95 protein-coding genes and 1 pseudogene (1 of these 96 cut by a window edge) are annotated in these 115,343 nt (G+C 41.5%); 66 read left to right on the top strand and 30 right to left on the bottom strand.

From position 1 onward, the window contains the following. Positions 1-177 precede the first annotated feature (177 nt). The 6 genes from lpdA to H9X96_RS04550 all read left to right on the top strand — a co-directional run bounded on the left by lpdA (position 178) and on the right by H9X96_RS04550 (position 6,548). Positions 178-1,563, top strand: a complete 1,386-nt coding sequence (lpdA, locus tag H9X96_RS04525; protein ID WP_187665147.1) for a dihydrolipoyl dehydrogenase — start codon at positions 178-180, stop codon at positions 1,561-1,563. After that, positions 1,564-2,325 carry an ABC transporter ATP-binding protein gene (locus H9X96_RS04530; RefSeq protein WP_187665148.1) on the top strand — a complete coding sequence of 254 codons (762 nt, stop codon included), beginning with the start codon at positions 1,564-1,566 and terminating at the stop codon, positions 2,323-2,325. Next, on the top strand, positions 2,318-3,892 hold the full coding sequence (locus H9X96_RS04535) for an ABC transporter permease/substrate-binding protein (RefSeq protein ID WP_187665149.1): 1,575 nt from the start codon (positions 2,318-2,320) through the stop codon (positions 3,890-3,892). Before H9X96_RS04530 ends, H9X96_RS04535 begins: the two co-directional genes overlap by 8 nt. Continuing rightward, positions 3,892-5,043, top strand: a complete 1,152-nt coding sequence (gene egtB / locus H9X96_RS04540; protein WP_187665150.1) for an ergothioneine biosynthesis protein EgtB — start codon at positions 3,892-3,894, stop codon at positions 5,041-5,043. Before H9X96_RS04535 ends, egtB begins: the two co-directional genes overlap by 1 nt. A gap of 1 nt (position 5,044) precedes the next feature. Next, positions 5,045-6,022, top strand: coding sequence for an L-histidine N(alpha)-methyltransferase (gene egtD / locus H9X96_RS04545; RefSeq protein ID WP_187665151.1), 978 nt, complete (start codon positions 5,045-5,047; stop codon positions 6,020-6,022). Positions 6,023-6,173: 151 nt separating this feature from the next. Beyond that, on the top strand, positions 6,174-6,548 hold the full coding sequence (locus tag H9X96_RS04550) for a hypothetical protein (protein WP_187665152.1): 375 nt from the start codon (positions 6,174-6,176) through the stop codon (positions 6,546-6,548). A 58-nt stretch (positions 6,549-6,606) separates the two neighbouring features. Here the strand turns inward: H9X96_RS04550 and H9X96_RS04555 are convergent, their stop codons facing one another. The 3 genes from H9X96_RS04555 to H9X96_RS04565 all read right to left on the bottom strand — a co-directional run bounded on the left by H9X96_RS04555 (position 6,607) and on the right by H9X96_RS04565 (position 10,345). After that, the gene (locus H9X96_RS04555) at positions 6,607-7,302 is read right to left on the bottom strand and encodes a DUF421 domain-containing protein (protein WP_187665153.1); all 696 of its coding nucleotides are present in this window, start codon (positions 7,300-7,302) and stop codon (positions 6,607-6,609) included. A gap of 62 nt (positions 7,303-7,364) precedes the next feature. Beyond that, the gene (locus H9X96_RS04560; RefSeq protein ID WP_222943827.1) at positions 7,365-7,721 is read right to left on the bottom strand and encodes a PleD family two-component system response regulator; all 357 of its coding nucleotides are present in this window, start codon (positions 7,719-7,721) and stop codon (positions 7,365-7,367) included. A gap of 14 nt (positions 7,722-7,735) precedes the next feature. After that, complete coding sequence (locus H9X96_RS04565; RefSeq protein WP_187665154.1) at positions 7,736-10,345, bottom strand: PAS domain-containing protein; 2,610 nt, start codon at positions 10,343-10,345, stop codon at positions 7,736-7,738. A 256-nt stretch (positions 10,346-10,601) separates the two neighbouring features. Between H9X96_RS04565 and H9X96_RS04570 the strand changes: the two genes are divergently transcribed. Then, complete coding sequence (locus H9X96_RS04570) at positions 10,602-13,100, top strand: glycoside hydrolase family 2 TIM barrel-domain containing protein (protein ID WP_187665155.1); 2,499 nt, start codon at positions 10,602-10,604, stop codon at positions 13,098-13,100. A 60-nt stretch (positions 13,101-13,160) separates the two neighbouring features. Here H9X96_RS04570 and H9X96_RS04575 read toward each other — a convergent pair whose 3' ends face one another. Next, positions 13,161-13,715: a GAF domain-containing protein gene (locus H9X96_RS04575; RefSeq protein ID WP_187665156.1), complete on the bottom strand. Its 555-nt coding sequence runs from the start codon at positions 13,713-13,715 to the stop codon at positions 13,161-13,163. A gap of 395 nt (positions 13,716-14,110) precedes the next feature. Here H9X96_RS04575 and H9X96_RS04580 point away from each other — a divergent pair, with 395 nt between their 5' ends. Together H9X96_RS04580 and H9X96_RS04585 are read left to right on the top strand one after the other, a co-directional pair. Further along, a complete protein-coding gene (locus H9X96_RS04580; RefSeq protein WP_187665157.1) occupies positions 14,111-14,407 on the top strand; it encodes a helix-turn-helix domain-containing protein in 297 nt (98 codons plus the stop codon). Between the two features lie 53 nt (positions 14,408-14,460). Next, positions 14,461-14,679, top strand: a complete 219-nt coding sequence (locus H9X96_RS04585; RefSeq protein WP_187665158.1) for a hypothetical protein — start codon at positions 14,461-14,463, stop codon at positions 14,677-14,679. Positions 14,680-14,827: 148 nt separating this feature from the next. On the opposite strand, the gene H9X96_RS04590 is transcribed toward H9X96_RS04585, so the two are convergent. Continuing rightward, positions 14,828-15,148 carry a hypothetical protein gene (locus H9X96_RS04590; protein ID WP_187665159.1) on the bottom strand — a complete coding sequence of 107 codons (321 nt, stop codon included), beginning with the start codon at positions 15,146-15,148 and terminating at the stop codon, positions 14,828-14,830. A gap of 384 nt (positions 15,149-15,532) precedes the next feature. Between H9X96_RS04590 and H9X96_RS04595 the strand changes: the two genes are divergently transcribed. The 4 genes from H9X96_RS04595 to H9X96_RS04610 all read left to right on the top strand — a co-directional run bounded on the left by H9X96_RS04595 (position 15,533) and on the right by H9X96_RS04610 (position 18,653). Next, a complete protein-coding gene (locus H9X96_RS04595; RefSeq protein WP_187665160.1) occupies positions 15,533-16,564 on the top strand; it encodes a hypothetical protein in 1,032 nt (343 codons plus the stop codon). Between the two features lie 43 nt (positions 16,565-16,607). Further along, complete coding sequence (locus tag H9X96_RS04600; RefSeq protein WP_187665161.1) at positions 16,608-17,003, top strand: ATP-binding protein; 396 nt, start codon at positions 16,608-16,610, stop codon at positions 17,001-17,003. Beyond that, positions 17,003-17,761: a LytTR family DNA-binding domain-containing protein gene (locus H9X96_RS04605; RefSeq protein ID WP_187665162.1), complete on the top strand. Its 759-nt coding sequence runs from the start codon at positions 17,003-17,005 to the stop codon at positions 17,759-17,761. Before H9X96_RS04600 ends, H9X96_RS04605 begins: the two co-directional genes overlap by 1 nt. Before the next feature lie 163 nt (positions 17,762-17,924). Beyond that, positions 17,925-18,653, top strand: a complete 729-nt coding sequence (locus tag H9X96_RS04610) for a polysaccharide lyase family 7 protein (RefSeq protein ID WP_187665163.1) — start codon at positions 17,925-17,927, stop codon at positions 18,651-18,653. 37 nt (positions 18,654-18,690) lie between these two features. Here the strand turns inward: H9X96_RS04610 and H9X96_RS04615 are convergent, their stop codons facing one another. Together H9X96_RS04615 and H9X96_RS04620 are read right to left on the bottom strand one after the other, a co-directional pair. Then, on the bottom strand, positions 18,691-18,939 hold the full coding sequence (locus tag H9X96_RS04615) for a hypothetical protein (RefSeq protein WP_187665164.1): 249 nt from the start codon (positions 18,937-18,939) through the stop codon (positions 18,691-18,693). A 73-nt stretch (positions 18,940-19,012) separates the two neighbouring features. Continuing rightward, positions 19,013-19,210: a hypothetical protein gene (locus tag H9X96_RS04620; RefSeq protein ID WP_187665165.1), complete on the bottom strand. Its 198-nt coding sequence runs from the start codon at positions 19,208-19,210 to the stop codon at positions 19,013-19,015. A gap of 121 nt (positions 19,211-19,331) precedes the next feature. Here H9X96_RS04620 and H9X96_RS04625 point away from each other — a divergent pair, with 121 nt between their 5' ends. The 4 genes from H9X96_RS04625 (at position 19,332) to H9X96_RS04640 (ending at position 21,374) form a co-directional block, all read left to right on the top strand. Continuing rightward, the gene (locus tag H9X96_RS04625; RefSeq protein ID WP_187665166.1) at positions 19,332-19,814 is read left to right on the top strand and encodes a zinc-binding dehydrogenase; all 483 of its coding nucleotides are present in this window, start codon (positions 19,332-19,334) and stop codon (positions 19,812-19,814) included. Positions 19,815-19,987: 173 nt separating this feature from the next. Next, complete coding sequence (locus H9X96_RS04630) at positions 19,988-20,458, top strand: hypothetical protein (protein ID WP_187665167.1); 471 nt, start codon at positions 19,988-19,990, stop codon at positions 20,456-20,458. Then, a complete protein-coding gene (locus H9X96_RS04635; RefSeq protein ID WP_187665168.1) occupies positions 20,448-20,651 on the top strand; it encodes a helix-turn-helix transcriptional regulator in 204 nt (67 codons plus the stop codon). Before H9X96_RS04630 ends, H9X96_RS04635 begins: the two co-directional genes overlap by 11 nt. A gap of 429 nt (positions 20,652-21,080) precedes the next feature. Beyond that, positions 21,081-21,374, top strand: coding sequence for a hypothetical protein (locus tag H9X96_RS04640; protein ID WP_187665169.1), 294 nt, complete (start codon positions 21,081-21,083; stop codon positions 21,372-21,374). Here H9X96_RS04640 and H9X96_RS04645 read toward each other — a convergent pair. From H9X96_RS04645 to H9X96_RS04655, 3 genes are all read right to left on the bottom strand, one after another. After that, positions 21,367-22,275: a patatin family protein gene (locus H9X96_RS04645; protein ID WP_222943828.1), complete on the bottom strand. Its 909-nt coding sequence runs from the start codon at positions 22,273-22,275 to the stop codon at positions 21,367-21,369. The two genes, H9X96_RS04640 and H9X96_RS04645, sit on opposite strands and share 8 nt — an antisense overlap. Positions 22,276-22,339: 64 nt before the next feature. Then, complete coding sequence (locus H9X96_RS04650; RefSeq protein WP_187665170.1) at positions 22,340-23,683, bottom strand: amidohydrolase; 1,344 nt, start codon at positions 23,681-23,683, stop codon at positions 22,340-22,342. Between the two features lie 207 nt (positions 23,684-23,890). Next, positions 23,891-26,164, bottom strand: coding sequence for a family 20 glycosylhydrolase (locus H9X96_RS04655; protein ID WP_187665171.1), 2,274 nt, complete (start codon positions 26,162-26,164; stop codon positions 23,891-23,893). Between the two features lie 140 nt (positions 26,165-26,304). Between H9X96_RS04655 and H9X96_RS04660 the strand changes: the two genes are divergently transcribed. Genes H9X96_RS04660 through H9X96_RS04670 form a run of 3 tightly spaced genes read left to right on the top strand, consistent with a single transcriptional unit; the run spans position 26,305 to position 30,653 of the window. Beyond that, on the top strand, positions 26,305-27,855 hold the full coding sequence (locus H9X96_RS04660) for a sulfatase (RefSeq protein WP_187665172.1): 1,551 nt from the start codon (positions 26,305-26,307) through the stop codon (positions 27,853-27,855). Between the two features lie 26 nt (positions 27,856-27,881). Next, positions 27,882-29,642, top strand: coding sequence for an SGNH/GDSL hydrolase family protein (locus H9X96_RS04665; RefSeq protein WP_187665173.1), 1,761 nt, complete (start codon positions 27,882-27,884; stop codon positions 29,640-29,642). Between the two features lie 27 nt (positions 29,643-29,669). Continuing rightward, positions 29,670-30,653, top strand: coding sequence for an alpha/beta fold hydrolase (locus tag H9X96_RS04670; protein WP_222943829.1), 984 nt, complete (start codon positions 29,670-29,672; stop codon positions 30,651-30,653). Positions 30,654-30,714: 61 nt separating this feature from the next. On the opposite strand, the gene efp is transcribed toward H9X96_RS04670, so the two are convergent. Then, positions 30,715-31,275, bottom strand: coding sequence for an elongation factor P (gene efp / locus H9X96_RS04675; protein ID WP_187665174.1), 561 nt, complete (start codon positions 31,273-31,275; stop codon positions 30,715-30,717). 320 nt (positions 31,276-31,595) lie between these two features. Beyond that, a complete protein-coding gene (locus H9X96_RS04680) occupies positions 31,596-31,760 on the bottom strand; it encodes a hypothetical protein (RefSeq protein ID WP_187665175.1) in 165 nt (54 codons plus the stop codon). Positions 31,761-31,930: 170 nt separating this feature from the next. On the opposite strand from H9X96_RS04680, the gene H9X96_RS04685 reads away from it, so the two are divergent. Beyond that, entirely contained in the window at positions 31,931-32,899 is a 969-nt protein-coding gene (locus H9X96_RS04685) for an NAD(P)H-quinone oxidoreductase (RefSeq protein WP_187665176.1), read from the top strand. A gap of 30 nt (positions 32,900-32,929) precedes the next feature. Here the strand turns inward: H9X96_RS04685 and H9X96_RS04690 are convergent, their stop codons facing one another. Beyond that, positions 32,930-35,218, bottom strand: coding sequence for a CocE/NonD family hydrolase (locus H9X96_RS04690; protein ID WP_187665177.1), 2,289 nt, complete (start codon positions 35,216-35,218; stop codon positions 32,930-32,932). Between the two features lie 407 nt (positions 35,219-35,625). Between H9X96_RS04690 and H9X96_RS04695 the strand changes: the two genes are divergently transcribed. Continuing rightward, a complete protein-coding gene (locus tag H9X96_RS04695) occupies positions 35,626-36,459 on the top strand; it encodes a DUF6266 family protein (RefSeq protein ID WP_187665178.1) in 834 nt (277 codons plus the stop codon). A gap of 152 nt (positions 36,460-36,611) precedes the next feature. Here H9X96_RS04695 and H9X96_RS04700 read toward each other — a convergent pair whose 3' ends face one another. The 5 genes from H9X96_RS04700 to H9X96_RS04720 form a co-directional block, all read right to left on the bottom strand. Further along, positions 36,612-38,015, bottom strand: a complete 1,404-nt coding sequence (locus H9X96_RS04700) for a DUF3472 domain-containing protein (protein WP_255430992.1) — start codon at positions 38,013-38,015, stop codon at positions 36,612-36,614. A 212-nt stretch (positions 38,016-38,227) separates the two neighbouring features. Next, positions 38,228-39,469, bottom strand: coding sequence for a hypothetical protein (locus tag H9X96_RS04705; RefSeq protein WP_187665179.1), 1,242 nt, complete (start codon positions 39,467-39,469; stop codon positions 38,228-38,230). Positions 39,470-39,728: 259 nt separating this feature from the next. After that, positions 39,729-40,034: a zf-TFIIB domain-containing protein gene (locus H9X96_RS04710; protein ID WP_370576710.1), complete on the bottom strand. Its 306-nt coding sequence runs from the start codon at positions 40,032-40,034 to the stop codon at positions 39,729-39,731. A gap of 173 nt (positions 40,035-40,207) precedes the next feature. After that, the gene (locus H9X96_RS04715; RefSeq protein WP_187665181.1) at positions 40,208-40,549 is read right to left on the bottom strand and encodes a hypothetical protein; all 342 of its coding nucleotides are present in this window, start codon (positions 40,547-40,549) and stop codon (positions 40,208-40,210) included. A 90-nt stretch (positions 40,550-40,639) separates the two neighbouring features. Further along, positions 40,640-41,626 carry a glycoside hydrolase family 43 protein gene (locus H9X96_RS04720; protein WP_187665182.1) on the bottom strand — a complete coding sequence of 329 codons (987 nt, stop codon included), beginning with the start codon at positions 41,624-41,626 and terminating at the stop codon, positions 40,640-40,642. Between the two features lie 305 nt (positions 41,627-41,931). Between H9X96_RS04720 and ccsA the strand changes: the two genes are divergently transcribed. Next, on the top strand, positions 41,932-45,327 hold the full coding sequence (ccsA, locus tag H9X96_RS04725) for a cytochrome c biogenesis protein CcsA (RefSeq protein ID WP_255430993.1): 3,396 nt from the start codon (positions 41,932-41,934) through the stop codon (positions 45,325-45,327). 42 nt (positions 45,328-45,369) lie between these two features. Here ccsA and H9X96_RS22840 read toward each other — a convergent pair whose 3' ends face one another. Continuing rightward, complete coding sequence (locus H9X96_RS22840) at positions 45,370-45,501, bottom strand: hypothetical protein (RefSeq protein WP_255430994.1); 132 nt, start codon at positions 45,499-45,501, stop codon at positions 45,370-45,372. A gap of 86 nt (positions 45,502-45,587) precedes the next feature. On the opposite strand from H9X96_RS22840, the gene H9X96_RS22845 reads away from it, so the two are divergent. Both H9X96_RS22845 and H9X96_RS04730 read left to right on the top strand, forming a co-directional pair. Continuing rightward, positions 45,588-45,719: a hypothetical protein gene (locus tag H9X96_RS22845; protein ID WP_255430995.1), complete on the top strand. Its 132-nt coding sequence runs from the start codon at positions 45,588-45,590 to the stop codon at positions 45,717-45,719. A 58-nt stretch (positions 45,720-45,777) separates the two neighbouring features. Then, complete coding sequence (locus H9X96_RS04730; RefSeq protein ID WP_187665183.1) at positions 45,778-46,317, top strand: GNAT family N-acetyltransferase; 540 nt, start codon at positions 45,778-45,780, stop codon at positions 46,315-46,317. Between the two features lie 61 nt (positions 46,318-46,378). On the opposite strand, the pseudogene H9X96_RS04735 reads toward H9X96_RS04730, so the two are convergent. Together H9X96_RS04735 and H9X96_RS04740 are read right to left on the bottom strand one after the other, a co-directional pair. Continuing rightward, positions 46,379-47,400 (bottom strand): annotated as a pseudogene (locus tag H9X96_RS04735) (aldo/keto reductase). 10 nt (positions 47,401-47,410) lie between these two features. Next, positions 47,411-47,860 (bottom strand): N-acetyltransferase, encoded by a 450-nt coding sequence (locus H9X96_RS04740; protein ID WP_187665184.1) that lies wholly within the window; start codon positions 47,858-47,860, stop codon positions 47,411-47,413. 216 nt (positions 47,861-48,076) lie between these two features. On the opposite strand from H9X96_RS04740, the gene H9X96_RS04745 reads away from it, so the two are divergent. From H9X96_RS04745 to H9X96_RS04760, 4 genes are all read left to right on the top strand, one after another. Beyond that, the gene (locus H9X96_RS04745; RefSeq protein WP_187665185.1) at positions 48,077-49,804 is read left to right on the top strand and encodes a DUF6377 domain-containing protein; all 1,728 of its coding nucleotides are present in this window, start codon (positions 48,077-48,079) and stop codon (positions 49,802-49,804) included. Positions 49,805-50,030: 226 nt separating this feature from the next. Further along, positions 50,031-52,118 carry a glycoside hydrolase family 97 protein gene (locus tag H9X96_RS04750; protein ID WP_187665186.1) on the top strand — a complete coding sequence of 696 codons (2,088 nt, stop codon included), beginning with the start codon at positions 50,031-50,033 and terminating at the stop codon, positions 52,116-52,118. An 84-nt stretch (positions 52,119-52,202) separates the two neighbouring features. Further along, a complete protein-coding gene (locus H9X96_RS04755; RefSeq protein WP_187665187.1) occupies positions 52,203-52,766 on the top strand; it encodes an alpha/beta hydrolase in 564 nt (187 codons plus the stop codon). After that, a complete protein-coding gene (locus H9X96_RS04760; RefSeq protein WP_187665188.1) occupies positions 52,763-53,284 on the top strand; it encodes a murein L,D-transpeptidase family protein in 522 nt (173 codons plus the stop codon). The genes H9X96_RS04755 and H9X96_RS04760 overlap by 4 nt, the downstream gene beginning before the upstream one ends. A 164-nt stretch (positions 53,285-53,448) precedes the next feature. Here the strand turns inward: H9X96_RS04760 and H9X96_RS04765 are convergent, their stop codons facing one another. Further along, on the bottom strand, positions 53,449-54,366 hold the full coding sequence (locus H9X96_RS04765; protein ID WP_187665189.1) for an NADP-dependent oxidoreductase: 918 nt from the start codon (positions 54,364-54,366) through the stop codon (positions 53,449-53,451). A 135-nt stretch (positions 54,367-54,501) separates the two neighbouring features. Between H9X96_RS04765 and H9X96_RS04770 the strand changes: the two genes are divergently transcribed. The 3 genes from H9X96_RS04770 to H9X96_RS04780 all read left to right on the top strand — a co-directional run bounded on the left by H9X96_RS04770 (position 54,502) and on the right by H9X96_RS04780 (position 57,412). Continuing rightward, positions 54,502-55,479 carry a DUF1080 domain-containing protein gene (locus H9X96_RS04770; RefSeq protein ID WP_187665190.1) on the top strand — a complete coding sequence of 326 codons (978 nt, stop codon included), beginning with the start codon at positions 54,502-54,504 and terminating at the stop codon, positions 55,477-55,479. Positions 55,480-55,590: 111 nt separating this feature from the next. Continuing rightward, positions 55,591-56,424 carry a hypothetical protein gene (locus H9X96_RS04775; RefSeq protein ID WP_187665191.1) on the top strand — a complete coding sequence of 278 codons (834 nt, stop codon included), beginning with the start codon at positions 55,591-55,593 and terminating at the stop codon, positions 56,422-56,424. Between the two features lie 10 nt (positions 56,425-56,434). After that, the gene (locus tag H9X96_RS04780; protein WP_187665192.1) at positions 56,435-57,412 is read left to right on the top strand and encodes a Gfo/Idh/MocA family protein; all 978 of its coding nucleotides are present in this window, start codon (positions 56,435-56,437) and stop codon (positions 57,410-57,412) included. On the opposite strand, the gene tatA (H9X96_RS04785) is transcribed toward H9X96_RS04780, so the two are convergent. The 3 genes from tatA (H9X96_RS04785) to H9X96_RS04795 all read right to left on the bottom strand — a co-directional run bounded on the left by tatA (H9X96_RS04785) (position 57,409) and on the right by H9X96_RS04795 (position 59,259). After that, positions 57,409-57,591, bottom strand: coding sequence for a twin-arginine translocase TatA/TatE family subunit (gene tatA, locus H9X96_RS04785; RefSeq protein ID WP_187665494.1), 183 nt, complete (start codon positions 57,589-57,591; stop codon positions 57,409-57,411). The two genes, H9X96_RS04780 and tatA (H9X96_RS04785), sit on opposite strands and share 4 nt — an antisense overlap. 28 nt (positions 57,592-57,619) lie before the next feature. Then, the gene (tatA, locus tag H9X96_RS04790; protein ID WP_187665193.1) at positions 57,620-57,853 is read right to left on the bottom strand and encodes a twin-arginine translocase TatA/TatE family subunit; all 234 of its coding nucleotides are present in this window, start codon (positions 57,851-57,853) and stop codon (positions 57,620-57,622) included. A gap of 500 nt (positions 57,854-58,353) precedes the next feature. After that, positions 58,354-59,259, bottom strand: a complete 906-nt coding sequence (locus tag H9X96_RS04795; RefSeq protein WP_187665194.1) for an AraC family transcriptional regulator — start codon at positions 59,257-59,259, stop codon at positions 58,354-58,356. A 134-nt stretch (positions 59,260-59,393) separates the two neighbouring features. On the opposite strand from H9X96_RS04795, the gene H9X96_RS04800 reads away from it, so the two are divergent. Next, positions 59,394-61,835, top strand: a complete 2,442-nt coding sequence (locus tag H9X96_RS04800) for a prolyl oligopeptidase family serine peptidase (RefSeq protein ID WP_222943830.1) — start codon at positions 59,394-59,396, stop codon at positions 61,833-61,835. A gap of 65 nt (positions 61,836-61,900) precedes the next feature. On the opposite strand, the gene H9X96_RS04805 is transcribed toward H9X96_RS04800, so the two are convergent. Then, the gene (locus H9X96_RS04805) at positions 61,901-63,490 is read right to left on the bottom strand and encodes a M20/M25/M40 family metallo-hydrolase (RefSeq protein WP_255430996.1); all 1,590 of its coding nucleotides are present in this window, start codon (positions 63,488-63,490) and stop codon (positions 61,901-61,903) included. A gap of 108 nt (positions 63,491-63,598) precedes the next feature. Here H9X96_RS04805 and H9X96_RS04810 point away from each other — a divergent pair, with 108 nt between their 5' ends. From H9X96_RS04810 to H9X96_RS04840, 7 genes are all read left to right on the top strand, one after another. Beyond that, on the top strand, positions 63,599-64,282 hold the full coding sequence (locus H9X96_RS04810; protein ID WP_187665195.1) for a pseudouridine synthase: 684 nt from the start codon (positions 63,599-63,601) through the stop codon (positions 64,280-64,282). 47 nt (positions 64,283-64,329) lie between these two features. After that, positions 64,330-64,791 (top strand): DUF4268 domain-containing protein, encoded by a 462-nt coding sequence (locus tag H9X96_RS04815; protein WP_187665196.1) that lies wholly within the window; start codon positions 64,330-64,332, stop codon positions 64,789-64,791. A 221-nt stretch (positions 64,792-65,012) separates the two neighbouring features. Next, a complete protein-coding gene (locus H9X96_RS04820; RefSeq protein WP_187665197.1) occupies positions 65,013-66,269 on the top strand; it encodes a putative DNA modification/repair radical SAM protein in 1,257 nt (418 codons plus the stop codon). Positions 66,270-66,283: 14 nt separating this feature from the next. After that, on the top strand, positions 66,284-67,048 hold the full coding sequence (locus H9X96_RS04825) for a TIGR03915 family putative DNA repair protein (protein WP_187665198.1): 765 nt from the start codon (positions 66,284-66,286) through the stop codon (positions 67,046-67,048). 112 nt (positions 67,049-67,160) lie between these two features. Further along, positions 67,161-67,742 carry a hypothetical protein gene (locus H9X96_RS04830; protein ID WP_187665199.1) on the top strand — a complete coding sequence of 194 codons (582 nt, stop codon included), beginning with the start codon at positions 67,161-67,163 and terminating at the stop codon, positions 67,740-67,742. 105 nt (positions 67,743-67,847) lie between these two features. After that, positions 67,848-68,645 carry a HipA family kinase gene (locus H9X96_RS04835; protein WP_187665200.1) on the top strand — a complete coding sequence of 266 codons (798 nt, stop codon included), beginning with the start codon at positions 67,848-67,850 and terminating at the stop codon, positions 68,643-68,645. Further along, complete coding sequence (locus H9X96_RS04840; RefSeq protein ID WP_187665201.1) at positions 68,623-69,006, top strand: DUF3037 domain-containing protein; 384 nt, start codon at positions 68,623-68,625, stop codon at positions 69,004-69,006. The genes H9X96_RS04835 and H9X96_RS04840 overlap by 23 nt, the downstream gene beginning before the upstream one ends. A 19-nt stretch (positions 69,007-69,025) precedes the next feature. On the opposite strand, the gene H9X96_RS04845 is transcribed toward H9X96_RS04840, so the two are convergent. Continuing rightward, positions 69,026-69,655 (bottom strand): DUF4159 domain-containing protein, encoded by a 630-nt coding sequence (locus H9X96_RS04845; RefSeq protein WP_187665202.1) that lies wholly within the window; start codon positions 69,653-69,655, stop codon positions 69,026-69,028. A gap of 149 nt (positions 69,656-69,804) precedes the next feature. Between H9X96_RS04845 and H9X96_RS04850 the strand changes: the two genes are divergently transcribed. The 10 genes from H9X96_RS04850 (at position 69,805) to H9X96_RS04895 (ending at position 85,154) form a co-directional block, all read left to right on the top strand. Then, positions 69,805-70,803 carry a MoxR family ATPase gene (locus H9X96_RS04850; RefSeq protein WP_187665203.1) on the top strand — a complete coding sequence of 333 codons (999 nt, stop codon included), beginning with the start codon at positions 69,805-69,807 and terminating at the stop codon, positions 70,801-70,803. After that, positions 70,803-71,690 (top strand): DUF58 domain-containing protein, encoded by an 888-nt coding sequence (locus H9X96_RS04855; protein WP_255430998.1) that lies wholly within the window; start codon positions 70,803-70,805, stop codon positions 71,688-71,690. The genes H9X96_RS04850 and H9X96_RS04855 overlap by 1 nt, the downstream gene beginning before the upstream one ends. A 10-nt stretch (positions 71,691-71,700) precedes the next feature. Beyond that, positions 71,701-73,191: a BatA domain-containing protein gene (locus tag H9X96_RS04860; protein ID WP_187665204.1), complete on the top strand. Its 1,491-nt coding sequence runs from the start codon at positions 71,701-71,703 to the stop codon at positions 73,189-73,191. Further along, a complete protein-coding gene (locus H9X96_RS04865) occupies positions 73,184-75,352 on the top strand; it encodes a DUF4175 family protein (protein WP_187665205.1) in 2,169 nt (722 codons plus the stop codon). The genes H9X96_RS04860 and H9X96_RS04865 overlap by 8 nt, the downstream gene beginning before the upstream one ends. Further along, a complete protein-coding gene (locus tag H9X96_RS04870) occupies positions 75,342-77,168 on the top strand; it encodes a hypothetical protein (protein WP_187665206.1) in 1,827 nt (608 codons plus the stop codon). Before H9X96_RS04865 ends, H9X96_RS04870 begins: the two co-directional genes overlap by 11 nt. A gap of 68 nt (positions 77,169-77,236) precedes the next feature. Next, positions 77,237-78,871: a TldD/PmbA family protein gene (locus H9X96_RS04875; RefSeq protein WP_187665207.1), complete on the top strand. Its 1,635-nt coding sequence runs from the start codon at positions 77,237-77,239 to the stop codon at positions 78,869-78,871. A 2-nt stretch (positions 78,872-78,873) separates the two neighbouring features. After that, positions 78,874-80,190: a TldD/PmbA family protein gene (locus tag H9X96_RS04880; protein ID WP_187665208.1), complete on the top strand. Its 1,317-nt coding sequence runs from the start codon at positions 78,874-78,876 to the stop codon at positions 80,188-80,190. A gap of 268 nt (positions 80,191-80,458) precedes the next feature. After that, the gene (locus H9X96_RS04885) at positions 80,459-82,099 is read left to right on the top strand and encodes a TldD/PmbA family protein (RefSeq protein WP_187665209.1); all 1,641 of its coding nucleotides are present in this window, start codon (positions 80,459-80,461) and stop codon (positions 82,097-82,099) included. Between the two features lie 71 nt (positions 82,100-82,170). Continuing rightward, positions 82,171-83,811 carry a TldD/PmbA family protein gene (locus tag H9X96_RS04890; RefSeq protein WP_187665210.1) on the top strand — a complete coding sequence of 547 codons (1,641 nt, stop codon included), beginning with the start codon at positions 82,171-82,173 and terminating at the stop codon, positions 83,809-83,811. 5 nt (positions 83,812-83,816) lie between these two features. After that, entirely contained in the window at positions 83,817-85,154 is a 1,338-nt protein-coding gene (locus H9X96_RS04895) for a TldD/PmbA family protein (RefSeq protein WP_222943832.1), read from the top strand. Positions 85,155-85,220: 66 nt separating this feature from the next. On the opposite strand, the gene H9X96_RS04900 is transcribed toward H9X96_RS04895, so the two are convergent. Together H9X96_RS04900 and H9X96_RS04905 are read right to left on the bottom strand one after the other, a co-directional pair. Further along, positions 85,221-86,723 carry a RagB/SusD family nutrient uptake outer membrane protein gene (locus tag H9X96_RS04900; RefSeq protein ID WP_187665211.1) on the bottom strand — a complete coding sequence of 501 codons (1,503 nt, stop codon included), beginning with the start codon at positions 86,721-86,723 and terminating at the stop codon, positions 85,221-85,223. A gap of 13 nt (positions 86,724-86,736) precedes the next feature. After that, a complete protein-coding gene (locus H9X96_RS04905; RefSeq protein ID WP_222943833.1) occupies positions 86,737-89,844 on the bottom strand; it encodes a TonB-dependent receptor in 3,108 nt (1,035 codons plus the stop codon). A 917-nt stretch (positions 89,845-90,761) separates the two neighbouring features. Between H9X96_RS04905 and H9X96_RS04910 the strand changes: the two genes are divergently transcribed. After that, positions 90,762-91,361 carry a metalloregulator ArsR/SmtB family transcription factor gene (locus tag H9X96_RS04910; RefSeq protein WP_255430999.1) on the top strand — a complete coding sequence of 200 codons (600 nt, stop codon included), beginning with the start codon at positions 90,762-90,764 and terminating at the stop codon, positions 91,359-91,361. On the opposite strand, the gene H9X96_RS04915 is transcribed toward H9X96_RS04910, so the two are convergent. Continuing rightward, entirely contained in the window at positions 91,345-92,376 is a 1,032-nt protein-coding gene (locus H9X96_RS04915) for a LacI family DNA-binding transcriptional regulator (RefSeq protein WP_187665213.1), read from the bottom strand. The two genes, H9X96_RS04910 and H9X96_RS04915, sit on opposite strands and share 17 nt — an antisense overlap. Before the next feature lie 252 nt (positions 92,377-92,628). Between H9X96_RS04915 and H9X96_RS04920 the strand changes: the two genes are divergently transcribed. The 15 genes from H9X96_RS04920 to uxaC form a co-directional block, all read left to right on the top strand. Next, complete coding sequence (locus tag H9X96_RS04920) at positions 92,629-95,859, top strand: TonB-dependent receptor (protein ID WP_187665214.1); 3,231 nt, start codon at positions 92,629-92,631, stop codon at positions 95,857-95,859. 20 nt (positions 95,860-95,879) lie between these two features. After that, complete coding sequence (locus tag H9X96_RS04925) at positions 95,880-97,727, top strand: RagB/SusD family nutrient uptake outer membrane protein (protein ID WP_222943834.1); 1,848 nt, start codon at positions 95,880-95,882, stop codon at positions 97,725-97,727. Positions 97,728-97,739: 12 nt separating this feature from the next. After that, entirely contained in the window at positions 97,740-99,347 is a 1,608-nt protein-coding gene (locus H9X96_RS04930; protein ID WP_187665215.1) for a DUF4957 domain-containing protein, read from the top strand. A gap of 9 nt (positions 99,348-99,356) precedes the next feature. Then, on the top strand, positions 99,357-100,103 hold the full coding sequence (locus H9X96_RS04935) for a rhamnogalacturonan acetylesterase (protein WP_222943835.1): 747 nt from the start codon (positions 99,357-99,359) through the stop codon (positions 100,101-100,103). 9 nt (positions 100,104-100,112) lie between these two features. Further along, entirely contained in the window at positions 100,113-100,898 is a 786-nt protein-coding gene (locus H9X96_RS04940) for a rhamnogalacturonan acetylesterase (RefSeq protein WP_187665217.1), read from the top strand. Beyond that, a complete protein-coding gene (locus H9X96_RS04945) occupies positions 100,895-101,851 on the top strand; it encodes a pectinesterase family protein (protein WP_187665218.1) in 957 nt (318 codons plus the stop codon). The genes H9X96_RS04940 and H9X96_RS04945 overlap by 4 nt, the downstream gene beginning before the upstream one ends. Beyond that, positions 101,830-102,807, top strand: a complete 978-nt coding sequence (locus tag H9X96_RS04950; protein ID WP_187665219.1) for a pectinesterase family protein — start codon at positions 101,830-101,832, stop codon at positions 102,805-102,807. Before H9X96_RS04945 ends, H9X96_RS04950 begins: the two co-directional genes overlap by 22 nt. Continuing rightward, the gene (locus H9X96_RS04955; RefSeq protein ID WP_370576711.1) at positions 102,789-104,582 is read left to right on the top strand and encodes a glycoside hydrolase 43 family protein; all 1,794 of its coding nucleotides are present in this window, start codon (positions 102,789-102,791) and stop codon (positions 104,580-104,582) included. Before H9X96_RS04950 ends, H9X96_RS04955 begins: the two co-directional genes overlap by 19 nt. A 127-nt stretch (positions 104,583-104,709) precedes the next feature. After that, the gene (locus H9X96_RS04960; protein WP_255431000.1) at positions 104,710-106,395 is read left to right on the top strand and encodes a glycoside hydrolase family 28 protein; all 1,686 of its coding nucleotides are present in this window, start codon (positions 104,710-104,712) and stop codon (positions 106,393-106,395) included. 68 nt (positions 106,396-106,463) lie between these two features. Next, positions 106,464-108,413 carry a DUF4350 domain-containing protein gene (locus tag H9X96_RS04965; protein ID WP_187665220.1) on the top strand — a complete coding sequence of 650 codons (1,950 nt, stop codon included), beginning with the start codon at positions 106,464-106,466 and terminating at the stop codon, positions 108,411-108,413. Further along, positions 108,410-109,450, top strand: coding sequence for a pectate lyase (gene pelA, locus H9X96_RS04970; protein WP_187665221.1), 1,041 nt, complete (start codon positions 108,410-108,412; stop codon positions 109,448-109,450). Before H9X96_RS04965 ends, pelA begins: the two co-directional genes overlap by 4 nt. Continuing rightward, entirely contained in the window at positions 109,432-111,468 is a 2,037-nt protein-coding gene (locus H9X96_RS04975; protein WP_187665222.1) for a S9 family peptidase, read from the top strand. Before pelA ends, H9X96_RS04975 begins: the two co-directional genes overlap by 19 nt. A 139-nt stretch (positions 111,469-111,607) precedes the next feature. Further along, positions 111,608-113,128, top strand: a complete 1,521-nt coding sequence (locus tag H9X96_RS04980) for a tagaturonate reductase (protein WP_187665223.1) — start codon at positions 111,608-111,610, stop codon at positions 113,126-113,128. Next, entirely contained in the window at positions 113,128-114,780 is a 1,653-nt protein-coding gene (locus H9X96_RS04985) for a UxaA family hydrolase (protein WP_187665224.1), read from the top strand. Before H9X96_RS04980 ends, H9X96_RS04985 begins: the two co-directional genes overlap by 1 nt. Positions 114,781-114,806: 26 nt before the next feature. Next, on the top strand, positions 114,807-115,343 hold the start of the coding sequence (gene uxaC / locus H9X96_RS04990) for a glucuronate isomerase (protein WP_187665225.1). It continues 864 nt past the right edge of the window; 537 of the gene's 1,401 nt are visible here — the first part of the coding sequence; it begins with the start codon at positions 114,807-114,809; its stop codon lies beyond the right edge, outside the window.

Raw genomic sequence — 115,343 nt, forward strand, 5'->3', positions numbered from 1 at the left:
AAGGCCAGCGTCTGGCCTTGCTGTTTATGCTGATCCTATTGAAATTCTTTCCGGAGATAAAGCGGGTTGAGTTTCCTCTTTTCTTAAGGGCAAAGCATCGATTCCTGCTGCAAACATTTGCGCTGATTAGTAGTTATATTAGTCAGTGTATTTATAAATCCATAAAAGCAGCAAGAAATGAAACATTACGATGCGATTATTATTGGAGCAGGGCAGGCTGGAGTACCATTGGCCAAAAAGTTAGCAGAAGCGGGTAAAAAGACCCTTATTGTAGAGAAACGATGGGTGGGTGGTACTTGTATCAATGATGGATGTACGCCAACGAAAACGATCATTGCTGCTGCCCATGTGGCGCATCAGGCCAGGCAGGCAGGTCGGCTCGGACTGGAAATTGATACGGTGAAGATTGACCTGAAAAAGATCATGAAAAGAAAGGATGAAATCGTTGATTCTTTCCGTACAGGTGCTAAAAAAGGTATTGAATCCACTAATGGCCTGGATCTAATCCATGGAGAGGCAACGTTTTCAGGGCTAAAGGAATTAAGGGTAAAGACTTCAGATGGAAAAGAACGCTTGTTTTCCGCAGATTGGATTTTTATCAATACTGGTGCAAGCGCAAAGATTCCAGCGCTTCCTGGCTTAACAAAAACAAACTACCTGACTTCCACTACTATTTTAGATTTAAAACAAATCCCAGCGCATCTCGTGGTGCTTGGCGGAAATTATATTGGATTGGAGTTTGCCCAGTTGTTTCATCGTTTTGGCAGCAAAGTAACTATTCTCGAAAAATCTTCCAGGATTGTGGGACGGGAAGATGAAGATGTTTCTTCAGCAATGACTGAAATATTAGAAGAAGAAGGACTGAAAGTCCTGACAAATATCACCATAGAAGAAGTCAAAGGCGCCCAGGGTGAATTAACGATTCAATTGAAAACTCCGGATGGAAAGAAAAATATTAAAGCCAGTCATCTTTTGCTGGCCATCGGCAGAACACCAAACACAGCTGCCTTAAACCTGGATATACCAGGTATAAAAACAGATAAAAACGGTTACATCCTGGTCAATGAAAAGCTGGAAACAAATGTGAAAGGTATTTATGCACTTGGGGATGTAAACGGAGGGCCGGCATTTACCCATATCGCCTACAATGATTATACGATTGTTTTCCGCAATTTGATGGAGCAAGGAAAACACAGTACCGCAGATCGACAAGTCCCTTACTGCATGTTTACTGATCCGCAGCTGGCCCGTGTAGGACTTTCTGAAACGGAAGCTAAGGCAAAAGGATTGGATTTTCTGGTGGCAAAAATTCCAATGACACAGGTGGCCAGAGGGATAGAAACAGGGCAGACTTTAGGCTTTATGAAAGCTATTGTAGACCCTAAGAGCAGTAAAATATTAGGCGCCTGCATGCTTGCTGCAGAAGGCGGTGAGGTGATGGCAGTACTGCAAATGGCCATGCAGGGCGGTATTACTGCCGATACGATCCGATATGGTGTGTTCGCACATCCCACATTCTCGGAGTCTTTAAATAACCTTTTTATGAATATGAAAGCACAATAAATGATTGAATTATTGAACGTCAGTAAGCGTTTTGGAGGTACGCCAGCGGTGAAAGAGGTTTCCCTTACCGTACAGGAAGGCGAGACGATGGTAATTCTAGGGACAAGCGGCTGTGGGAAAACCACTACACTCAAAATGATCAACCGCCTCATTGAACCAGACTCCGGAAAGATCCTCATCAATGGCCAGTCTGCTTCTGATGAAAAACCGGAAATGCTGCGTCGAAAAATCGGTTATGTGATGCAGAATATTGGCCTTTTTCCTCATTATACGGTTGCAGAGAATATTGCCGTCGTTCCCAAATTATTGAATTGGCCGGCCTTGCAGATTAAGCACCGGACGCATGAGCTGCTTGAAAAAATTCATTTATCTCCGGATTGCCTGACGCTGTTTCCTCATGAACTGAGTGGCGGACAACAGCAGCGGGTCGGTTTGGCGAGAGCATTGGTAGCCGATCCCGCAATTTTATTGATGGATGAGCCATTTGGTGCACTAGACAATGTGACCAGAACAAATATTCAGGTAGAATTTAAAGCTTTAGAAGAACTCAAACGGAAAACGATCGTTATGGTGACACACGATGTACAGGAAGCTTTTGAATTGGCCGATCGGATTTGTTTAATGAGCAAAGGGGAGATCGTTCAGATTGGTACGGCACAAGATCTGCTCTACAGGCCGGTTAATGATTTTGCACGCCAGTTTCTGGATGCCGGCCGTTTGGTACTTGAATTCTTATATCAAAACAAGGGTATCCATGGATGATCGCCAGCAAACCTTATGGAATTTCATGTGGGAGCAAAGGGATAAGCTCCTGAGTCAGACTTTAGAGCACCTTGGGCTTACTTTTACGGCGCTGATCCTGGCCATTGCCATTGGTCTTCCGCTGGGGATGTCTATTGCCCGGAAACGTAAATGGGCATCAGGTATTCTGGGTATCGCAGGTGTACTGCAAACCATTCCCAGTATTGCGCTGCTTGGTTTTATGATCCCATTATTAGGAATTGGTGCAAAACCGGCGATCGTAGCTTTGCTGGTATACGCGCTATTACCCATCATCCGAAACACTTTTACGGGCATCACAGGGGTAAGTACTGATGTGGTGGAAGCGGCAAATGCCTTGGGCATGAGTAAAAAGCAAGTGCTTTTGAAAGTCGAACTTCCATTGGCTATGCCAGTGATTCTGGCGGGAATCAGGACTGCAGCCGTCATTAATGTTGGAGTAGCCACACTGGCTTCTTTTATCGCCGCGGGTGGATTAGGAGAGTTTATTTTTGGTGGGATTTCACTGAACAACAGCAATATGATTTTGGCGGGTGCTATTCCAGCAGCTTTATTGGCCATTGTGATAGACTTTTCACTTTCCGGGCTTCAGCAACTGAATTTTAGGAAGCTTAAAAGACTAAGCTTTGCCGCGGTACTGCTGATCCTGTGTATGGCCGCATATGAATGCTGGCCTGCTGCTGCTGGTCCCCGTAAATTGACTGCAGGTTTTACACCTGAATTCATGGGCCGGCAAGACGGAAACTTGGGTTTAAAGTCTGTTTATGGATTAGAGATCCCAACAAGGGTAATCAGCGATGCGGTCATGTATAAAGCGGCTTATGAAAAGGACTTAGATGTGATCAGTGGATACTCCACCGACGGGCGTTTAAAAGCCTTTGATCTGGTAGTTTTGAAAGATGATAAGGGAATATTTCCGCCTTATGATGCGGTACCTATCATTAGACAAGCAGCTTTAGAGAAATTTCCGAAGCTAGAGGAAGTGCTGAATCTTTTGGCTGGAAAGATTAACGATGCTACTATGATTTCCTTAAATTACCGTACAGATTATCTGAAACAGAGCCCTGAACGGGTGGCGAAAGACTTTTTACTGGCAGTAGGTCTGTATAAAAATCCTAGAGGTGGAAATGGAGCGCTGGTCAGGATTGGTTCAAAAATATTTGGCGAACAATATATTCTTGCTCAGATTTATCGAATGCTGATAGAAGGTAATACCGACTATCAGGTGGCTACAAAATCTGGGTTGGGTGGTACAAAAATCTGCTTTGACGCATTGGTAAATGATCAGATTGATTTTTATCCGGAATATACTGGTACCGGTTTATTGGTGTTGTTGAACCCAGATCAGTCCGTTTTGAAAAGTGTGGGGCAAGATAAAAAGATGGTATATGATTATGTAAATAAAACCTTTCAGCAGCAATATAAGATCAAATGGCTTAATCCGATAGGTTTTAATAATTCTTATGCCTTAATGATGAGAGAAAAACAATCGAAAGCACTAGGTGTTAATACCATTACAAAACTTAAAAACTACTTAGACACCAATTAATGATATTATCGGAAAAGTACCTGCAGATTAGAAAACACTCTGAACAGATTTGCGAACCCTTGGAGACCGAAGATTATGTAGTTCAGCCCATTGTAGATGTAAGTCCACCTAAATGGCATCTTGGCCATACCACCTGGTTTTTTGAGACGTTCATTTTAAAGCCTTTTTCACCTGGTTATCAATTGTATAACGATGCTTATGATTATGTCTTCAACAGCTACTATGAAACGATAGGAAATAGGGTAATCCGTACGGATAGAGGGAATTTGAGCCGTCCTGGAGTAAAAGCAATTTATCAATATCGGGCTTATGTAGACCAAGCTATGCTTCGTTTATTAGAAAATTCGCTAAGCGAAGAGGTCGAAGAATTACTGTTTCTAGGTTTCAACCATGAACAGCAGCATCAGGAGCTTTTGCTGACGGATATTAAATATATTCTGGGAAATAATCCACTCTTTCCCGCTTATCATCCTGAGGTAAAAGAAAGCAATGCCCTTCAATCGAAAACGCGCGAAATGATTGGTATAGCAGAGGGCGTGTATGAGGTCGGTCATACCGGAACATCATTCTGCTTTGACAATGAATTAGGGCTCCATAAGGTTTATTTACAGCCATTCTCTATCAGCTCAAATCTGGTGAGCAATGTAGAATACCTTGAATTTATAAACAGTGGAGGTTATCAGAATTTTGAGTACTGGCATGCGGAAGGCTGGGACTGGTTAAACAACAACCAAGTAAATGCGCCAATGTATTGGCATTTAATAGATGGCGAATGGCATCGTTATACCCTTTCAGGTTTGAAACCACTGGATCTTCAGGAGCCGGTTACCCATATCAGTTATTATGAAGCTTACGCTTACGCCAGCTGGGCCGGCCTGCGATTGCCTACAGAATTTGAGTGGGAAGTGGCTGCACAAGCTTTCAACTGGGGACAGCGCTGGGAATGGACCGAAAGTGCCTACCTGCCTTACCCAGGTTTTAGTAAAGCACCAGGTGCAATTGGAGAGTATAATGGCAAGTTTATGGTGCAGCAGAAAGTGCTCCGAGGCGCTTCTATTGCCACACCTGAAGGACATAGCAGAATCAGTTACAGGAATTTTTTTCATCCACATTTAAGGTGGCAGTTTACAGGCTTACGACTTGCCAAATAATATGATTAGAAACAAAACAGCAGTACAAGACATAGCAGAAGTTCAATTCATGCAGGATGTTTTAACAGGATTACAAGCTAGCCCAAAATTCATGCAGGCTAAATATTTTTATGATCAAAAGGGTGATTTTCTTTTTCAAAAGATCATGAAATTGGAAGAGTATTACGTCACGAATGCAGAAATGGACATTCTGTCTAAACAAAGCGGAGCTATTGCAGACCTGATTACAGCAGAAAACACCGCTTTTGACCTGATAGAGCTCGGTGCAGGAGATGCGACAAAATCTATTCACCTGCTGAAAGAACTGAGCACTAGGAAATTGGAATTCAGCTATCTGCCCATAGATATTTCTGCAGGAATGATCAGTCATCTGGAAAATCATTTGCCGAGAACCTTGCCGGGATTGGTGGTAACCGGCTTGAATGGTGATTATTTCGAAATGCTGCAAAAAGGCACTGCACTTTCCAGCCGCAGGAAAGTCGTATTGTTTATGGGCGCTAATATTGGTAATATGGAAGTTGCAGAAGCCGAGGATTTCTGCAGCACGCTGAGGGCCTCCTTATCTAAAGGTGATATTCTGATCATTGGTTTTGACCTGAAAAAAGATCCAAAGCAGGTATTGGCGGCCTATAATGATGCGCAGGGGATTACTGCGGCCTTCAACCTCAATCTGCTCAGTCGAATTAACAGAGAATTGAATGCTGACTTTGAATTGGATGCTTTTGAGCATTATCCTTTTTATGATCCTGAATCAGGTGCTTGTAAAAGTTATCTGATCAGCTTAAAATCGCAAGAAGTTCGGGTTGGAACCGAAGCGCTCTTTCATTTTGAAGCCTATGAGCCTATTTATATGGAAATCTCACAGAAATACTCCCTTCAAGAGATAGAAAAGATGGCTGCTGCAACAGGATTCCAATTTAACCAGCGCTTTTTTGATGAGCACAATTATTTCGTTGATGCGGTCTGGACGGTAGTTTGATTTATAAAAAAAGCAATAGCATTCTACGTTGGTTCCTTTTTAACCATGTTTCTAAAACTATTCTCTGTGATTAAAGGCTTTTAAATGGGGTTTTGTCTGTTTTGGCACGGGCTTTGTAACTGTTGTGTTACAAATAAAAACACATTTTAATATGAAAAAAGCAATTAGAATTTTCAGTTTACTATTCATCGCTACGACGATCTTGATCGCCTGTAAGAAAGACAAAGATCCAGCAGAATCTGACTTCTTTGTAGGCACGTATAACGGTTCAGTTTCTTACCTGAAAGATGGTAACTTAACCAAGAGCTCAGACGGAAAAGTGACGGTGAGTAAAGTAGGAGAGACCTACAATTTTTATTTTGGTAATAGTATTCCTGATATCACAGGTGTGAAATTTGAAAAATCAGGAGATAATAGTTATGTAAGTATCGGCAGTGGCTTAACTGGTATTAAGATTGATGCCAGTACCCTAAAAATGCTGGTGACCAGAGATGGAGCTACCTGGACTGCAGATTGCACTAGGTAATCAATTATAACAAAGACGGCCGCATCGTGATTTCATGATGCGGCTTTTTTTATGCTTTCTATTTTATTCTAAGCGGATTTATGGCCTTTATCCAGGATTCATGCTGGCATTTGATGCAGGAATGCTTTAAAGATTGATTTAGCTCCTCCACATTACCGCAGAAGGCACAGGCGTATATTCCCGGTGTAGGGATGACTTTGTGACAATCGTCAAAGAGTTCGGGTAATATAGGAAGGCCATATTTAACCTTTTCATCTGAAAAGTAGTAAATACTAAGGTTGCCAGAGGTTTCTAGAATAACAGATTCTACTTGTCCGAGGTGAGAGATGCTCTGCTGACGCATTTCCGAGAAAAATTCATCATAAGCAAGTCCTTCTTTTCCAAAATCTTTAATTGAAAACTCCCCGTCTTTAATCAGGTAAACGCAGGTTCCTTCAATCAGGTCATCCATCTTTTTACTTCTGGCCATCAAAAAGGTAGTCATTCGATAGGCACTTACAATGACCGCAAAGATCAGTACGGGTACGAGTAATCCTATTTCTTTGTAAAACATCGGGTCGCCAGCTGCAGAGCCCAGGGAAATGATTACAACTAGTTCAAAAACAGAGAGTTGTTTTACGCCCCGTTTGCCCAGTAATCGCAAGCCGATTAAAATGATAAAGTACATGATGAAGGTACGCAGGCAGATCTCTACCATGAATTCCCAATCTGCCTCTCCAATTAGAAATTTAGTCCAGTCGATGTTTAAAAGCATTGGTGATACAAATAAGGTTTAAATATATGTTCTAAACTATAAAAAGTCCGGTACGATAAGTTTTATGTGCTGATTAAACTTTCAATTTTCTGGAGCAGCAGCTGCATTTCGAAAGGTTTTGCCATAAAATCATCAGCTCCGCTATCCATTGCAGATGTTTTGATCTCCCTGCTGGCAGAAATCATTAGAATTGGAATGTTTTTAGTTACAGGATCGGCTTTCAGCTGCCTGCATATATCCCGGCCATCGATACCTGAAAGCCAGATATCAAGGATTAAAAGATCTGGAATGGGTTTTATCTCTTCTAAAATGGCAGACCCATTTAAAGTAAAGGCAACATTATAGCCCATTAGCTCCAGCATCAAACTCGTTGCATCAACTATTGCGGCATCATCATCTGCTATAAATATTTTTTTCATGGGAAGGATTTCGCTTAATTGGAGTTATTTAAAGGAATAGAAAAGCAGAAAGTGGACCCTTTTTCAATCACAGAGTTTACCCAGATCTTTCCGCCAAGTTGTTTAATAATTTCTGAAGAAATATAGAGACCGAGTCCAAGCCCCGGAAAAGTATGTTCTTTTGTCCCGCTAACCCGATAAAACTGTTCAAATACCCGATCCATCTTTTCTCTGGTTAGTCCGATGCCAAAATCCTGTACACATAATTGTACCTCCGTATCGTGATCTTCGGTGTAGATGATGATTCGGTCTGCATTAGGAGAGTATTTTATAGCGTTCGTGATCAGGTTGATCACTACTTGTGCGATTCTTTCCTTATCTCCAGTCACCATTCTTTTGAAAGAGAGCTGGTGTTTGATCTGATGCCTGCCGGAAGTGAGCTGCATATCTTCAATGATTTCCAGCATCATCTGGTTAAAATCAAATGGTAAATTGTCAAATTCCAATCTGCCTGAATTGATTTTTGTAACATCAAGTAAATCTCCGATTAAACTAGTTAATCTGTTGATCTGTCCATCCATTTTTGACATTAACACTGCATTTTTTGTATCTCCTGCACGATTTAGCATCATTTCTAGTACCTGAGCATAAGCTTTAATACTGGTTACAGGGGTTTTTAACTCATGACTGGCAACAGCAAGAAAGTTGTCCTTTTGTCTTTCCAGTTCTTTTTGATCGGTAATGTCGGTATTGGTTCCATACCATTTAATAATTTTGTCATTGGCGTCTTTTAGTGCTAATGCCCTAACCAGCCACCACCTGTAATTTCCATGTTTGTCCAGCATGCGGAACTCCGTTTGGTAAGGGTTGCCCGTATCTACACTTAATTTCCACCTTTGTGTCACTCCTTTCACATCATCTGGGTGCAGCATCTTTATCCAATTATGGCCAAGAGATTCAGCAATACTAACGTCGCTCCGTTCATGCCAACGGTCATTGATATAATCCAGCATGCCATCGGGATGACTGGTCCATACTACAGCAGGAACAGTATTTGCAAGAAATTCCATTTCCTTAATGGCTTGCTTTAGTTCTTCGGTTTTTTTGTCTACTGCTTTTTTTGCATTTAACTCTTTTCTCAGGTCCCTGGCGATTCCTGCAATGGCCACAGGTTCATTGCTAAGTTCCTGACGGATGATAAATAGCTGTTTATGAATAGGAATAATTTCTCCGGTAACCTGATGGACGAGCTCTAATCTTCCCGACCATTTTCCATGTGTATAGAGTTCCGGAATGATCATGTTACGTATTTCATCAGCGGAAATTGCACTGTGGTATTGGTACAGGTTCGCACCATTGATACTCGCAGGGTTAATGCCGATTAAATTTCCTCCAGCCTCATTGATATAAATGGTATTGCCATCCAGATCGCAGTAATTACAGAAATCTTCAGAGATATCGACGATGGTCGCCAGACGTTTCAGCTCTGCTTTTGCTTTGATTTCCGGGCGCAGATCCCTGGCGGTAGCACCTCTTCCAATGATGGCTCCAGAAAATGGATCCTTGATCAGGATGTAGTTCACATCGCATGGGATTTCCTGTTTGCTGTGGTAATTTCTCAGGTGAATGACCCCTTGCCAGCCGTTTTCTTCAGAAATTTGTGGGATTAAAGTTTGCTGCACACGCTTTAGCTCATCTGGATGGTAGAAATCAGCGGCTGTCATCGTGCTGATATCAGTGTCCTCTGGAACGCCCAGCATTTTTCTGCCGGATTGGTTCATATAGATCAGCCTACCTTCAAGATCGGCAATAGACATATGGTCAGCATTGTGTTTGATTAAAGAAAGCAGCTGCTGTTCACTTAAGCTGGAGGTTACTTCTTTTGTGATATCCATGGCAATACCGGCAAAGCGGTATAGGTTTCCCTGATCGTTGAAATAAGCTTTTCCTTTGCAATGCAGCCACCTCAGCGTCTGATTGAGTTGATTCAATGTCCGATAGCGCAAATCAAAAGCCTCCATACGCTCTGGATCAATGGCTGCTGCAACAGTCAGTGCTACTGTTTCTTTGTCCAGAGGATGGACACAATTCAGCACTGTGTTATAATCGATTTCGTTACTGCCATCGAATCCGAAAATCTCCTGACACCTTTGGTCCCATAAAATTGTTTCATTGCATAGATTCATTTCCCAGGTGCCAATCTCTGCTGATTCCAATGCGAAACTCAGGCGCTCCTCGGTTTCACTGATTCTTTTCTTTGTGATTACGAGTTCTGTGACATCAATTGCGTTGTGAATAATTGCCATCGTTTTCCCATGTTCATCCTTTAGAGCTTTATAGGTGAAATTGAAATAAGAAGTTTTCAACTGTCCGTCTACGATGAGGTTGGCGGCTTCCTGTTCTCCCTGATAGGTGATTCCTGTATCGTAAACTTGCTGCAGCAAAGAAATAAATGGCTGGTCAATCAGTTCGGGAATAGCATCTGCCATTTCTTTCCCTATAACGGAATTATTTTTTCCCCATAGGTCTAGCATTTCTTGGTTTGCAGCTGCTATAGTAATGTTCCTGTTGGAATAAATGGCTGTAGCAGTAGGGTAGGCTTCGATAAGCGCATTAAAGTGTTTTAGATCGTTTTCAGAGTTCATCTGGAGATAGAGATAAGAGTCCAAAGTTACTTTATTTCTGTGCTTTTAAAGAAACAACTTAAACAATAGATATAGGGTTTGTATGATGCAATAAAAACTATATTTTACTCCTTTTAGTGGTGGTAAAGAATATTGAATGGTCTTGTTAGTTTAATAAAAAAAATAAAAAAGGTGGATTTAGTTATATTTAGCCCTTAATATGGTCGATCGCTATGCACAACTGGAAGATGACCGATTATTATATTTAAATATTGATATGAATAAGAATTACTTTGCTGTTATTTTACTATCGTTGGGGCTGTGGAGTAGCGCAGCATTTTCTCAGGGTAGATCTGAACTGTTATTGGAAAAAAATTGGAAGTTCACTAGAGCAGATCAGGCTGATTTCACTAGCATTAAATACAATGATAGTAAATGGCAAAATGTTATCGTTCCTCATGACTGGGCTATTTATGGTCCTTTTAGTGCTAATAACGACAAGCAGCATGTGGCCATTTCACAAGATGGACAAAAAGAAGCTTCAGAACACGCAGGACGTACAGGCGGCTTGCCATTTGTTGGTGTAGGCTGGTATAGGAATACCTTTATGCTGCCTGCTTTTAGTAAAGGTAAAAAAGCTTCGGTCATCTTTGATGGAGCAATGAGCAACGCTACGGTATACTTAAATGGTAAAAAAGTAGGATTCTGGCCTTATGGTTACAATACTTTTCACTTCGATATTACTGAATTTTTAGTGCCTGATCAAGAAAACACACTTGCGGTAAGGTTGGAAAACTATCCAGAATCCTCCAGATGGTATCCTGGAGCCGGTTTATACCGCAATGTTCATGTGGTGGTAACCGAAAGAGCACACATTCCCGTTTGGGGAACACAATTGAGCACACCCGTAATTAATAAGGAGTTTGCGAAGGTTAATCTAAAAACAAAGATGATACCTGGAGAGGTAGATGCTGCTGTTTTTCAGTTGTTTACTGAAATCAAAGATAGTAATGGAAAGGTGGTAGCCAGCGCTAAGACCTCATTGAGTAAATATGATGAGGATACTTTTAATCAGGAGCTGGTGGTACAGAACCCGCAATTGTGGGATACAGAACACCCTGTATTATATAGTGCAGTTTCTAAATTGTATGAAGGAAATGACCTTCGAGATGTGTATACGACTACTTTTGGCATTCGATCGATAGAAATCATTCCTAATAAAGGCTTTTTTCTGAATGGAAAAAGAACCCAGTTTAAAGGAGTTTGTTTACACCACGACTTAGGCCCTCTGGGTGCAGCAGTAAATGATGCGGCCATTAGAAGGCAGATCCGCATCATGAAAGATATGGGGGTAAATGCCATCCGGACTTCTCATAATATGCCAGCGCCAGAGTTTGTAAAGGCTTGTGATGAAATGGGAATGATGCTGATGGCGGAAACTTTTGACGAATGGAGGGCACCAAAACAAAAGAATGGTTACCATAAGTATTTTGACGATTGGGCGGAAAAGGATGTGGTCAATTTGATCCATCATTATAGAAATAATCCGAGTGTAGTGATGTGGTGTATCGGAAATGAAGTCCCTGAACAAGGAATGCTGGGGGCTGCTAAAACAGCAAAATTTCTTCAGGACATCTGTTTCCGTGAAGATCCTACACGTTTTGTTACACAGGGAATGGATCAGCCAGGATCTGTCATCAATAATAATTTTGCAGCAACGATGCAGGTAGCAGGCTTCAATTATCGTCCTTTTACGTATCCTGAGGCTTATAAGAAATTGCCGCAGCAAATTATTCTAGGTACGGAAACGGCGTCTACAATTAGCTCTAGAGGGATTTATAAGTTTCCAGTGCTAAGACGCGCCATGCCTATCTATGAGGACCTTCAGGTTTCTTCTTATGATGTAGAACATTGCGGCTGGTCTGATTTGCCGGAAGATAATTTCATTCAGCATGATGACCTGCCTTATGCAATTGGTGAATTTGTGTGGACCGGTTTTGATTATCTTGGAGAACCAACTCCATATTATACCAATTGGCCAAGTCATAGTTCGTTATTTGGAATTGTAGACCTTGCAGGAATTCCTAAAGACCGTTATTATCTGTATAGAAGTCACTGGAATACCGGAGCAAACACGCTTCATATTCTTCCAAGCTGGAATTTCAAGGATAGAGCAGGGCAAACTACACCTGTTTTTGTGTATACCAATTATCCTGCTGCAGAATTGTTTATTAATGGTAAAAGCCAGGGGAGAAAAGCAAAAGATACGACGTTTACGGTTTATAATACCGGAAATAAGCAGTCGCTGGAGGCTTTTGATCGTCAGAAAAGGTATCGTTTAATGTGGATGGATACTAAGTATGAACCAGGAACTGTTAAAGTGGTGGCTTACGATGCAAAAGGAAATGCGGTAGCACAAAAGGAGATTCATACTGCTGGAAAACCGCATCACCTCGAATTGAAAGCGGATCGTACACAATTGACTGCAAATGGAAAGGATCTTTCTTTTGTATTGGTTAGTGTGGTTGATAAAGATGGGAATCTATGTTCCGAAGATACCAGGGAAATCAGTTTTAAAGCTGCTGGAGCTGGGAAGTTCCACGCGGCAGCTAATGGGAATAGTGCGAGTCTGGAGTCTTTTCAAGCACCAAAAATGAAGGCTTTTAGTGGTCAGCTGACCGCAATTGTGAAGTCTGAGGAAAAACAAGGTGTGATTTATTTTGAAGCTGCTGCGAAGGGCTTGAAATCTGCCGTGCTGAACATTGAAGTGAAGTAATTTGAGGTAGCTATGAACAGGCTGGTTGGTTTTTAATCTAACCAGCCTGTTTTATTCGCTTTATTTCTCAAGTACTTCTAGTTGGTCTTCTGTGTTTACTATGTTTTTTAACCGTTCCTTTTTCTCAATTTCCTGGATGACCATTTCTGCAAATCCTTTTAAAGACTCCACCTGTTCAGCGCTAAATTCCCTCAATTTAGTGTCAGTAATGCATAAGGTACCTATCATAAATCCATCTGAAGTGATTAATGGGGCGCTGGCATAGAATTTAAAACCATATTCTGCAACAATGACTGGATTGGTCAATAGGCACTTTTCTTCTTTAGCATAATGAATGATTAGGGGTTCGGAGTCTAGAATAGCAATTGAACAAAGACTTCTTCCCCTTGATGTAGACTCAGCCCCACTTAGTCCAATCCCTGATCTAAAGAATACATGATTGAGGTCTACTAATGAAATCAAGGCCATTGGACTTTCAAATTTTTTTGCGGTTAGCTGTACAATCTGATCCAATATGGGGTCATCAAAAGCATTGATTACATGGTAACGCTTTAAAGCAGCAATGCGCTCAAAGTCGTTGGAAGGGATGATGTTTCTGTTAAAAATGTTTTCCATATCTGCTTTTTTGGGAATAGACCCGGTTTCTGAATTTTTTTAAGGAAAGCATGAATCAAATAAAGTCTTTTTCTTAGTTAGATTATTTTAATTAAAGTGTAAAATAACAGAATTATTTTAAAAGGTGGCGGTAAAACTTTGTAACCTCTTAAGTAGATCGTCTTTTGGAACAGATTGTTTTATGACGAATGTAACGGCAAAATCTAATTTATAACTGTTCATTGCTAAAACCTATCTTTAAATTTATGGGATAAAGTTTATTTTGGTGTAATATTCAACTAATAATATTGCTTTTTGATATCATATTAGTAATATATAATAAATATAGAGATATAAATTTACTTCTTGTTTGTATTGACAAGTGTTAATTTTAAAAAAGATGCGACATTTAAAGAATGAAAGATTTATTCAAAAAGGACTACGAGATAGTTGGAGAGAATGTAAGAGCCATTCGCAAGGCATTAGGCTTAACTCAGGACGAATTAGCGAATAGGTGTTCTGTTAATTCTGCCAAAATTAGTAAGATTGAAAATGCCAGAACGGATTACATGTTCTCTACGTTATTGGAAATTTGTGAAGGGCTCAAATGCAATTTGCCAGATGTGACTGGGAAAAAACTGGTTGAACAGCCCATTGAGGAAGAAGTAACGTTGCTTACAATTGAAGGACCTAAGGTGCTTTTATTAAATTAATTATTAGCAGAGAACTTTCTGCAATCAGCCCTTCTGGAAAAATAAAGGTACTATTGGCGGATTTCGAGAGTAAACAGTTTAATGGTCCAAATGATCTTTGGATCAATGCTAAAGGAGGAATCTATTTTACGGATCCTCATTATAAGCGTCACTATTGGACACGAACGGGGACTGATTTAAGCAGTGACGATGTTTATTATCTTCCTAAAGGAGCAAAACAGGCGAAACGTGTGGCTGCGGGGATGGTCAGGCAATCTATAGCCTGCCAGTGAATGTAAAAGGAGTAGAATAATTCGTTTAAAGGTGATGAATAGATTAAAATGATCAGGAAGACATCGATGTTAAAATAATAAACCCGGTAGCTTAAACAGCCGACCGGGTTTTTTGTATATCATGTATTATGCAGGTAGTGTAAAGTGATTAATTCATGTTCAGGCGTTTCTCACAATCCTTGATGAACTTATTCCCAAGTTTCTGAACAATCAATTTCAGGCTCCCGTGGCGTCCTGTAGCCGAACAGAAATAGTAATAAGCAATTGTGGCATCATCTAATGCTCCACGGTGAGTAGGGGGAAGTGGCTGATCACAATATTTGGTAAATAAGTCAGTAAAAGTGTCTTCTAATCTATTGTCGGATTTTAAAGTGAGGTAACCTCTGGAATCCCTATAGTTCATAGCCGCATTCAATTCTGCAATGAATTGATCATATTTATGCGAAAAATCAAAGTCATTCTGGTTCATATTTGGTTAGTTTAAATTTCCGGTAATCCCCTAACTTGCTGATTTGTTGCGGTGTTTTGCTAAGGAATTACAATACAATATACTGAGTTTGTTTTATTTTACCTAATTAATTTCAAAGCATTACTAACACGCGCCCAGCTGAACTTCGGAACGTCATTTTTAAAGAAACGGGACTTCAGACTGATGGAATGATTTATTTTTCTGAAATTTTAAGGCTTTTGTTTATTATTGATAATCTTTGCGATTTGGGGAATGATTAGGTTTTATTCCCAGTAAGTAACCCAATTCTAGCTGAGGAAAGCCAGTTGCTCATTGTAGGTTGCTGCCGATCGCGTTAACATACATTTTTGTGGTGTAAATGATTAACCCCTAAAATTAAACACCATGAAGAAAAACTTTTTACTGTCATTAGTCTGTCCGATCATAGGCTTCATGTGCACACCCGCAGCATTTGCACAGAAAGGAAATCCACCTTTTGGAAATCAGATCTACTTCAACAATTATTCGACAGATGTAAACTCGAAAATGCGAAGACCCAGTACGATTAGTGCGGCTGATACGGCTGTTTATCAGGCCTTCACTATGCTTTCGCCCGATCCTCTTTCTCCTAGTGAAAATTTTGTTCCAAAAAGCCCGATTATGTTGGGTGTAAAATTGAGCCCCAGTTTAACTAATTTTTTTCCAGTGGATGTAAAGTCGATATCTAAATCTTATTCCAGTTATTTAATATCAGACGGTTCTGAGGCCATATTAATTGCGGTGGGGATCAACAAAGAAAATGTAGGTGATTATCGTTACCGGGTGGTGGAAAATGACAGTGTCGAATTGGTGCCATGGTCTAAAATTCCTGCATTAGCGCAAAATTATGGCGCGAAACAGCCTTATGGATTTATTGGTAAATTCCAATCACCAGGAAAACAGGTGTTCGTAGAGGTGGTCAACATCCATAATTATGGAATTAGGGATGGGGTGATTTTTGATTGGCGTACCAGTTTTAAACCGGTTCTTCTTCAAATGGGCGTGCTGCAGCCAGAAAGTAAAAACACAGCAACGGCATATTATAATCTCCTGGCAAGAATACCCAATCCTGGTCTTGCAAGTAAGTATGACCCTATAACAAATATTCCTTTAAATTTTGCCTTCCCTGTGGATCGCATTAGTAACATGACTTTGTACTTTAAAAATCATGAAACGGTGATGTACTCCATCTTTTTGATTAGTAAAGTAAAAGGAAGACCAGATACCACCGAGCTTAGGGAAGTTTTTAGAGACGATGTCTTTGAACTGGATAGTAAGTATTATCAGAACCCAGGGAAATATGAAATTCTAATCCAGAGGGCAGGGGACGTGGGTTGGTGGCCCGAAAGCCAAGTCTTACGGGTCCCATTTGAAGTAAAACAGACATGTTCTAGATAGCGACAAAGAAGAATTAATCAGTCTGGAAGATGAATTGCAATTAATGTCTGATTACCTGCAAATGGAACAGCTTCGCTTTAACTTTCAATATGAAATTCAACTGGATGACCGAATCAATCAAGCCAATGTGGAGATTCCTGCGATGTTATTGCAGCCATTTATAGAGAATGCCGTAAAACATGGAATAGCTGGCTTAAAGGGGGAAGGGGAGATTTTGTTGGCCGTCAGCTTAAAGGGAAACGATCTCTTATTTACGATAACAGACAATGGGAAGGGCTTCGATGTTCAAGCAAAAGCATCCGGTTACGGATTAAAATTAGCGGAAGAGTATGTAGCTTTACTTTGTCAGATTTATAAAGAACAACCTACAACATTACATATAGATTCAAATGAAAAAGGGACAACTAGTCGCATTCAATTATCAAACTGGAACCTCTAATGATTAACGCAATTATAATTGACGACGAGCAGCATAATATTGAAAATATAAAAAACATCATTGATAAGTACAGATCAGATATTACAATTGTTGCTGTGGCGGAGGATGCGGATGAAGGGATTTCTGCAATTAAAGCCTATACTCCGGATCTGGTTTTTCTGGACATACAAATGCCTGGTAAATCGGGCTTTGAGCTGTTGAGCAGCTTGCCAGGATTGAATTTTGAGGTGATCTTCATTACTGCGCACGATAAATATGGAATTCAGGCCATTAAATTTTCTGCGTTAGATTATCTGCTAAAGCCGATTAACATTAAGGAATTTAATGAGGCAATTGATAAGGCAAAGCAAAAGATAAACACCAAAAAACAGAACCATCATATTGAAAACCTGCTGGAATACCTGAAAGCCGGAAATAAAGAGAGTCCTAAGATTGCCCTGCCCACCTTAAAAGAGATTATGTATGTGCGCATTGCCGATATCATTCGCTGCGAGGCGACCAACAATTACACCAGCTTCTTCCTGCAAAACGGAGAGCAGGTACTCGTTTGCAAAACATTAAAAGACTTTGCCGAACTACTACGACCTCACCAATTCGTTAGAACACATCAATCACATCTGGTAAATATTCAATTTGTGAAAAGTTATCTCAAAGAAGATGGAGGTACCTTATTGCTAAATGATTTACAAAAAGTACCGATTTCCAGACAAAATAGGGAATTGACTAAAAATGCACTAAAAGCGGCGCTCACCATTTAATCTTAATTTACCCTTTATTCAATCAATTTTTCTTAAAATACATCAGATCTCTGCCAATCTCGTTCAACAAATGGCTAATCGAACAGATCTTTTTATGGATCAGCAACTATAACTTTATGATTAATTAGAGAACTAACAAATAATAAATTATACATTTTATAAAATGATGAAGCCAAATTATTTAATTTATCTGCTCCTTTTATCACTTTCTTTGAATACTTCCTGTAGAAAGAAAAATGTGATTGATACCATTGTCGATGTCAACGAAACTACTGATTTTTTGGGTAGTGACTGGACACTGTATACGCCAGTGAAGAAGATCCATCTGGATGATGATGTCGGACTGAAAACTTATGCCTGGACTACCTACAAATCTGCCTGCTCGCCCCTGATCTGTTCTGATTACAGTTATGATAGCAGCACGTTCACAGAAACATTTCAGATTTTAACAACAAAGTCGAATCGTTCAGAAATTCGGATAGAGGACAATTACAGCACAGGAAGCAGACAGTTTTCAGGCTATCTTAAATTTGATGCGCCGCTGAATGATGAAAGTCTAATGCAGATTTTTGGCAGTACCTCAGCAAACGCGACACAGCTGATGATTCGTGGATTTGCCGAGAATGGGGGAACACTGAAAATTTCTAATAGCTCAGTTTTAGCCACGGGCGTATACAATAAAGAAGTTCATGTCAATGTGATTCACTTGCAGGAAGACACTGGAAGCAAGATGGTCGTTTATATAGATGGCGAAAAGAAGTTTGAAAAGCCTGACGGCGAAAGTGCGACTAATTATATGAAATACGGATGTTATGGTACCATGAAAACCGGTAAGGCTGTGGTACAATGGAGAGATGTGAAGTTTTATAAGAACGGTACAGCGCCAGATTAAATCGCTTAAAAATGGATGCAGCCCTGCAAAGGGCTGCTTAATTTAAAGTAAAAATAAAATCTGAAGCAGCGCTATTGCCCACATAAAATTTAATCGTCGTTTTTGGGCTTTTTAATAATGGGGCATAGGGACCAATAAGGTCGGAAAACTGCATTTTTAAAACGTCCATATCTGTGTCTTCAGGTACACGAATCAATAAATCACCGCCACTTGACCTGATTTTCCAGTCTTTAAATGCTTCTTCAGTTTGGAGCATCTTTTTCCATTCTTGTTGGTACTTGCTCATGATGGTGTTTCCTTTTTTATTTTCATTCTGTGGCTAACCAGGCTATTGAGTTCCAATTCTTGCAGGTCTTTCGTCAGCATCTTAGCGGAGATATTTCAATCTCGCGCTGGATCTTTTTGAAAGTATTGTTTTCCTCCAGTCTCCCATTTAAATACCGTAGGATCCTGAGCAGCCATTTGCCGCCTAAAACATCGAATGTATCGTTTAAAGCCAGCCTTTCCTGTGCACAGGTTGCCTCTGTTGTGATGCCTTTTTCCTTAACGGTTGCCATAATGATTTTAATTAAGCAATGAGTTACCTCGGGTTAACCCATAGCAAAAATAAGCTTTTCAGGAATAATTTTGTACTTATGAAACAGGATAAAATGAAAGCAATTGTCTTAAAAGGATTTGGTGGTGCCGAGAATTTTGAATTTACTGAGGATATGCGGACATACCAATATGCTGGTTACCTCGGGAAATCCTAAAAGTCAGGAAACTCTTATAGACAATCGAGCATCACCCTCGCAAATTGTCGACTACCATAGCGAAGATTTTGCACAGCTGATCGTGACTAAAAACCAAGGAAATCCTTTTGATGTCTGTGTTGATCTGGTAGGCCTGGAGCCGTCAGAATTATGTGCCCAGGTAATCCGTGTAAATGGCAGGCATGCAAAGGTAACGGCCTTCGAAACTCCAAAAGCCAGGTCTAACTTCTTTGATAGAGGAGCTACTGTATACCATATTTCAAACTATGCTTATTCGCTTTCTGATCATTTAAAATGGTACGGAGATCAATTGAGCAGAATCGCTGAAATGCTGGAAAATAAAAGTATTACCAATCCTCGAGAAGAAAATACAACTCATGGAAAAAAAATAGTGATGAATATCTACTAAATATAAAGAAAGAACATTGGTGATAAAATCTAGATATCTAGTCATGTAATGGCTGTTTTTTGAAATATATACAAGTAAAAAGGACAAATAAACAGGACATAAAGTAAAGTGTATTTTACTTTATGTCCTGTTTATTTGATATTAATGTTTTATGTTTATTAAAAAAACGCTGTATGAAAAATAATCTCTTATTACCCAGTAAGTACAAGGTATTTGGCTGGATTCTTTTTTTAGTATCCGCAGTATTATACATTTATTGCTGTTTTATTTATCCTAGTATGAATGATGGTAAAAATTTAGATATCCCTGGTTTTACCTGGAGTTATCCCAGTCTGTTTACTTTTGGAGATAATGAACTGACGACGGCAATATTTTCCAGCAGTGTATTGATTGGCTTATTGATGATCTGTTTCTCCAAGGAAAAAAACGAAGACGAATATATTTCCTTAATTAGATTACGTTCCTGGCAATGGGCAGTACTATTTTATTTTGGTATTTTATTTTTTGTGAATTTATTGGTTTATGGAATAGAGTTTTCAATTTTTTCATTGTATAATGTGCTCACCATATTTATCGTATTCATTGTTAAGTTTTATTATAGTTTGTTTAAGTTAAGTAGAGAAAGGTTGATAGATGAAAAATAACATGCGGGTCTTGAGAGCGATAAAAAACATCACCCAGGCAGAACTTAGTGATTTAATCCAGGTTTCCAGGCAAACCATCAATACCATAGAATCAGGGAAGTACGTGCCATCCACAGTCCTCGCTTTAAAAATGGCCAAAGTTTTCAATGTTCTTGTTGAGGAGATATTTGAATTGGAACCAGAAGATGAGTGATTTTAATAATTAAATATAATTGAGTTACAATTGAGAATAGCTGAAACCCCTGATATGTCAGCAATTTCTTAAAAAAAAGCCATTTAAATGATGGATAAGATGACGATCTTTAGCGGCTATGAAGGATTATGTTTTTGAAATTAAGTTGAAGGTAAGAGATTATGAATGTGACCTACAGGGAGTGGTCAACAATGCAGTGTACCAATCTTATTTAGAACATGCCAGACATGAATATCTCTTGTCTAAGTCGCAATCCTTTAAATAAGGTATGTTTCAGGTTGGTATTCTACCTACAAGAAGAAACAAGTTAAATTAAAATTAGCAGAGGAATGGGGAAAGGAGCAGGTTCAAGACAGGGATTTTGACCGTATTTCGCTTTATAATGATCACCAGATTAAAGCTAATGAGGGACATTATTTAAAGACTAAATTGGAAAGGATCGCTGGAGCAAAAGGAGTACTAGAATTTCTTATTCAAAATAATAACATGGTGATGGTGGCTACGCATGACCTCGAGCTCGCAAATTTGCTGAGCCCAGGATATAGTCTTTTCCATTTCTCAGAAAAGGTGGAAAATGAAGGATATGTTTTTGATTATAAAATAAAGACCGGGCTCCTTCAAACGAAGAATGCAATTAGGCTACTGGAATTATTTGGTTATCCGGAAGTGGTGATAAATTCGGCTAATCAATACCTCGATTCCAGGAGAAATGAGATCAATTGATCTCAATCACCTTAGGATTTAAGGTATTTTCCTCACCGCATTTATAGCCTAAATCCCACCAATGTTTCATCTGTTCCGGATCAAAGATCAAGGAATTGGAAGTCAGCGCATCTAAAGGGTGGTAAAAATTCAGTTTCACCTTTTTATTTAGGCTTTCCAGCTTTCCGATGGTTAAATCATCCAGGCCTATTTGGTTGAGCATAAAGCCGAAAATCCGGTAAGTTAAATCGAGGGCATTATGGATAGCGGGGGCTTGCTGCAGGCTTCGGTCTGATTTTAAAACGATCACATCAATATCTGTTGCGCCTCTTTGTATGGCTTCATAGATGGGAATTAAATCACCCATTCCACCATCTGCATAATCATTGCCATTTTTTGACACCAAACTCATGAATGGGACCAAAGAAGTAGAGGCCCAAATCCAGTCGCAATAATCCTCATAACTATACTCTTTTGCCAGTTTATACTCTACTGTCATTTTAGTAAGATTTGATACCGTCACGATCACATCACGGCCAGAGTGCTGTATGTTTTCATAATCAACCCGGCTGATGGTTTTTTTGATCAGATTTCTTAGATTCTCACTTTCTCCAAAGGTCATCTTTTTTTTTAAGAACATCTTTAAGATCCCCAGATGATTGATGGTGGTTTTGAAGATCCCATCTTTCTTTTTGATAATAAAAGGATCTATATTGAAAATCTGATCTTGTGTGACTGCAGTAAATACTGCTTTCAACTTGTCTATTTTACCAATAGAAAGTAACGGCACTAATAAACTCCCAGTAGAACTGCCAATAAATATTTTATAATCATGCTTACAAACAGTAATTAAATATTCAGCAAGGCCGCCGGCAAAGGCGCCCTTACTGCCACCTCCGGAAATGACTAAAGCTCTAATCATATTTTTGATGATTAATTTAATGATTTTTTTGGAGTAATAAATAACTGTAATTACGTAGCTATAACTACGCCAGATTTTGATAAGCACACCTCCCTTTGTGGTACAATGCTTTAATCGTTGATTGTCTGGCTACTGCTTCTGCCGAACAGCTGGCTTCTACCAAGTTAAAATCTGCCTGATCACCTGGTTTTGGCCATTGCTGATTGCCCTGCTCATCTAAAGGAAGCACATGATTCGTCGCAATTTTCAGGCACCTGGAAAGTTCCAGTTCTGTGGAATACCCATAAAGCTGTGCCATTAAATTCGCCTTTTGCAGCATACTGCCAGTCCCAAATGGACTCCAATGGTCAACCACACTATCAGTACCGGTCATGACAGCAACACCGTGTTTGTATAAAGTAGGAATTGGCATGATCAACCCGCCAAAAGGAATCGTTGAAATGATCCCGATTTTTGCAGCTGCCAGTTGTTCGCAAGTCTCGTCCAGTACTTTACCCTGAAGTTTTCCCAATGCAAAGCAATGACTAAGAAATGTTTTTCCCTTAAGTTCAGGACTTTCATTTACTTTTTTGATCAGATACTGAACGGTTTTGAACCCACTTTCTCCAGATTCATGTAAATGAATGTCAATTCCTCGTTTGTAATCCAGCGCCAGCTGCACCGTGAAATCTATAGATTTCTCAATGCTGCCATCAATAGTCTGTGGATCTAAACCCCCGATAAAATCAATGTCCATCTGGGCCGCTTCTTTCATTAAACCTTCCGATTTTGATTTGAAAAGTCCATGCTGAGGAAAAGCCACGATTTCTACTCCGAAACTATCTTTTTTATTTTCAATAGCTTTATAAAGATTCTTTAAGGAGTTTAATTGAGAAGTCGGTTCAATATTCACATGACTTCTGGCAAAATTAGTTCCCTTAGATTGCAGCAATTCAATGATACTTTCAGCTCGGGCTGTGGAAGTCTTCAACATTTCCGGCAGGATTTTTTCCTCCAATGCAATCATGTCCTGTACAGATCGCTGACGTTTGGAAGTCGCCTTCCATTGTCCTCCATAATAGGTCTTGTCCAAATGAATGTGCATGTCTTTCATCGCAGGTAATAGGAGATAGCCTTTTGCATCTATAGCTCCCTTTATATTGCTGTTAGGCCCGATGGACTTGATTTTTTCATCTTCAACGACCATTGAAAACAAGGCGGTTTTCGTACCTGTGACTTCAATATCATCACGCTGAAATCCAGTTTCTAGCAGTACGTTCTTAAAAATAAGTGGTTTGGAAGAGGGTAGGTGGTCTGGTGTCCCCATAGCATAAGTTGAATTAGGAATAGCGCTGGCGGCGATGCCATATCCAATTGCGCCCATCGTTTGTTGTATGAATTTTTTACGTGTCAGCTCTTGATTACTCATGATGATTGATGAAGATTATAATAACAAAGTTAATAGGTATCTGCTGAATTTACAGGTAAAAATAGGAATGGATTGACCTTACAAAATTTCTGCATGAATCAATACCCGCTGAGATCAGCAAATCAGAAAAGAAAGCTGAACAAAATAGAGTTGACCTAAAAAAAAGGCTGCAGCTGCAGCCCTTTTTTTAGGTCAAAAAATCAGGTGTTAATCATGTGCAAAATCAGCTGCACTTACTGTTTTACGCTGACCATCAGGGCCAACATAGTCCAGCGCAAGGGTGTAACCACCGCCACCTTCAATAAACAATAATTTGAAAGGGTGGTAGCCCTTACCTAAGGCCACCTGTGCCGACTTTTCAATCGCACTATGTAAACCATCATTATCTACTAACAATTTGTTGTTCAGGTATAAGTTACTGCCGTCATCTGCACGCAGGTAAAAGGTATAAACACCATCCTCGGTTGCATAAAAATAACCTTCATGCTGTGTTCCAAAAGTAGGTGCCTGTTCTTTCACTGGAATCTCAATAGCAGCGGTAATGGCATCAGATTTTTTATCTACCTCCTTAATCTCAGTAACAGATTTATAAGACTTAGGATAATAAGAGAATTTCAAACCTTTTTCCGCTGTAGCTAAGGAAACTCCTTTTGAATAGGCTTGCTGGTCGTAATCAATGGTATAAACTTCAGCCATCTTTCCATTCGGACGGAAGGCGGCAATTTTCAGCTGTGTCGGTTTATTGATCAGTAACTGACCATTATATACCGTTGAATTAACCGTTGGATTTTTGCCATCAGTGGTGTAACGCAAGATAGAACCAGCTAATGGCTTGACAATATTCAACGTCGTCTGATCTACAAAAACACTTTTCGGAGAAAAGCCAGTCAGGTCCGGCTGACGGTAATTGATATTCATCGCATCCAATAAAGGATATTGTGCATTCATTCTTTGCTCAAAAGAAGTCCAATTCTTTTCACTGCTGCTCCAAGCCACCTCAGAAAGTGCTTGCATTCTAGGGAAAATCATGTACTCTAAACGTGCTTCAGAAGGGATGTATTCTGTCCAGATCCCTGCCTGAACGCCCAATACCAATTTCTCTTCTGCTTTCGTAAATCCGTAATTGTAGGGATCAAAGCCGTATACCTTTTTCAAGGATCCTGCATCTTGCTGAAAATCAAAATAACAGAACTCGCCAGGCATCATGATCATATTCAAGCCTTTTTCTGCCGCATGTTTTGGGGCTTTTGGCAGCCATGCTCTCCAGTACATCATCGTAGCAGTAGGAGATACGCCACCTTCCAGGATCTCATCCCAGCCGATCATTTTCTTACCTTTACTGTTAAAGAAACGCTCCATACGGTGAACGAAATGGCTTTGTAACTCTTCCACGCTTTTTAAGTTTTCGCGTTTCATCATTTCCTTGCATTCCTCAGATTTGGCCCAGCTGTCTTTTTCTACCTCATCAGCGCCCAAATGAACATACTTGCTTGGGAATAGCGCGAAAATCTCCGAAAACACATTCTCCGCAAATTCGTAGGTGGTCTCTTTACAAGGACACAGCGGCTCTGAGAAGGTTTTCCCCTGCTGACTAATCCCTGAAGCAGTCAACCATGGCATGAGCTTCGTAGCGGCCATCATATGGCCCGGCATGTCTATCTCAGGAATCATTTCTACGCCGCGGGAGCTCGCATAGTGAATCAATCCGCGCATTTCTTCCTGTGTGTAAAATCCACCGTACATGCGTTCGCCATCAATGGTTTTGAAATGTTTCTCCGGAAGGGCATAATCAGGATTGTCTTTCGCCAGCTTCAAACAAACCGAATCCTGACCGTTAAGCTTTCTCCAGGCACCTTTTGATGTCAGTTCCGGGTATTTCTTAATCTCTATACGCCAGCCTTGATCATCCGTCAGGTGGATGTGGAATTTGTTAAACTTATACAAGACCATACGGTCGATAAAGGTCTTTAAATAAGCGATGTCGAAGAAATGTCTGGAAACATCAAGGTGGATGCCGCGCCATGCAAATTTCGGCCCATCCGCAATCTTCACCGCGGGGACCACAAAAGAAGCAGCGCCAGGTTTTAAGGCAGCAGTGCCAATAAGTTGTTTTAAGGTCGAGATGGCCCAAAAAGCACCTTCCGGGCTGGCAGTCAGGATGGTCACCTGACTAGGTTCTACCAGGAGTTTGTAACCTTCTGCTGCGGTAATTCCCACATCTTTCTTAATCAGGATAAAATTAGGGCGTTTGGTACCTGCTTTTAAACCAGCAGTAATCTGCTGCAGTTCTTTAGTGGCATCCGCAAACCCAGCACCTCCACCATTGCGGATCACTGTGTTCTTGTACCAGTTGAATTGACCTGGCATGTTTTCCATCTGCGCAGGTTTAGGAATAATCGGGTAGGCCGCTTCCTGTGACAGCACCGAAAAACTGGTGCCAGCCGATAGGAAACAAATTAGTAAAAATCGTTTTAGGTTCATTTAAATCGTATTGTGTGTACTCAAAATAACTAAAAAATATCCGAACAAAGGCCAAAAAATAGCAGAGTTTCATCCTAATACTTCCCTAATTAATTACTCTAAAAGCTTTTTTTCTTAAAAGAACACGCTATTTTTAGAATATGAAATTGTATCGTCCGAAGCTCCAACGCATTTTGCTCTATTTTTCCCTTATTTTTATCAGTACCACAGGCCGTATTTATGCCCAAAAAAAGCCAAATATCATTGTATTTCTAGTCGACGATATGGGTTGGCAAGATACTTCTTTGCCTTTTTGGACGCAAAAAACGCCCTTAAACGAGCGTTACCATACGCCAAATATGGAAAGACTTGCTAAAGATGGAGTCAAATTCACGAATGCCTATGCTACCCCAGTATGTACGCCAAGCAGAGTCAGCATGATCACAGGAATGAATGCGGCCCATCATAAGGTCACCAATTGGACCTCGCCGCAATTGAATGTTTCTTCAGATAACGCGGATGAGCAGTTTGCAGCTGCCAGCTGGAATTATACAGGGCTAAGCCCTAAAGCAGGGATTCCAAATACAATCTATGCCACTCCATATCCGCAATTACTAAAAGATGCGGGATATTTCACGGTTCATGTTGGAAAGGCGCATTGGGCATCAGTAGGTACTCCAGGCGCAAGTCCCTACAACCTCGGTTTTATCGTAAATGTTGCTGGGCACGCTGCCGGCCATCCTCAAAGCTATTTTGCGCAGGATTATTACGGCAACAAGCCCGGGAAAAATACGATGCAGTCTGTACCGGATTTAGAAGAATATTATGGTTCAGATACTTTCTTGACAGAAGCACTAACGCTGGAAGCCATAAAGGTATTGGATGGGCCGATAAAGAACAAACAGCCTTTTTATTTAAATATGGCGCATTATGCGGTACACGATCCTTTGCAAGCTGATCCTCGTTTCTATCAAAAATATGTAGATAAAGGTTTAGATCCGCAGGAAGCCAAGTATGCGTCTTTACTGGAAGGAATGGATAAAAGCCTGGGTGACATCATGGATTACCTAAAAGCAAAAGATGTTGCTCAAAATACCATTATCATCTTTATGAGCGACAATGGTGGGCTCAGTCTGACGCCGACAAGAGGAGGTTTGCCACATACACAAAACTTGCCGTTGAAAGCGGGTAAGGGATCTATAAATGAGGGAGGTATCCGAGAACCGATGCTCGTAAAATGGCCAGGGGTGGTGAAAGCTGCAACCACTGCCAATCAGTATGTCATCATAGAAGACTTTTTCCCCACCGTATTGGAAATGGCAGGGATAAAACAATATAAAACCATTCAGGAACTGGATGGTAAAAGTATAGTACCCATTTTAAAGAACGTAAATTATACCGATAATGAACGTACATTATATTGGCATACCCCGAATAAATGGATCCCTAATGATGGGCCAGGAATTAATTATAAATCCGCCATCAGAAAAGGAGATTGGAAGTTAATTTATAACATGCGAGATGGTACTAAAGACTTGTACCATCTAAAAACGGATATCGGAGAGCTAAAAAATCTGGCGTTGGGAAACCCAGAAAAAGTTAAAGAATTGTCTACTTTACTAGCTGCACAATTGAGAAAATGGAAAGCGCCTATGCCTATTGTTAAAAGTACTGGAAAGCCAGTAGCAATGCCCGACCAGACCGACCAATAAGACCTGAAAAGAACCTAAACAAACAAATGAAAAAACACCTGATATCCATGATCATTATCATGGTCTTAACTATTTTTAAATCAGCAGTAGCACAAGAAAGTAAAACCTGGAATCCTGCAGCAGATACCCTCAATGTTGTTCATGGAAGAGGCTGGGAAAAAGGCTACAAAAGCAATTACGATCGCCTCCCTGCAGATGCAGAGAGAAAGGTTCGGGCAGCAGTGTGGAACCTGGCCGAAAATAGCGCCGGACTCCACCTGAGGTTCAAAACGGATGCGGAACAGATCGTGGTTAAATTTACAGTAAAGGGTGCCCATCAAATGCCGCACATGCCGGCTACTGGAGTGAGTGGAGTCGATTTATATGTGAAAGATGTAAATGGCAAATGGCTCTGGTGTGCCGGTAAGTTTGCTTTTGGAGATACCATTCAGTATCGATTCTCTAATATTTTGGGAAAAGAAGGTCAGGTGAAAGACCGGGAATATAAATTATACCTGCCGCTGTACAACAGTGTAAAATGGATGGAAATTGGACTTCCGAAGGAAGCCAGCTTAACCAAAATCCCCGTACAGCAGGAAAAACCAATTGTAGTATATGGGACTTCTATCGCACAGGGCGCCTGTGCCACAAGGCCAGGGCTGGCCTGGACTTCCATTACCGCAAGAAAACTGGAACGGCCAATGGTAAACTTGGGCTTCTCAGGAAACGGAAAGCTGGAGCCCGAAGTATTGGATTACATCACGCAAATAGATGCAAAGCTGTATGTGGTCGACTGCCTGCCAAATCTAATCAGCAAAGACATGAATGCCACACTGAGTAAAAAGATCGTGGATGCCGTCCGTCAGATTCAGCAGAAAAGACCCGGAGTGCCTATTTTGCTCACAGAACATGATGGCTTTGCAGAGGCTGAAATGCAGCCCATCAGAAAAAGAGAAATTGAAACCATCAATGGCATCCTTAAAAGTACAGTAGATTCCCTGACAAATGCAGGGGTTAAAAACCTGTACCTACTTTCCAAAACAGAAATTGCGCAAGACATTGAAAGTATGGTAGATGGTGTACATCCCAATGATATCGGTATGATGAACTACGCCATTGCTTATGAAAAGAAGATTAAAAGTATTTTTAAAGAAGCAGAAGGCCGGATATCTACCACCATTCCTGTTACCCAAAGGAGAGATGCGAATACGTACGATTGGGAAACTAGACACCACCAAGTTTTATCGTATACAGCAGCACATCAGCCAAAACTCGTGTTCATCGGAAACTCCATCACCCATTACTGGGGAGGACAGCCCGCTGCTCCCCTTGCAAATGGCAAAGATTCATGGGCTAAATACTTTGGAAATAAAAACGCACTGAACATGGGCTTTGGATGGGACCGAATTGAGAACGTGCTATGGCGTGTCAATCATGGAGAACTGGATGGTTTTTCTGCTCAACAAATTGTACTGATGATTGGTACCAATAACCTGGAATTCAATACAGACGAAGAGATTTTGCAAGGCTTGAAAAACCTGATGAAAACTATTCAGGATAAACAGCCCAATTCAAAATTATTGCTGGTAGGCATCCTGCCAAGAAAGGGTATGGAGGCCAGAATTTCAAAACTGAACCCGCAGATGGCAAAGCTAGTTAATGGAAAAGGATTGAAATATGTAGATGCTTCAGCAGTTTTTCTAAACCCTCAAAAACGAATTGATGAATCCTTGTTTTCTGATGGGCTGCACCCAAATGCAATAGGATACGAGCGTTTAGGGAAAATCCTGTCCGCACAATTATTTTAAAATTAACTGACCAGATTGATAACTACTATGATGAAGCAATTGACGTTACTTTTTGTATTGATATCTTCAGTTGCAATTGGAAAAAGCAGACCCCTAGAGAAAATCATCCCGATGAAGATCGATACTACAGCAGTGGTGTCGATATGTGGGATAAAACAGTTTATTAAAATCCAGGGAGCAGATAAGGAAAAGCCCTTGCTGCTGTTTCTTCATGGCGGCCCAGGGACTTCATTGATTCCCATGGCGGATGCTTTTACAGACCAGCTAAAATCAAATTTTGTGGTGGTTCAATGGGACCAGAGACAAACCGGAGAAACCTTAAAGCTGAATTCATCTCCAGAAAAACTATCCTTGTCTTTACTGCAAAAGGATACAGAGGAACTAATCAGCTACCTATTGCAGCATTTCAATCGTAAAAAGCTGTTTCTGCTTTCCCATTCCTTTGGCTCAATGTTAGGCTTTAATTTTGCCGCTAAGCATCCGGAATCACTGTATGCCTACATTCCAATCAGTGCGATCGTAGATCAACGTAAAAGCGAGAAATTAACGATGGAAATGTTAAATAAATGGGCAAAGGAAACCAAAAATACGGAGGCCATAAAAGAACTCGCCATGGTAAAACTGCCATTCGAGAAGGAAGATGATTTATTCTATTCTCAAAAGTGGCTGTTCATTCATAATGGGGTCGATTTCGCTAAAGAAGAGGCTTTCAAAGCAAAGTATCACGATTGGCTGGCCATTTGGTTCCCCATGTGGAAACAAGCAGTGACCAACAACCTTTTTAAAACCCTGCCTGCATTAAACTGTCCGGTCTACTTCATAGAAGGAATTGGCGACAAGCAAAAATCCCATTACCTCGTAGGAGACTATTACAAGTTTGTAAAAGCACCAAAAAAGGGCTTGTTCTGGTTTAAAAAATCAGGACATACCGTATTTAATAGCGAGCCAGAAAAACTGCAGCAGGTCATCATTGAGCAAATTCTGCCAGCAGCGTTACCATCAACTCCATGATTTTTCACATAAAAAAAGGCGGCTTAAATACTTCAGCCGCCTTTTTTAGAAATGAAATTCCTTATTTCACACGCTCCACATATTCACCTGTGCGTGTATCTACTTTTAATTTATCACCTTCGTTTACGAACAATGGAACTCTGATTTCGATACCATTTTCTGTCGTTACCATTTTCTGAGCACCAGAAGAAGTATCGCCTTTAACTGCTGGTTCTGCATAAGTAACTAGCAATTCAACGAAATTTGGAGCTTGAGCCATGATTGGTTCTTCACTTTCAAAAGAAACGATCACATCCATTCCCTCTTTCAGGAATTTTGCTGATTCACCGAATAATTCTTTAGCAACACTAAACTGCTCGAAAGACTCATTGTCCATGACTACAAAATAATCACCTTCTTCATATAAATATTGGTAGTCACTAGTCTCTACGCGGCAAATTTCTACTTGCTCATCAGTTCCTAAGCGGGCTTCCACAATTTTTCCAGTTTTAATGTTGCGAAATTTACCTAAGTAGAATGCGCCACCTTTACCTGGGGTACGGTGTAAGATTTCAATAACTGTTACCAGTTCGCCGTTAAAACGTAAAATGTTTCCTACTTTAATTTCAGATGCCTTTGCCATATAAATGTAATTGTAAAATTTGAGTCCAAATATATGTGCTTTTTTGGTTATTTATACTTTTGACAGCTAAGAAATTGCGCTTTCTTTTAAGAATTTCATTTAAAAGCATAGTCCTGCAGCCCCATTCTGGTCATATTATTCTAATAGACATAGGATTTACTGCGGTCATCAGGGCTCCGAACTTAAAAGCAAGATCTTTCTTAACGCGCGAAAAATTCCGCAGCTTTAAAATCTGGAACCCATTATGAAGTGTAGAAAACTGTTGGAATGAAGGCGCTGACTGCTGAGACTCAGGTAAAGATGACGGGGATAGACGATTATCATTTGGCTTCAGCCATGGTAGCAGCTAATTGGTTTTGGCTTTCCTCAGAAAGTTTTAACTCTAATAGCTGTTGACATTCTTCATAATCTTCAATAGTTACTGCGTTATCCAATGCCATCTGAAGCAGAGATAACCTGATTTCTTGTTGAACTGTATCTTTCATTTTTGTAAGTTGAAAGGTGAAGTTGAAAAATTTTGCACGTATACATTATAGTAATGAAAGGCTATTAAAATTTTGTATAGAAAGTGATAACACTTAAATGCCAAAGTTGTTTGAATCTATTTTTTATTGACCGGTATTTGTTTTGGCAGGATAAATGTTGCCATCAAATCATGAAAGCAATCGTAATTACCTCATTTGGAACGCCAGATGTCTTGAAGCTGGAAGAACGGGAAAAACCATCGATCAATGAAAATGAAGTGTTGATTAGGGTAACCGCCGCAGGAGTGAATCGTCCTGACGTATTTCAGCGAAAAGGCAGTTATCCTCCGCCACCTGATGCACCGCAGGATATACCAGGATTAGAGGTGGCAGGCCAGATTGAAGCACTGGGCGCAAATGTGAAGCATTGGAAGCTAAATGACAAAGTATGCGCATTAGTGGCTGGTGGCGGCTATGCAGAATATGTAAAAGTTAATGCTGGACACTGTTTGCCTATCCCGGAGGGACTAACTTTCGTTGAAGCAGCAGGTTTGCCTGAGACTGTTTTTACGGTCTGGAGCAACGTGTTTCAGCGTGGTCGTTTACAGGCTGCTGAAAAGTTATTGATTCATGGTGGCAGCAGTGGGATCGGTACTACCGCCATTCAATTGGCAAAATATATAGGCGCAACAGTAGTGGTCACTGTCGGTTCCGATCAAAAAGGACAGTATTGTCTGGAATTAGGAGCTGATCAATTTATCAATTACAAAAGCCATGATTTTGAAAAGGAGTTGAAAGATCAGCCTGTGGATGTAGTATTGGATATGATAGGCGGTGCATATTTTCAAAAGAATATAGAGGTTTTAAAACCTGATGGCAGACTGGTGTATATCAATGCCATGGAAGGGAATACGGTTTCTTTAAACATCATGCAGATGATGCGCAAAAGACTCAGCATCACTGGAAGCACTTTGCGAAATCGCGAGTCAGCGTTTAAAACCGCACTGACAGCAGATATTTTAGAAAAGGTCTGGCCAATGTTTGCCAAAGGGAAATATAATCCCACCATTTTTAAAGTTTTTCCTTTGGCTGAAGCCAGCAAAGCACATGAACTGATGGAAAGCAGTGCACATCTGGGTAAAATCATTTTGGAAATTTAATCCTAATGTTAATTCTGTACCTACAGATACCTATCTTTTGATCGGTATCTGTAGGTTGCTTTTGCCAGACCAATGTATCGTTAAGGGTGTGTCCGCATCTTTTATGGTTTCATTTGATACGGACTTTCCTGTGCCATGATTTACCTCCACAAACACATTGTTCAAAGGGGATATCGCTAGAATGAGTCTGCTTCCCTTAGGAATTTTTTTGCTGATAAACTTCCCTTGAACTGGAATGGATTCCATCTTTCCGGGCCTTAATAACTTTCTTTTACGGCTGTTATTTGCATAGCTGGCTCTGTGGATGGTACCCGACAGCATAAAGTACTTGCCGTCAGATTGCTGCTCATACAAGCTGATCTCTAAATCCATGTCTTTTTTATTGATGACAGCGAATAGCGTCGCATTAAAAGTTCCATTAATTGAAATATCATTGGAAAGTATTTCAGAACTGAAAATAACCTCATTGCTGCTAAGGGAATCAGACCATAAACTATTTGTTGATGACCATTTGCTCGGTATGCGTTTTGAAAAATCAAATTGCTGTTGGATATACTGCTTTGATGCTTTACCATCCAGTTTATAATATTCTCCATCTTTTTCTTCTGAAAAGTAAAAGTTCAGCGTATCGTTGTTCATCTGTTGAAAGGAGGGCACATGGGCCCAAGTATCTGTACCCATGACCTGATAATTAACTTTATCCTTTAGTATCTCTGGTTTTACGCTATCTTTTAGCGTATAGTTGAACCATTGAAAAACAAGGTCATTGATGCTGATCCTGGCAGAGGGGTCAATTTTATAGCCATTTACTACAGCTGAGGGGGTGTGCTGTGCTCCAAGATGGTCGTAAGGCCCGATTAATAAATAATGATTAGCGGAAGTATTCCATTTGTTGTGCTGATTAAAATAATGTAGGGATCCATCCTGATCTCCATCAAAATAACCAGTAATACTCAGCACAGGGATGCTTATTTTACTAAACTCCTTTTGGTAAGGGGTCATTTTCTGCCAGTATCGATCATACGATGGATGCTTAAGCCATTTTTGAAATATCACATTAGGCTTTCCTTTCATGCTATCCAGACTGTTAAAAGCCTTTCCACTGGTAAACCATTGTTTACTAAATTCATACCATTGGTCTGAGTCTTGAAAATCGGTTTGATCAGTCAATTTATGATTTGTGACGTAACGAGACCAGCGTAAGGAATAAGCGCTTGCTATACCATTTGTATATGGGAAATCTATACCCGGCGCAGCTGCCACCTGTGGAACAATGGTTTTTAGCGCAGGATGGAGCTTTTTTACTGCCGCCCACTGACTAAAGCCAAGGTAACTTCCTCCATACATGCCAATTTTCCCATTACACCAGCTTTGTTTACTGATCCAGTCTATCGCATCATAAGTATCTTCCGCATCATGCTCCCAAGGTTCAATAGACGCGGTAGAAATATATTTACCCCGCGTATTTAAGATGATGCCAATATACCCCTGATTTGCGATTTGTTTAGCCATAGCTACTTCCTCGGTGCTGGCGTAAATATTACTCATCATCACGACCGGCTGACTTTTTCCAAAGTATTTATTCTGGACAATTACTGCAGCGAGTTTTACGCCATCCCGCATGGTAATCATAGTGCTGTCTTGAATCATGTAATTGCTGAGGTCTGATTGTCTGATCAATACTTTTCCAGGGCTCAAGAAAGGCTGGTATACCAGATACTTAGTGAAAGCCTGCGAAAATATGATGGCCTCATCATAACTGACACTATCGCCAGCCCTAAACTGAACTTTACTGATCGCCTGCTGCCATTCGGCCGCTAAAGTCTCCTGGTCGTTTAAAAATGGCTCTGTCGCATATTCCAAAGCTTTTCCTTTGAAGCCATCTAGTACCACCGGAAATGTCATTTTGAAAAGTTCCACAGTGGACTGGGGCTCGCCAGCCTGCCGCATCAACTGGATGTTGTTGTAGGTGTCATAAAGGCACAAGAAGCCCGCTGCACTTCCAGCAGAAAATCCAGGTTTGGCGGCAATATTCGCACGAATAGAATCGATGCTCTGTAAGCTTTGCTGGTACTGCTCAGCCAGCAGTTGTAAGGAGAACATACAGCCAAAGTACTCCATATCTCTTTCATTTACTGCTGTCTTATGGAGTCGGTTCAGGAGAGTGGCAGCCAAAATAGGCATGTGTTTCTTCAGCGCAGCCGTATCGTTGATGATTTTGTCAGGGAGATAGATCTGCTGTGCTTGTAGCGAAGTAGATAAAAAGAACAGCAAGAGCAGGATCGGTGTGATTTTGTTTTTGAGCGTGGTTGAATTCAAGTTGGTTCGGTTAAGTGTAATCTTTGTTGAAGCAATGTAAAGAAAAACAATTGTCGAAATTATTTTACGTTAATATTTATTTTTCGAGAATAAAACAGCTTTGCAATGGGTTTTACATAACAATAGCGCTAGTTGAACTATTCAGGAGGACTAAGGTCGGATAGCACCTTATTGAAGATTCATCTTTTAAAGTATTGACACTGTTTTGAATGGAGGTTGATAGGGCCTATATTAGTCTGAAGCGCTATCAAACCCGGTAAGAGACTGCGTTAACTATCTTTTATCTATTTAATAATTATAATTTATATAAGGGAATACCTCAGATATTATCAGTACATTGGTCCCATTGAAATTTGGTGTTATTGCTTTCAACATCAATTAATTAACAACTCTTAATCACTCATGACATGGCAATAGCTTCAAATGGCCCGCAGGGTCACTTCAATGGAAAAGTAGGAAACCTGGTTTTTTATATGCTCAACGGGCAGCCAGTAGTTCGGTTAATCGGTAAAAAAGGGAAACCTAGTAAGCTTCAGTTGGCCAATTACCAGTCGATGGCCGTCACGATGAAATTGCTCAGCAGGATGGGCAGCTTTATTAAACTGGGCTATGGTCTGCAAGCTAAAGGAACGGTGTGCAATGCCCATAATTTGGCCACTTCCTACCATAAGAAACATGCTTTAAAGGGTGAATACCCTAATTTAAGTGTAGACTACAGCAAAGTGAAGCTGAGCCTGGGCGAGCTGCAGGAAACCAAAGATTTACAAATAAAGAAGCTGGCGGGTGGATTGGAAATTACCTGGGATGCTGCATATGATGATGAGCTGCAGCACAACGATAGTGTCATGGTGATGATTTGCTGCCCTGAAACTGGGCTTGACAAAGAATACCTGAATATAGCCAGAAGATCCGAAGGGAAATGTTTCATTCCGATGGAGGAGAAAGCCTTAAATCAGCAGATAGAACCTTATATTTCCTTTATCTCTGCGGATGGAGAAAGGGTATCTGATAGCGTATATCTAGGTAATTTGAACGGATTAGGCAACAATGAGGCAGAAAAACAGGAGCAAAAGAAGTATCAGCAGGTAAAAGAGCGCTTTGACCAGGTGTCTGTCAGTTACCTAAGACAATTAAAAGAAAACTTTAACATTCCGCCAGTTCATAAAGCTTTCAAAATATTGGAAAAGGAATATAGGGTACTTAAAGAAAAGCTGGAGCATTTACCAGGGAAACCCGCGTAATTTCACAGAACATCTTATTGTTTTTATCAGAACTCAGCATTAGGAATACTGGTTAAGGTAACTTTATGCCCAAAGCAAAAGTCCCACCCTGGAGTGAGACCTTGCTACTATTAACTACTAACTATCTTTAAAAATTAGGATATTGAGGGCAACTATTTCTTGGTTTTAAAGTCCTTATTATTAGATTCCTCGTTTTGCAATGCCGCAGCAACTCTTTCCTCAAAGGGCTTTAGGTTAATATTCAATTGCTGTTTAGAAACAGGGATTTCATTTGCGGTTTTCAAAGTAGGGGTGTATCCGCCAGAAGACATATAAAACATATCCGGATATTTCTCAGAAACACCTTGTTCATAATCTGTCCGCTGACCAGGTTTACCATCCGTATTGGAGAACTTTACTTTATTAAAGTTTACCCATTTTCCAGTCTGATCTTCCATGCCCCAGGCATTATAGTAATAAGCTTCTCTGCGTACCTGACCATTTGTATAGCCGAAATTTTCCAGGAAAGAATAGAAACCATCAAACATGCGCTGCTCTTTTGGTGCTCTCCAGGTGGCCACATATTTCCAGTCTTCACCTTCCAGTTTATACCAGGCAGATAAGACCACGGAGTTGTTGTCCTGCTTCAATACGTTCATTAAAAATTTCACAGGCTCCGCAGTTTTCCAATTGGCAGCTTTTACATAAGATTGTCCGCCGGTACCTTCACCACCAAAAGTGTTGACCGTAGTCGATTTATCTTTGTCTACAAATGACACATAATCATGTGCAGTGATGGTTTTGTCATTTTCGGCGTCTTTGCTGTCCCAAACGGAGAAAAGCACCCTGCGTTCCGTACTGGAGTTCGTTTGTATGCCCATGTAGCCGCGGTAAAAACCTAAGCTCATGTAATAGGTAGCCAGTGGATCGGCACCTTTAGGGACTATAATTTCTTGATAAATCCAGTTGTAAGATTTAGTAGTCGGTTCAGTACTGCTAAAGCTTAAATGTACGGAAGGAGAGGACTGATAATCAGTGTGATTAACTTGTCCGCCGTCTTTTAAGGATTTAAAAGTAAGTGAGGTAATTTTGATGGCCGATTGCGGATCAGTCACCGGTTTCAGTTCATACCTGAAATAACCAGTTTCTGGAACAGTGATATTGCCTGCAAACAGCGCGTTCGCCTGTCCGCTGCCATTAAATGTTATCTTTTTGCTAATGTTTTTGAATCCCTTGATTGGACTGGTTGGGCTAAGGATCAATTCAAAAGTTAGTTTTTTACCTTGGTCAACGGTATTGTCGAAATAAAAATCATACTGTCCTGGTTTTTGATAAAGATACCAGACTACGCTTTTACGCTGATCGCTCCATTTGGAAACGATGCCTTTGTCTTCCGGGTAACCTACCGGTACAGAAACCCCGCGGCTACCGGGGTTAAAAGGTTCAACGTAGGCCTTGTTTGCAGGAACAGTAAATACCTCTTTGAAGCTTTTACTTTGTGCAAGGCCCGAAAATGCGGCAGCCATCAATAAGAAGGTGGCGAGGCCGGTTTTAGGATTCAGTGAATTTGGTTTCATTTGTGTGTTTGGTTGTTTAATCAAATAACTAGAATAAATTGGTGATATTTAGTGTTCTTGTCTGCACAAACGTTTGCACAAGATTTTTTGCCCCGGGAGCGAGCTCAGTTTTTGTAGGATAAACCTGCTTTTTATAGCCAACACAAAAGCCAGCTCTGTAAATCAGAACTGGCTCCAGTGATATCAATAGGAAATTATAATGTTTGTTGCTTTTAGTGGAGGGGAGCAGCGTCAGGAATGCGCGTTTGTCCGAATAAATCTTCTACAACCGGAGGCAGCATTTCTATTTTCTGTTTTTCTTCTTTATTCTTTTCCACCTTAACTTTTTCTTCCTTTAACTTGGCCGTTTTAGGACTATCCGAACTGTTTTTAACAGTTTTAGGTTTTTCCTCAGGAGCCTTTTCTGCTGCTGTAGCTGTAGTGGATGAAGGTGTTTCTTCAGTTTTCGCAGATGGAATAACTGTTTTTGAGGTCGCAGTTTCTGCTGCTTCAGCTTTAACCGCCGACTGTGTTGGTTCAATAACCGGTACCGAACCACCATCAACCTTTGCGGCTGTTTTTGCTAAATCTTCAATGATGCGCTTTCCGAGGATCTCCGCCGAAACATTTTCCTTTTTATCAAGGTTGGCCTGAGCTAGCTGTGCTTTCAGTTCTTCCAATTCAATCTGCTGCGCCAGAACCAGGGCTTGCTGCTCCTGAATCAGAAGATCCTTTTCGTTCAGATAAGATTTTAATCCATGGATGCCTTCGCCGATTTCTTCAGCAGCACCCGCCAGTTTGTTTAATGTTTTCGAAAAATCATTTAATCCTCCATGCTCCGTCTTTTCCTGGTAACGGGCATTGTGGTCGATGGCTGCCCATCCTTCCTCAAAAATACTGCGGATCTGAACAGCCACTTTGTATTCTTTTTTACTAGGTGCAGTTTTAATGACATAGTCAATAGAACGGTAACCATCTGGCTGAACATTCAATTCAAATCCTTGATCAGTAAATTCTTTAGTGCTGGATGCCGCATCTGTTAACCTCACATTTGCCTTGATCTTGTCAAAAACTACAAATTGATCAAGGATACTTTCATGAATTTTTGCCCAGTCAGATTTAAAAAGAGGAATGACGCTAATGCTGATCAGGTTATCAATTAATTCTTCATAATTTGTTAAATCAATGCTGATAGCTGGATTTTGAAGCTGATAAGCTAGCAATTTATTGAGCAGCTCTTCTGAGGGAATGACTTGGTATTTTATCGCATGTACCGCATTGAATTTGAATAGTATTTTGACCACTCCGGTACCAACTTCATCATATGCAGCTCTTTTTGATTCAAAATCTGCGCTGATGTTTAATAGTGTTTCATAATTAAGGTTTGCGGCTTTAAAATCTGCTGATGTCAGCTTGTACTTGCTAAGAAAATCAGCTTGTTGGATCTTACTCATCTCTTGTGGGATCATACTCATTTATAAATGGTTGTTGGTTCTTTTTTTAGGGTGGTTCTTACCCTTCAAAAATAGTCTTTTTCGGCAGATTAGGAATAGTATGGAGGATTTTGATGCACCTTTTTAAGGGCATATTCGTGTCACAAATTGAAACGTATTGATACACTGAGTACTGCATTTTAAAAATCAAATGAAAATATTCCGGTAAATGGGAAAGCCTGACGTCATAAGGATTGTTCAGTAAAAAACAAGCCGGCGATTAAAGCCGGCTTGCTGATGCTTAAAAATCAAACAGGTCTTCTAAAAAGGATTTCTTCTTTTTAGGGTAGCCATTTGGGTGATTTCCGTAGCCATGCTGGCCACGTTGATCCTGACCACGCTGGTCTTGTCCCCGGTAGCCTTCCTGACGGAAATTCTGCTCCCTACGATCATGCTCCTTTTGGTCTTGTCGGAAGGGCTGTGTCTCATTGTTCGCACTGTCTTTATGCTGTTCGAATGCCAGTAGTTTATCTAATTCACCTCTGTCTAACCAGATGCCGCGGCATTTTGGGCAGTAATCAATTTCTACATTATTTCTTACAGTCATTAATAAGGTTTCCTGGCAATTTGGGCAATTCATAATTGATTTTTCTTTTAGTTTTTAATAACGATCCTAATGATTTTAAATACTTCATCTTAGCCATAATATATCGCTATCCTACCGATAGACAGATTTATAGCTATAAATGGATGAAGTCGAAGACGAAAAAGGATTGAGGTTTAAAACGGCGTGAGCCTAAAAAGAAAAGAATATTCGCCATGCTGTGGCCAGTTCCATGGAGCAATTGCAATTTTTGCTGCTGCCTGAGGGAGTTCCGGATCAACAATGGCATCATGATTTGTAATCTTGGACGGAGAATACTTGGCTTTTTTAACAGCCGAGGTATAGCCTTTATCCAAGGGGACATCATCCAATAGGTCCCCCTGGTGATAAGAACTGTATAAGAAAAAAGAATTTTTATTGGAGGAATCAGCAGAAAAAGCATTTTGTATAAAAAACAACCCCCACACAAAGGCTAGAGACGCGAGTACAGCTTTTCTTAAACTTATTGTCTTTTTCAAATTAACCCTTATACAATTTAAACCGCTCCAAGATAACCACAATTCTGACACATTCAGACGCTTGTGATACAAAGGAGATAGCGATGACTGTTATTTACGCAGTAATTTGCGCGGAACTCCTTCATTTGTCATCACAACCGGCTTGATCAGGCCATCTTTATCAAAATACATTTTGTCAATACAGGTTTCCCGGAAATTGCCATCGGTCTGATCTAGTGGTCTTCTGTGGTATACAATGTACCAATCGTTGCTTTTCTCATCTCCGATCACAGAGTGATGTCCGGCACCCTTCGCGATTTTTGAATCCTGCTGTAAAATTTTACCTACTCTTTTAAATGGCCCCATCGGAGAATCCGCAATTGCATAAGCCACACTGTAATCCGGGCCTGTCCATCCGCCTTCTGACCACATAAAATAGTATTTATTGTTTCTCATGAACATAAATGGACCTTCCACGTAGTCTTCAGGAGTGATCTCTTTGAAGGTACTGCCATCAGCCATCGGTAGAAAGCCCGTAAACTGATCATTTAACCTGGCAATATTGCAATGCTTCCAGCCGCCATAGATGAGGTAATATTTACCGTCTTTGTCTTTAAAAACAAACTGGTCGATCGGCTGCGCGCCATTGTGAAATTTGTCGACCAAGGGCTTGCCTATATGGTCCTTAAAAGGCCCTGCAGGGTTGTTTGCCACTGCAACACCAATTCCACCAGATTCCTGGTCGTTCTGAATGTCATTCGCTCCGAAAAATAAGAAATACTGGTCCTTTTTCTTAATGATTGAAGGTGCCCAGATCGCTTTTTTTGCCCATTTCACATTGGCCGTATCTAATATTTTTGGATGCTTTGTCCAGGTGATTAGGTCAGGGGAGGAAAACGCATCAAAGAACACTTGTTTTTCGTAAGGGGCAGAAAACGTAGGATATACCCAGTATTTATTGCCAAATACGATGCCTTCCGGATCTGCATACCAGCCTTTAAAGATTGGATTGCCTGAATAGACTGTGGTTTTTTTAGTTTGAGCATTGGTACTGCTTACCGCGGAAAATAAGAGTGCCGCAAAAAATAATTTCTTCATTCCATGTTAGGGTTAGTAATATTTGGTTATTTAGGTCGAATCAGCCAGTAGAAAAGGTTTAAAATCCTCTCGATTGCATTTAAAAACAATTTAGCATGTTCTTAGAACAAGTATAATATAAAAATCAGAGATGAGGCATCATCAGCGCGTAACATTAAGTAGACAAAAGGAGTTTCGTCTTTTTTTTGCCATAAAATTATTAAGCTTCAATTTTGTCCTTCTCTCGGGTCATCTTTGTTGGATTGATAAGGAACAACTCCTTATGTCGGTGAACAGCCGGTAAAAAGAAAAAGAAAAACACACGAATGATTACAAGGTTAGGCAAAATTCTCTTTTCCACCCGAACGATGGGTGCTATGTTATTGTTATACGCTTTCTCCATGGCCATGGCCACCTTTGTTGAAAACGATTATGGGACGGCAGTAGCCAAAGCATTAATCTACAACTGCTGGTGGTTTGAACTGGTGATGGTGATTCTAGTACTCAACTTTATAGGTAATATCGGTAGGTACCAATTGACGCAGCGCAAAAAATGGCCGCTATTGGTATTTCACCTGGCCTTTGTAATCATTTTTATTGGTGGATACATTACCAGATATGTGAGTTTTGAAGGCTCCATGCACATCAGAGAAGGAGAATCAAGTGATGAAATCATTTCTGATGCTACCTTTTTTAAGATGCAGATTGGAAAAGATGATCAGGCATTGGCCTATGATGATCAGCCAGCAATTTTAATTTCTAACCGCATTCCAACCTATTTAAAACCTTTCAAAAAGACTTTCAAAGGGGAATATGACTATCAGGGACAAAGAGTAAAGGTAAAAGTAATCGATTTTTATGCAAGAGCGCAGGATTCCCTGGTACGTACACCTTCAGGTAAATCAACTTTACACTTGGTCGTACTGGAAAATGGAAATCGCGTCAATAAATACATTCCTACAGGAACTGTGCAGCTGATTTCAAACATGCTGATCAGTTATAATAAAGAAACACCGGGCGCTATCAATCTTTCAGATGCGAGTGATGCACTTCAAATTGCCACGCCTTTCGCCGGAGATTATATGATCATGGCCACTCAGGAGAAGAAACCTGTGCCTGCAGACAATCCAGTACAGCCATTTCACCTGAGAAGTTTATATACTTTCGGCAATTTAGCTTTCGTAATTCCTGAAGCTCCGGTTGCGGGTAATATCATCTATTTTGAAGGGGATAAGACCAAGCATGAACATGATCTGGACCTGATTAAAGTGGAAGTAGCCACGGCAAATAAAGTAGATACCGTTTCGTTTTACGGTGGAAAAGGAATCACTAATTTTCAGCACCAAAGTGAAATCGGCGGACTAAGAATTTCTATGGCTTATGGCTCTAAAATTTATAAAACACCGTTTTCGATAAAACTGGTAGACTTTAAAATGGAGAAATATCCAGGTAGCAACAGTCCTGCTTCTTATTCATCTGACGTCATGATCCAGGATGGCGGACAAGACACACCTTATAAAATTTACATGAACCACGTGCTAGACAAAGCAGGATACCGCTTATTCCAGGCTAGTTTTGACGATGATGAAAAAGGAACAGTGCTTTCTGTAAACCATGATGAACTGGGTACAAACGTTACTTATATCGGCTATACCTTACTATTCCTGGGTATGTTCGTTACGCTATTCTGGAAAGGAACACATTTTTCTAAACTGAACGAACAACTGAGAGCACTCTCTAAATCTGCAAAAACGAAATCACTTTTACTGGCCCTGTTGTTCCTTCCTTTAGGTGCAGCGTTTAGCCAGAAGATCGATATGCACGGCAAGAACGGGTCGACCGCTGTTCCGGGACTGGTAAAACCACAGGCACAAATGCCTGCAGACGATGGCCACAATCATGCGCCTGGCGACGGACACGATCACTCCGCAGATGATGGACATAATCATGCGCCTGGCGATGGTCATGATCACTCCGCAGATGCAGCTGCAGGACCAGTTCAGGCACATAACCACGAGCAGCCAACAAAGGCTGAAATGCAAATGATGCTTTCTGCAAAATCTGTAGATCCGGTACAGTTTGCTGCAGGCATTAAAATTGATCCCGCACATGCGGATAAATTTGGTCATTTAGCGGTACAGAATATCGATGGAAGGGTAGAGCCGATCAATACTATGGCTCTGGAGATCCTGAGAAAATTACACCGTAAAGATCGCTTCCATGGCTTAAGTGCAAATCAGTTCTTCCTTTCAGTATCCACTACACCTTTCATCTGGGTGAATGTTCCACTCCTTAAAATTGGTGCAAAAGGTGGCCCGGAATTGTTAAAAGTGGTTAAGGCAAATGAAGATGGCTATACTTCGATGATCAACCTGCTAAAAGTAGGAGAAGATGGAACGCTTCAATTTATACTAAAAGACGATTATTCAAAAGCTTTTGCGAAGAAACCAGCTGAGCAAAACAATTACGATAAAGAGATTATTGACCTGAATGATAAATTACAGGCGATGCAGTCCCTGATCAATGGTCAATATTTACGCATTTTCCCGATCCAGGGTGATGCAAACAATACCTGGATTGCAATGCCTTCTGCCTTACCAGGCTCTGCATTAGTAGGAGAATTGAATCCTATTGATCGCTATGCGAAAAGTATTAAAGACGGTCAGCAGACAGGAAATTGGGAAGCAGCAAATAAAGCTTTAGATCAGATTAAAGACATTCAGCTGAAATTTGGTAAAGACGTTTTACCTTCGGATACGAAGATCTTCTGGGAAGTGAGCTACAATTCCTGGAACTTATTCCTGAACTTGATGATTACTTATGCCATGTTAGGCGCCGTAATCCTTGGATTGGCTTTCTTTAAGTTGTTTAAGAACAACAAAATGTTGGATAAGCTGGTGACCTTTGTGTTGATTTTAATCAGCATCTCGGCATTCCTGCAAGGTTTTGGCCTAGCAACAAGATGGTATATTTCTGGTCATGAGCCATGGAGTAATGGGTATGAAGCCGTATTGTTTATCAGTTGGATTGGCGTACTTTCCGGTCTTGGGATGTACAGGAACAGCAACGCCTTTATTCCTGCAGCAGGTTGTTTAATCGCGGTGATTTTGATGGGTTTCGCTCATGGCGGATCACAGATGAATCCTCAGATTACGCCATTGGTTCCAGTACTTAAATCTTACTGGCTGATGATTCACGTAGCGATCATTACTTCGAGTTATGGTTTCTTCGGACTGAGTGCCTTAATGGGTACGGTTGTTTTAATTTTATACATTATTGACAATAATAAGATCTCTGCAAAAGTGAAATCTTCCATTACAGAATTGACCATTGTGAACGAAATGTCCTTAACAGTAGGTCTGTTTTTACTTACTGTAGGTACTTTCTTAGGGGGGATCTGGGCAAATGAAAGCTGGGGACGTTATTGGAGCTGGGACCCTAAAGAGACCTGGGCTTTTATCTCTGTGATCGTTTACGCCTTTGTTTTACACGTACGCCTGATCCCAGGATTGAGAACCAAATACCTGTTTAACTTATTGTCACTCCTGAGTTTCTCTACGATTATCATGACGTATTTTGGTGTAAACTACTACTTAACCGGATTGCATTCTTATGCACAAGGTGATCCTGTTCCAATCCCATCATGGGTGTATGTGACCGTAGGAGTAGTTTTTGTATTGGCTTTCGTCTCTTACAGAAGGTTCAAACTTCGAAGTAAGTAATCGATTTATATTTGAGGCCGACCATTTGGTCGGCCTTTTTTTTTAAGTAAATCCAAGTTCATCTACCACCATCCCATGTGCCTCTACAGGAATCCCTATCACGTATACTGCCCTTTCTGAGGAGCGGTCAATGGATAGACTGGCAAATATTGGATTGATAATTGGATTACTCATTATCTTGTAATTGGACTACAATGATCATCCAATTGTTCGTTATTTTTGTTTCAGCAAATCACTCATATCCTAAGAGATCAAATACCATGTACATACCTAAGCAATTCCAGTTCGAGGAAGAAAGCGAAAAGATAACTTTCTTGAAGCAATACAGTTTTGCAAAGATGGTGACTACTAAAGCCGCGGCAAAAGATAGCAGACTACCTGGAGAAAAGTGACAGCAGCTCAGAAAAAGCAATAGCAGACTATATCAGAAAAATATAAACAGAGATCACCATGGAAAATACATTGAATCCCCTTAGAAACTTTAGCATTCAACCGCTGCTGGAGAACGAAGATATCGTACTGATTCCATTGAAAGAAAGGGATTTTGAAGCTTTATATAATTTAGCCTCAGATCCGAAGATCTGGGAGCAGCATCCCAACAAAGATCGCTGGAAGAAAGATGTTTTCCAGAATTTCTTTGATGGCGCAATGCAAAGTAAAGGAGCCTTTAAAATTGTAGATAAAGCCAGCAATGAGCTGATGGGCAGCACCAGGTTTTATGATTATGACGAATTGGAAGATAAGATTTTTATAGGTTATACCTTCTATGGGACCGCTTATTGGGGCAAAGGAATCAACCCTGCAGTCAAGAAGTTAATGATGGATTATATATTCCAGTTTGTATCAAAAGTCCAGTTCCATATCGGCGCTACGAATCTCCGTTCGCAGATTGCGATTGGCAGAATTGGGGCCATAAAAGTAGCCGAAGAGGAAGTTACCTATTTTGGAGAGACGCCTAAGTTCAACTTCGTATACGAGATCAATCGATAAGTAAAAAAGGCATGGAGTTTTTTACCCCATGCCTTTCCTATCAGTTATCTTTTTAGGCTGCTTAGATTTTATTCAGCCCAGCATCGATAAAGTTCAGCTCTTCTGCGCTTAAATCAAAGCTCATGGCCTGCGCATTCGCAATTGCCTGTTCCGCATTTCTAGCACCTGCCAATACAATGGTAATGCCATTTTGAAGGGTTGTCCAACGTAAAACCAATTGTGCCAGGCTCGCATTTTTCTCTGCTGCAATCGGACGAATGCTTTCCAGAAATGCTTTTACTTTCTCCAGGTCAAATTGTCCGAAATAGCCATTTCTATGGTCCTCCATTTTTAGTTTTTCATTCTGGAAGTATTTGCCTGAAAGCAAGCCTCTTTCCATCGGACTGTAGACAATTATTCCGATGTTGTTTGCTATCGTATAAGGTACAAGGTCCTGTTCGATGCCACGGTTCAGCATGCGGTAAGCGACCTGATTTGCGGCAGGAACAAAAGTGTTTCCTGCTGTTTTCAATTGATCCAAACTGTAGTTTGAAACTGCCGCTGCACGTACTTTTCCCTGCTGGATTAAGCTTCCCATGGCCTCCATGGTTTCATCGATTGGGGTAGTCGCATCCGGCCAGTGCTTTCTTCTACTTCTTTGATGATGTTCGCTTTTGACGATAATTTATAGATAGGAACGTTTTTTCCATCTGCATTGACGTCGAAGAAATGTTCTCCTTTTCCCTGGTTGCTGCCATCCCAAACTAAGCCGAATTTGGTTAATAGCTGTACTTTAGTTCTGTCTTTTCCTTTTAAGGCTTGTCCAATCAGTTCTTCACTTAATCCAAAACCGTAAAAAGGAGCCGTATCTAAACTGGTCAGGCCATGATCCAAAGCCGCATGGATGGCTTCAATTGAATCTTTCTGCTCATCTCCACCCCACATTGTACCGCCAATTGCAAAGGTACCATAAGTAATGGTTGATAATTCTAATGCTGTATTTCCTAATTTTCTATATTCCATTTTGCTGTTAATTATTGAGGGCACAAAATTCCTTAAAATCGATCTATCCTCAAAATAACATGACTGGTAGTTATCTATCATTTTAATGATACTAATTTTCTTTCCACCAGTTGTAGTAATTGTGGTCTGAATCTAGTTCAAAGCCGCATTTTGGGTATAACCTATTGCCGATGTCATTCGTTTTCTCTGTTTCTAATAATAATCCACAGGCATTCGTTTCGTCGCAGTAGGTTTTACATTTATCTATTAACGCTATAGATAAGCCGCGGCCACGGAAATCAGGATTTACAAATAAGTCGCTCAAAAGCCATTGACGCTGTAAAGCTTTGTAATGGAATAATGGATACAATTGTGCAAATCCAGCAAATTTGCCTTCAACTTTAATTAGAAAGGTAACGGTTTCATTGTTTTTGATCCGCTCTTTCAGAAATGCTTTTCCCTTTTCTACATCTGAGGCTTGTCTGTAAAAGACACGGTATTGGTCAAATAATTCGGCGAATTCATTCAAATGATCTAGGGTAGCGGTTTCAATTGTGTTCATACTTTTAAAATTTAATGGGGTTTAACTGCCGCAAAACTGGGTTGTTTTAGGTGGATTCAAGTCCTCCAGTTTTGATAATTGTAGCTGGGCCAGATGAATTAGCAATCAATTAATGCCAGAGATCCTGCAGTCCGGTGCAATAGATTGCTTTATTAAGGAAATTTGGATAGTTTTGGCAATCGCAATTGTCTTTCCATGCTGCTTAAAAAAGTCTTCATGCTACTTTTTCTTTTTATCCTTGGAATTTCCAGTAGCGCTTCGCTTTCTGGAAGGCTGTATACTGCTGCGGTTTCAAATGCGGCTCCTTTTCAAAAGGCGAAACTAGACAGTTTACTGAAGGTGTTGGATCATGCCATAAAAAACAAGCAAGTGTTTGCGGACAGGAGGGAAGCGACCATCAGTCAGCTAAAACAGCAGCTAAACTCCATCCGTACATTACCAGAATCCACACGTTTATCAAAAGAATCCGATCGCTTATCAAAAGAAAAGATTTACGAGGTAAATGGGAAACTGTACGAGGCCTATAAACCTTACCAAAGTGATTCTGCCATCCGCTATGTCCATTACAATCTGGAAATGGCTAGCGACTTAAAAGATCCACTGAAGCTAGCCGAATCAAAAATTCAACTTTCAGCGCTCTATTCTATCGCAGGAATGTCTATGGATGCATCGAGCATTTTAAGAAGTTTGCATGCAGATCAGTTGAATGCAGCGTTGAAAATTGGCTATTATCAAGCCTATAAAGACTTATATAGTAACCTTGCCGATTACCATAATGTGAATTCTGACCAGTACCGACAATACAATGCGGCTTATAGAGATTCCTTGCTGCACATGCTAAGTCCATCTTCCAAAAACTATCTAGGCGTTTATGCAGAAAAATTAAGCATCGCAGGTGAATACCGGGAAGCTGAAAAGATCTTGCTCAGTTTGTTATCTGGATTGAAAACAAAAAATCATGAATATGCGATTTGGAGTTCTGCATTAGGGAATGTCTATAAAAAGGAAGGGAATACCTTACTGCAGCAAAAATATTTCGCCTTATCGGCCATTTCTGACTTGGAGAATGCGATTAAGGAGAATACTTCCTTACAGGCTTTGGCCATTTCACTGTATGAAAGCGGAGATTTAGACCGTTCCTACGGTTACATCAAATCCTCTATGGAAGATGCAATTTTCTGCAATGCCCCTTTACGTACGATTGTCATCTCAAAGATTTTTCCCATCATTGATCTGGCGCACCAGGCCAAAGAGAAAGCCCAACGAACACAATTACTGGCTTTATTGGTGCTGATCAGTGTGCTTTCCGCAGGTTTAATCGCTGCGGTAGTGTATGTATTTCAGCAGATGAAAAAACTGGAGAAAAGCAGATTGGAATTGCAGGAAGTGAATGGGCTTTTAAAGCAATTAAACCAGGATTTACAAGGCGTAAATCAGCAATTGAAGGGAACGAACAGTAAGTTAATGGAGGCCAACAGGATTAAAGAAGAGTATATCGGGAACTTTTTAGACCTCTGCTCCAACTACATCAATAAACTGGAGGATTACCGGAAAGGTTTAAACAAAAAGGCGAGCACAGGCAATCTCGAGGTACTTTTCAAAACATTGAAATCTACGGAACTGATGACTACCGAACTGAAAGCATTGTACAAGAATTTCGACGATACTTTCCTACACCTGTACCCGGATTTTGTAACGGCATTTAATAATTTACTGGTCGAAGAAGAACGTTTTGAGCTTAAACCTGGGGAATTAAACACAGAACTCCGGATTTTTGCTTTGTTGAGACTCGGCATTTATGATAGTGCAAAGATTGCTGCATTTCTTCGCTGTTCTATGAGTACGATTTATAATTACCGCACAAAAGTGAGGAATAAAGCGCTTGTCGCAAGGGAAGATTTTGAGAATTACGTGATAGAAATCGGCACAATATCTACATTTTAAGGCTTGGTTTTGCTTGTTAATTTATTGTGATTCAGTTCGTTGATATTAATTTGTGTCTACATTTTCAAACTGCTCAGTTTTTTTAGCTGATTTCGCGGTTACTTTTGAATGAGCAGCCCACTGTTGGGTATGCCCGCCAAATTTAATATTTAAACCTATCTTAGGTATGAGCAGTTATCATTTTCGAAATCCCATTACTATTACCGGAATCTCTAAGTTAATTCTTATGATTTGTTTCTGTTACAGCACCAGCTCTCTACAGGCGCAGGAGCTAAAATCTCCCGATAAAAACCTGACTTTAAAGTTCAGTCTTGGGACTGCCGGCACTCCTGTATATGAGCTTTTCTATAAAGGGAAAAGCGTGATTAAACCCAGTAAATTGGGTTTTCAATTGAAAAATGCGGATGATCTCTTGAATGGCTTTGAAATCGCTGATACGAAACAAAGTACATTTGACGAAAGCTGGAACCCAGTTTGGGGGGAGCAGAAAACCATCCGTAACCATTACAATGAACTTGCAGTGACAATTAAACAGCCTGCCAGCGACCGCTTTATCATTATCCGCTTTCGCTTGTTTAATGACGGCTTAGGATTTCGCTATGAATTCCCTGCACAGAAAAACCTGAACTACTTCACTGTAAAGGAAGAAAAGACACAATTTGCTTTAGCTGGAGACCATAAAGCTTTCTGGCTTCCTGGTGATTATGATACGCAGGAATACAGCACCATCACCTCTAATCTTTCTGAAGTCCGTGGGAAAATGAAGGAAGCGGTGACGCCAAACGTTTCTCAAAAGACATTTTCGGAAACTGGTTTGCAGACACCTTTAATGATGAAAAGTAAGGACGGTCTTTACATTAACATTCATGAGGCCGCATTAATTAACTATTCTACGATGTCTTTAGAGCTGAATGATAAAGATATGGTGTTGGAATCGGTATTGACACCGGATGCAATTGGTGATAAAGGGTATTTGCAGGCGCCTACTCAGTCGCCATGGAGAACGATTATTGTGAGCGATAAAGCAGCTGATATTCTCCTGTCTAAAACGATCCTGAACCTCAATGAGCCTACTAAATTTAAAGATGTTTCCTGGATTAAGCCGATTAAATATGTTGGGGTATGGTGGGAAATGATCACTGGGAAAAGTACCTGGGCCTATAACGACCTGGATAATGTGCAGCTGGGCATCACTGATTACAGCAAGACTAAACCAAACGGTAAACATGCTGCAAATACCAAACGTGTGAAAGAGTATATTGATTTCGCAGCAGAAAATGGTCTGGATGCCGTATTGGTAGAAGGATGGAATGAAGGCTGGGAAGATTGGTTTGGAAAAACAAAAGACTATGTTTTTGACTTCGTGACTGCTTATCCTGATTTTGATGTGAAGGAATTACATCGTTATGCGGCCAGTAAAAATGTGAAAATTATGATGCACCATGAAACATCGTCTTCTGTACGTAACTATGAGCGTCATCTGGATACAGCCTATAAATTTATGGTGGATAATGGGTACAACGCGGTAAAAAGTGGGTACGTAGGTAATATTATCCCAAGAGGGGAACACCATTACGGACAATGGTTAGTAAATCACTATCAGTATGCCATTGAAAAAGCTGCGGAGTATAAAATCATGGTGAATGCACATGAGGCCGTAAGACCTACAGGATTGAGCCGTACTTTCCCAAATCTTTTGGCTAATGAATCAGCAAGAGGCACGGAATACGAGGCTTTTGGAGGTAATAACGCGGATCATACGACGATTTTACCTTTCACCAGGTTAATGGGAGGTCCGATGGACTATACACCAGGAATCTTTGAAACAAAGGTGAGTGCCTATAATCCTGAAAATAACTCTTTTGTACACAGTACCCTTGCCCGTCAACTGGCATTGTATGTCACCATGTATAGTCCGCTGCAAATGGCGGCTGATTTACCGGAAACTTATCACAAGTTTAAAGATGCTTTTCAGTTCATCAAAGATGTAGCTGTAGATTGGGACGATACGAAAGTACTGGAAGCAGAACCTGGAGATTACATCACTTTCGCTAGAAAAGCCAAAGGAACGAACAATTGGTTTGTAGGGAGTACTTGTGATGAACAGGGACGGGTTTCCAAGGTCAATCTGGACTTTCTGGATGTCAACAAGAAATACCTGGCAACAATTTATTCGGATGCAAAAGATGCTCATTATGAGAAAAATCCTCAGGCTTATGTGATTAAAAAAATGAAGGTCGGCAAAGGCACTAAATTGACTGAGTATTGTGCGCCTGGCGGAGGTTATGCCATCAGCATTATTGAAGTTAAGTAATCCCTATATCTATAAGAATAAGGCGCTTTCGTTCTAAACGAAGCGCCTTATTTATTTGCGTAGAATTTCTATTTTTGGGATCTTATGGAAGCAGCACAAGTTTACATCGTCCATGGCTACATGGCCAGCACTACAGACCATTGGTTTGAATGGGTACAGGCATCGCTTGAGAAGGAAGGAATAGCAGTTCATATTTTAGCGATGCCGGATTCCAGCAAGCCAGATCCTCAGGCATGGGTCAACTATTTAAAAGAAAACGTGACGTTCAGCGACCAGACCTACTTTATAGGTCATAGTTTAGGCTGCATCTCCCTGCTTTTATATTTAAACCGTTATCAATTGAAGCCAGCAGGAATGATCCTGATTGCCGGATTTTTAGAGAAGCTGAGGGATATTCCCGACTTAGACGGTTTTTTGGAGGAGCAGATCTCCATTCCCGGGCTGATTCAAAATGTGCCTAAACGATTGGTAATAGGGGCGGAAGATGATTACATTGTTCCTTTCGAGCTGACTCAAAAGTTAGCGGAAGCGCTGGAAGCACCGATCATTGCGGTCGCCGATGGAGGGCATTTCCTTGGAAAAGACGACTTTAAAACTTTTCCGGTACTGTTAGAAAAACTGAAAATAATGATTAAATCGGCATCATGAAGATCAAATTAATTCTAGGTATAACGGCAGGTCTCTGTATCGCCGGACTGCTGGTTTATAATGTAAGTCCGGAGCCTGAATTACCTGCCAATGCGGAGATTGACTCATTGGTGGTTTATAAATCAAAAAAACAGCTGCTGGCTTATGCGGGCGGCCAGCCAATAAAAACCTACCAGATTTCTCTTGGGGCTACCCCTCAGGGACATAAAACCTATGAAGGCGACCAGAAAACGCCGGAGGGCAGGTATACCATCAATGCGAAGAACGCCAAGAGTGGCTACCATAAAAATCTGGGTGTTTCTTATCCAAATGAACAAGATATCGCTAAGGCGAAAACATTGGGAAAAGCACCTGGGGGAGATATTAAAATCCATGGTCTTAGAAATGGCCTGGGGGCAATCCATAAATTACAGCGCCTATACAATTGGACGAATGGCTGTATGGCCCTGACCAACCCGGAAGTTGATGAGCTGTATGCTTCGGTTAAATTGGGTACACCCATAAACATAAAACCATGAAAGAACATTGTGCTTCCAGGTAATTCTTGGTATATTTAAATCGGTGCTTTGTGGCAGCATCCTTGGTTTTGAACTGGAAATCCGCGGGAAATCTGCTGGGTTCCGTACCCTGGCATTGATCTTTTTCGGAGATTTAGTAATTAAATTCAAGTTCCGCTGCAAACTTAAAAGTTCAATACAATCTTACCATTTACGCCGCCCGCGGAGACCAGATCCTGTGCTTCCGCCGCATCTGAGAGGTTCATGATCTTGGCGATTTCCACCTGGATTTTATGAGATTCTACCAGTCGCTTTCCAAAGTCTAACTTTTTATGGTCTCCTCTAGCGCTGATAAACTTTGCGGTAATTCCATGTTTTAAGGCCAGTTGATCATCTGTCGGCATGACAATACTCAATAATTTCCCTCCTTTTTTGACCAAAGGGTAAGATTTTAGCTGCGTCTCTCCACCTACGAGATCAACGATCATATCCAGGTTTTCTACCAGTTCACTGAAGTCCTGTGCTTTGTAATCAATCACTTCATCAGCACCTAAATCATGGATCCTGACCAGTCCGAGGCCGGAAGCTGTGGCGATCACATATGCCCCGAGTGCTTTTGCCATTTGTAAAACAATATTACCTACACCGCCTGCGGCACCATGGATTAATACCCTTTCTCCTGGGTGTAAATGCCCTGTTTCTACCAGAATACTGTATGCTGTATTTAATGGGACTGCCAATGCTGCGGCTTCATTCATGCTCACGTGATCCGGGATTAGGGAAACCGTTTCTTCGTTAATACAGACGTATTCCGCATAAGTGCCATGAGTAGCGGTCGCAAAAACCAGATCGCCAACTTTAATCCGGGTCACTGCGGATCCTATCGATTCTACCATTCCAGACGCATCAGTTCCAGGAATATGTGGGAATTTGATGGGTACAAAGGCCTTCATAGCACCAGCGCGATTCTTGATGTCAAAAGGGTTGATGGTGGTGGCCACCACTTTAATCAGCACTTCATGTGCTTTTGGGACAGGTTTCGCAACTTCTTCTAATTGTAATACAGAGGAATCTCCATAGGAGTGAAATTGAATGGCTTTCATAAAGTTTAATTAAAACTATCTGAAATTACGAATTAATACAGGAAAAATCATTTCTTTTTCCCTTATCCTTGGGCGAAAAGTGAATAAATCCTATCTTACCGGCTAGAACCATAAATAAAACCTAACCCCTTTACAATGAATAAGAATTTTTTTGTGATGGCTGTCACTGGCTTGCTCAGTTTTGGATCAGCTGATGCGCTTATTGCCGCTCCATACCTTACAAATATTACCGCTATACGAGATATTCCTGGCAAAGATCTGATTGGCCGTTGGGATCTTACCGTTGATGAAAACGGGAAATCCGCGCCTTCCTGGCTGGAAGTGAAACTATCCGGCAACCGTACATTGGTAGGCTATTTCGTTGGCGCTTCCGGCAGTGCCCGCCCGGTATCAGAACTGAAGTTCCAAAATGGTAAATTCAGCTTTAGGATCCCACCGCAATGGGAAGGCGGGAATCAGGATTTCGTGATTGAAGGAGAACTGAAAGGTACAGGAATTGAGGGTACTATGCTCACCAGTGAAGGCAAAACATACACTTGGAAAGGGGTAAAGGCACCGTATTTGAAAAGAACCAGCCCTGTTGTCTGGGCAAAACCTATTCAACTATTCAATGGGAAAGACCTGACTGGCTGGAAAGCTTTAGGGAAAAACCAATGGGTAGTGAAAGATGGGGTATTGACTAGTCCGCAATCTGGTGCCAATCTGATCTCTGATCAAAAGTTTGAAGATTTTAAATTACATGTGGAATTCAGGTACCAGAAAGGAAGTAACAGCGGCGTTTATTTAAGAGGCCGATATGAAGTTCAGATTGAGGACAGCCCGAAAGAAGCACATCCTTCCAGTGTTTATTTCAGCGGGATTTACGGATTCCTGCCACCTAGTGAAATTAATGCTTTAGGTCCTGATCAATGGCAGAGTTACGATATTACTTTAGTAGGCAGAATGGTTACGGTTGTTGCCAATGGCAAAACAGTGATTAGTAATCAGGAAATTCCAGGAATTACTGGCGGCGCATTAGACAGTAATGAAGGCGAACCAGGACCGATCTATTTCCAGGGTGACCATGGACCAATCGAGTTTAGAAAAATAGTGATTACTCCAGCTAAGAAATAAGCTGATGTCTATATTATCGGTTATCAGGTGTACACCTGATAACCGATATGAATATTCCCTTACAGGGCTCCCAAGGTCTGTTTTTTCTTAAAGAATTTGCATATTGCATTCATGTACAAATTTACCTTGGAATTGTTGTTTCAGATCATTGGAATCAGCTCTGCTTCCGGTTTACTGTTGAAAAATGATCAGCTGAACGTGATCTCCGATAACGGAACTTTTCTGTACAGCTATGAGATGAAAGCTGCCCATTTGAGCCGGCATCCTTTAGGCACCCAGCCTTCAGAGAACATCGTAAAAAAAAACAAGCCTGATTTTGAAGCCATCACCTCTTACGGAGATAAAATCTATGTTTTTGGCTCTGGATCTACCGCAAACAGAAACCAAATGGTCACTTTAAATGCAAAGGATAAACAAGTGATTTCAACAGATGATGTCTCGGAAGTATATCAGGAAATGAGGCGTGTTTCTGGAATTAATGCTGAAAATTTCAATATCGAAGGTGCAATTTTTACTGGGGCAGATTGGTACTTCCTGAATAGAGGGAATGGGGAATCCGGGAAAAATGGGGTGTTCAAAGTTTCCGGGCAAAAACCTATGGCAATTTCAAAAGTAAGCTTTAAGGAAATCGTATTGCCTTGGATTAAAGGTATTCCAGCTGGATTTACAGATGCCATCCTCATTGACCATCATATTTATTTTCTGGCAGCTGCCGAAGACAGCAATTCTACTTTTCAGGATGGAGCGGTATTGGGCACCTTAATTGGCAGGATCAATATGGATCAGATGGAGTTGGATTTTACGGAACAGATCAGCGACCGCCATAAATTTGAAGGATTGACCTTAAAGCAGCAAACCGTAGATGAACTGAGCTTTCTTCTTTGTGAGGATGATGACACCGATAAATTACAGGCCGACATTTATCAATTGAAGCTGAAACGATAACATTTTGCAAATGAAAAGTATTAAATGGGGAATGATTGGTTGCGGAGATGTAACCGAAGTTAAAAGCGGGCCTGCTTTTAATAAAGTGCCAAACTCATCATTGGTTGCAGTGATGCGTAGAGATGGGGGAAAAGCGAAGGACTATGCCGCCAGACATGGCGTACCTAAGTGGTATGATGATGCACAGCAGCTGATGGACGATCCGGAAGTTAACGCCATTTATATTGCGACCCCGCCAGCACAGCATGAAGCTTATTCTTTAATGGCATTTGCTGCGGGAAAACCCGTCTACGTGGAGAAGCCAATGACCTTAAATGCGGATTCAGCGATCAGAATGAAAACTGCGGCATCAACTGCAGGTATTAGATTATGTGTGGCCCATTATAGACGTGCTCAGCCTTTATTTTTAAAAATCAAATCCTTATTGGATGATCATGAAATAGGAGATATCCGTTTGGTACAGTTAAAGATGTTCCAGCCCCAGGATGCTGATATTGTCGCAAAATCAGCTAGCAATTGGAGATTTGATCCATTGATTTCTGGAGGAGGCTTGTTTCACGACCTTGCCCCCCATCAGTTGGATTTGATGGTTTTCTTTTTTGGAGAATGGCTTTCCGCTGCTGGATTGTCTCTGAATCAAAGTGGAATAGGGCAGGCAGATGATTTGGTAACCGGTCAGGTATTGTTTAAAAATGGAGTGGTATTTAATGGCAGCTGGTGTTTCAGCGTATCTGAGCAAGATAAAGCCGACCTATGTGAAATTATAGGAACAGCAGGGAAAATCAGCTTCCAGGTTTTTGGTCAGCAAATAAAATTGATTAAAAATGGGATTGATAAGGTCTACGACTTTAGCCCCCTGCAGCATGTACAGCAACCCATGATTGAAAAGGTGACCGCTTATTTCTTAGGGCAGGGAGAAAACCCTTGCTCTGCCGAAGAAGCAATCCTGTCTATGCAGCTGATGGATCGCTTTACAGCGAGGCCTTAGTGCTTTTCTGGGCCTGGCTGATCTGTTCCGTCTTTACCTTCTTTAAATTCACGGATTCCTTTTCCCAGGCCACCCAACAGTTCAGGGATCTTTTTACCGCCGAAAAGCAGTAATACAACAACCAGGATAATCAGGATTTCCTGCGTACCTAAAGCAGCAAGTATAGGGGTATGTAACATCATTTGTGTGTTTTATATATTTGGGAAACTAAACTTTTTCTTTAACCTCTTGTGCTGTTGCTTCATTTTCTATATCGGACAGGTTGATGTTTCTATGGATTTCTCTTTTGACACCCTCAGAAGCATCTTTGAACTCACGAATGCCCTTTCCCAGGCCCTTTGCCAGTTCTGGAAGCTTTTTGCCGCCAAACAATAAAAGGGCCACTGCCAGGATGACCATAATTTCCCCACTGCCCATATTTAAAAATTCTGCCAACACCATATCTATATCTTTAAAGGTTTTAACAAAAATAATTGCAGGAGATTAAAGCTGGATTAAAACGAAATTAAAGTTTGATATAAGCTCATTGGCTGCTGCGCTTTCTAATGAACTAGCATTGCTAAGCTTGTTAATGTTTCAAATAAGAGGGGGCACAGATAGTTTAAACGCGAAATCTACTGATTTGACTAAATTATTAGTGTTATTTGATAAATAATTATAATTTTGGGTATAAATTAAATTTTAAATAAATCTTCTTTTATCTTTTCGCTATCATGGATCATATATTGGAACAGCCTATAATGTTTAAGAACTTAGAAATTGCAAATTTATCTATCGGTGACAAGCTTGTCAATATAGGCGAAGTCCTGGAAATCTCAGAAAATGAAGAGTGTTATTCTTTGGTTATTGCCAGAAGAGGCCAGCGACAGGTCTGGACATTTGACAAAGAGCAAGAAGTGTACGTTTGCTAATTACGATATGCTTTGATGAAAGAGAAGGTCTTAGCTGTAGTGCTTAAATGCAGCAGGTGTCAGTCCCGTATTCTTTTTAAAGTAATTGTTGAAATGAGCTGGGTAATCGAAACCCAGGCAATACCCAATTTCCGCTACATCCCAATCCGTTTGTTTCAACAACGTTTTTGCTTCCTCAACTACTCTGTTGCTGATCATCTGCGTAGTGGTTTTTCCAGTATGTGATTTAATCACATAATTCAGGTGGTTTACATGAATGTGAAGCTGAGCAGCAAACTCAGATGCACTCTTCAGCTTTAAAGGGTTTTCGGGAGAATCTACCGGAAATTGTCGTTCCAGTAAATCTAGGAACTTGGGGGTAATGTGGTCGGAAACGTCGGTAAGGGCAGGCGCAAGAGTCGCAGATTGGATCTTGATGCCTTCATGGATGATCAGCCTTAAAATACTCCTGATGACCTCATATTTATACTCGTAATCGCTTTTTAGCTCGGCAATTAATTGCAGGAAATATCCGTTTACTCTTTGGTAAGCTGGTTCATCCAAAAAGCAGTACGGAGAGATCATCGGATTAAACAATGGGCATATTCTTTCCAGCCCTTTTTTCAGCTCCGGCGAAATAAAAGAATCATTGAACAAACAATAATACCCTTCCTGGCTTTCAGAGGTAGATTCCCAGGAATAAGGAACTGTCGGGTTGGAGAAAACCAGGGCCGGACGATCAATTGGAATCACTTCATTTGCCACATGCAGTCGTCCTTTTCCAATCGTCAAACAGATCTTATAATGGTCTCTGCGGTTATATGGACTCATTTTACTGCAGTAACTTCGCTCCTTCACGTTAAAATGACTTGGATTGCGCGAGGTATTTAACAATTCGACCGGAACGATTTGGTTGGTCCTTTTGTAAAACTGATCAATGGTCTCAACAATTTGCATAACAGGATTTATTGTGGATGGAATGTTTCAAAGGTAACTTTTACGCGATAGTTTAGCAAGCCTTCATTTAGAATCCCATTTTTGTGTACTAACTTATATCGAATGACATTCAACGTCATGGATACTCAAAAAAAATGATACAGACCGAAAACTACAAACCGATCACTAAAACCTTGCTCAGCGTATTGCTGATGGCAGGTTTAAGTACCCAAGGATTTGCGCAGGAGAACCTGACTTACCAATTACCTCCTAAAAGCATTGTTGACCTGGTAGATGCGCCGACAAGCCCAACGGTACGTTTTAATAAAGACGGAAGCTTGATGCTGCTGCTTTCCTCACCAGGATATGCTTCCATCGAGCAGGTAGCTCAACCTGTAATTGGTTTGGCAGGCATTAGGATCAATCCTGCTAATAATTCTACGGAAGGAGAGGTTTCAGGCATTTACAGCGATCTGAGGATTAAAGACCTGAAAACCGCTAAAGAAAATAAGGTTGCCGGATTGCCGGAGAAAATGAGAATGACCAATATTAGCTGGAATGCAGATGGGAACTTTTTTGCATTCAGCAACAACACTTTAAAAGGGGTAGAGCTTTGGCTGGTGGATGTTAAAAATTTAAAAGCCAGCAGACTGACCAATGGTTTACTGAATGATGCCTATGGCACAACTTTACAATGGCATCCGGATGGCAAGCGTATTCTTGCTCAGTTTATCCTTCCATCCCGTGGAGATAAACCGGTAGAAAATATCGTACCTACAGGGCCGGTAGTTCAGGAAAATCTGGGCGTAGTAACCCCTTCTAGAACGTATCAAAACTTATTAAAAAACACCTACGACCAGGATCTGATGGGTTATTACCTCAGCTCAGAACTTCAGGAAGTAGACCTGAATGGCAAAACCACTAAAATTGCCGGCCCAGCCATTTATCGCAAGGCTGCCTATTCACCAGACGGGAATTTCCTGATGGTACAAACCATTGAGAAACCTTATTCTTATTTGGTTCCTATTTATTATTTCCCTTTCAAAACCACCATCCTGAATCCTCAGGGACAATTGGTAAAAGAACTGTACCATGCACCCCTAGCGGAGAAATTGCCAACAGGTTTTGATGCCGTAGCCATGGGCCCACGTGCTTATGAATGGAGAAGTGATGCCGCTGCAACGATCGTCTGGGCCGAAGCTCAGGATAAAGGCGATCCAAACCTGAAATCAGAAGTCCGCGATGCGTTATTTATGCTGAAAGCACCTTTTACAGCAGCTCCTCAAAAGCTGTACAGTATGGCTTCAAGGTATAGTGGCGTGGAATGGGGCAATCAGAACTACGCCCTGGTACAAGAACAATGGAGGAAAGACCGTGCTCAAAAAATGACGCTGATCAATCCAGAAAGCGGTAAAGTAGTCAAAGTGATTTCTACCAGATCTTCGGAAGATACCTATACAGATCCTGGAGATTTCATTTACGGTAAAGGGCCTTTCTCCGCAAAAGTATTGTTGTTTGATAAAGGTGCTCCAGGAGTAATATTCACTAAAGGAGCAGGTGCTTCTCCACAAGGCGATCGCCCTTTTATCCTGAAATGGAACCTGATTTCTAATCAACAGGATACTTTGTTCAAATCTAAATCTCCATATTACGAAGAGCCAGTGTTCTTTAACAATACGGGAAAGGTGTATATCTCGAGAGAATCTACGGAAGAAACGCCTAATATTTTTGCAGTCAACCTGAAGAACAAATCAGAACAGGCTTTAACCAGTTTTACTGATCCTTATCCGAGTTTAAAAGGCGTGCAAAAGACCTTGCTTTCTTACCCTCGTAAAGATGGAATTAAGCTTTCTGCTACTTTATACCTGCCAAAAGATTTCAAAAAAGAAAACGGCCCATTACCGGTATTGATCTGGGCCTATCCTCGTGAATTTAAAAGTCTGGCGGCTGCCGGACAGGTAAAAGGATCTCCGTACCGCTTCACCAGGCTGGCTTTCCGCTCACCGGTATTCTGGGTAACCAGAGGGTATGCGGTATTGGATCAGGCAGATATGCCGATTGTTGGTGAGGGAAAAGAAGAGCCTAATGATACTTTCTTACAGCAGATTGAAGACAATGCAACCGCTTTGATCAATTATGTGGTAGATATGGGCGTAGCGGATAGAGGTAGAATTGCAGTAGGAGGTCACTCTTATGGCGCATTCATGACTGCTAATTTATTGGCACATACCAATCTATTTGCTGCCGGAATTGCCAGAAGTGGTGCTTACAACCGTACCTTGACCCCTTTTGGTTTCCAGGTAGAGGCGCGTACTTATTGGCAGGCCATGGATGTTTACAATAAAATGTCGCCATTTAATTATGCGGATAAAATCAAAACGCCCTTATTGATGACTCACGGTATTGACGACGAGAATTCAGGAACTTTCCCGATTCAAAGTGAGCGCTTGTATAGTGCGATCAAAGGCCATGGCGGTACGGTGAGATTGGTGTTGCTGCCGAAAGAATTTCATGGTTACAGAAGCAGAGAATCAATTCTGCATACGTTCTGGGAGCAAGATCAGTGGTTAGAGCAATACGTAAAGAATAAAAAATAAGAATTAAATTAAAAATGCCCTTCCGATTTATTCGAAAGGGCATTTTTAGTATAGAAGAATAAAGACTAGTTGATGCCGCCTTTACGTGTTGGCTTCACTTGCGGAGGCCATACACCTGGTTCTCCGGTTCTTGGATTAACGGGTAAAATGCTTTTCTCTCTGGAGGTCGTTTGCGGGTCTTCACTCGCCATATAGGCTAGAATTGCAGTCAATATGGCATTGCTTCTCACATCATCAAAAACTACTTTATCATAAGTGTCTCTGTTGGTATGCCAGGTATAAGTTCCGTAAGACCAGCTATTGGAGCTCAGCGAGAAAGCGGGTACACCTGCAGCTACAAAGGACGCATAGTCTGAACCACCACCACCAGGAGTACCAGGGAAAGTGGTTGCGATCTGTTTTCTAATTTCTTCGGGCACAGCCGATAACCATTTTCCTAAATAAGAATAAGAGTTTAAAAAGCCTTGTCCGGCAAGGTTAACCACGCGGCCGGTACCATTGTCCTGGTTAAATACCACCTGGATATTTTTAATAATTTCCGGATGATCTTCTACAAATGCCCTTGAGCCGTTTAGCCCTTGTTCTTCACTTCCCCAGTGGCCTACAAGGATAGTTCTTTTCGGGTTTGGGTAGATCTTTTTCAAAATACGGATGGCTTCCATCATGGTGATGGTCCCTGTTCCGTTATCTGTTGCGCCGGTGCCACCATCCCAAGAGTCGAAATGTGCGGAAAGGATGACATATTCATTCGGTTTTTCTGTTCCTTTGATCTCTGCAATGGTGTTAAAGGTAGGAACAACGCCCAATTCTTTAGAACCTACATTTACACTGATTTTAGGTTTGTTACCTGATTCGGTTAGTCTGTACAGCAAACCGTAATCTTCTAAGGAGATGTCGATAGAAGGGATTTTTGTGGTATTTGCACCAAAGATTTTATTGACACCGAATCCAGAAGACCAGTTGCTGGTCACGACACCCAGTGCCCCAGCACTTTCGAATGCCAGTGCCAAAGCTTTCAGGTTAAGCCCGGTTTTGCTGATGCGGGAGCGCCAGGCATTGGTTTGTTCGGTTCTGTCTTTTTTCATTTTCTCGAAAGACTCCGGAGTCGCAAACTCCTGCCAGTTATAGTCTGGTCTGCCGGTAGGTTGATTCATGGAAAACATCACGAATTTCCCTTTTACACTTGGTAACCAGCTTTTGAAGGATACAGAATCGGGTAGGTCAGGATAAATGATCATTTCCCCAACCACGGCCTTTCCTTTTGTGCTTGGACTCCAGGCCAGTTGCATGCCTTCCAGAGATTTTATACGAGGATAAACCATGTCAATATGAGAAATTCCACGTTCCCAGCCACGCCATTCTCCCCATTGTTCGTTTTTAGCTGGAATACCCCAGCTGGTATATTTTGCGACCGCCCAGTCGTTGGCCTGTTTCATCTGAGGAGAGCCTACGAGTCTGGGGCCCACCATATCTAAGAGCTCATGGGCGAGCTTTTCCAGTTGAGAGTTTTCCGTGGCTTCCTTGACGATCAGGTCAATAGTTTCCTTTTTAGTTTGTGCATAGCTGACGTTTCCAGCGATCAGCATCGCCATAAAGAAGGCAGCGGTTGCCTTTTTTAATCCATTAACAGGAGGGGTTGTTGGTTTGGTTTTCATGATTTCTCAATTTAGGCATAAATGCTTCTATCCCATCAAAAAGTAACAAATTTGATACAATTGGTCGGTTTTAAAAAATCAAAAGGTTATCTTCGCAGAAAAAATTAAATGCTGGAAATTGTATATCAGGACGATCATCTGATTGCCATCAATAAACCTCATGGCTTATTGGTTCACCGTTCTTCTATTGCTAGTGATGCCACAGAATTTGCACTGCAAATGCTAAGGGATCAGATCAATAAGTATGTTAGCCCTGTACATCGTTTAGATCGTAAAACCAGTGGTTTGCTGCTTTTTGCTTTCGATAAAGAGACGGAAATAGCCATGCACCAGCAGTTTCAAAATGCGGAAGTGGAAAAAAAATACCTGGCAGTTTTGAGAGGTTATGCGCCTGATAGCTTGGAGATCGACTATCCATTGGCCAAAGAAAATGGCAATATGCAGGCAGCATTTACCGCTTTTGTGACTTTACAGCGCGCTGAGCTGGAGGTCGCCCTTGGAAAACACCCAACATCCAGATATTCCTTAGTGGAAGCTACGCCAACCACAGGAAGAATGCATCAACTGCGCAGACACTTTGCACATATCTTTTATCCGATTATCGGTGATCGCAAGCATGGCTGCAATAAACAAAACAAGTTTTTCAAAGAGCAGTGGGAGATGACGACGATGTTGCTGCATGCTTCAGAGTTGAAGTTTGTACACCCAGTGACCAAAGAAACCATCCATTTAAAAGCGAATGTTCAGGACGAGTTTAAAAGGGTCATGGAACTGATGAGCTGGACGCTTTAACCTGTTTTTTATTTTAGAATAGCTCTACTACATTTAAACTCAATACCATGTTTTCAAAAGATCAGGCTGCACAATTAAAACAGTCTTTCTGGACTACCTTCGGACAATATATTGCGCCTCACCAATCTGCTGAAGGGATGAGAATCAATTGGGTGAATTATAAGACAGGAATAAAGTACCTTCATTTTAAAATGTCTGTCGACAAGAAGTCCGCTTACATTGCGATTGAGATGTCTCATCCTGATCCAGGAATGCAGGAGTTGATTTTTGAGCAGTTTACTGCTTTTAAAACGATGCTGCATACGAGCCTGGGGGAAGAATGGGACTGGGAATTACTGACTGTAGATGAACATTATAAAACAGTGAGCAGGATTGTGAAGCACCTTCCGGATGTGAGCATTTTTAAAGAATCAGACTGGCCGGCATTGATCTCTTTTCTAAAACCAAGATTGATTGCATTAGACGAGTTCTGGTGTGATGCGAAGGATGGTTTTGATACTTTTAAATAGTTAATGAAATTCACCGAAATGCCAGAGTATTACAGGTGGGGCATGTGGAAAGCACTTATGTCCCCAATTCACCCCATTTGAATAGGGAAAGTGTAAGGCCTAAAATCGTTTCATGAACTCACAATAAGGTCTAATTGATTTAGGCAAAATTCTTCAAACATCGTCAATAAAACTAATTATTATAGCAAATAATACTATATTTGTTAGTAAATTATAGAATTATGTCTGAACGGATTAGAGAAAAGCTGAATATCCTTGCTGATGCTGCAAAATACGATGTATCCTGCTCTTCAAGTGGAGGAACAAGGAAGAACGACAATAAAGGTCTAGGTGATAGCCACGCTTCAGGAATTTGCCACACCTATACTGAAGATGGTCGCTGTGTTTCTCTTTTGAAAATTCTCCTGACCAATCATTGCATCTATGATTGTGCTTTCTGTGTTTCCAGAAAGAGCAATGATATAGAACGTGCAGCTTTTACCGTAGAAGAAGTGGTTTCCCTCACCATCAATTTTTACAGAAGAAACTTTATCGAAGGACTTTTTTTAAGCTCCGGAATTTTTAAGAATGCTGATTTTACCATGGAGCGCTTATTGAAGGTGGTGAAGAAACTAAGGCTTGAAGAGCGTTTTAATGGGTATATCCACCTGAAAACAATTCCTGGTGCAAGCGAAGAGCTCATTAGAGAAGCTGGACTGTATGCAGATAGAATGAGTATCAATCTGGAGATGCCGACAGAAAGTGGTCTTAAATTACTTGCTCCGGAAAAGAACCATGAGGATGTGAAGCGACCACTTGCCTTGGTGCAAAATCAAATCATACAGTTTAAAGATGAGAAAAAGCTAATTAAGAGTACCCCTAAATTTGTGCCTGCGGGTCAAAGTACCCAGATGGTGATCGGAGCAACTCCGGAAACAGATAAAGATATTATGCATACCGCAGATGCATTCTATAGAAATTTCTCGCTGAAAAGAGTTTACTATTCTGGATATATTCCTATTAGTTACGACAATCGCCTGCCACTGATTGGCACTCAACCTCCATTAATTCGTGAGAATAGATTGTATCAAACGGACTGGCTCATGCGCTTTTATGGTTTTCATGTAAATGAACTCCTGAATGATGCGAATCCTCATTTGGATGTAGATGTGGATCCGAAGTTGAGCTGGGCATTAAGGAACCTTCAGTATTTCCCAATAGACATCAATGTGGCTGCCTATAAAATGATCCTGCGTATTCCAGGAATTGGTGTGAGCTCTGCAAAAAAAATCGTACAGGCTAGAAAATTCGGAAAATTACGCATTGATCAATTGAAAAAAATAGGGGTGGCCTATAACAGGGCAAAACACTTCATCAAGTGTTCAGATAGCCCTTATCAGATGAAAGATTACCAGGCTACACAAATCAAGTCATTCATACTAGCGGAAAGCCAGGGTAAATATGCTAAGATTGATGTTCAGCAATTGATTTTGTTTTAACCCGACAATGACCAATGATATACGTGATCGATGGAAGCTTAGAAAGCTTGCTTTGTGCAGTCTTTGAATGGTTTGAAAGAAAACCGGGAAAGGTCAGCCTTCAGTTAGAAAAACACCACCAGCCAGATGCTTTTAGTGTGGAATTTTATGTACATAATGATAGCAAAAAAGCTGATCGGGTATGGACAGGGTTAAAAAAGAAATTAAATGCAGGCTGGATGAGGAGATTCTACTGCACTTTTCTTTCAGAATCTACTCAAGCTTATAACAGTTTATTTGAGTTTAGCTGCTATATATTTTCCAACCCAGTCGGGGCAGCAGCTAATTATGGTAATGTCCATGTACTGACGGTTGCACAAACCGCTAAGAAGGTAGAACGAGAAAAACATAGGATGGAGGCTTTCATCAGGTTTCAGCTTTCTGCAGATGGAATTTTCTACTGTGGAGTTGACCCAGACTTTAATGTACTCCCTTTAATTATGAACCATTTTAAGCATCGCTATGCGGATCAGCACTGGATCATTTATGATTTAAAAAGGCATTACGGCTTGTATTATAACCTAGAACAAGTAGAAGAAGTAAGCCTAAATCCAGAAGAGGAGAAAAATCTGAACAGACCTACAGCAGCGCTTCAGGACGGTAAAGAGCATCTGTACGCCACGTTATGGAAAGACTATTTTAAAAGTACTAATATTGTGGCCAGAAAAAACACCAAATTACACCTGCAGCATGTCCCTAAAAGGTACTGGAAATACCTTACGGAAAAAACAGGTACTTAAATTGCCATTGCAAAGCGGCGCTCGGGCAATTCCCTGTGTAACTTAAAATTTATACGGACAAAATCAGAAGCATTCGTATATATTTGAGCGCTGCGACACAAACAAAACACTTATGAAAAACTTTAAACTTCCTGCTTTTTTATTTGGCTTGCTATCTTTAACAGGATGTATGGGAAGTATGAACCCAACAGGTGGAAATTCAGCACCTGATTATCCCTATTTTATCACTAAAAAACCATTGGTAGTTAAAAAGATATGGGTTCCAATAGGAACAAAATTAGTGTATGAAGAGCAGTTTTTTAAAGAAGGAGAACAAGATAAAATATTGAATGAGAAAAAGCTCAATTCTATAGCACTTCCGACTGGGGAAACGATAGATTGGGCAGGTGTTCCAGTAACTTCGATTTCAAAGTTTTTCAATTCGGAAATGCGCGGATTTACAGTGTATGCAGACTTTGATCAAATGAACAAGGGCAAGGGTAGAAAAACTAAATTCTCTGAACTATGGCAAACCTGCAGTAATGATATAGGAATTACGGTGAAGGACATAGACGATTGGTCTTTTAACCCAAAAAACATTGCGGATGTGGAGAGCTGCAGTGTAAACTATCAGCGATATTTCAAGGATAGTCCAAGCCAGCAAGGCTTCTTGGATGAAATGTATTCCGAACTTATAAAAAACGGTTCCAAATAAAATCTGAAAATAGCAGACCTATACCTTGGTCAATCAGGTATCCGATTAGGGGAAATATAGTATCTTTGGCTTAAATCGGGGCTTTTGCTCTTAAATTATGCAGGCGTGAAGAATTTTCAACCAGAACTCAGGACTGTTAATGTGACCAGGTATGTGACCCCTTTACGCGAAGGGGGATCGATGCCTGCAATTGCAGAAGCAGATGACGACTTTTTATATGTACTCAAATTTCGTGGTGCCGGACAGGGATTACGTGCGCTCATTGCCGAGTTAATTGGCGGAGAAATCGCAAGGTTACTTGGCTTGAGAATGCCGGAATTGGTGTTTGCGCAATTGGAGAAAGATTTTGGTCGGATTGAACCAGATGAAGAGATCCAGGACTTATTAAGGACGAGTGTTGGGCTGAATCTTGCCTTGCATTACCTTTCAGGAGCGATCACTTTTGATCCATTGGTGAATCAGGTAGACGAAAAAACGGCTTCACAGATTGTGTGGATGGATGCGCTGCTGACCAATATGGACCGTACCGCCCGTAATACCAATATGTTGATCTGGCATAAAGAATTATGGTTGATTGACCATGGTGCTGCATTGTATTTTCACCATTCCATGGAGAACTGGGAAGAACAGGCCGTAAAACCTTTCAGCTTGATCAAAGATCACGTGCTGTTGAGCCAGGCTTCGCAATTGGAAGAAGTGAATGCTGTATTTAAAGCGATCCTGACTCCTGAAAAAATCAGGGCTGTTGTTTCCTTAATTCCAGACGACTGGTTGATCCGGGACAATACTTTTGACTCTATTGAAGCACACCGCGAAGTATATTCTAACTTTTTGGAATTGCGCCTCGCAAATTCAGATATTTTTGTAAAAGAAGCACAGAATGCAAGAGAAGCACTTATTTGAGTATGCCGTGATCCGCGTCGTACCAAGGGTAGAACGGGAAGAATTTCTTAATGTGGGCATCATACTGTATTGCGCTAAGCAAAAGTTTTTACAGACTTCATTTGAATTGGATGAGGGGCGTCTTGCTGCATTTTCCTGCAAACTGGATCCACAGGAATTGCTAGACCATTTACGTTCTTTTGAACTGATCAGCAAAGGAGGAAAGGCAGGAGGAACGATTGGTCAGCTAGATATGGCTTCACGCTTTCGCTGGTTAACAGCCACCAGAAGTACGGTGGTTCAGACTTCTAAAACTCATCCAGGTTTATGTTTGGATGCCCAGGAAACCTTGAAAAAACTATACGAGCAGCTGGTGCTTTAATACTTTATATGCTGGACGATTAACTGTTGATACCCATGGCGTAAAGGATGATGTTTACGCCAAATTTAGTGTTGTCTTCCGCCAGGAATCGCTTGTTGCGGAAGTCGTAATCCCATTCACAGCCATAGTCTTTGTTACTGTACAATACGCCAATGCGGTTGTTAATGGTAATGGCTTTCAGGTAATCATGTACCAGGTCGTCGCCCCAGCCGTTTAATTCAAAAGAAGTCGTAGGCGGGCCGTTCTCAAAATTGAAAAAGGAATGGTATATCTTATGCTGGTTAGGAATTTTTTTTAGTGCTGTTGGACCAAATAGGTTGCTCATTTGTGTTTCAAATGATTTGGCAAATAGCCCATCGATGTCATGGTTGCAATCGTCTACTAAGACAAAGCCGCCATTGTTTACATATTTCTTGAAATTGGCCGCTTCCTGCTGGTCAAATTGCACCAGCTTATGTCCGCTTAAATAGCAAAACGGATACTTGAAAAGGTCTTGACTACTCAATTCTACAATCTTTTCTTCAGGATCTAAAGGAATGGTGGTATATTCCAATAAGGAATTGAGCAGATTGGAGGGCATACGCTGATCCGTATCCCAATTCCCGGATTTATACTTTATTCTCGCAAATGTGAACTTTGATCTTTGCATCGTTCTAAAATAACGTCTATTTTCATTAGAAATAGGATTTTAGAGGATATATCTTGTAATTTTTTTGATATTCTGATCAAGGGATAGGAAAAAATACGTGGAGAGCCCTATATTGAATTACAATCGCTTACCTCATAAAAATCATTGCTTTGGAAATTTCAGAAAGTAACCTTAAAATCTTGATCCATAAAATTTCTCTATTAAAAGAAGAAATCCAAAAAGTGATCGTCGGGCAGGACGTCATCATTGAAGAAATGCTGGTCGCTTTGCTTGCCGGCGGACACTGCCTTTTAGAAGGTGTGCCTGGCCTGGCAAAAACGCTGATGGTACGCACCATGTCTCAAGCCCTGGATCTTTCTTTTAGAAGGATTCAGTTTACGCCGGATTTAATGCCAACTGATATCGTAGGTACAGAGATTTTAGAAGAAGACCATGTGACTGGAAAACGATTTTTTAAGTTCAATAAAGGGCCTTTATTCGCCAATATCATTCTGGCGGATGAGATCAATCGAACGCCGCCAAAAACACAGTCGGCATTGTTAGAGGCGATGCAGGAGTTTGAAGTCACTTATGGCGGACAAACCTATCCTTTAGACCGTCCGTTTTTTATCCTGGCTACCCAAAATCCAATAGAGCAGGCGGGTACCTATCCACTTCCTGAGGCACAGCTGGATCGTTTTCTACTGTACATTAAGATCGGATATCCTACAGCGGCCGAAGAAACCAAGATACTAAGCAGTACCACTGGTACTATTAAAAATAAAGTGCAGCCAGTAATCGGTGCAGACGAAATTAAGCAGCTTCAAGCCTTGACAAGAGAGGTGAGTATTAGTGATGATTTGATTGCGTATGTGGCAGAGTTGATCCGTGCCACCAGACCAGACACGAGTACGGTTGATTATGTGAAGGAATGGGTGCGTTGGGGTGCAGGTCCAAGAGCCGGACAAGCCTTGATCCTAACTGCTAAAGCCAGAGCGTTGATTCATGGACGTTACGCCGTAGGCATGGAAGATCTGCAAACGATGGCTTATCCAGTATTGAGGCACCGGATCTTGATGAATTTTAAAGCAGATGCAGAACAGGTGACCGCAGATATGGTAGCCGATGCGCTTCTGAAATCCATTTCAAGACCGAAAATCAACATTTAATGAGCAAACTGCTAGACCCGAAAGTGATGATGGCGATTAAAGAGCTGTCTTTGTCGGCAAAGATGACGATTGACGGTTTCATGAGCGGGATTCACAAAAGTACGGTGAAGGGGCCAGGATTGGAGTTTAGTCAGTACCGGAGCTATCAGCCCGGGGACGATCTACGCTCGCTGGACTGGAAAATGTTTGCCCGTTCAGACCGGTATTACATCAGGGAATCTGAGGTAGAAACTAATATTAGCATCCGCCTGCTGATCGATGCAAGTGCTTCTATGAACCATCAGGATGGCGATCATACCAAAATGGATTATGCACGTTATCTGGCTGCTTCATTAGCTTATTTAGGTAATTTGCAGGGTGATGCCATTGGTTTATACGTGTTTAAAGATGCAGGGATCTTTTCTATGGTGGCTAAACAAGATTTTCAGCACCTTGCGAGATTGTTTTATCAATTGGAACAGGTAAAGCCAGAAGGGACTTTCACAAAGCCCATCAATTATAAAGAACTCTATGCCGGGGCTCAAAAAAGAGAACTGCTCATCTTTATCACGGACCTTTATGAGGTAAATCAGGAGATCTTTGATCTATTGGATACTTTAAACACGCTGAAGCATGAGGTGTTGGTTTTTCATTTGATGTCTGGGAATGAAATGAAACTGGATTTTAAAGGATATACAACTTTCGAAGATTTGGAAACTGGAAAAACTATCCAGATTGATCAGGAGACTGCAAGGGCTGCTTATCAGGAAAATATGGCCCATTACCTGGAGCAAACCAGAACTAAAATGCTGGACAGAAGGATTGCTTATCGTCTGATACAAACGGATCAACCGCTGGATCAGGCATTGAGAGACTTTTTGAACCAAAGAAACAAATTAAAGATATAGAGATATCAAGGTGCATTTACTTTATCCCATAGGTTTAATCGCGTTAGCAGGACTATTGATCCCGCTGGTCATCCATCTGTGGAAATTGAAACAGGGGAAAACACTGCGTATTGGAAGTATAGCCTTATTGGGCACGAGTTCTCCATTTACTTCCAGAAGTTATCAGATCACAGATTGGCTGCTGCTTTTTTTGAGGATGCTGCTGATCGCTTTACTCGCCTTCTTATTGGCGGAGCCCTACCTGAGGAAAGAGAAAAATGAAGGGTTAAAAAAAGGCTGGGTATTGGTGGAAAAGTCTCAGGTACGCTCGGTTTATAAGACACACAAACAAGACCTTGATTCTTTAATTCAGGCTGGTTATGAATTGCATGACTTTGGGTTAGGCTTCCAAAAAATTAGCATTGAGGATACTTTAAAAAATGAAAAACCAGATTCGGCAAGTCATAAGGGGATAAATTCAGCAATCACTACCTCGGCTAAAATCAGTCATTATGCGTTACTGCGTGAATTGAATGCACAGTTGCAGCCGAATTTTCCCGTCTACCTCTTTGCCGATCGGAAATTACAAAGTATGGGTGGGAACCAGGCCCAAATTGATTTCCGTTTAGTATGGAAAGAAATAGCCGGAAAAGATACCTTAGCTACCTGGAGCAGTAGTTTTGCACATCAAACTTTCGAAGCTACATCTAGTCCGGAAATCACCACAATTAAAAGGATGGATGAGGTTCAGGATGAGGCTAAAACAAGGGTGTTGATCTATGGAACAGAACACCCTGAAGATGTAAAATATCTAATGGCTGCGATTGAGGCCATCGCTCAGGAAACAAAACGAAATATAGAGGTATCGATATTTAATGGTAAGCATGTTAGTGGATTAAGTTTTGATGTTGGCTTCTGGATTTCGAATAAACCAATCAGCTCTGGATTTTTAGGACAGCTTTCTAAAGATGGTCGTTTGTTTAACTACGCTGGAGAAAAAGTAACCAGCATCAACTCCTGGGTTGAAGTGGGGCCCGGAACAAAAGGAAATATGCCAGCCATTCCACTGAACAAAAGAACAGTGGACACGACTGATCAGGGAACAGCGTTATGGACAGACGGATTTGGAGTTCCGCTATTAACCAGGTCAAAAGAAAATACATTGAACCATTACCGTTTCTACAGCAGAATCAATCCGCAATGGACCAGTTTGGTTTGGAATGAGAAATTTGTGGAAGCCATGATGCCCATTCTATTAGGTGAGGATGGAAGTGCAACTGGATTTGGTTTTGAGATCAGTCCTGATGACGAACGTATCAGTTCTCTTAAATCAGCGACAGGATCCCTGGCTGCTCAGTCTGCATCAACAGCTCCTTTGTCGGCTGCTGATCAATCCAGTCTGTCTGCAGCAAGCCAGCAAGAGCAACCGCTTCAAAAAGTATTTTGGCTAATGGCTTTATTGGTTTTTACCTTAGAGCGCATCATTTCCTTACGTCATAAAAATAAGTTAAATCATGGTTGAGCAGGAAGCGATAAATAGGATAGAAAGGTTCAGAAAACAGTGGATCTTCTTGTTGCTGCTTCAGAATCTGACGTTGAGCCTTGGCTTAACCTTGTTCTTCGGTGCTTTAGCAAGCTATTTGTTTGATTGGTCGGTCTGGGTATTTCTCCCTCTATTTTTAGTTTTCTTCGTTTTCCTAAGTTTATTGAAGCCTTTTTGGAAAATCACTGTACAGCAGATTTCCAGATATTGGAATGCCAGTTTCCCTGAATTGGAAGAGAGTGGGGCACTTTTACTGAAACCTACAGCAGCATGCAGTGTGCTGGAACGTTTGCAGCAGCATAAAATCAGCGAAGTCATGCTGCACATTAAACCAAAACTGCCATTCCATAAACTAACATGGGCAGTACTGATGTTGGTGGTTGGCGTAGGAATGAGCTTTGGGATCTCTTTTTTAAAGCCATTAATGGACTTTCAGGCAGCTGATCCTGTAAAAGATAGTATTGTGACTGTAAAAGAAAATGTACTCCCAGAAATCGCCTCTTTTTCATTGCGGATCAAATCACCGGCTTATACGGGAATTCCGGAAAAGACACAGTCAGCTTTTGCTTTTAAAGTAGCAAAGGGTGCTTTATTAAAATGGGAGATCAGCACTACAGTGCCGGTAAAAGTCTTGAAACTGATTTTTAATGATAAGGAAGTGGCGGTTTTAAAGTCGCAGGATCATCAGGGAAAAAGCTGGCAGTTTGCTAAAACAATGACTAAGTCTGGATTTTATCAGGTAGAGCTGGATGGTAAAAAATCAGAACTGTATATGATGACAGTCATTCCTGATCTTCCAGCAGTCATCAGGATTACTCAGCCTAAACCACATACAAGTATTGATTTCGGGCAGGTTCCTCAAGTCCATTTAAAAGTTTCCTTAACAGATGATTACGGGTTAAAATCGGCTTATATTACCGCTACAATGGCTAGTGGTAAAGGGGAAGGCGTTAGTTTTACGGAACGAAAGCTTGACTTTAATGCGTCGTTTAACCAACAAAGGTCAATGAACTTAACCAAGGCGATCGACCTCAAAGCCTTAGGAATGAAACCCGGTGATGAACTTTACTTCTTTGTGAATGCCATTGATAATCTGGGTCAGATGAGTAGATCGGATGTCTATTTCGTATCTATTGTGGATACAGCAGAGTTGATGAGTATGGCTGGAATGACCAATGGCGTAAACCTGGTTCCTGAATATTTTAGAAGTCAGCGTCAGATTATTATGGATACGGAGAAGCTGCTTGCGGAGAGAAGTTCCATCAGCGAGGAAAGTTTTAAAAACAGGAGCAACGCTCTGGGGATGGATCAGAAGCTATTGCGGCTTCGTTATGGGAAGTTCCTGGGGGAAGAATCCGAAACAGAGATTGGTGGGGATCATGACCATAAAGAAGGGGAAGATCACGATGACCATGGTCATGAAGGAAAAGAAACCCAGGATCAAAACACACAGAAATTTGGGGATGTGAAGGCGATTATGGATAGCTATGCCCATAAACATGACATTGCAGAAGATGCTACCTTTTTTGAGCCGGAATTGAAAGCCCAGCTAAAAGCAGTACTGACAGAAATGTGGAAGTCGGAGTTGCAATTGAGAACCTATAAAACACGGGATGCTTTACCTTTTGAGTATAAGGCCTTGCGTCTGCTGAAAGATCTTCAGCAAAAATCAAGAGCATATGTGGCCAAAACAACGGTTAAAGTGACACAGCTGAAGGAAGACAAGCGGTTGTCGGGGGAGCTGGATAAAATTGGGTCACCCCTACAAAAAAGTGATTTTGAGCCAGATGAAAAGCGACTTGTCCTTTTGAAACAGGCACTTACGGTGCTGGAAAACAGAAAGACTGCTGCTGGATTTAAAGACTCGGAGCGTCAGGTGCTAAAAGAAACAGAACCCTATATGATTGTTGCGGCCTCAGATCAGCCTGCGCTGTTTTTGCCAGCTCTAGCTGCAGGCAGAAAGCTTTTATCAGCTAAAGCTGGATCAGAAAAAGATATCGCGCTATTGCAAAAGGCAATAGTCAGGATGTTAGGTACTGCTCAATCTGTTCCCCAGCTGCCAACTTCGGCACCAGCTTCTACCTTAAGTCAAAAATATTTTAATTACCTTAAAAAAGCAACACCGTCAAATGGATTTTAAATACCTGGCTATCGGATTTTGTGTGGCATTGGGTGTTTTTCTCCTGACTGCCGAAACACGCAGAACTCAAAAGGCCCATCTGATCTGGAGATTATTGGCCAGTACTATTGCGGTGATATGCTTTTACTGCTTGTTATATCCACCAGGTTTTACAGCTAAAAGGAAAGCTGGGGCTCAGGAAATTAATTTACTAAATGGCGATGTGGCTGAGGGCTCGGCGATGGCATCAATTGACCATTCAGGTCTGCAAGGTGTAAGTATTAATGCTTTAAAAGGAGTGACTTACTCCCTAGATCATCAGTTGTTTATGAATAATAGGAAGGCTGGAGTTCGCTTTGTTCCAGATTTGGAGTATTTCCTTAAATCCAATCCTGATTTGCAGGTGATTCATCTTTACGGAAAGGGGCTCAGCCCAGATCAGCTCCAATTGTTAAAGGAAAAACAGCTCAGCTTTCATCCAGGTCCGGTAAGTGACGGTCTAACTGCAATTAATTGGAATGGTCAGCTGAGCCCCAGTTCTGAATTGATCATACAGGGAACTTATCAGCATACTGGGGGCACAGCGCCAAAGTTGTTACTAGAAGGGTTGGGTACGAAACTAGATTCGGTCAGTATTACTGAAAAAGGACTGCAAATCTTTACTTTAAAAGCGATTCCGCAGCAATCTGGTAAGGCTGTTTTCCGCATCATTGGTATGAAGGGAAAAGACACCTTGTTTACTAATCCTGTTCCTATTGAAATTAAGCCATCTCATCCGGTTAGAATTTTGATGCTGGCTTCCAATCCGGATTTTGAATATAAATTCCTTAAAAACTGGCTCTTTGAAAAGAAATATCCGTTGATTTTCAGGAGTCGGATCAGCAAAGACAAATACAGCACCGATTTTTTAAATACGGATGTTAATGAGCTACAAACCATTACCGCTGGTTTGCTAAAAAAAATGGACTTGCTGATTTTGGATGAGGAAGAATTAGCGCAATTGTCTGGAACAGAGCGAGCTCATATAAAACAAGCTTTAAACAATGGTCTGGGCCTGTTTATGAGGGTAAGCAGTGTGCAATCCAGTGCTGGAATCGCAAATGGAAGCGGTAGGTATGAATCCGAATCACTAAAAAATAAGCCGTTGCGTGCTGGTTTTACCAATCATGGACCTGTTTTAAGTGCTTTGCCTGTAGAACAGCTGCTGTTCTTGAAAGCGGGTAATGATGATCAACCTTTATTACAGGATGCGAGCGGTAAGATTCTGGTGAACAGTCAGATTTATGGCATGGGCAGGCAAACGGTTTCCGTCCTCCCAGCTACCTATCAATGGATGTTGAATGGTGCTGTTGGTGATTATGCCAGATTTTGGTCTGCCATGGTCAATAAAACGGCAAGGCCTGCTGAAGCGAAGGAAAGATGGACGATCAGCCCTGCAATCCCCGAACTGACTGAAAGAATCGATATTTCGATTTCTTTGCCTCAAGGAGAAGCAGTTCCTCAGTTTAAAACAGCAGGAGAAATCAGTAGTCCGCTGCAAAATAGGGAGTTGGTTACACAATGGCAGTTGAATAACTGGGCTACGCAAACAGGTTGGAATACCCTTCAGGTTGCAGATTTAAGCGATGCTTTTTATGTCTATGAGAAAAGTGATTGGCAGCAATTGCGGGAAACCCAGCAGCAGCAGGCCACCAGTCAATTCGTGAAAGATCACCCGATTCATGATAAGGTTGTAGAAAAGAGCATTTTGTTGGAGAAAAAGCTTTCTTTATGGTGGTTTTTTATACCTTTTTTACTTTCTGTCAGTTTTTTGTGGTATGAAACTAAAATGTTATAGAATTCTTAGATATTACCTCCTTTAATTAGTTAAATTAGGAATATTATTAACCTAACTAACTGAACCACTTGAAAAGAAAAGACTTTCTCTACCTATCCGGAATCGGAATGGGGGCATTGATGCTTCCTGACCTTTCTGCTTTCGGAAATCCTATAGATCCCCTGCAAGCGTTAGAGGGTGTGGATGTAAAAATTAAAAAGGAGCTCGCCGATGTGGCTTTAAATGCGGCAAAATCTAAAGGCGCCAGTTATGCGGACATTCGTATTGGCCGATACCTGAATCAGTTTGTTGCTACCCGAGAAAAAAGAGTGCAGGGAGTGGCGAATACTGAATCTTATGGGATTGGCGTACGGGTATTGGCAAACGGCTGCTGGGGATTTGCAGCAACGAATAACGTCACTAAAGAAGCGGTAGCTAAAGCTGCAGAACAAGCGGTTGCAGTGGCGAAAGCAAATGCTAAGATCCAAGGGGAGCCGGTACAATTGGCACCACAGAAAGGTTTTGGTGAGGTAAGCTGGAAAACACCTATAGAAATCAATGCGTTTGAGGTTCCAGTAAAGGAAAAAGTAGACTTGCTGCTCAATGTAAATGATATCGCCATGCAAAATGGTGCCAGCTACATCAACTCGGTTATTTTTGCGGTAAATGAGCAGAAATATTTTGCTTCGACAGATGGTTCTTACATTGATCAGGACGTCCACCGCATCTATCCTTCCTTTAATGTCACGAGAATTGACAGGGAATCGGGTAAGTTCCAAACCCGTTCTGCGCTAAGCTCCCCAATGGGAATGGGCTATGAATACATGAATGCCCGTCCAGAGGACAAGGTTTCAGGTGTGGTTACCCGCTATAAAGGCAGATATGATATGCTGGAAGATGTGAAATCAGCAGCGCTGAATGCCGCGGAAAAGGTGAAAGCCAAATCGGTAGAACCGGGAAAATATGATCTGGTACTCGATCCTTCACATTTATGGCTCACCATTCACGAATCTGTAGGGCACCCAACAGAACTTGATCGCGTATTGGGCTATGAAGCAAATTATGCAGGAACCAGCTTTCTGACCCTTGATAAATGGAAATCAAAAAACTTTAAGTTTGGGAGTGAGCGTGTAAACGTCATTGCGGATAAAACGCAGCCAGGCTCTCTGGGAGCTGTAGGTTACGACGATGAAGGTGTGAAATGCAAGAAATGGGACATCATAAAAGACGGTATCCTGGTGAACTATCAGGCCATCCGTGATCAGGCACACATCATTGGTCTGGATGAATCTCAAGGCTGCTGTTATTCTCAAGGATGGGATGATGTGCAGTTTCAGCGTATGCCCAACATCTCTTTACAAGCAGGTAAAGAAAAGTTAAGCGTAGATGACATGATCAAAAACGTAGAGAAGGGGATTTATATCATCGGGAATGGCAGTTTTTCAATTGATCAGCAGCGCTACAATTTCCAGTTCGGCGGACAAACATTTTACGAGATCAAAAATGGTAAGATTGCTGGAATGCTCAATGATGTAGCCTACCAGTCCAATACCCAGGAGTTCTGGAATTCCTGTTCTGCCATCTGCGACGAAAGCGATTACCGCTTAGGAGGTTCATTTAACGATGGTAAAGGACAGCCTTCTCAAAGCAGCGCCGTTTCTCATGGCAGCGCAACCACAAGATTTAATGGAGTTAATGTGATTAATACAGCAAGAAAGATTTAATTATGGCCATATTAAGTAAAGAAGAAGCCCAGGCAATACTAAAAAAGGTACTTAGCTATTCAAAAGCAGATTCCTGCGAACTAAGTTTAAGTGGTTCTGATGGCGGAAATATTCGCTATGCGAGAAATGCAGTGTCTACAGCCGGACAAATCAGTGTGATGGACCTGGCCGTAAGTGCCACTTTTGGCAAGAAAACCGGAGTAGCTACGATCAACGAGTTTGATGATGCTTCCCTGCAGAAAGTAGTAAAAAGAGCAGAAGAGCTGGCCATGCTGGCACCGGAAAATCCGGAATTTATGCCACTGCTAGGTCCGCAGACCTTCCAGGAGTCGGCAACTTTTAACGCAAAAACAGCGGCAATTACGCCGGACACGCGTGCAGAGATGGTGGGTAAAAGCCTGCAAGTCTCTAAAGCAGCTAATCTGGAAGCTGCAGGGTTTTTAGAAAACTCGACGCGATTCAATGCAATTATGAACTCGAAAGGGCTGTTTGCTTACAACAAAGGAACAGATGTTTCTTTCTCAGTAACGGTAAGAAATCAGGCAGGGACAGGGTCTGGCTATATTGAACAAGGCTTTAATGATCTGGATAAAATGGATACGCTGGCGCTGAGTAAGATCGCAGCTTCCAAAGCAACAGGTTCAGCAGCAGCAAAGGCCATTGAGCCTGGAAAGTATACTGTAATCCTGGAGCCATTGGCAGCAAGTGATATGTTAGGCAATATGTTCCGGGGCTTTGATGCACGCAGTGCAGATGAAGGCCGGAGTTTTATGAGTAAAAAAGGTGGAGGAACCCGTTTGGGTGAGCAGCTGTTCTCTGAGAATGTGAACATATATTCTGATCCGATGAACCCGGAAGTTCCTTCTGCAACATGGACTGGAGACGGTTTACCGGTGAAAAGAACGCAATGGGTAGAAAATGGTGTGGTGAAAAACCTTTCTTATTCAAGGTATTGGGCTGGGCAAAAAGGTGTGGAGCCGGTGCCTTTCAGCAGAAGTATTGTGATGGAAGGTGGTACACAATCGTTAGAAGACTTGATCAAAAGTACGGAAAAGGGCATTTTAGTGACCAGGTTCTGGTACATCAGGTCTGTGGATCCGCAAACGTTACTATTGACGGGATTGACCAGGGATGGTACGTTCTATATTGAAAATGGCGAGATTAAGTTTCCAGTGAAGAATTTCAGGTTCAATGAGAGTCCGGTGATCATGCTGAACAATGTAGAAGCGTTAGGGAAGCCGGTCAGGACTGGAAGCGGGATGATTCCTCCGATGAAAATCAGGGACTTTACGTTTACTTCTTTGTCGGACGCGGTTTAAACTAAAAAATAAGCCGTATAAGATCAAAAAATGAGCACAGTTATACAAGGTCTGGAACTTTTGCCCTGAAGGGGGCAAAATTCCTAGGCCCTTTTAATAACCATGCTCATTTTTTTTTCCAAAGTGTATCAAAGAACCAAAGTGCACAAAAGAACCGAAGTGTATAAAGAACCAAAATGTATATTAGGATCTAAATGTATTAGGGCTGAAGGTATTAACAAGGCGTACTAAGGGAAATACAATACTTAATTAACATAAACACATTACATTGAGAAGAAGAGACTTTCTATATATGACTGGAGTTGGCCTTGGGGCTTCGATGGTCCAGGGAATGCCGGTTTTTGGCAGAGAAATTACCGTAGAAGAGGCTTTAACGCCGGTAGATGTACAGCTGAAGAAAAGGATGGCGGATGTGGCCCTGAATGCTGCAAGGGCTAAGGGCGCAACTTATGCGGATGTCAGGATTGGCCGTTATTTAAATCAGGTGATTGCCACGCGCGAAAAGCAGGTGCAGAATATTGCCAATTCGGAGTCTTATGGATTGGGTGTTCGGGTCATCGCCTTTGGCTGCTGGGGCTTTGCCGCCACTAATAATATGGACAATGACAGCATTGCTAAAGCCGCAGAAATGGCGGTTGCTATTGCTAAAGGGAATGCTAAGTTATTAACGGAACCGGTGCAGCTTGCCCCGCAGAAAGGTTTTGGTGAGGTGAGCTGGAAAACGCCATTGGAGGTTAATGCTTTTTCGGTATCGATTCCTGATAAGGTGGCGTTGTTGCTGAGCGTGAATAATGAGTCATTAAAAGGAGGAGCAAAGTATGTGAATTCGAACCTGTTTATGGTGAATGAGCAGAAGTACTTTGCTTCTACAGATGGTTCTTATATCGATCAGGACATCCATCGGATCTGGCCAACATTTACAGTGACGAGGATTGATCCTGCGGGAGGAAAATTTGAAACCAGGAATGCCCTTTCTGCACCAATGGGAATGGGATTTGAATACCTGACACCAAAAGATTCGGAGAAGATTAAAGGTGGTCCGGTTACGATGTACAAAAAGCGTTATGACATGCTGGAGGATGTGCGGGAAGCAACGGAACATGTGGCGGAAAAGCTGAAGGCTAAACCTGTAGCACCCGGAAAATATGACCTGGTACTCGATCCTTCGCATTTATTTCTGACCATTCACGAATCTGTGGGACATCCGACGGAGCTGGATCGTGTGTTGGGTTATGAAGCCAATTATGCCGGTACTAGTTTCCTTACACTGGATAAATGGGAGAGTAAAAAATTCAATTTCGGCAGTAAAGCTGTCAATATTCTTGCGGATAAAACTGAACCGGGTTCCCTAGGGGCTGTTGGTTACGATGATGAAGGCGTGAAATGTGGGAATTGGGACATCATTAAAGACGGTATTCTGGTGAACTATCAAACCATCAGGGATCAGGCTCATATTTTAGGTTTGAAAGCCTCTCAGGCCTGCTGTTATGCGGATAGCTGGGAAAGCATTCAATTTCAGCGGATGCCTAATGTATCTTTAGCGCCTGGAAAAGCAGCGCTTAGTGCTGCAGAAATGGTGAAAGGGGTAGAAAAGGGAATTTATATGTTCGGCAGAAACTCTTATTCTATTGACCAGCAGCGCTATAATTTTCAGTTTAGCGCGCAGCTGGCTTATGAGATTAAAGATGGAAAGCTGGGAGGAATGTTGAAGGATGCTTCTTATCAGTCGAACACACAGGAGTTCTGGAATTCCTGTACACAGCTTTGCGACCAGCAGGATTACCGTTTGGGTGGGACATTTGCAGATGGGAAGGGGCAGCCTGGTCAGGCGAGCGCGGTATCTCATGGGAGTCCAACCACCCGATTTAACGGCGTAAGCGTGATCAATACCGGACGTAAGTTAGGCTAATATTTATTGTAACTTTTTGTGGGGGATCATCGTCTGATTATTACTATTAATTAACCTTAAACCACCTTACTTTGAAACGTAGAAATTTTATTTACTTAACAGGCGTTGGAGCGGCCGCGGCCATGCTCCCAGCCATCCCCGTATGGGGCAACGAGATTCCTCTGGAACAGTCGCTCGAGTACATCGATCCGGCAGCTAAAAAGCTGCTTTCCGATGTAGCACTCAATGCGGCGCGCTCAAAAGGGGCTACCTATACCGATGTTCGTGTAGGCCGGTACCTGAATCAGTTTGTTGTAACCAGAGAGGATAAAGTTCAGAATATTGTGAATACCGAGTCTTATGGCGTCGGGATTCGAGTAATTGCCAACGGCTGCTGGGGCTTTGCTGCAACAGACCAGATGGACAAAGACAGCATTGCTAAAGCTGCAGAATTAGCGGTAGCCATTGCAAAAGAAAATGCCAGATTACAAATAGAGCCGGTACAGCTTGCCCCTCAAAAAGGTTACGGCGAAGTGACCTGGAAAACTCCGATTGAGAAAAGTGCTTTTGAAGTGCCGATCAAGGAAAAGGTAGACTTACTGCTTTCTGTCAATGATGCCGCTATGAAAGGTGGTGCAGATTATATCAATTCCATTCTGTTTATGGTGAATGAACAGAAGTATTTTGCTTCCTCTGATGGTTCTTATATTGACCAGGATGTTCACCGCATCTGGCCAACTTTTTTCATTACTAAAATCAATAAAGAAACCGGCAAATTTGAAACTAGAAATGCCCTAAGCGCGCCTACAGGTAAAGGATATGAGTATTTGAACGCCAGACCTGAGGATAAAATAAAAACAGCATCCGGAACTTTGTATAAAGGCCGTTATGATATGCTGGAAGATGCAAAACAGGCGGCAACGCAGGTGGGTGAGAAACTGAAAGCGAAGTCGGTGGAACCAGGGAAATACGACCTGGTACTAGATCCTTCACACCTATGGCTTACCATCCATGAGTCTTGCGGTCACCCGACAGAATTGGATCGTGTGCTCGGGTATGAAGCGAATTTTGCAGGAACCAGCTTCCTGACACTAGACAAATGGCAAAGTAAGAACTTCAAATATGGCAGTAAGGAAGTCAATATTACAGCTGATAAAACTGAACCAGGTTCTTTAGGAGCAGTAGGTTATGATGATGAAGGTGTAAAATGCGGTAAATGGGATGTGATCAAAGATGGCGTACTGGTTAATTATCAGGCGATCAGAGATCAGGCACATATTGTCGGACTGGATCATTCTCAGGGCTGTTGTTATGCCGACAACTGGAGCAGTGTGCAGTTTCAGCGCATGGCGAATATTTCCCTGCAGCCAGGTAAAAAACCTTTATCTATTGCTGACCAGATTAAAAACGTAGAAAAAGGGATTTATATCGTTGGAGAAGGTTCTTTCTCGATTGATCAGCAGCGTTATAATTTCCAGTTCGGCGGACAATTATTTTATGAAATTAAAGCAGGTAAGATTGTCGGGATGCTGAAGGATGTGGCTTATCAGGCCAATACCCAGGAGTTCTGGAATTCTTGTTCGGCTATTTGCGATCAGCGTGATTACCGTCTGGGAGGATCTTTCTTTGATGGCAAGGGACAGCCAATGCAAACCAGTGCAGTGTCTCATGGCTCAGCAACCGCGCGTTTTAATGGAGTGAATGTAATCAATACAGCTAGAAAAATCGGATAGAAATCATGGCAATACTAACTAAAGAACAAGCCCAGGCGCTTTTAAAGAAAGTGCTGGGTTACTCAAAAGCAGATGAATGTGAAGTAAATCTGAGTGGATCTGATTCAGGAAATATCCGCTATGCAAGAAGTTCAGTTTCTACAAGTGGAGGGGCTAGCTCGCAGACACTGGTGGTGAGTTCTGCTTTTGGCAAGAAATTAGGGGTGGCTACCATCAATGAGTTTGATGATGCTTCCCTGGAAAAAGTAGTCCGCAGAGCAGAAGAACTGGCAAGACTGGCACCAGAAAATCCGGAATTTATGTCCTTTTTAGGACCGCAGGAATATGGCCCGGAATCGCCGACTTTCCTGGCTTCAACAGCTGCTGTTGGGCCAAAGGAACGAGCAGATGCAGTGGCTGCTAGTTTGAATCAGGCCAAAGAAAATAAGCTGAATGCTGCAGGTTTCCTTTCTAACGAATCAGGCTATTCGGCAATGATGAATAGTAAAGGGCTGTTTGCCTACAATAAAGCTACAGATGTGGCCTTTAACATTACCATTCGTACGGAAGATGGAAAAGGGTCTGGTTATGCCACAAGAGGCTACCATGACTTTGATAAGTTGGATACCAAAACAGATACCGCAGTGGCGGCTAAAAAAGCCATGGCATCTGTGACTGCAAAGGCGATAGAACCAGGAAAATATACCGTAATTCTGGAGCCTACGGCAGTGGCCGTAATGCTGGAAAATTTGTTTTTTGACCTTGATGCCCGTCAGGCAGATGAGGGCAGGAGTTCCATGAGCAAGCCTGGTGGAAAAACGAAATTAGGCGAGCAATTGCTGGACGAACGTGTCAACGTGTATTCTGATCCATGGAATAAGGAGCTGCCGGGATCTACCTGGTCTGGGGATGGCAGACCTCAGCAGAAAGTAAACTGGATAGAAAAAGGAGTGGTTAAAAACTTTTACGCTTCTCGTTATTGGGCACAAAAGACTGGAATTAAGCCGATACCTTCACCGAATGGGGTAATTATGGTAGGAGGTGATAAGTCCTTAGAGGAGCTGATTAAAGGAACGGAAAAAGGGATTTTAGTCACCCGGTTATGGTACATCCGTCCGGTAGATCCTCAGACTTTATTGCTTACCGGACTAACCAGGGATGGTACGTTTTACATTGAAAACGGAGAGATCAAGTTTCCGATCAAGAATTTCAGGTTCAATGAGAGTCCGATTATTATGCTGAATAACTTGGAAGAAATGGGGAAATCAGAAAGGACAGTGAGTGCAGAGTCTAATGCAAATTATTTGCTGCCACCATTGAAAATTAGAGATTTTACTTTTACTTCGCTATCAGACGCAGTTTAATCAAATACAAAGGGCCGTTCCAATGGAACAGCCCTTTGTCATAGGTAGAAGCGTTGGTTTATGTAATTATGGTTTTACATTAGGATTGCTGTCAAATTCTGTTTGCGGTAAAGGAATCAGATAATAAGGGCTGTTCGCTGTGAACGGCTTATCATCTGGGAACCTTAATGTAGTATGTTGTTTTGCAAAGACCTCTTTTGGGCCAGTAGGAGTAATCACTGTCACTTTTAAAGGCTGGCCATCAGGTCCCAAAGCCGGTTTTCTAACCACAGCGCTTTGTGTTCTTAGAATATCTGCTATGGCAAAACCTTCTCCCCAAAGCTCTTTTCTTCTTTCAATCAGAATGTCGGCAATCAGGTCTTCTTTAGTTTTCGTACCTAGCACGTAAGTATTCGCTTGTCTGGCAGCTAGAAGCTCATTCAGCGTTTCTACCGCTTTTGGTAAATTCCCTGATCTTGCATAACCTTCCGCGGCAATTAAGGTCATTTCAGCAGAACGCATCATCACGATATCTGCAGTGACATCCGAACGGAACTTAAACTTCTGGTATCTTAAATAACCCTCTCTACTTGGTAAACCATCCCATAAGAAAAGTTTTGACCTGATGTCATTGGCATCAAACAGGTTTTTGAAGTTTGGATCAGCCATGAAGCTATAGTAGTAAGAAGAAGTACTGCTTACATCTAAGTAGTGGAAGGAATAACTGGCATTACTTTGGTCTGCCTGCTGTCCTTGTCCCCAGATCCATTCGCTGTTTTTGAGGTCATTGAAACCATTTGCATAATCGTCAGGAGCCATGTAAGTATAGTTCTTTTTTGCAGCTAAAGCTTGCGCTGTGGCGAGGTCCCATTTACCCATGTTCAAATAGGTTCTAGCCAGAAGACCATGAACAACGTCCGTATTGATCTTGTATTTAGTGGTATTTGGACGGGTATATTTTACCAATAACTCTTCCGCTTGTGTTAAATCTGCAATAATCACCTTATACACTTCTTCTAAAGTAGCCTTTGGATTCGGTTTAGAATCTGGTGTAGTTGGCGCTGTGTATAAAGGAACTGCTGGTGCCTGTGGGTTTAATTGGTAATTGAACTGGTAAAAAGTTACGAGGTTTAAATAGCTGTTGGCTCTTAATGCCAATGCCTGACCTTTAATTCTTGCTTTTTGATCAGCTGTACCTTCCGAAGCATCGATTCTCGTGATGATGTTATTGGTATTGTCGATCACTTTGTATAAAAGCGTCCAGATTCCGTTTAAACGGCTTTGGTTATTGGCGATCGTATAATTATAAGCATCTGCGTAACCATATTTGTTTTGTATGATGGCTACATCATTTCCCATGGCATCACTATTTCTTAAAATAGTAGAATATCCAGGGTTGGCATAAGTAAAAAAGGTTTCGTGCATATAGGCCCATGCGCCGTTAAGAACCATATCAATGTTATCCGCTTTTGCAAAAACCAGTGACTCATCTACGGATGTAGTAGGGCTGGTGGTGAGCTCTTTCTTGCAACCCAGGAATGGGAGTAAAAGCGCCGTAACCGCTATATATGTAATGTTTTTGATCTTCATTGTCGTAATTAAATTAAAATGTAAGGTTTAAACCGGCAGATAGTGTGCGCATTGATGGATAGCGGAAATAGGTCGTTCCTTCAATGGTTTGCTCAGGATCCATTCCTTTATGACCGTAAAAGGTCAGGAGGTTTTCTCCAGTTAGGGTCAGTTTCAGATTGGCCAATCCCCATCTGTTCGCCAGGCCTTTCGGCAGACTATAACCTACCGTTAGATTTTTCAATCTTGCGTAAGTACCGCTGTACAGGAAGCGGGTAGAGGCTTGAGTCCATCCTTTGTTATCTGTAGTCAGTTTAGGAACATTGGCATTTGGATTTTCTGGTGTCCAGTGATCCAGGATTTCTGTTGACCATGGACGGCCAATTGAGCTGCCTGTATGCATTAAACCTACATAATCATTGTCCAGGATTTTACCACCTATGCTATAGTTGAATAATGCAGAGATTTCAAATTCTTTGTAGTTAAAAGTATTGGAAAAACCACCTGTCAACACAGGAAGCGAAGTTCCCTGAACGTATTGTGTGGCCTTGGCATATTCGTTTGTGGTGGTTCTGGTACCATCATCCAGTGTTCTGTACCAAAGCGGATCCCCGTTAGCCGGATTTACGCCTGCCCATTCCTTAAGGAAGAAATCTGATATCGTACCGCCAACCTGCATGATTTTGGTGGAAGTCTTGATCGGCTGTGGATTTGCTGGATCTTGCTGTGGCAATGCCGTAATGGTATTTTTGTAATGGGTGGCATTTACGCTGATCGTCCATCTGAAATCAGTAGTACGAACAGGAATTGCATTGATCTGTACTTCGACACCTTGGTTTTTTAAGGCGCCTATGTTTTCATCAATAGAAGAGAATCCTAGTGATGGGGCCATTGGGCGGCTAAATAGCAGGTCTTTTGATCTTCTGTCGAAATATTCTACCGTACCGCTGATGCGGTCATTTAAGAAACCGAAATCTACCCCAACATTCAGGTTTAAATTAGATTCCCATTTTAGGTTAGGTGTAGCCAATCTGGAAGTAACCAATCCATTTTCCCCGAGGTTATTCATGAAGCGGTATAATCCTTTGTAAGCGTAATAACTTCCGATGTTGTCGTTACCCTGTGCACCATAACTGGTTCTGAAAGTTAAGGTACTCAACCATGGTGTTTCTTTCAGGAAAGCTTCTTCAGAAAGTTTCCAGGAGGCACCAACCGACCAGAAAGTACCCCAGCGTTGCTCTGGCGAGAATCTTGACGTGCCGTCAGTTCTTAATGAAGCTGAGAAAAGGTATCTTTTTTTGTAGTCATATTCTGCTCTTCCCAGGAAACTCAATAAGGTATAGTCAATAGAGTTTCCGCTGAAACCTGTCAGCTGTGCTGCAGCATCCGGCTCATAAAAGTCCGGTAGGGCAAAGCGCTGACGGGAACCAGAAATCACACGGTAATTGTATTTGTAAAGTTCTTGTCCACCTAAAACATTCAAGTGGTGATCACCAAATGACTTGTCATAAGTAGCAATGTTGTTCCAGGTCCAGGAATAAGTTCTGTTATTTGATTTAGAAACACTACCACCAGTTTCTTTTCCTCCACCTAATATCGGGTTGGTATAGTAATGAGAATTGTAGTTTTGGAAATCACCACTATAGGTGGTTTTGAATTTTAATTCAGGTAAGATCGTAGCTTCTAAGAAGGTTCTTGCAGAAACATTGTCTTTCATGATTTCTGATTTATCCAATCCTACTGTTGCAGGAAGGTTACTTCTTGGAATGGCCGAACTTGGACGGTAAGCACCAAAATCATAGATCTTATTTCCAGCAGCATCTAGTAGAAAAGAGCCATCAGGATTGTGCTGATAGATTGGGTAGAAGCTTGGGATCGCTCTTGAATATTGAATCACATTGGCCGTGTTGCTGTCTTCTGATGTGGGATAATCCTGAGTACTATTTGATGCGGAGATATTCATTCCGGCCGTCAGCCATTTTTTTGCTTGTGTGGTCAGGTTTACTCTGGCATTATAGCGTTGGAATCCTGAACCAATGGCAATTCCTTTATCATTCAGGTAACCGCCAGAGATGAAATATTGACTTTTTTCAGCACCACCACTAAAGCTCAGGTCGGCTTGAGTCCTTCTGGCTGTCTGTTCTGTTGCTTTTCCCCAGTCGTCATTCCATAAAGCGGTTGCACCAGGAACAATTTTTCCATCCGCTCCAACAGGATTTGGATAGTTAATACCGTAAGGATTGATCCCTAAATCACCTATGATTTGTCTGCTGGCCGCTTGTCCTGCTTGTAAATCAGTGAAAGTAGGGTTAGCGCTCAATTGCTTGTTTTTTACGGCTAGCCAATAATTCTCAAAATATTGGTCTGTAGTTACCTGTTTATAATCTTTCACAGAACGGTCAGAAATACCTTGGCTGAAAGTTGCAGAAATTTGTGTTTCGTTGTTTCTCTTGCCTGATTTTGTGGTAATGATGATCACCCCGTTTGCACCTCTGGAACCATATAAAGCACTGGAAGCCGCATCTTTTAATACACTTATAGATTCCACATCACTTGGATTGATGGAATTTAGATCTCCGGAAAACGGATTTCCATCTACTACATATAATGGGGCACTGGAAGCATTGATTGAACCAATACCGCGTATACGGATGGTTGCTGCTGTTCCTGGCTGTCCGCTGGACGAAACTGCCTGTACACCTGGTGCTAAACCTTGAAGTGCTTTAGTGATGTTAGAAACTTGTCTGTTTTGAAGTTGTTCTCCATTGATGCGGGAAACTGCTCCCGTAATGTCTCTCTTTTTTGTTGTTCCATAAGCCACTACCACTACTTCATCCAGATCGCTGGAAGCATCTGCAAGGCTTATTTTTAAGTTATCTCCTGCTTTTGCAGTTAATTCCTGAGTGGTAAAACCCAGAAAAGAAAAGATTAGGGTTTCCTGTTCTTTAGGCAATTGGATGCTGAAATTTCCAGCATTGTCGGTTGTAGTGCCGACTTTTGAACCCTTAATCAGAATACTGACACCAGGAAGGGGAAGTTGTGTTCCTTTTTCAATTACTTTACCCCTGACTTTATAAAGTTCCTGAGCATTTGCGAATTGAATGAAGAACAAAAGAAATAAAATAGATAATCTTGTTTTCATTTGAATAATTTTTTCTTTGATAATAGGGTTTAGCATAGCTATTTTCCTGATGAACAGGTGAGTGGCAACGCAACAATAAAAAGAGCATTAAGCAGAAATTTTAGGCAATAGTTTTCCTTCACCGGGATCCGGTGTATTTGTCAACCAAGAAAAATTTCTACAGGATTAAGCCGGGCAGCAACACATTCGGCGCGTTGCAGGAGCGGATAAAATGAAGCAGGCGAAGGATTCAGCCTGATGAAAAAATTGAAGTAGCATTTGATACATAATCGTGTCTTTACTTGAACATATAAAAGTTTCGATTGCAAATATAACTAAAAACACTACTAAATCTCTAGACTTTAAATGGATTATATCAAAAGTTTGTCATAAAAATTGAAAATGGATGCTGTATGGGTTTTCAGAGCAGTTTTATCCTTTAAAATTTCAGTTTTTCCGTAAAATCAATATAAAAACACCCCAAAAATTAACTTATTTTTTGGGATGTTTTCTGTGAAATTCAGGAAGGGTGGCTTAGTTCCAGCCTCCGCGCTAAGGCGCGGTATAGATTCACGATTGCATGTAATTTCTGACTCTGGTCATTAATCATACAGGTCGCTGAGTAGAAGATTACGCGGCTTTGGTCGCGTTAGGTAGGAAAGATGGTGGTGTTACTTAAAGAGCACGTTCCAATAAGGGACGATGTAAACAGGCAGTAGGCCTGTTGCTGTAAAAGGAATAGTCATTGTATTTTCTTGTAAAATTATTTGCATAATCCTTGTGATTATTATTCCGTAATTATTAATCGCCCATTTCTTGATTTTATTAAATCATAATTATCAGTTGATGGGCTTTATAAGTTCGACAAAGTTAGTACTTTTGCTAATAAAACAAGTAGATACTTGTTTTATTAGCTTATGAAGACAAACAGATTTTTAATGTTGTTAAAAACCAGGGGGGCACTTACTGCTGCGTCGATAGCGAATGAACTGGGGATCACGAATGAAGGGGCGAGGTTACAGTTACTGAAATTTACAGAAGAAGGATTGGTGAGTTCATTTAATGAATCGACAGGAGTAGGGAGGCCTAAACAGTTTTTTAAACTAACACCAGATGGCAATGCCCAATTTCCAGATACTCATTCTGAATTAACGGTAAAGCTCATTGCGGGAATGCGTGATGTATTGGGGGAGGCTGCATTGCAAAAAGTAATTGATGTTACTGAACAAGCTGGAAAAGAACGTTATTTCCAGGAATTGTCACCGCTTTCGGATTTAGAAGACCGCATTTCAAAATTGGCTGAGATCAGAACCAGGGAAGGCTACATGGCTGAATATACAAAAGATGAATCCGGGTATTTGCTGGTGGAAAACCATTGCCCAATTTGTGCTGCAGCGAAAACCTGTCAGGGGTTCTGCACAGCAGAGTTAAACGTATTTAAGCATGTCCTTGGAGAAAAGGTGAGCATTAGTCGTATGGATCACATTGTAAGTGGCGATCGTAGATGTGCGTATCGGATTGCTAAAATACAGGATTAGATGAACTGCGGATTAGTAATTCGGTATCCAACACACGGTTTTCGAATTCCGTTACCGGATATTTGCTTTCAATCAGTTTGATCAGCATTTCCGTAGCCATGCGTCCCATTTCGTAAGCGGGTTGTCTCACAGAGCTTAAAGGGGATTGGAATAAATCCAATACGTCGGAATTGCTAAATCCAGAAACTGCGATTTCTTCAGGCACTGAGATCTCGAATTTTTTCAATACTGTTAAACAGCCAATACTTAGCCGGTCGCCGGCCACAAAGATCGCATCTGGTTTATCTTCCAGTGTCATCAATTCCTGAATGGCCTGCTCAGTTTCTTCTTGGAACATTCCCCCGTGCGGGCAATGTTTGATGTATTCCTGCTGTAGAGGGATTCCGAATTTATTTAAAGCGGCAGTATAACCTGCCAGTCTTTCGATGCTGATAGATAGGTGTTCTGAACTCGTCAAGTGGGCAATTTTTCTGCGCCCGGATTCCAAAAGCTGCATCGTAGCATCATAAGCACCTTGTTCATTATTGGCACTGATCTTATGTGTTTCAATATCTTTAGCCACCCGGTCGAAAAAGACCATTGGTAATCCGCGGTCATGTAAAAGTGCTAGATGGCTGGTGTTACTCGTTTCCGCAGATAAAGAAACCAATAATCCATCTACACCTCTGGAGGCTAAATGCTGAATATTGATCCTTTCTCTTTCGTAAGACTCATGCGTCTGCGTAATGATCACATGATAACCTCGATCGTAAGCAATAGACTCGATTCCGCCTATGGCCTGTGAGAAATAGTGGTTGGCTACTTCGCTGACCAATACCCCAATAGATTTGGTGCGTCTTTCTTTTAAGCTTAAAGCAATAGGGTTCGGTCGGTAGTTGATCTTTTCTGCATATTCCAAAACTACTTTTTTTGTTTCCGCACTGATTTCGTGAGTGTCTCTTAAAGCCCTTGAAACAGTGGAAGTAGACAGGCCTAAGGCCTTCGCTATATCTTTTAAAGTAGTCGGTTCGAACATGAAAAAAGGGGAAGAAGTTAAAGTTTGGTCTATATAGGGCAATATAAGAATTATCCTCCTAATTAAAAGCATCCGATTTCCAGGTCGGCAACGTTGTCGGGAACGATTGCGCAAATTTATCTGGCCTTACCATTACTTTATAAAAAAAAACAATGTAGAATTGTTAATGGAAGGTTGAGCAACCTTTCCTACTAACCAAAATAAACTAAACCACCCCATATCCTAAATCTGGGGATTCTTAACCGAACGAGTATGAAAAAATTTTTACTACTGTTTGTATTGTTGGCTATCGTAATTTTCGAGGCGGATGCTCAGAAAATTCGGCAGGTCACTGGCAAGGTCACTGATAAAGCAAGCAAGGAATCTATTCCTGGAGTGAGCATTTCTATCAAAGGGACCGCCATTGTAGTGAGTACCGATGATAAAGGCCAGTTCAAGATTTCTGTTCCTGAAAAAGGGGAGACCATTTTAATGGCCAGATATATTGGCTACTTACCACAGGAAATAGCAGTGGGTAATCAATCAAAAATCAATTTCATTTTACAGGAAGATGTATCGCAGCTGAATGAGGTGATGATCAATATCGGATATGGTACCGTAAAGAAAGAAATGCTGACCGGTTCAGTATCGGTTTTGTCTGGTAAAGATGTGGCCGATTTTCCGGTAGGCACTTTAGCACAGGCATTGGCAGGTAAAATGGCCGGGTTATCGGTGACCACACCAGAGGGTAACCCAGGTGCGGATATTCAGGTAAAAGTGCGTGGTGGAAGTTCTCTTACCGGCGACAATGCCCCTTTATATATCGTAGATGGAATTCCGGTAGACAATGCGCTTTCTATTTTATCACCGGGAGAGATTGAATCCATCAACTTGTTAAAAGATGTGGCTTCGACCGCTATTTATGGTTCCAGAGGCTCGAATGGGGTAATGATCATAACCACGAAAATAGGGAAGCCGGGTAAAACTATGGTTTCCTTTGATGTATTTGGCGGTGCCCGTCAGATCGTCAATAAACTGGACGTGATGGATCCGTACAATTTTGTAAAGTACCAATACGAATTGTATAACAATAATACTTCCCAGCAGGTAAAAGATGATTTTACAAAAGCTTATGGAACTTATGGAGATTTAGATATTTATAAGAACATTGAGAAAGTGGATTGGCAGGACAAAGTTTTTGGTCGCCAGGCATGGTCAAGTACACAGGTGTTGAATATCTCTGGAGGAAGTGATAAAACGACCTTTAATTTTTCTCTTAACAATACCAAAGAAGACGGTATTATGCTGGAGTCTGGTTATAGAAGAACCTTTGCTTCTTTTCGTTTTGACCATAAGATCTCTGATAAGATACGCTTTGGATTGAATGCGAGGTACAGTCGCCAGCGTGTGGATGGGATTGGGACGACCAGCACCCAATCGCAAAGTGCCAATCGTTTAAGGAATGCTGTTCGTTATCTGCCTTATTTAGGCGGTGGAGATTCAGGCGATTTGTTTGATTCGGACTTCCTGGCCACACAATTGACTAATCCAATCAGTTTAGCACATAACGAACTAAAAGCTGATTACCGTAATGATTTAATCAGCAGTGCTTATGTGAGCTTTCAGATTTTAAAGAATCTAAGCTTAAAGAGTACGCTTGGTTTGAACTTCAACGATCGCAATGTGGACATATTTAACGGTCTGCTGACTGGGGTAGCTAGAAATAACGCCAATATGCCAGCGATTCAGCTGGATAATTCCAATACGACCTCTTTTATCAATACCAATACTTTAACCTACCGACCAGATTTAGGTAAAGACCATAATCTGGAGCTTTTAGCTGGACATGAGCTGCGTAATGATGATGTGAAGTCAAATAGTATGACCATTAAATGGTTCCCTGCGAATATTACTCCGGATGAAGCTTTTGCGAACATTCAAAAAACGGACCTGCCAAATGGTGCGGTACAGGATAAGCCGACTTCATTAGTTAGCGGGGTTAGAAACCTATCAGTTTTTGCACGTGCAGCTTATAATTATAAAGGACGATACCTGGCGACTTTCAACTTTAGAAGAGATGGGATTTCTGTATTTGGAGATGGAAATCGTTATGGAAATTTTCCTTCCGCACAAATTGCATGGCGCACTTCTGAGGAGGAGTTTTTTAAACAAGCTAATATCAAATGGTTTAACAGTTTAAAACTTAGGTTGAGTTATGGTGCTGCAGGAAATAGCAGAATCCAGCCTGACTTATTCAGAACACTATTTGTTGCGAGCTCTACCGCAGGCGGATATGCAGCGAATGATGCTTCCGTAAGCACCGGATTGATTGCAACGAAGCTGGCCAACCCAATTATTAGATGGGAAACCAATATGTCTGCAAATTTCGGTCTGGATATGGAATTTTTCGACAACCGTTTAACTGCTACCGTAGATCTATATCAGAATAGAACGAAAGATTTATTGCTGGATGCGAATATTTCCAGTATCTCTGGTTATCTGACACAGCAGCAGAATGTGGGTAAAACTCAAAATAAAGGAATAGAATTACAATTGGGCTTCCTGGCAGTGAAAAGCAGAAATTTCACTTATAACACCAGCTTCAATATTTCCTTTAATCAAAATAAGATTCTCGAACTGCAGCGTGGTGTAAATGCTTATCTGACTCAATCCGGATGGGTAAATAGCCTTGCCGATGTAAAAGTAGAAGTAGGAAAACCTGTTGGGCAATTCTATGGCTATATCTCTGATGGCAGGTATACCGTGAATGATTTCAACTATGCGCAGAACACCAATACCGGTACCTATACTTATACGCTAAAATCTGATGTGCCTAATAGCAGGTCTTTAATCGGAAACAGAGAGCCACAGCCTGGAGATATGAAAGTGAAAAAGCTTTCTTCTTCGGAGAGCATGGTGATCACTGAAGATGACCGTACCGTATTAGGGAATGCACAGCCAAAATTTATCGGTGGATTCAATAACCAGTTTGTCTATAAAAATTTCGATATGTCGGTATTCCTTAACTTTTCCGTTGGGAATAAGGTATACAATGCGAATACTTTAGAGTTTACCTCTCAATACAATGTGAAAGACAACAATCTGCTGCAAATCATGACGAATCGCTGGCAAAACTTTGATGCCAATGGGATTAAAGTAACCGATCCTGCAGCGCTGACTGCAATGAATGAAAATACGACATACTGGACACCGACTCCAGGAAATTATGCCTTAACCTCCTTTGCGGTAGAAGATGGATCTTTCCTGCGCATTACCAATGTAACGCTGGGGTATACACTTCCTCAAAGTCTCTTGAAACGAACAGGATTTATCTCTAAACTTCGCGTGTATGGTACGGTGAACAATCTACTGACGATTACTGGCTATTCAGGATATGATCCGGAAGCGAATACCCGTAGAAATAATCCATTGACACCAGGAATCGATTATGCTGCTTATCCACGCAGCAGGTATATTCTTGCCGGACTTAATCTTGTTTTTTAATCCAATTCAGCATTAAAGAAATGAAAACGAAAATATTATCAGCTGCCATAATGGCTTTTGCGATTGGCACTTTAGGCGTACTTCCTTCCTGTAAAAAAGCGCTGGAATTCGAATCTTCTTCGACTTCTTCGCCTACAACGGTTTTTGAAAGTACGGTATATACAAATAATGCCCTGATTGGGGTTTACAATAGATTGGTGGGTGATAACGGTTATGGAAACCGCTTGTCAACGATCCTGAACCTGAGTGCCGATGATTTCAAAACCTCCGGCAGTTATAGCTCTTCCGACCGTAGAGGAGTGAGTATGTATGGTGCCAGTCCTGACAATACAGAGCTGGCAAATCCTTTTGCACAATTGTATGCGGGCGTAGAACGTGCCAATATCTGTATTAAGTACATTCCTTTATCAAATTTATATCAAAATGGCAGCACTAGCCAGAAGGAAGAAATGGGCAGGTACTATGGAGAAGCATTGGCTTTAAGGGCCTTGTTTTATCACGAACTGATCCGCAATTGGGGAGATGTACCAGGAAATTTTGTGCCTTCTTCCGATGCACCGACATTGAACTTCAGGAATAGCAATCGGGACGAAACCTATGATCAGGTGCTGAAAGACCTGGAATTGGCTGCAACTCTGGTGCCATGGAGGTCCGATAACGGTGGAAGTTTTCGTTTTACCAAAGGTGCCATCAAAGGGTTGAGAGCGCGGATTGCATTGGCCAGAGGTGGCTATTCCCTACGGACAGATAGCCGTAAAATGGAACGTAGAGCAGATTATTTAACCTATTATAAGATTGCTGCTGCAGAGTGCGCAGATGTGATCGCAGCAGCAGGCATCCACAATTTGAATCCAAATTATGAAGATGTGTTTAAAACTTTGCATGGCCAGCGTTTGGACGATGCCCATGAATTGATGCTAGAGGTGGCTGCTTATGGCGCCAATGCTTCTACTGATAGTAAACTGGGCTATTACAATGGGCTCAGGTATTCTGCAAAATCTTCTTTCGGACAAGGTGGAGGAGGTATGAATGCGATTGCTACATACTTCTATGAATTCGATCCCTCAATGGACAGCCGCAGGGATGTAACCATCGGTGTATTTGAGATCAACGACAATTCCAAGAAAACGTTGAATACTGCAAATACCCTGACTGATGGGAAGTTCAGAAAGGCATGGACCGCCTTTAACAATTCTTCGACTTCTCAGAATTTCGCCATCAACTGGCCTATCTTACGCTTTTCAGATGTACTCCTGATGTTTGCAGAGGCAGATAATGAAGTGAATGGAGCGCCTTCTGCGGTGGCACAATCGGCTCTGGAAAGGGTGCGTAGACGAGCTTATAAAGGCTTTGAGACATTAATTCCAGCAACTCCGCAGGATAAACAAGGATTCTTTGAGGCGATTGTGAAAGAAAGATTACTGGAATTTGGTGGGGAAGGCATTCGTAAGTATGACCTGATTCGCTGGAACCTGATGGAGACTAAGTTTAATGAAACGCGTAATAAATTGAGGGCTTTTATGCTGGGTCAGGGACCTTATGAGCATGTACCGCTTTACATCTATGTAAAAGAAAATGATTATTTGAGAACAAACAGTGTAGCTGAAGTGGCTAATCTTGACCTATATGGCGGTACCCCGAACACCGTGTTTTATACCAAAGGATTGGGAACCTCTGGAGCACCAGCAGGAGGGTATGTGACTAAAGCATGGCGTTTTGCTGTTAATGATGATCCTATTTCTGGCTCTATCTCGGGTACGGCAAATGGTTTCGTTACCTATTTTAAAGCAAATGAGAGGGAGTTATTGCCTTATCCCAGAACGGTAATGATTGAAACTCCGAATCTGATTCAAAATAATGGTTATTAAGTCTATAAAATCATGAAAAGAAATATAATCAACACTTGCTATTGTTTGATCATGGCAAGTTTAGTCTGCTGCATTTTCTCCTGCAAAAAGAACGAGCAACAACTTGAAGCCCCAAGAATTTTTAAGGTTTCCGCAATGAAAGTCGTAGTTTCAGAAAGCTCCGCTAAATTAACCTGGACCGCGCCATTGTTTAAGGAGGGGAACAAGTATAGTTATACGGTAGATTTCTCTACGGATACGCTGTTTTCGAAGACGGATTTCAGCGCTCAAACAGATACTACTGGTTATACCGTACAAGAAGATGACCTTAAATTAAGAGAGCGGTATTTTGTACGCGTAAAAGCGAATGCCACTGCTACACAACCGGAATCTAAATATATTGTGAGCTCTGGTTCATTTAAGATTGTAGGGACGCAACGCTTTCTGGAAGAAATGGCAATTGCCAGAGAGAACAGCGTTACTTTGTTCTTCTCGGCCGTTGCAGAGGGATCTAAAATAGTGATTACCTCTGAAACTGGGTCTGCAATTACGACCAGTTTAAACTCAGCGGATATTGCTGCGAATAAGATTACTATTGGCGGGCTCAGTAATAGCACCAAATATACTGCAGAACTGTTTACCGGAACCAAAAGTAATGGGTTCAGCAGTTTTAGTACCACTGCGGCAATTGTATATACTATTAAGGTTAACCCTAGTGATAACCTGGCGACGATCATTGCAGGCGCCGCGGACAATGCGATTATTGGGTTAGAAAATGGAACTTATGAATTGCCAGCTGTCATCACGCTTGCGGGTAAAACGATCAATCTGCGGTCTGTGAATGACAATCCGGAATTGGTAAGAGTAAACTTTAAAGGCTTTACTTTACTAGGCACCGGTGCCGGTCTGACTGTTGCCGGAATTAATTTTGACGGTACTGCCTATACTGCTACTTATTTCTGTGATCTGACCAGTGCCAGTTCAAATGCAGCTGCCGCCGCTTTCAAAAACGTAAAGGCTACAAATTCCTGGATTCATGGCATTAGTACCAGTATTGTAAGATGCGACCGCGGCAGTTTGTTTACGATGGAAGACTTGACATTTGATAACTGTCTGATTTATGAGATTTCGGGTGCGAATTACTATGTATTCCATATGGATAAGCTGGCTTATAGATCATTAACCGTTACCAATAGTACTTTTTATAATATTTCACCAGGTTTAGTGAGCTGTAGAACAGTCATGCCTGGAACACCGGCAACCATCAGCATCAGCAATTCTACGGTCAATAATATTGGTTTTAACAGCAATTATTTATTGATGAATGCGGCAGCGAACCCTGTGAATTTTGTTTTCAAAAACTCTATTCTTGCGAATGGACCTCGCTCAGGTGCGGTACTGGGAGTTATCAACAGCACAGCGGGAGCATCTTCCATCACTTTTACCAATAACAATACCTTTAACCTGAGAACAGCGATAGGCGGAACGGCATTGCCTTTACCTGGTGCTTCTACGCAAGGACAAACGGTGGATCCGGGATGGAATGCGGGAACCGTTAAATTTATTTTACCTGAAGGATCAATATTGAGAACCAGCAGTACCAGTGGAAGAGCATTGGGCGATCCTCGATGGACGTTTTAATTGATGATCATGAAAAAATATCAATGGTATATTGTTTTTATAGGACTGACATTAAGTATAACATCCTTTATTTCGGACTCAAAAAAACTGACCATATACTTGATTGGGGATTCCACGCTTGCTGTTAAATCAGCAAGCGCTTTCCCTGAAACAGGCTGGGGAATGCCTTTTGCTAATTTTTTTTGCAACAAGGTTTTGGTCGACAACCGGGCAAAGAATGGGAGAAGTACCAAGACCTTTATTTCCGAAAATTTATGGGCACCCGTAGTATCTGAGCTTCAGAAAGGCGATTACGTATTGATTCAGTTCGGACATAATGATGAAGTGAAAACTAAGGCCAGTTATACATCAGAAATAGATTTTGTAAAAAACCTGTCGATGTTTGTTCAGGAGAGTCGGGCAAAAGGTGCGATCCCGATATTCATCACGCCTGTAGCGAGAAGAAGTTTTGATCCCGATGGAAAAGTTAAGGAGACACATCAGGTTTATGCAGAATTAGTTAGGGAACTGGCAAAATCATCCGCCGTGCCCTTGATTGATCTTGATTTAAAAAGTCAGGCTTTATTGCAGGAGTATGGACCGGATCAAAGTAAATTGCTATTCAATTATTTGGAGCCAGGAGAGCATCCGAATTATCCGGAAGGAAAAAAAGACGATACGCATTTTAATGAACTTGGTGCAAGGGAAATGGCTCAGCTGGTTTTAAAGGAAATGAGGACATTGAATTTCCCAGTGTTAACGTATTTGGTTAAATAATAAAAGGGAATGGCTCAAATTTCAGGATTTAGAAGATTACAAATAGCGGCAATCGGATTACTATGTTTATGCAGTGCCTTTATGCCAATGCGGAAACCGACAGTCGTATGGATGATTGGGGATTCGACGATGTGTCTTTACGAAAGCTCCAAAGCACCATTAACAGGTTGGGGAATGCCTTTTGCTGGTTTTTTTAATGCCGATCTACAGTTTAACAATCGTGCAAAAGGTGGTAGGAGTACCCGAACTTTTCTTTCTGAACAGCGCTGGCTAAATGTGGCTGACAGCTTAAATCAAGGAGATTATGTCTTGATACAGTTTGGCCATAATGATGAAGCTAAAGAAGAAAGGTATAAAGACCGGTATACGGCTGTGGCCGATTACAAAGTAAACCTTGCTCGGTTTATCCAAGAGAGCAGGGCTAAAGCCGCCATTCCTGTGCTCATTACACCAGTATCCAGAATGAGCTTTGATAAAAGTCGACAGACTAAAGAAACCCATGCTGAATATACTACTGCGGTATATGAAGTGGCAAAAATGTATGGGGTGCCTTTAATTGATTTGGATAGAGATAGCAGAGCATTGTATCAGAAGATGGGTCCAGAGGCTACCAAAAAGTTATTTATGCAACTTGAACCTGGTGCTCATCCGAATTATCCGGAGGGAAAAAAAGACAATACTCATTTTAATGAATTTGGCGCCAGAAAAATAGCGCAGCTTGTGCTCTCGGAAATGAAAAAGCAGCAATTGGAGCTATGTAATTACATTGTACAACCTCAAACAGCAAAGAAATGAAAATGATAGTATGGCTTGCAGTCTTAGGTGTTTTTAGCTTTGGACAGTTAAAAGCACAAGATAAGCGGCTAGTGGTTGCGCAGGATGGAAGCGGTGATTTTAAAACTGTTCAGGAAGCGATCAATGCTGTCCCTGATTTTAGAAAGGTGACCACGACCATTTTTATAAAGAATGGAAAATATAAGGAGAAGCTAAACCTTTCAGCTTCTAAGAAAATGGTGACATTGATTGGAGAAGATGTAGATAAAACTATCCTAACCTACGACGATTACGCACAAAAGAAAAACCGCTTTGGCGAAGAAATGGGGACATCAGGATCTTCAGGCTTTTACATCTATGGGGATGAGTTTACTGCAAAGAATATCACTTTTGAAAATACAGCAGGACCGGTAGGTCAGGCGGTGGCGCTATGGGTAGCTGGAGACAAAGCCAGTTTCCTGAATTGCAAGATGCTGGGTTTTCAGGATACGCTGTATACGTATGGTCCAGGAAGTAAGCAGTATTTTTACCGCTGTTTTATCAGTGGCACTGTAGATTTTATCTTCGGATCAGCCACTGCGGTATTTGAAGACTGCGAGCTCTTCTGTAAGTCGCCCGGATTTGTTACCGCTTCTTCCGCACCTGATTCTGTAAAATATGGCTATGTGTTTTTGAACTGTAAACTGACCGGAACCGCGCCTGCGCAGTCTGTATATCTGGGCAGGCCCTGGCGCGCTCATGCAAAGGCTGCTTTTCTGAATTGTGACCTAGGTTCAATGATTAAAGCAGAGGGCTGGAACAATTGGGGTAAAACAAGCAATGAGGAGACCGCTTTTTATGCGGAATACCAAAATAATGGAACTGGAAGTTCCATCGCAAAAAGAGTAAGTTGGTCTAAGCAGCTGAATGATCAGGAGGCTGCGGGATATACGTTAGAAAAGATATTTAAAGGATGGCTGCCAGCAAAAAACTAATCATATTCCTATTGTTGTTTGGGATTTGTCCAGGAACGAAAGCACAGGGTCAGAAAAAGGCTCAAAATATCTTGACATCTTATACTGTAAGTAAAGATGGTACTGCTGATTTTCAAACGATTCAGGCCGCTATTAATGCGGTGCGCGATTTCTCTGATGCTGAAGTCACGATCCACATTAAAAAAGGAATTTACAAAGAGAAGCTGATTGTGCCTTCCTGGAAGACGAATGTTTTTCTATTAGGAGAAGATTCTTCCAATACGGTGATTTCTAATGGGGATTATTCGGGCAAGGAAGGTTTTAATACTTATAATTCCTATACGTTATTGATTCAGGGAAATGATTTCAGGGCCGAGCGATTGACGATTGAAAATAGCGCAGGCCCGGTTGGGCAAGCTGTTGCATTGCATGCGGAGGGAGATCGGATTGTGGTTAAGAATTGTCGAATATTAGGTAATCAGGATACACTTTTTCCTGCTGTAGATACCAGCAGGCAGTATTATCTGGATTGCTATATTGAAGGAACCACAGATTTTATCTTTGGTGCAGCAACCGTCGTTTTTGAACGTTGTCATATTCATAGTAAGAAAAACTCTTACATCACTGCCGCTTCAACCACAGCCGCACAACGCTACGGTTTTGTCTTTATTGATTGTAAACTCAGGGCAGCTCCTGGGATAGAAAAAGTATACCTTGGGAGACCATGGCGTCCTTATGCGAACACCGTATTTATCCATACGGATATGGGACCACACATTTTAGCTGCTGGCTGGCGTGCCTGGAATGAGAATGATAATCACAAGAGCAGCTATTATGCGGAGTACGGTTCGAAAGGTCAGGGAGGAATAAGCACAGAAAGAATCTCCTGGTCAAAACAGTTGTCAAAGCAAGAAGTCAAAGGATATACATTAGAGAAGATATTTTCAGGAAATAGTTTATGGAAGCCGAAACAATAATTAAAAAGTATCCATTGTGGAGGAGTAGTTTATGGATTGCAAGTTTTCTACTTTGCGGGGGAACAGTAGCCGCGCAAGCTCCGAAAGATATAAAAAGAAGTGCAGCCAATGTAAAAAGCGCTGCAAGAGAAAGCTCAATGCCCGCCATGTCCAGCATCAGTAAGGTCTGGGTGGCCGATCTTGGTAATGGGAAGTATAAAAATCCGGTTTTGAATGCTGATTATTCAGATCCTGACGCGATTCGGGTAGGCGATGATTACTACATGATTGCCTCAAGCTTTGATGGGGTACCTGGTTTACCGATTCTCCATTCCAAAGATCTGGTGAATTGGTCAATTATTGGCCATGCCTTAACACGCCAAATCCCGGAAGCTCATTTTTCTAAAACACAGCATGGAAATGGGGTATGGGCACCAGCGATTCGTTATCATAAAGGAGAATTTTATATTTATTACCCTGATCCGGACTTTGGGATATACCTGATTAAAACTAAAGATCCGCGTGGAGAATGGTCTGCACCAAAGATGGTAGCTGCAGGAAAAGGATTGATTGATCCTTGTCCGCTTTGGGATGAGGATGGCAAAGTTTACCTGGCTTATGCTTATGCCGGCAGCAGAGCGGGAATTAAAAGTGTACTGGCAGTCAAAAGGCTCAATGAGGCGGGGGATCAGGCAATCGATCAGGGGAAATTGGTTTATGATGGGCATGAAGATGATCCCACCATTGAAGGGCCTAAATTTTATAAGCGAAACGGTTACTATTATCTGTTTGCGCCTGCAGGAGGCGTTGCTACCGGATGGCAGCTCGTATTGCGTTCGAAAAATATTTACGGGCCTTATGAAAGAAAAGTCGTGATGGATCAAGGGAAATCTCCAATAAACGGCCCTCATCAAGGGGCTTGGGTAGATACCCCAGGAGGCGAAGATTGGTTTTTGCACTTTCAGGATAAAGGACCTTATGGTCGTGTGGTACATTTACAACCGATGAAATGGATTAAAGACTGGCCGGTAATCGGAATTGATCCTGAGGAAACAGGAATTGGAACACCGGTTCTGGAATATAAAAAGCCGGCTGTGGCTAAGGTTTATCCAGTGACTACGCCAGCAGAAAGTGACGAGTTTAATGAAAATAGCATGGGTCTTCAGTGGCAATGGCAGGCGAACCCTGAAGCGACTTGGGCATTTATGAATCCTGGAAAAGGAAGCTTAAGGCTTTTCACACAAGCGGGGCCGGAAGAAATGAGTAATTACTGGGAAGTACCAAACCTGCTTTTACAAAAATTTCCTGCAGAAGCGTTTATGGCTACGGCAAAAGTTACATTTAATGCGAGTGTAAAATTGGAGGAAGAAAAGGTGGGCCTGATGATCATGGGTAGAAGCTATGCGAACCTGGCTTTGAAAAGCAGTAAAGGGATCCTGTCTTTAGTGTATACAAGTTGTATGGATGCTGCTAAAGGGAAAAAGGAGCAGGAAATCAAGATTTCGGATTGGAAAGCGGTATTGGCAAAAGAAAAGATAATAGGAAATTTTATACCTCCAATCAGTCATGTCCAGGCAGAGGACGTTTATTTGCGCGTTCAGGTAAAGGAGGGAGCAGTCTGCACCTTCAGTTACAGTCTGGACGGGAAGGACTTCAAAGCTGTTCCGGGGGCCTTTCAGGCAGAAGAAGGGCAGTGGATAGGCGCAAAAATGGGTCTTTTTGCCGTTAAAAAAGGAAAAAGCAATGATTCTGGATATGTTGATGTGGATTGGTTCCGTGTAGAACCGATTAAATAGGAACACGGGAACGATTGCGCAGTTATTTTGGGCGTTTTTGTTTTATTCTCTCACAAAACTATGTAGCATTGTGTACCAGCTGGAAACAGCGGTCACCAAATATATTACGATACCTAAACCTCCTTGTATGAACAAGATTAACCCTATGATCTGGTCTTTATCTGTGGCGCTTTTGTTATGGAACCCGATAGTTTCCAAAGCACAAGTTTCCAGTAAAGAACAGCAGTATTCATTTGACAACTTACCGACAGTAAAAGGAACATCATTTAAAAAAGATACGATCAATATTCTTAGCTATGGTGCCAAAAATGATGGCATTACCTTAAACACTAAAAGCATCAATTCGGCGATTCAGGCCATGAGCAAAAAAGGTGGGGGTGTTGTGGTCATTCCTGCTGGCTTATGGCTGAGCGGTCCTGTAGAGTTAAAAAGTAATGTGAACGTACACTTGCAGAAGAACGCTCTGCTGCAATTTACCAAGGATTTCAACCAGTATGACCTGGTAAAAGGAAACTGGGAAGGATTCCCTCAAATGCGCAATCAATCTCCAATCTGGGCAAACGATCAGGTAAATATTGCCATCACTGGTTTTGGAATTATTGATGGCGGCGGTGACGCCTGGAGAATGGTTAAAAGAGATAAATTGACGGAAAGCCAATGGAAGAAATTACTGGCTTCCGGTGGTTTAGTGAGTGAAAATAAGAAAATTTGGTACCCTTCGGCATTGACCATGAAAGGCTCAACAATGAAGGATCCTGGAAAAATCAGTTCTGATAAAACTCCGGAATTCTATGAAAGTATTAAAGACTTTTTACGTCCTAACCTAATGGTATTGTACCGCTGCAAGCAGATTTTGCTGGAGGGTGTGACTTTTCAGAATTCTCCGGCATGGAACCTTCATCCCTTAATGAGTGAGGACATTACCGTTAGAAATATTTATGTTAAAAATCCCTGGTATGCTCAGAATGGGGATGGTATAGACATTGAGTCTTGTAAAAATGTATTGATTGAAGGCAGTACTTTTGATGTAGGCGATGATGGGATCTGCATTAAATCCGGCCGTGATGCTGCGGGAAGAGAACGTGGAGTGCCTACAGAAAATGTAATCATCAGAAATAGTACAGTTTATCATGCACATGGTGGTTTTGTAATCGGCAGTGAAATGTCTGGCGGTGCTAAAAACATATTTATCTCTGATTGTACTTTTATTGGCACCGACATTGGTTTGCGTTTTAAAACTACCAGAGGAAGAGGCGGAGTTGTAGAAAATATCTATGCTAAAAATATCAATATGAAAGATATAGCTGGAGAGGCGATTCTTTTTGACATGTATTATGCAGCCGTTGATCCGGTTCCTTTAACAGGCGAGCAGCGAAGCGCACCTAAAGTAGAATTATTACCTGTTACAGAAGAAACCCCAATATTCAGGAAGTTTTATATTGAGAATGTAGTTTGCGATGGAGCGGCGAAGGCTGTGTTTGTACGGGGATTGCCAGAGATGAGTATTAGTGATATCTATCTTAATAATTTAGTGATTAAATCCGATGAGGGTGTTGATATACAGGAGGCTAAAAATATACATTTAACGAATGTGCATTTGGACGTGCCCACAGCAAGGCCATTATTGTATGTGCAAAACGGAAAATCTGTTTCCTTCAAAAATATAGACTATACCAATGCAGACTTACTGATCCGCGTTTCTGGCGAGCAGAATAAAGACCTTAAAATGTCTGGTACTGCAACTGTTAAAGCCAAGGCTATTTCGGAATTTACGCATGATGCTAAGCCAGCAGTACTGGATATAAAGAAATAGTTTGGTAGGTACAAAACGAGGTTGCGCTCTCAAAAAGCCTTAGACTGAACTTGAATTAAAGAAATAAAATGAAAATAACCTGGATAAATACTGCGGCTGCTGTCCTGCTCCTGCAGGCAAGCTATTCTTCTGTAGCCCATGCGCAGGCGAATAAGCCGCTCTCAGCGCGTATGGCGGCTACAGTAATGGAAATATGGGCAGATTCACTCAACCTCAATCCTGAGCAGCCTAAGCCCGTAAAATGGGCTTATGATCAAGGGGTGATTCTGGAAGGAATTGATGGGCTTTGGAAAAGAACCGGAAAAGTTGAATACTTCAAATACATGCAGAAAAGCATGGACTTTTTTGTGACGAAAGATGGTGTGATTCAAAGGTACAAGCCGCAGGACTATAACATTGACAATATCAAGAACGGTAGATCACTACTGACGTTATATAAAGTGACCAGTCAGCTGAAATATTTTAAAGCAGCTAGCGCATTACGGGAGCAGCTGAAGGATCATCCCAGGACTAAAGAAGGTGGTTTCTGGCATAAGAAGATTTATCCTAGTCAGATGTGGCTGGATGGTTTGTACATGGGACAGCCTTTTTATGCGGAATATGCCGCTTTAGTAGGCGACCATGCTGCTTTTGACGACATCGCGAATCAGTTCATCCTGATGGAGAAATACAGTAAAGATCCAAAGACTGGCCTGCTATATCATGGATGGGATGAATCTAAGGAGCAAAAGTGGGCAAATCCGGTAACGGGACAATCGCCTAATTTCTGGGGAAGAGCAATGGGTTGGTACGCCATGGCTTTAGTTGACGCATTGGAATATTTCCCTAAGGATCATCCTAAGCGAAAAGAACTTCAGGAAATCTTAAACAGGACAGCCACAGCGGTCAGGAAATATCAGGATCCTAAAAGCGGACTCTGGTATGATATCCTGGACAAAGCGAATGTGAAAGGAAACTATCCCGAAGCTTCTGCTTCGGCAATGTTTGTATATAGCCTGGCTAAAGGCGTGAGAAATGGCGACTTGCCTGTTTCATATCTTGCTGTTTCAGAGAAAGGTTATCGTGGTATGTGTAAGGTGTTTGTAGAGGAGGTTTCGGCGGATAGGGTAAACCTGAAAGGTACCGTTAGTGTGTCTGGTTTAGGCGGCAAACCTTATCGTGACGGCAGTTTTGCTTATTACCTGACTGAGCCGGTTATCACCAACGATCCTAAAGGTGTAGGGGCATTCTTACTAGCTGCGAATGAGATGGAATGGGCATCATCAGCAAAACCTGGTCAAGGAAAAACGGTGCTGCTTGACAACTACTTTAATCATGAAATCAAGAAAGACCAGAGTGGAAATGACCTGTCCTGGCATTACAAATGGGCAGAACGCGCAAATGGCGGATTTTCTATGTGGGGCGGTATATTTGAGAGGAATGGCTTTAAAACCAGAGAGTTGGATGAAGAGCCTACCTTGAAAAATCTTAGCAATGCGGCAGTATACATTATTGTTGACCCGGATACAGAAAAAGAAAGCGCAAAACCGAACTATATTGGGGTAAATCATATCAAAGACCTGACCTCATGGGTGAAAGCAGGCGGCCTATTGGTGTTGATGGCAAATGATACCGGCAATACGGAATTGGATCATTTTAACCAACTGGCGAAACCTTTCGGTATTCAGTTCAATAAGGACAGTAAAGGCAGGGTAAATAGGAATGAATATGAAACTGCGAGGATCGATATTCCTGCAAGAAATTCTATCTTCAAAAACACAAATCGGTTGTTTGTGAAGGAGTTTAGTAGTCTTTCATTAAGTAGTCCTGCAGTAGCAATTGTAAAGGATAGTGCTGGGAATAATGTCATTGCGACTGCTAAATATGGCAAAGGGACAGTCTTCGTTATCGGTGATCCCTGGTTGTATAATGAGTATGTAGACGGTAGAAAGTTGCCAGCCGATTATGATAATTTTGCTGCAGCAACAGACCTGGTTCAATGGCTTAGTCAGCAATTACCTTCTAATTCAACAAAATGAAAAAAATAATATTCGCTCTTTTGCCTGCTTTGCTGAGTTCTTGCGCAATAGCGCAGAACCTCAGTGGGGTACCATCAAAACTGGACAGTACTGCAGAAAAAATGTTGGTTTATCAGCGTAGCCTAGGCGGATGGCCAAAAGCTGTTGGTAAGGTGCCAATTGACTATGATCAGCCACTTTCTACGAAGCTTCGACTGGAGATTAAAGCGGATTCTTTGCATGATGATGCGACAATTGACAATAAAGCAACCACAAAAGAGCTGCGGTATTTAGTGAAGGCCTATGCAGATACCCGAAATCCAGATTACCTTGCTGCGGTAAAAAAGGGTATGGATTACCTTTTTCAGGCACAATATGGAAATGGCGGATGGCCTCAATATTTCCCGGATCATCACTTATACCGCGCTCAAATCACCTATAACGACAATGCCATGGTAAATGTGTTGAATATCATGCAGGATCTGGCAGAGGGAAAAGAGGGCTTTGAAGTACTGCCAGAAACAGCACGTAAGCGGGCGCTGGTAGCTATTGATAAAGGTATTTCCTGCATTTTGAAAACACAAGTCCTACAAGATGGAAAGTTAACCGTATGGTGTGCGCAATATGATCAGCATACTTTAAAACCGGCTCAGGCACGTGCATTTGAACCGATTTCATTGAGCGGTATGGAGTCTGTGTATATTGTAGAATTCTTAATGCGCCAGAAAAATCCTTCTGCTGCTATCGTAACGTCTGTAAAATCTGCTGTAGACTGGTTTCAAAAATCCAAGATTACGGGTTATGATTTTGTGTTCATCAAAGATCCGAATCAAGTTGGCGGTAAGGATCGTGTGTTGAAACCTGCTGCTTCCAGTGTAATCTGGGCTAGGTTTTATGACATTCCGAGCAATACACCTATTTTTACGGGCAGGGAAAATGTCCCTAAAAAGACCTTAGCTGAGATTGAAGTGGAAAGACGAATAGGTTATGCCTGGTACGGTAAGTGGCCTGTAAATCTGATCGATAAGAAATACCCGGCATGGTTAAAAAAGCTTTAAGTACGGTTGCTCTGTTCTTTTTTGCTGTGGCATTCAGTTGTGCACAAAAGCCCTTTGATGTGCTGGATTGGAAAGGAGAAGCGAGTTTAAATGCTTACCTCATCGGGAAAATGACTGCCCAATATGAAGCGAGGAGAAATGTGCTGGGTGCCGCTAAAGGATCTAAGGATGCCACAGTCCGCTATCAAGCCAAAGTGAAGGCTGGTATTGATGCTGTAATCAAAGGATTTCCTTCTGAATCGGCGCTAAATCCGAAAATTTCAGGGACTATAATACAGCCTGGTTATCGGATTGAAAAGGTCAGTTACGAAAGTTTCAGAGACCATCATGTGACTGCAAATCTTTACCTGCCAACAGGTAAAGGGCCTTTCCCAACAGTGTTGATGTTCTGTGGACACGAAGATTCTGGAAAGGCGACACCATCTTATCAGCAGGCTGCCATTCTTTTTGCGAAGAATGGTTTTGTTGTTTTTGTGATAGACCCGATTTCGCAGTCGGAAAGGCATCAATTACTGGATGAAGCAGGTAAGCCTCAAACTAAAGGAGGGACAACTGAACATACGCTGCTCAATCAATCTGCCAATCTTTTGGGAAGTTCGGTCGCTGTATATGAGCTTTTCGACAATATGCGGGGGCTGGATTACCTCTGTACCAGAAAAGAAGTGGATTCATCCAGGATTGGCTGTATAGGAAATAGTGGTGGAGGTATGCAGGTGATCTATTTTGCTGCTATGGACGCGCGCGTAAAAGTACTTGCTCCCTGTAGTTATCTGGCCAGCAGAGCGCGTACCTTAGCGATGACTGGACCTGCAGATGGTTGCGCACAAGTTCCTGGAGAGGGCGAAGCGCAATTGGAAATGAGTGATTATCTGATTGCGGCAGCACCAAAACCCTTGCTGGTATTGGCTGGGGAATACGATTTTATTGACTATCAGGGAACCCTGGAATCTTATGGAGACCTTAAACAAGTGTATTTAGATTTGGGTGTCCCGGACCATTTGTCGATGTTTAGCTATGCAGATGGTCATGGTTTGTCTAAACCTAAAAGAGAGGCTGCTGTCACCTGGTTTCGTCGGCATTTTTATAAGGATTCAACAGCTGTAAAGGAAGGAGATCTTGAGGTCCTGCCAGCAGCAAAACTATTTGTTAGTCCGAATGGATTACTCCAGTCTGTCTATCCCAATGAACGAAGTTTAGCAGATTACCATCTTTCTGTATACCATGCTCTAGCCTTAAAGCGAAGCGCTTTTTCCGAGGAGGATCGGGCAGTTAAAAGCAGCAAAATCAAACAATTGCTGGCTTTGTCTACTGATGAATTAAAGCTGGAGTCCTTTGTGCTAGATTCTTTGTTGCAGAATGGGTTAAGATTTTATAAGATGATACTCAGGAGTCCGGGGGAAATTCCTTTGCCTTTCCTGTTATTAAAGCCTACTGGACAGATTAAACAGGTTTTAATTTGGGCAGCTGAGGCGGGTAAAGAAAGTCTGGCCAGGGATCCTGCTTCCTTAAAGCAGTATCTGGATCAGGGCTTTGCGTTGGTGCTGCCGGATTTGAGAGGGATAGGAGAAACTAAAGATAAGGCTGGTTTAAATGACCCGAAATATCAAAACAAAGAATACAGAAATGCGATGTTTGCTTTGCATATTGGAAAGCCGTTAGCAGGACAACGGGTTTATGATTTACTTTGCTTAGTTCAGTTTATACAATCCAATCCATGCTTTGTGAATGAAGCGGTGTCTTCTGGAGGTGCAGCTATAGAAGAAGAATCATTTGTAGCAAAAAAAATAACGATTCGCAGTAACGGCCTGTTAAATGTTCCGGCAATGCATGCTGCTTTTTTGGAGCCGGCTATTGTTCAGCTTGATTTATACCAAGGTACTCCTTCTTATTTGAGCAGGTTAGAAAACCCCTTGCAAAAAGATGGATACAGCGAGCTGATTCCGGGTGTGCTTGCCTATTATGACCTACCTGATTTGATCCGCTGGTTGTCGCCAATACCCGTAAATTTCTTTAAGTAAAGCCCTTTCTGAGGAAATAGCCTGATCCATCCTGCACGATAACGTTCCCGATAACGATTGCGCAAATAATTTCCATTCAAGCCGATCATTCCTTATAATTATTATGTAGAATTGTTTCTAACCGAATGTAATTTAACAGATGATACTATCCAAAAACACCTTAAATGGTATGGGATCAGCGAAAGTAATCGTTCCTGATCAAAGGCATTTTAACCTTCCTGAAAGGGTCTTACAATTTGGAACTGGCGTACTATTACGTGGTCTCCCAGATTACTTTATCCATAAAGCAAACCTTATTGGTGCCTTTAACGGTAGGATTGCGGTGGTAAAATCGACTAGCAAAGGAGATACCAGTGCTTTCAACAAGCAAGATAGTTTGTACACGATATGTGTCAGAGGAATTGAAAAAGGAGAGAAAATAAAAGAAAATATTGTTTCTTCAGCGATCAGCCGTGTGTTAACGGCAGATAAAGATTGGGATCACATTTTAGAGATAGCAGTTAGCAAGGATTTGAGGTTAATCGTTTCTAATACGACCGAGGTTGGGATACAACTGGTTAAGGAAGCTATTCAGCAAGGTTCGCCAAGCTCATTTCCAGCGAAATTGCTGGCAGTATTATATGCCAGGTTTAAAGCTTTAGTGTGCAATACAGATGAATACGATTTGGTGGTAATTGCGACAGAACTGATTCCTGATAATGGAAAAAAACTGGAAGCGATCGTTTTTGAATTGGCTGATTATCAGGGTTTGGAGACGGAATTTGTGGCTTGGTTGAAACAGCATATACATTTTTGCAATTCATTGGTGGATCGGATTGTGCCAGGGAAGCCTGATGTGGCGGTGCTGAAAGAATTGGAAGAGGAGTTGGGTTATACCGATCAACTGTTAATTATGGCAGAACCTTATCGCCTTTGGGCAATTGAAGGGGGGCTAAAAGTAGAAAGATTGCTGGGGTTAACAGGAATTGATGAAGGAATTATTGTAAAACCTGATATTGAGATTTACAGGGAGCTGAAAGTACGGCTGTTAAATGGAACGCATACCCTCGCAGCGGCAATTGCTTTTCTTTCTGGCATTCCAACAGTGGCTGAAGCGATGTCAGAAGCCCCTTTAAAAAGATACATTACAAAGGTGATGCAAAAAGAAATCGCCCCTGCAATTCCGTATGAGGTGGCCCTGGCCTTGTCTGCCGCTTTTGCGGATAGTGTGATTGACCGCTTTGCAAATCCTTTTATTGCACATTCCTGGATCAATATTACTTTTCAGTACACGATGAAGATCAAGATCCGTGTGATTCCGGTGTTGCTGAATTACTATAAGAAGTACCATCAGGTTCCGACAAATATTGCCTTGGGTTTTGCTGCATATCTGGTCTTTATGCGGGTAAGCAGGGCCTCTTCAAATGGGCAGTACTTTGGGGCATATCAAGGTAGAGAATATCAGATTACTGACGATGAAGTGGCTTATTTCCATGACAAAAGTAGGTTGCCACAGGAGGAGTATGTGCATCAGGTACTGGCGGATTCCGGGTTATGGGGAGCAGATTTGTCTGTATTACCTGGCTTGAAAGCAACAATAACAGAACAATATAAACTGATTTTAACTTCAGGAATGAAGGAAGCGTTACAGCAATCAGAAAAACATTTACAAAGCAATTAATGAAGCAAAGAATATTAAAGGTTCATCCAAAGGATAATGTGCTGGTGGCTTTAACGGACCTGTCGAAGGGCGAGATATTGAGCTATGATGGTGTTGATTACCTATTACAGGACCAGGTAGCGGCTAAACACAAATTCAATACGGTAGATCTAAAACCGAATGATGAATTGATTATGTATGGTGTATTGGTGGGTAAAGCTCAAAGTGACATTCCGGCTGGTTCTTTATTGACCACCGCTAATATCAAACATGCGGCTACCAGTTTTGAAACTAATGAAGCACATTTATCCTGGAATAAGCCAGATATATCGGCCTGGAAAGACCGTACTTTTAATGGATATCACCGTAATGACGGCCAGGTAGGTACCGCCAACTATTGGTTGGTGATCCCAATGGTTTTTTGTGAAAACAGGAATCTCGAAGTTATTCAGGAGGCTTTATTGAATAATTTAGGCTATGGCCGCAACGAAACTTACCAGCAGCAGGCGAAAGAGCTGATTTCTTTATATGAGGAAGGGAAAAATCTGGATGAGATTCTTAGCGCCCAATTGAGTTATACAGCGCAAAAACAAAAGGCGAACCGTTTGTTTCCAAATGTAGATGGGATTAAGTTTTTAACCCATACCGGCGGCTGTGGTGGTACGAGACAAGACTCGCAGACCTTGTGTGGGTTGCTGGCAGGATACATTACACATCCTAATGTGGCTGGTGCAACGATCCTAAGTCTGGGTTGTCAGAATGCCCAGATCAGTATTCTACAGGAGGAAATCCAAAAGCGTGTGGCTAATTTTGACAAACCATTATACATCCTGGATCAGCAGACGATTGGTAAGGAGTCTGAGCTGTTAACTCTGGCAATTAAGCAAACGTTTGCAGGTTTAATACAGGCGAATGCCAATGTGCGAAAACCGGCTCCATTGAATAAATTATGTATTGGATTGGAATGTGGTGGCTCAGATGGCTTCTCTGGGATTTCTGCAAACCCGGCAATTGGCTATACTTCTGATTTATTAGTAGCATTAGGGGGTTCAGTAATTTTGGCAGAGTTCCCCGAATTGTGTGGAGTAGAACAGAATTTGAGCGATAGATGTGTGAATCGTGAGGATGCAGTACGTTTTTCAGACCTGATGACTACTTATAGCAGCAGAGCAACTGCGGCAGGATCTGGATTTGACATGAACCCTTCTCCAGGAAATATTAAAGATGGATTGATCACAGATGCCATTAAATCTGCAGGGGCGGCGAAAAAAGGCGGCACCTCACCGGTAGTGGCTGTATTGGACTATCCTGAAAAAGTGACAAAGCCTGGATTGAACCTTTTATGTACGCCTGGGAACGATGTAGAATCGACTACTGCGGAGGTTGGATCGGGTGCAAACGTTGTTTTATTTACCACAGGCTTAGGTACGCCGACAGGAAATCCTATTGCTCCAGTAGTAAAAATAGCCAGCAATACCCGCTTATTTGAGAAGATGAGGGATATTATTGACCTGGACACAGGTTCGATCATTGATGGATCGGAGCCTATTGAAGCTGCAGGGGCACGTATTTTAGCGTACGTCATTGAGGTAGCCAGTGGAAACGTAGAAGTGAGTGCCTCACGCCATAGACAAGATGATTTTATTCCCTGGAAAAGGGGCGTTTCTTTATAAAATTTTATACATTTAGAAATATTATTGTGAAAAACTTTTTAGATAGCAACTTCTTACTACAGACAAAAACAGCGCAATCGCTGTATCATAACTTTGCAAAACAGATGCCCATTATTGATTATCATAATCATTTAATGCCGGATCAGATTGCAAACGATTTCATATTTGAAAATATTACCCAGGTCTGGCTGTACGGCGACCACTATAAATGGCGTGCGATGCGGGCTAATGGCATTGATGAGTATTACATCACTGGAGGTGCTACGGACCTGGAGAAGTTCAAGAAATGGGCAGAAACCGTTCCTTATACCTTAAGAAATCCTTTATACCACTGGACCCACCTGGAGCTACAGCGCTACTTCGATATCCATGAAGTGCTTTCCCCTGAAAATGCGGAAAGGATTTATGAAGAATGTGCGGCTAAATTGCAAACACCTGAATATTCTGTGCAGAACTTATTGCGCAAAATGAATGTAAAAGCCTTGTGTACTACGGATGATCCATTGGATTCTTTGGAGCATCATCAGAAAATAAAAAGAGATCAATTGGATATCAAAGTCCTG

Source organism: Pedobacter sp. N36a (assembly GCF_014472395.1).
Taxonomy (GTDB): domain Bacteria; phylum Bacteroidota; class Bacteroidia; order Sphingobacteriales; family Sphingobacteriaceae; genus Pedobacter.

What these genes read in the sequence shown, in the direction of transcription:
- H9X96_RS04605 (WP_187665162.1), top strand. Translation starts at nt 17,003, where the DNA reads ATGATTAACGCAATTATAATTGACGACGAGCAGCATAATATTGAAAAT.
- H9X96_RS04670 (WP_222943829.1), top strand. Translation starts at nt 29,670, where the DNA reads ATGATGAAGCAATTGACGTTACTTTTTGTATTGATATCTTCAGTTGCA.
- H9X96_RS04805 (WP_255430996.1), bottom strand. Translation starts at nt 63,490, where the DNA reads ATGAAAACCAAACCAACAACCCCTCCTGTTAATGGATTAAAAAAGGCA.
- H9X96_RS04940 (WP_187665217.1), top strand. Translation starts at nt 100,113, where the DNA reads ATGGCTCAAATTTCAGGATTTAGAAGATTACAAATAGCGGCAATCGGA.
- H9X96_RS04595 (WP_187665160.1), top strand. Translation starts at nt 15,533, where the DNA reads ATGAAGAAAAACTTTTTACTGTCATTAGTCTGTCCGATCATAGGCTTC.
- H9X96_RS04705 (WP_187665179.1), bottom strand. Translation starts at nt 39,469, where the DNA reads ATGAGTATGATCCCACAAGAGATGAGTAAGATCCAACAAGCTGATTTT.
- H9X96_RS04820 (WP_187665197.1), top strand. Translation starts at nt 65,013, where the DNA reads ATGTCTGAACGGATTAGAGAAAAGCTGAATATCCTTGCTGATGCTGCA.
- H9X96_RS04960 (WP_255431000.1), top strand. Translation starts at nt 104,710, where the DNA reads ATGAACAAGATTAACCCTATGATCTGGTCTTTATCTGTGGCGCTTTTG.
- H9X96_RS04655 (WP_187665171.1), bottom strand. Translation starts at nt 26,164, where the DNA reads ATGAACCTAAAACGATTTTTACTAATTTGTTTCCTATCGGCTGGCACC.
- H9X96_RS04810 (WP_187665195.1), top strand. Translation starts at nt 63,599, where the DNA reads ATGCTGGAAATTGTATATCAGGACGATCATCTGATTGCCATCAATAAA.
- H9X96_RS04635 (WP_187665168.1), top strand. Translation starts at nt 20,448, where the DNA reads ATGAAAAATAACATGCGGGTCTTGAGAGCGATAAAAAACATCACCCAG.
- H9X96_RS04780 (WP_187665192.1), top strand. Translation starts at nt 56,435, where the DNA reads ATGAAAAGTATTAAATGGGGAATGATTGGTTGCGGAGATGTAACCGAA.
- H9X96_RS04800 (WP_222943830.1), top strand. Translation starts at nt 59,394, where the DNA reads ATGATACAGACCGAAAACTACAAACCGATCACTAAAACCTTGCTCAGC.
- H9X96_RS04915 (WP_187665213.1), bottom strand. Translation starts at nt 92,376, where the DNA reads ATGTTCGAACCGACTACTTTAAAAGATATAGCGAAGGCCTTAGGCCTG.
- H9X96_RS04895 (WP_222943832.1), top strand. Translation starts at nt 83,817, where the DNA reads ATGGCAATACTAACTAAAGAACAAGCCCAGGCGCTTTTAAAGAAAGTG.
- H9X96_RS04755 (WP_187665187.1), top strand. Translation starts at nt 52,203, where the DNA reads ATGGAAGCAGCACAAGTTTACATCGTCCATGGCTACATGGCCAGCACT.
- H9X96_RS04730 (WP_187665183.1), top strand. Translation starts at nt 45,778, where the DNA reads ATGGAAAATACATTGAATCCCCTTAGAAACTTTAGCATTCAACCGCTG.
- H9X96_RS04765 (WP_187665189.1), bottom strand. Translation starts at nt 54,366, where the DNA reads ATGAAAGCCATTCAATTTCACTCCTATGGAGATTCCTCTGTATTACAA.
- H9X96_RS04575 (WP_187665156.1), bottom strand. Translation starts at nt 13,715, where the DNA reads ATGGAAAACATTTTTAACAGAAACATCATCCCTTCCAACGACTTTGAG.
- efp (WP_187665174.1), bottom strand. Translation starts at nt 31,275, where the DNA reads ATGGCAAAGGCATCTGAAATTAAAGTAGGAAACATTTTACGTTTTAAC.
- egtB (WP_187665150.1), top strand. Translation starts at nt 3,892, where the DNA reads ATGATATTATCGGAAAAGTACCTGCAGATTAGAAAACACTCTGAACAG.
- tatA (WP_187665193.1), bottom strand. Translation starts at nt 57,853, where the DNA reads ATGGTGTTGGCAGAATTTTTAAATATGGGCAGTGGGGAAATTATGGTC.
- H9X96_RS04945 (WP_187665218.1), top strand. Translation starts at nt 100,895, where the DNA reads ATGAAAATGATAGTATGGCTTGCAGTCTTAGGTGTTTTTAGCTTTGGA.
- H9X96_RS04965 (WP_187665220.1), top strand. Translation starts at nt 106,464, where the DNA reads ATGAAAATAACCTGGATAAATACTGCGGCTGCTGTCCTGCTCCTGCAG.
- H9X96_RS04830 (WP_187665199.1), top strand. Translation starts at nt 67,161, where the DNA reads ATGAAAAACTTTAAACTTCCTGCTTTTTTATTTGGCTTGCTATCTTTA.
- H9X96_RS04710 (WP_370576710.1), bottom strand. Translation starts at nt 40,034, where the DNA reads ATGACTGTAAGAAATAATGTAGAAATTGATTACTGCCCAAAATGCCGC.
- egtD (WP_187665151.1), top strand. Translation starts at nt 5,045, where the DNA reads ATGATTAGAAACAAAACAGCAGTACAAGACATAGCAGAAGTTCAATTC.
- H9X96_RS04935 (WP_222943835.1), top strand. Translation starts at nt 99,357, where the DNA reads ATGAAAAAATATCAATGGTATATTGTTTTTATAGGACTGACATTAAGT.
- H9X96_RS04775 (WP_187665191.1), top strand. Translation starts at nt 55,591, where the DNA reads ATGTACAAATTTACCTTGGAATTGTTGTTTCAGATCATTGGAATCAGC.
- H9X96_RS04955 (WP_370576711.1), top strand. Translation starts at nt 102,789, where the DNA reads ATGGAAGCCGAAACAATAATTAAAAAGTATCCATTGTGGAGGAGTAGT.
- H9X96_RS04910 (WP_255430999.1), top strand. Translation starts at nt 90,762, where the DNA reads ATGTTGTTAAAAACCAGGGGGGCACTTACTGCTGCGTCGATAGCGAAT.
- H9X96_RS04615 (WP_187665164.1), bottom strand. Translation starts at nt 18,939, where the DNA reads ATGAGCAAGTACCAACAAGAATGGAAAAAGATGCTCCAAACTGAAGAA.
- H9X96_RS04695 (WP_187665178.1), top strand. Translation starts at nt 35,626, where the DNA reads ATGGCAATAGCTTCAAATGGCCCGCAGGGTCACTTCAATGGAAAAGTA.
- H9X96_RS04900 (WP_187665211.1), bottom strand. Translation starts at nt 86,723, where the DNA reads ATGAAGATCAAAAACATTACATATATAGCGGTTACGGCGCTTTTACTC.
- H9X96_RS04840 (WP_187665201.1), top strand. Translation starts at nt 68,623, where the DNA reads ATGCAAGAGAAGCACTTATTTGAGTATGCCGTGATCCGCGTCGTACCA.
- H9X96_RS04570 (WP_187665155.1), top strand. Translation starts at nt 10,602, where the DNA reads ATGAATAAGAATTACTTTGCTGTTATTTTACTATCGTTGGGGCTGTGG.
- H9X96_RS04815 (WP_187665196.1), top strand. Translation starts at nt 64,330, where the DNA reads ATGTTTTCAAAAGATCAGGCTGCACAATTAAAACAGTCTTTCTGGACT.
- H9X96_RS04560 (WP_222943827.1), bottom strand. Translation starts at nt 7,721, where the DNA reads ATGAAAAAAATATTTATAGCAGATGATGATGCCGCAATAGTTGATGCA.
- tatA (WP_187665494.1), bottom strand. Translation starts at nt 57,591, where the DNA reads ATGTTACATACCCCTATACTTGCTGCTTTAGGTACGCAGGAAATCCTG.
- H9X96_RS04685 (WP_187665176.1), top strand. Translation starts at nt 31,931, where the DNA reads ATGAAAGCAATCGTAATTACCTCATTTGGAACGCCAGATGTCTTGAAG.
- H9X96_RS04750 (WP_187665186.1), top strand. Translation starts at nt 50,031, where the DNA reads ATGATTTGTTTCTGTTACAGCACCAGCTCTCTACAGGCGCAGGAGCTA.
- H9X96_RS04630 (WP_187665167.1), top strand. Translation starts at nt 19,988, where the DNA reads ATGAAAAATAATCTCTTATTACCCAGTAAGTACAAGGTATTTGGCTGG.
- H9X96_RS04660 (WP_187665172.1), top strand. Translation starts at nt 26,305, where the DNA reads ATGAAATTGTATCGTCCGAAGCTCCAACGCATTTTGCTCTATTTTTCC.
- H9X96_RS04550 (WP_187665152.1), top strand. Translation starts at nt 6,174, where the DNA reads ATGAAAAAAGCAATTAGAATTTTCAGTTTACTATTCATCGCTACGACG.
- H9X96_RS04600 (WP_187665161.1), top strand. Translation starts at nt 16,608, where the DNA reads ATGTCTGATTACCTGCAAATGGAACAGCTTCGCTTTAACTTTCAATAT.
- H9X96_RS04620 (WP_187665165.1), bottom strand. Translation starts at nt 19,210, where the DNA reads ATGGCAACCGTTAAGGAAAAAGGCATCACAACAGAGGCAACCTGTGCA.
- H9X96_RS04865 (WP_187665205.1), top strand. Translation starts at nt 73,184, where the DNA reads ATGGTTGAGCAGGAAGCGATAAATAGGATAGAAAGGTTCAGAAAACAG.
- H9X96_RS22845 (WP_255430995.1), top strand. Translation starts at nt 45,588, where the DNA reads ATGTACATACCTAAGCAATTCCAGTTCGAGGAAGAAAGCGAAAAGATA.
- H9X96_RS04925 (WP_222943834.1), top strand. Translation starts at nt 95,880, where the DNA reads ATGAAAACGAAAATATTATCAGCTGCCATAATGGCTTTTGCGATTGGC.
- H9X96_RS04880 (WP_187665208.1), top strand. Translation starts at nt 78,874, where the DNA reads ATGGCCATATTAAGTAAAGAAGAAGCCCAGGCAATACTAAAAAAGGTA.
- H9X96_RS04610 (WP_187665163.1), top strand. Translation starts at nt 17,925, where the DNA reads ATGATGAAGCCAAATTATTTAATTTATCTGCTCCTTTTATCACTTTCT.
- H9X96_RS04565 (WP_187665154.1), bottom strand. Translation starts at nt 10,345, where the DNA reads ATGAACTCTGAAAACGATCTAAAACACTTTAATGCGCTTATCGAAGCC.
- H9X96_RS04930 (WP_187665215.1), top strand. Translation starts at nt 97,740, where the DNA reads ATGAAAAGAAATATAATCAACACTTGCTATTGTTTGATCATGGCAAGT.
- H9X96_RS04665 (WP_187665173.1), top strand. Translation starts at nt 27,882, where the DNA reads ATGAAAAAACACCTGATATCCATGATCATTATCATGGTCTTAACTATT.
- H9X96_RS04985 (WP_187665224.1), top strand. Translation starts at nt 113,128, where the DNA reads ATGAAGCAAAGAATATTAAAGGTTCATCCAAAGGATAATGTGCTGGTG.
- ccsA (WP_255430993.1), top strand. Translation starts at nt 41,932, where the DNA reads ATGATTACAAGGTTAGGCAAAATTCTCTTTTCCACCCGAACGATGGGT.
- H9X96_RS22840 (WP_255430994.1), bottom strand. Translation starts at nt 45,501, where the DNA reads ATGAGTAATCCAATTATCAATCCAATATTTGCCAGTCTATCCATTGAC.
- H9X96_RS04650 (WP_187665170.1), bottom strand. Translation starts at nt 23,683, where the DNA reads ATGAGTAATCAAGAGCTGACACGTAAAAAATTCATACAACAAACGATG.
- H9X96_RS04795 (WP_187665194.1), bottom strand. Translation starts at nt 59,259, where the DNA reads ATGCAAATTGTTGAGACCATTGATCAGTTTTACAAAAGGACCAACCAA.
- H9X96_RS04535 (WP_187665149.1), top strand. Translation starts at nt 2,318, where the DNA reads ATGGATGATCGCCAGCAAACCTTATGGAATTTCATGTGGGAGCAAAGG.
- H9X96_RS04975 (WP_187665222.1), top strand. Translation starts at nt 109,432, where the DNA reads ATGGTTAAAAAAGCTTTAAGTACGGTTGCTCTGTTCTTTTTTGCTGTG.
- lpdA (WP_187665147.1), top strand. Translation starts at nt 178, where the DNA reads ATGAAACATTACGATGCGATTATTATTGGAGCAGGGCAGGCTGGAGTA.
- H9X96_RS04980 (WP_187665223.1), top strand. Translation starts at nt 111,608, where the DNA reads ATGATACTATCCAAAAACACCTTAAATGGTATGGGATCAGCGAAAGTA.
- H9X96_RS04530 (WP_187665148.1), top strand. Translation starts at nt 1,564, where the DNA reads ATGATTGAATTATTGAACGTCAGTAAGCGTTTTGGAGGTACGCCAGCG.
- H9X96_RS04870 (WP_187665206.1), top strand. Translation starts at nt 75,342, where the DNA reads ATGGATTTTAAATACCTGGCTATCGGATTTTGTGTGGCATTGGGTGTT.
- pelA (WP_187665221.1), top strand. Translation starts at nt 108,410, where the DNA reads ATGAAAAAAATAATATTCGCTCTTTTGCCTGCTTTGCTGAGTTCTTGC.
- H9X96_RS04555 (WP_187665153.1), bottom strand. Translation starts at nt 7,302, where the DNA reads ATGCTTTTAAACATCGACTGGACTAAATTTCTAATTGGAGAGGCAGAT.
- H9X96_RS04855 (WP_255430998.1), top strand. Translation starts at nt 70,803, where the DNA reads ATGAGCAAACTGCTAGACCCGAAAGTGATGATGGCGATTAAAGAGCTG.
- H9X96_RS04905 (WP_222943833.1), bottom strand. Translation starts at nt 89,844, where the DNA reads ATGAAAACAAGATTATCTATTTTATTTCTTTTGTTCTTCATTCAATTC.
- H9X96_RS04590 (WP_187665159.1), bottom strand. Translation starts at nt 15,148, where the DNA reads ATGAACCAGAATGACTTTGATTTTTCGCATAAATATGATCAATTCATT.
- H9X96_RS04920 (WP_187665214.1), top strand. Translation starts at nt 92,629, where the DNA reads ATGAAAAAATTTTTACTACTGTTTGTATTGTTGGCTATCGTAATTTTC.
- H9X96_RS04950 (WP_187665219.1), top strand. Translation starts at nt 101,830, where the DNA reads ATGGCTGCCAGCAAAAAACTAATCATATTCCTATTGTTGTTTGGGATT.
- H9X96_RS04745 (WP_187665185.1), top strand. Translation starts at nt 48,077, where the DNA reads ATGCTACTTTTTCTTTTTATCCTTGGAATTTCCAGTAGCGCTTCGCTT.
- H9X96_RS04720 (WP_187665182.1), bottom strand. Translation starts at nt 41,626, where the DNA reads ATGAAGAAATTATTTTTTGCGGCACTCTTATTTTCCGCGGTAAGCAGT.
- H9X96_RS04825 (WP_187665198.1), top strand. Translation starts at nt 66,284, where the DNA reads ATGATATACGTGATCGATGGAAGCTTAGAAAGCTTGCTTTGTGCAGTC.
- H9X96_RS04680 (WP_187665175.1), bottom strand. Translation starts at nt 31,760, where the DNA reads ATGAAAGATACAGTTCAACAAGAAATCAGGTTATCTCTGCTTCAGATG.
- H9X96_RS04770 (WP_187665190.1), top strand. Translation starts at nt 54,502, where the DNA reads ATGAATAAGAATTTTTTTGTGATGGCTGTCACTGGCTTGCTCAGTTTT.
- H9X96_RS04580 (WP_187665157.1), top strand. Translation starts at nt 14,111, where the DNA reads ATGAAAGATTTATTCAAAAAGGACTACGAGATAGTTGGAGAGAATGTA.
- H9X96_RS04845 (WP_187665202.1), bottom strand. Translation starts at nt 69,655, where the DNA reads ATGCAAAGATCAAAGTTCACATTTGCGAGAATAAAGTATAAATCCGGG.
- H9X96_RS04760 (WP_187665188.1), top strand. Translation starts at nt 52,763, where the DNA reads ATGAAGATCAAATTAATTCTAGGTATAACGGCAGGTCTCTGTATCGCC.
- H9X96_RS04700 (WP_255430992.1), bottom strand. Translation starts at nt 38,015, where the DNA reads ATGAAACCAAATTCACTGAATCCTAAAACCGGCCTCGCCACCTTCTTA.
- H9X96_RS04740 (WP_187665184.1), bottom strand. Translation starts at nt 47,860, where the DNA reads ATGAACACAATTGAAACCGCTACCCTAGATCATTTGAATGAATTCGCC.
- H9X96_RS04645 (WP_222943828.1), bottom strand. Translation starts at nt 22,275, where the DNA reads ATGATTAGAGCTTTAGTCATTTCCGGAGGTGGCAGTAAGGGCGCCTTT.